Origin of the sequence: Peribacillus sp. S4 (assembly GCF_046715815.1) — a bacterium.
In the GTDB taxonomy this organism is placed as follows: Bacteria; Bacillota; Bacilli; order Bacillales; family DSM-1321; genus Peribacillus; species Peribacillus frigoritolerans.
Map to the genome: position 1 here is coordinate 300,001 of NZ_CP175708.1, position 115,343 is coordinate 415,343.

88 protein-coding genes, 1 tRNA gene, 2 rRNA genes and 4 pseudogenes (2 of these 95 only partly in view) are annotated in these 115,343 nt (G+C 38.7%); 71 read left to right on the forward strand and 24 right to left on the reverse strand.

The window, feature by feature from the left end; translation table 11 throughout:
- The 7 genes from ACJ9PY_RS01595 to tsaD all read left to right on the forward strand — a co-directional run.
- Window positions 1–1,480, forward strand: a 23S ribosomal RNA gene (locus tag ACJ9PY_RS01595); it begins 1,453 nt to the left of the window's first position.
- A 118-nt stretch (window positions 1,481–1,598) separates the two neighbouring features.
- Window positions 1,599–1,714, forward strand: a 5S ribosomal RNA gene (gene rrf, locus ACJ9PY_RS01600).
- Between the two features lie 66 nt (window positions 1,715–1,780).
- Window positions 1,781–1,854, forward strand: a tRNA-Met gene (locus ACJ9PY_RS01605).
- A 201-nt stretch (window positions 1,855–2,055) separates the two neighbouring features.
- Window positions 2,056–2,508, forward strand: coding sequence for a tRNA (adenosine(37)-N6)-threonylcarbamoyltransferase complex ATPase subunit type 1 TsaE (gene tsaE / locus ACJ9PY_RS01610; RefSeq protein WP_034306358.1), 453 nt, complete (start codon window positions 2,056–2,058; stop codon window positions 2,506–2,508).
- Complete coding sequence (tsaB, locus tag ACJ9PY_RS01615) at window positions 2,508–3,200, forward strand: tRNA (adenosine(37)-N6)-threonylcarbamoyltransferase complex dimerization subunit type 1 TsaB (RefSeq protein WP_053533462.1); 693 nt, start codon at window positions 2,508–2,510, stop codon at window positions 3,198–3,200. The genes tsaE and tsaB overlap by 1 nt, the downstream gene beginning before the upstream one ends.
- 22 nt (window positions 3,201–3,222) lie before the next feature.
- Window positions 3,223–3,675: a ribosomal protein S18-alanine N-acetyltransferase gene (gene rimI, locus ACJ9PY_RS01620; protein WP_053533463.1), complete on the forward strand. Its 453-nt coding sequence runs from the start codon at window positions 3,223–3,225 to the stop codon at window positions 3,673–3,675.
- Window positions 3,672–4,685 carry a tRNA (adenosine(37)-N6)-threonylcarbamoyltransferase complex transferase subunit TsaD gene (gene tsaD / locus ACJ9PY_RS01625; RefSeq protein WP_411739377.1) on the forward strand — a complete coding sequence of 338 codons (1,014 nt, stop codon included), beginning with the start codon at window positions 3,672–3,674 and terminating at the stop codon, window positions 4,683–4,685. The genes rimI and tsaD overlap by 4 nt, the downstream gene beginning before the upstream one ends.
- A 277-nt stretch (window positions 4,686–4,962) precedes the next feature.
- Here tsaD and ACJ9PY_RS01630 read toward each other — a convergent pair whose 3' ends face one another.
- The gene (locus ACJ9PY_RS01630; protein WP_411739378.1) at window positions 4,963–6,882 is read right to left on the reverse strand and encodes an ATP-binding cassette domain-containing protein; all 1,920 of its coding nucleotides are present in this window, start codon (window positions 6,880–6,882) and stop codon (window positions 4,963–4,965) included.
- 133 nt (window positions 6,883–7,015) lie between these two features.
- Between ACJ9PY_RS01630 and moaC the strand changes: the two genes are divergently transcribed.
- On the forward strand, window positions 7,016–7,522 hold the full coding sequence (gene moaC / locus ACJ9PY_RS01635) for a cyclic pyranopterin monophosphate synthase MoaC (RefSeq protein WP_034306347.1): 507 nt from the start codon (window positions 7,016–7,018) through the stop codon (window positions 7,520–7,522).
- A 33-nt stretch (window positions 7,523–7,555) separates the two neighbouring features.
- Complete coding sequence (locus ACJ9PY_RS01640; RefSeq protein ID WP_034306345.1) at window positions 7,556–8,215, forward strand: redox-sensing transcriptional repressor Rex; 660 nt, start codon at window positions 7,556–7,558, stop codon at window positions 8,213–8,215.
- Between the two features lie 28 nt (window positions 8,216–8,243).
- Here the strand turns inward: ACJ9PY_RS01640 and ACJ9PY_RS01645 are convergent, their stop codons facing one another.
- The gene (locus ACJ9PY_RS01645; RefSeq protein ID WP_034306342.1) at window positions 8,244–8,456 is read right to left on the reverse strand and encodes a YdiK family protein; all 213 of its coding nucleotides are present in this window, start codon (window positions 8,454–8,456) and stop codon (window positions 8,244–8,246) included.
- Window positions 8,453–9,178, reverse strand: a complete 726-nt coding sequence (locus tag ACJ9PY_RS01650; RefSeq protein WP_034306339.1) for a CPBP family intramembrane glutamic endopeptidase — start codon at window positions 9,176–9,178, stop codon at window positions 8,453–8,455. The genes ACJ9PY_RS01645 and ACJ9PY_RS01650 overlap by 4 nt, the downstream gene beginning before the upstream one ends.
- Window positions 9,179–9,511: 333 nt before the next feature.
- Between ACJ9PY_RS01650 and groES the strand changes: the two genes are divergently transcribed.
- Window positions 9,512–9,796, forward strand: coding sequence for a co-chaperone GroES (gene groES, locus ACJ9PY_RS01655; protein ID WP_034306337.1), 285 nt, complete (start codon window positions 9,512–9,514; stop codon window positions 9,794–9,796).
- A 58-nt stretch (window positions 9,797–9,854) separates the two neighbouring features.
- The gene (gene groL / locus ACJ9PY_RS01660) at window positions 9,855–11,492 is read left to right on the forward strand and encodes a chaperonin GroEL (protein WP_034306335.1); all 1,638 of its coding nucleotides are present in this window, start codon (window positions 9,855–9,857) and stop codon (window positions 11,490–11,492) included.
- A 489-nt stretch (window positions 11,493–11,981) separates the two neighbouring features.
- Here the strand turns inward: groL and ACJ9PY_RS01665 are convergent, their stop codons facing one another.
- Together ACJ9PY_RS01665 and ACJ9PY_RS01670 are read right to left on the reverse strand one after the other, a co-directional pair.
- On the reverse strand, window positions 11,982–12,128 hold the full coding sequence (locus ACJ9PY_RS01665) for a BH0509 family protein (RefSeq protein ID WP_127777491.1): 147 nt from the start codon (window positions 12,126–12,128) through the stop codon (window positions 11,982–11,984).
- 411 nt (window positions 12,129–12,539) lie between these two features.
- Entirely contained in the window at window positions 12,540–12,794 is a 255-nt protein-coding gene (locus tag ACJ9PY_RS01670; protein ID WP_411739379.1) for a hypothetical protein, read from the reverse strand.
- 560 nt (window positions 12,795–13,354) lie between these two features.
- Between ACJ9PY_RS01670 and ACJ9PY_RS01675 the strand changes: the two genes are divergently transcribed.
- From ACJ9PY_RS01675 to ACJ9PY_RS01705, 7 genes are all read left to right on the forward strand, one after another.
- Window positions 13,355–15,400 carry a CocE/NonD family hydrolase gene (locus ACJ9PY_RS01675; RefSeq protein WP_411739380.1) on the forward strand — a complete coding sequence of 682 codons (2,046 nt, stop codon included), beginning with the start codon at window positions 13,355–13,357 and terminating at the stop codon, window positions 15,398–15,400.
- Window positions 15,401–15,426: 26 nt separating this feature from the next.
- Window positions 15,427–16,719, forward strand: a complete 1,293-nt coding sequence (locus ACJ9PY_RS01680; RefSeq protein ID WP_095679975.1) for an MFS transporter — start codon at window positions 15,427–15,429, stop codon at window positions 16,717–16,719.
- 299 nt (window positions 16,720–17,018) lie between these two features.
- Entirely contained in the window at window positions 17,019–17,705 is a 687-nt protein-coding gene (locus ACJ9PY_RS01685; protein WP_057276534.1) for a TetR/AcrR family transcriptional regulator, read from the forward strand.
- A 489-nt stretch (window positions 17,706–18,194) separates the two neighbouring features.
- Window positions 18,195–19,541, forward strand: a complete 1,347-nt coding sequence (locus ACJ9PY_RS01690; RefSeq protein ID WP_411739381.1) for a sensor histidine kinase — start codon at window positions 18,195–18,197, stop codon at window positions 19,539–19,541.
- Window positions 19,538–20,173, forward strand: a complete 636-nt coding sequence (locus ACJ9PY_RS01695; protein ID WP_063574469.1) for a response regulator — start codon at window positions 19,538–19,540, stop codon at window positions 20,171–20,173. The genes ACJ9PY_RS01690 and ACJ9PY_RS01695 overlap by 4 nt, the downstream gene beginning before the upstream one ends.
- A gap of 673 nt (window positions 20,174–20,846) precedes the next feature.
- Complete coding sequence (locus tag ACJ9PY_RS01700; RefSeq protein ID WP_283929815.1) at window positions 20,847–22,178, forward strand: peptide MFS transporter; 1,332 nt, start codon at window positions 20,847–20,849, stop codon at window positions 22,176–22,178.
- A 739-nt stretch (window positions 22,179–22,917) separates the two neighbouring features.
- Entirely contained in the window at window positions 22,918–23,625 is a 708-nt protein-coding gene (locus ACJ9PY_RS01705; protein WP_063574467.1) for a hypothetical protein, read from the forward strand.
- A 3,077-nt stretch (window positions 23,626–26,702) separates the two neighbouring features.
- Here ACJ9PY_RS01705 and ACJ9PY_RS01710 read toward each other — a convergent pair.
- From ACJ9PY_RS01710 to ACJ9PY_RS01720, 3 genes are read right to left on the reverse strand one after another with little or no spacing between them, the layout of a single operon-like run.
- A complete protein-coding gene (locus ACJ9PY_RS01710) occupies window positions 26,703–27,761 on the reverse strand; it encodes a polysaccharide pyruvyl transferase family protein (RefSeq protein WP_411739382.1) in 1,059 nt (352 codons plus the stop codon).
- Between the two features lie 5 nt (window positions 27,762–27,766).
- On the reverse strand, window positions 27,767–28,897 hold the full coding sequence (locus tag ACJ9PY_RS01715; protein ID WP_411739383.1) for a glycosyltransferase: 1,131 nt from the start codon (window positions 28,895–28,897) through the stop codon (window positions 27,767–27,769).
- Window positions 28,894–29,595 (reverse strand): glycosyltransferase family 2 protein, encoded by a 702-nt coding sequence (locus ACJ9PY_RS01720; RefSeq protein WP_411739384.1) that lies wholly within the window; start codon window positions 29,593–29,595, stop codon window positions 28,894–28,896. The genes ACJ9PY_RS01715 and ACJ9PY_RS01720 overlap by 4 nt, the downstream gene beginning before the upstream one ends.
- 184 nt (window positions 29,596–29,779) lie before the next feature.
- Between ACJ9PY_RS01720 and ACJ9PY_RS01725 the strand changes: the two genes are divergently transcribed.
- From ACJ9PY_RS01725 to ACJ9PY_RS01765, 9 genes are all read left to right on the forward strand, one after another.
- Window positions 29,780–30,007 (forward strand): DUF2642 domain-containing protein, encoded by a 228-nt coding sequence (locus tag ACJ9PY_RS01725; RefSeq protein ID WP_162604539.1) that lies wholly within the window; start codon window positions 29,780–29,782, stop codon window positions 30,005–30,007.
- The gene (locus ACJ9PY_RS01730) at window positions 30,007–30,201 is read left to right on the forward strand and encodes a hypothetical protein (RefSeq protein ID WP_098865399.1); all 195 of its coding nucleotides are present in this window, start codon (window positions 30,007–30,009) and stop codon (window positions 30,199–30,201) included. The genes ACJ9PY_RS01725 and ACJ9PY_RS01730 overlap by 1 nt, the downstream gene beginning before the upstream one ends.
- Before the next feature lie 1,163 nt (window positions 30,202–31,364).
- Window positions 31,365–32,990 carry a nickel ABC transporter substrate-binding protein gene (gene nikA, locus ACJ9PY_RS01735; RefSeq protein ID WP_187050361.1) on the forward strand — a complete coding sequence of 542 codons (1,626 nt, stop codon included), beginning with the start codon at window positions 31,365–31,367 and terminating at the stop codon, window positions 32,988–32,990.
- A 17-nt stretch (window positions 32,991–33,007) separates the two neighbouring features.
- Window positions 33,008–33,952, forward strand: coding sequence for a nickel ABC transporter permease subunit NikB (gene nikB, locus ACJ9PY_RS01740; protein ID WP_057276529.1), 945 nt, complete (start codon window positions 33,008–33,010; stop codon window positions 33,950–33,952).
- Window positions 33,949–34,779, forward strand: coding sequence for a nickel ABC transporter permease subunit NikC (nikC, locus tag ACJ9PY_RS01745; RefSeq protein ID WP_063574463.1), 831 nt, complete (start codon window positions 33,949–33,951; stop codon window positions 34,777–34,779). Before nikB ends, nikC begins: the two co-directional genes overlap by 4 nt.
- Before the next feature lie 18 nt (window positions 34,780–34,797).
- Window positions 34,798–35,625 (forward strand): nickel import ATP-binding protein NikD, encoded by an 828-nt coding sequence (gene nikD, locus ACJ9PY_RS01750; protein ID WP_063574462.1) that lies wholly within the window; start codon window positions 34,798–34,800, stop codon window positions 35,623–35,625.
- 33 nt (window positions 35,626–35,658) lie between these two features.
- Window positions 35,659–36,480 carry a nickel import ATP-binding protein NikE gene (nikE, locus tag ACJ9PY_RS01755; protein WP_268563553.1) on the forward strand — a complete coding sequence of 274 codons (822 nt, stop codon included), beginning with the start codon at window positions 35,659–35,661 and terminating at the stop codon, window positions 36,478–36,480.
- 367 nt (window positions 36,481–36,847) lie between these two features.
- Window positions 36,848–37,339, forward strand: coding sequence for a DUF2975 domain-containing protein (locus tag ACJ9PY_RS01760; RefSeq protein ID WP_063595403.1), 492 nt, complete (start codon window positions 36,848–36,850; stop codon window positions 37,337–37,339).
- A gap of 10 nt (window positions 37,340–37,349) precedes the next feature.
- Complete coding sequence (locus tag ACJ9PY_RS01765) at window positions 37,350–37,574, forward strand: helix-turn-helix domain-containing protein (RefSeq protein WP_057276524.1); 225 nt, start codon at window positions 37,350–37,352, stop codon at window positions 37,572–37,574.
- Window positions 37,575–37,812: 238 nt separating this feature from the next.
- Here ACJ9PY_RS01765 and ACJ9PY_RS01770 read toward each other — a convergent pair whose 3' ends face one another.
- Window positions 37,813–38,352, reverse strand: a complete 540-nt coding sequence (locus tag ACJ9PY_RS01770; protein WP_063574459.1) for a VanZ family protein — start codon at window positions 38,350–38,352, stop codon at window positions 37,813–37,815.
- 1,263 nt (window positions 38,353–39,615) lie between these two features.
- On the opposite strand from ACJ9PY_RS01770, the gene ACJ9PY_RS01775 reads away from it, so the two are divergent.
- The 3 genes and pseudogenes from ACJ9PY_RS01775 (at window position 39,616) to ACJ9PY_RS01785 (ending at window position 43,000) form a co-directional block, all read left to right on the forward strand.
- On the forward strand, window positions 39,616–41,775 hold the full coding sequence (locus ACJ9PY_RS01775) for a S8 family serine peptidase (protein ID WP_411739385.1): 2,160 nt from the start codon (window positions 39,616–39,618) through the stop codon (window positions 41,773–41,775).
- Window positions 41,776–42,111: 336 nt separating this feature from the next.
- A pseudogene (locus ACJ9PY_RS01780) lies at window positions 42,112–42,395 on the forward strand (tyrosine-type recombinase/integrase); the annotation flags it as partial.
- A gap of 52 nt (window positions 42,396–42,447) precedes the next feature.
- Window positions 42,448–43,000, forward strand: a pseudogene (locus ACJ9PY_RS01785) (GNAT family N-acetyltransferase).
- Between the two features lie 352 nt (window positions 43,001–43,352).
- Here the strand turns inward: ACJ9PY_RS01785 and brnQ are convergent.
- The 4 genes from brnQ to ACJ9PY_RS01805 form a co-directional block, all read right to left on the reverse strand.
- Window positions 43,353–44,717, reverse strand: a complete 1,365-nt coding sequence (gene brnQ / locus ACJ9PY_RS01790; RefSeq protein ID WP_283929824.1) for a branched-chain amino acid transport system II carrier protein — start codon at window positions 44,715–44,717, stop codon at window positions 43,353–43,355.
- A 1,147-nt stretch (window positions 44,718–45,864) separates the two neighbouring features.
- Complete coding sequence (locus tag ACJ9PY_RS01795; protein WP_411739386.1) at window positions 45,865–47,655, reverse strand: response regulator; 1,791 nt, start codon at window positions 47,653–47,655, stop codon at window positions 45,865–45,867.
- 4 nt (window positions 47,656–47,659) lie between these two features.
- Window positions 47,660–48,250 (reverse strand): sensor domain-containing protein, encoded by a 591-nt coding sequence (locus tag ACJ9PY_RS01800; RefSeq protein ID WP_278090057.1) that lies wholly within the window; start codon window positions 48,248–48,250, stop codon window positions 47,660–47,662.
- Between the two features lie 394 nt (window positions 48,251–48,644).
- A complete protein-coding gene (locus ACJ9PY_RS01805; RefSeq protein WP_411739387.1) occupies window positions 48,645–50,075 on the reverse strand; it encodes an IS4 family transposase in 1,431 nt (476 codons plus the stop codon).
- 234 nt (window positions 50,076–50,309) lie between these two features.
- Between ACJ9PY_RS01805 and ACJ9PY_RS01810 the strand changes: the two genes are divergently transcribed.
- Window positions 50,310–51,329 carry a hypothetical protein gene (locus ACJ9PY_RS01810; RefSeq protein WP_411739388.1) on the forward strand — a complete coding sequence of 340 codons (1,020 nt, stop codon included), beginning with the start codon at window positions 50,310–50,312 and terminating at the stop codon, window positions 51,327–51,329.
- Window positions 51,330–51,770: 441 nt separating this feature from the next.
- On the opposite strand, the pseudogene ACJ9PY_RS01815 reads toward ACJ9PY_RS01810, so the two are convergent.
- Window positions 51,771–52,094, reverse strand: a pseudogene (locus ACJ9PY_RS01815) (sporulation protein); the annotation flags it as partial.
- 84 nt (window positions 52,095–52,178) lie between these two features.
- Complete coding sequence (locus ACJ9PY_RS01820) at window positions 52,179–52,388, reverse strand: hypothetical protein (protein WP_411739389.1); 210 nt, start codon at window positions 52,386–52,388, stop codon at window positions 52,179–52,181.
- A gap of 338 nt (window positions 52,389–52,726) precedes the next feature.
- On the opposite strand from ACJ9PY_RS01820, the gene ACJ9PY_RS01825 reads away from it, so the two are divergent.
- The 3 genes from ACJ9PY_RS01825 to ACJ9PY_RS01835 all read left to right on the forward strand — a co-directional run bounded on the left by ACJ9PY_RS01825 (window position 52,727) and on the right by ACJ9PY_RS01835 (window position 55,276).
- Entirely contained in the window at window positions 52,727–53,224 is a 498-nt protein-coding gene (locus ACJ9PY_RS01825) for an LURP-one-related/scramblase family protein (protein ID WP_369316819.1), read from the forward strand.
- A gap of 647 nt (window positions 53,225–53,871) precedes the next feature.
- The gene (locus ACJ9PY_RS01830; protein ID WP_034306261.1) at window positions 53,872–54,021 is read left to right on the forward strand and encodes a hypothetical protein; all 150 of its coding nucleotides are present in this window, start codon (window positions 53,872–53,874) and stop codon (window positions 54,019–54,021) included.
- Window positions 54,022–54,841: 820 nt separating this feature from the next.
- The gene (locus ACJ9PY_RS01835; RefSeq protein ID WP_225989259.1) at window positions 54,842–55,276 is read left to right on the forward strand and encodes a CoxG family protein; all 435 of its coding nucleotides are present in this window, start codon (window positions 54,842–54,844) and stop codon (window positions 55,274–55,276) included.
- Window positions 55,277–55,896: 620 nt separating this feature from the next.
- Here the strand turns inward: ACJ9PY_RS01835 and ACJ9PY_RS01840 are convergent.
- Window positions 55,897–57,282, reverse strand: coding sequence for a cytochrome P450 (locus ACJ9PY_RS01840; RefSeq protein WP_369316820.1), 1,386 nt, complete (start codon window positions 57,280–57,282; stop codon window positions 55,897–55,899).
- 509 nt (window positions 57,283–57,791) lie between these two features.
- Between ACJ9PY_RS01840 and ACJ9PY_RS01845 the strand changes: the two genes are divergently transcribed.
- From ACJ9PY_RS01845 to ACJ9PY_RS01870, 6 genes are all read left to right on the forward strand, one after another.
- Window positions 57,792–58,241 carry a CBO0543 family protein gene (locus tag ACJ9PY_RS01845; RefSeq protein ID WP_411739390.1) on the forward strand — a complete coding sequence of 150 codons (450 nt, stop codon included), beginning with the start codon at window positions 57,792–57,794 and terminating at the stop codon, window positions 58,239–58,241.
- Window positions 58,242–58,666: 425 nt separating this feature from the next.
- Complete coding sequence (locus ACJ9PY_RS01850) at window positions 58,667–59,041, forward strand: MerR family transcriptional regulator (RefSeq protein WP_411739391.1); 375 nt, start codon at window positions 58,667–58,669, stop codon at window positions 59,039–59,041.
- 236 nt (window positions 59,042–59,277) lie between these two features.
- Complete coding sequence (locus ACJ9PY_RS01855) at window positions 59,278–60,402, forward strand: NADH-dependent flavin oxidoreductase (RefSeq protein ID WP_411739392.1); 1,125 nt, start codon at window positions 59,278–59,280, stop codon at window positions 60,400–60,402.
- A 52-nt stretch (window positions 60,403–60,454) separates the two neighbouring features.
- Window positions 60,455–61,195: an SDR family oxidoreductase gene (locus tag ACJ9PY_RS01860; RefSeq protein ID WP_411739393.1), complete on the forward strand. Its 741-nt coding sequence runs from the start codon at window positions 60,455–60,457 to the stop codon at window positions 61,193–61,195.
- A 488-nt stretch (window positions 61,196–61,683) separates the two neighbouring features.
- Window positions 61,684–61,869 (forward strand): hypothetical protein, encoded by a 186-nt coding sequence (locus tag ACJ9PY_RS01865; protein ID WP_034306238.1) that lies wholly within the window; start codon window positions 61,684–61,686, stop codon window positions 61,867–61,869.
- A 48-nt stretch (window positions 61,870–61,917) separates the two neighbouring features.
- Window positions 61,918–62,109 carry a hypothetical protein gene (locus ACJ9PY_RS01870; RefSeq protein ID WP_106028052.1) on the forward strand — a complete coding sequence of 64 codons (192 nt, stop codon included), beginning with the start codon at window positions 61,918–61,920 and terminating at the stop codon, window positions 62,107–62,109.
- Between the two features lie 223 nt (window positions 62,110–62,332).
- On the opposite strand, the gene ACJ9PY_RS01875 is transcribed toward ACJ9PY_RS01870, so the two are convergent.
- Window positions 62,333–62,983, reverse strand: coding sequence for a TetR/AcrR family transcriptional regulator (locus ACJ9PY_RS01875; RefSeq protein WP_095394956.1), 651 nt, complete (start codon window positions 62,981–62,983; stop codon window positions 62,333–62,335).
- Between the two features lie 290 nt (window positions 62,984–63,273).
- On the opposite strand from ACJ9PY_RS01875, the gene ACJ9PY_RS01880 reads away from it, so the two are divergent.
- The 5 genes from ACJ9PY_RS01880 (at window position 63,274) to ACJ9PY_RS01900 (ending at window position 67,694) form a co-directional block, all read left to right on the forward strand.
- Complete coding sequence (locus ACJ9PY_RS01880; protein WP_268564974.1) at window positions 63,274–64,125, forward strand: SDR family NAD(P)-dependent oxidoreductase; 852 nt, start codon at window positions 63,274–63,276, stop codon at window positions 64,123–64,125.
- Entirely contained in the window at window positions 64,125–64,250 is a 126-nt protein-coding gene (locus tag ACJ9PY_RS01885) for a hypothetical protein (RefSeq protein ID WP_268564973.1), read from the forward strand. Before ACJ9PY_RS01880 ends, ACJ9PY_RS01885 begins: the two co-directional genes overlap by 1 nt.
- A 396-nt stretch (window positions 64,251–64,646) precedes the next feature.
- Window positions 64,647–65,561: a DoxX-like family protein gene (locus tag ACJ9PY_RS01890; protein ID WP_063574437.1), complete on the forward strand. Its 915-nt coding sequence runs from the start codon at window positions 64,647–64,649 to the stop codon at window positions 65,559–65,561.
- Window positions 65,561–66,172 carry a DUF4166 domain-containing protein gene (locus ACJ9PY_RS01895; protein WP_411739394.1) on the forward strand — a complete coding sequence of 204 codons (612 nt, stop codon included), beginning with the start codon at window positions 65,561–65,563 and terminating at the stop codon, window positions 66,170–66,172. The genes ACJ9PY_RS01890 and ACJ9PY_RS01895 overlap by 1 nt, the downstream gene beginning before the upstream one ends.
- A complete protein-coding gene (locus tag ACJ9PY_RS01900) occupies window positions 66,141–67,694 on the forward strand; it encodes a YndJ family protein (protein WP_411739395.1) in 1,554 nt (517 codons plus the stop codon). The genes ACJ9PY_RS01895 and ACJ9PY_RS01900 overlap by 32 nt, the downstream gene beginning before the upstream one ends.
- 337 nt (window positions 67,695–68,031) lie before the next feature.
- On the opposite strand, the gene ACJ9PY_RS01905 is transcribed toward ACJ9PY_RS01900, so the two are convergent.
- Window positions 68,032–69,006 carry a LacI family DNA-binding transcriptional regulator gene (locus ACJ9PY_RS01905; RefSeq protein ID WP_411739396.1) on the reverse strand — a complete coding sequence of 325 codons (975 nt, stop codon included), beginning with the start codon at window positions 69,004–69,006 and terminating at the stop codon, window positions 68,032–68,034.
- A 430-nt stretch (window positions 69,007–69,436) separates the two neighbouring features.
- On the opposite strand from ACJ9PY_RS01905, the gene ACJ9PY_RS01910 reads away from it, so the two are divergent.
- From ACJ9PY_RS01910 to ACJ9PY_RS01940, 7 genes are all read left to right on the forward strand, one after another.
- Complete coding sequence (locus ACJ9PY_RS01910; protein WP_411739397.1) at window positions 69,437–70,735, forward strand: ABC transporter substrate-binding protein; 1,299 nt, start codon at window positions 69,437–69,439, stop codon at window positions 70,733–70,735.
- A gap of 11 nt (window positions 70,736–70,746) precedes the next feature.
- Window positions 70,747–71,691, forward strand: coding sequence for a carbohydrate ABC transporter permease (locus tag ACJ9PY_RS01915; protein ID WP_034306219.1), 945 nt, complete (start codon window positions 70,747–70,749; stop codon window positions 71,689–71,691).
- Window positions 71,691–72,539 carry a carbohydrate ABC transporter permease gene (locus ACJ9PY_RS01920; protein ID WP_034306216.1) on the forward strand — a complete coding sequence of 283 codons (849 nt, stop codon included), beginning with the start codon at window positions 71,691–71,693 and terminating at the stop codon, window positions 72,537–72,539. The genes ACJ9PY_RS01915 and ACJ9PY_RS01920 overlap by 1 nt, the downstream gene beginning before the upstream one ends.
- Window positions 72,540–72,659: 120 nt before the next feature.
- The gene (locus ACJ9PY_RS01925) at window positions 72,660–73,901 is read left to right on the forward strand and encodes an MFS transporter (protein WP_034306214.1); all 1,242 of its coding nucleotides are present in this window, start codon (window positions 72,660–72,662) and stop codon (window positions 73,899–73,901) included.
- A 21-nt stretch (window positions 73,902–73,922) separates the two neighbouring features.
- A complete protein-coding gene (locus ACJ9PY_RS01930) occupies window positions 73,923–75,386 on the forward strand; it encodes a glycoside hydrolase family 32 protein (RefSeq protein WP_411740222.1) in 1,464 nt (487 codons plus the stop codon).
- A 53-nt stretch (window positions 75,387–75,439) separates the two neighbouring features.
- Window positions 75,440–76,435 carry a carbohydrate kinase family protein gene (locus tag ACJ9PY_RS01935; protein ID WP_411739398.1) on the forward strand — a complete coding sequence of 332 codons (996 nt, stop codon included), beginning with the start codon at window positions 75,440–75,442 and terminating at the stop codon, window positions 76,433–76,435.
- A 418-nt stretch (window positions 76,436–76,853) separates the two neighbouring features.
- Window positions 76,854–78,086, forward strand: coding sequence for an MFS transporter (locus ACJ9PY_RS01940; protein ID WP_411739399.1), 1,233 nt, complete (start codon window positions 76,854–76,856; stop codon window positions 78,084–78,086).
- A 612-nt stretch (window positions 78,087–78,698) separates the two neighbouring features.
- Here ACJ9PY_RS01940 and ACJ9PY_RS01945 read toward each other — a convergent pair.
- Window positions 78,699–79,625 carry a cation diffusion facilitator family transporter gene (locus ACJ9PY_RS01945; RefSeq protein ID WP_411739400.1) on the reverse strand — a complete coding sequence of 309 codons (927 nt, stop codon included), beginning with the start codon at window positions 79,623–79,625 and terminating at the stop codon, window positions 78,699–78,701.
- Between the two features lie 1,227 nt (window positions 79,626–80,852).
- Between ACJ9PY_RS01945 and ACJ9PY_RS01950 the strand changes: the two genes are divergently transcribed.
- The 5 genes from ACJ9PY_RS01950 to gnd all read left to right on the forward strand — a co-directional run bounded on the left by ACJ9PY_RS01950 (window position 80,853) and on the right by gnd (window position 86,137).
- A complete protein-coding gene (locus ACJ9PY_RS01950; protein ID WP_411739401.1) occupies window positions 80,853–81,056 on the forward strand; it encodes a hypothetical protein in 204 nt (67 codons plus the stop codon).
- Window positions 81,023–81,754 (forward strand): GntR family transcriptional regulator, encoded by a 732-nt coding sequence (locus tag ACJ9PY_RS01955; protein WP_095392585.1) that lies wholly within the window; start codon window positions 81,023–81,025, stop codon window positions 81,752–81,754. Before ACJ9PY_RS01950 ends, ACJ9PY_RS01955 begins: the two co-directional genes overlap by 34 nt.
- Window positions 81,747–83,291 (forward strand): gluconokinase, encoded by a 1,545-nt coding sequence (gene gntK, locus ACJ9PY_RS01960; RefSeq protein ID WP_411739402.1) that lies wholly within the window; start codon window positions 81,747–81,749, stop codon window positions 83,289–83,291. Before ACJ9PY_RS01955 ends, gntK begins: the two co-directional genes overlap by 8 nt.
- 18 nt (window positions 83,292–83,309) lie before the next feature.
- Window positions 83,310–84,656, forward strand: a complete 1,347-nt coding sequence (locus tag ACJ9PY_RS01965) for a GntP family permease (RefSeq protein WP_268564964.1) — start codon at window positions 83,310–83,312, stop codon at window positions 84,654–84,656.
- Between the two features lie 77 nt (window positions 84,657–84,733).
- Window positions 84,734–86,137 (forward strand): decarboxylating NADP(+)-dependent phosphogluconate dehydrogenase, encoded by a 1,404-nt coding sequence (gene gnd / locus ACJ9PY_RS01970; protein WP_411739403.1) that lies wholly within the window; start codon window positions 84,734–84,736, stop codon window positions 86,135–86,137.
- A 127-nt stretch (window positions 86,138–86,264) separates the two neighbouring features.
- On the opposite strand, the pseudogene ACJ9PY_RS01975 reads toward gnd, so the two are convergent.
- Window positions 86,265–87,423: pseudogene (locus ACJ9PY_RS01975) on the reverse strand (IS3 family transposase).
- 1,622 nt (window positions 87,424–89,045) lie between these two features.
- Here ACJ9PY_RS01975 and ACJ9PY_RS01980 point away from each other — a divergent pair.
- Both ACJ9PY_RS01980 and ACJ9PY_RS01985 read left to right on the forward strand, forming a co-directional pair.
- Window positions 89,046–89,738: a hypothetical protein gene (locus tag ACJ9PY_RS01980; RefSeq protein ID WP_411739404.1), complete on the forward strand. Its 693-nt coding sequence runs from the start codon at window positions 89,046–89,048 to the stop codon at window positions 89,736–89,738.
- Window positions 89,739–89,775: 37 nt separating this feature from the next.
- On the forward strand, window positions 89,776–92,961 hold the full coding sequence (locus tag ACJ9PY_RS01985) for a biotin/lipoyl-containing protein (RefSeq protein ID WP_411739405.1): 3,186 nt from the start codon (window positions 89,776–89,778) through the stop codon (window positions 92,959–92,961).
- Window positions 92,962–93,061: 100 nt separating this feature from the next.
- Here ACJ9PY_RS01985 and ACJ9PY_RS01990 read toward each other — a convergent pair whose 3' ends face one another.
- Genes ACJ9PY_RS01990 through ACJ9PY_RS02000 form a run of 3 tightly spaced genes read right to left on the reverse strand, consistent with a single transcriptional unit; the run spans window position 93,062 to window position 96,964 of the window.
- Window positions 93,062–94,276, reverse strand: a complete 1,215-nt coding sequence (locus ACJ9PY_RS01990; RefSeq protein WP_411739406.1) for a Ger(x)C family spore germination protein — start codon at window positions 94,274–94,276, stop codon at window positions 93,062–93,064.
- Window positions 94,260–95,363, reverse strand: a complete 1,104-nt coding sequence (locus ACJ9PY_RS01995; protein ID WP_145506936.1) for a spore germination protein — start codon at window positions 95,361–95,363, stop codon at window positions 94,260–94,262. Before ACJ9PY_RS01995 ends, ACJ9PY_RS01990 begins: the two co-directional genes overlap by 17 nt.
- Before the next feature lie 26 nt (window positions 95,364–95,389).
- Entirely contained in the window at window positions 95,390–96,964 is a 1,575-nt protein-coding gene (locus tag ACJ9PY_RS02000; RefSeq protein WP_411739407.1) for a spore germination protein, read from the reverse strand.
- A 281-nt stretch (window positions 96,965–97,245) separates the two neighbouring features.
- On the opposite strand from ACJ9PY_RS02000, the gene ACJ9PY_RS02005 reads away from it, so the two are divergent.
- The 7 genes from ACJ9PY_RS02005 to ACJ9PY_RS02035 all read left to right on the forward strand — a co-directional run bounded on the left by ACJ9PY_RS02005 (window position 97,246) and on the right by ACJ9PY_RS02035 (window position 107,217).
- On the forward strand, window positions 97,246–97,371 hold the full coding sequence (locus tag ACJ9PY_RS02005) for a hypothetical protein (RefSeq protein ID WP_411739408.1): 126 nt from the start codon (window positions 97,246–97,248) through the stop codon (window positions 97,369–97,371).
- A gap of 275 nt (window positions 97,372–97,646) precedes the next feature.
- A complete protein-coding gene (pbp4b, locus tag ACJ9PY_RS02010) occupies window positions 97,647–99,020 on the forward strand; it encodes a penicillin binding protein PBP4B (RefSeq protein ID WP_411740223.1) in 1,374 nt (457 codons plus the stop codon).
- A 462-nt stretch (window positions 99,021–99,482) separates the two neighbouring features.
- Window positions 99,483–99,932 carry a hut operon transcriptional regulator HutP gene (hutP, locus tag ACJ9PY_RS02015; RefSeq protein ID WP_054398152.1) on the forward strand — a complete coding sequence of 150 codons (450 nt, stop codon included), beginning with the start codon at window positions 99,483–99,485 and terminating at the stop codon, window positions 99,930–99,932.
- Window positions 99,933–100,046: 114 nt separating this feature from the next.
- Entirely contained in the window at window positions 100,047–101,564 is a 1,518-nt protein-coding gene (gene hutH, locus ACJ9PY_RS02020; RefSeq protein WP_268564957.1) for a histidine ammonia-lyase, read from the forward strand.
- A 325-nt stretch (window positions 101,565–101,889) separates the two neighbouring features.
- Window positions 101,890–103,287 (forward strand): amino acid permease, encoded by a 1,398-nt coding sequence (locus ACJ9PY_RS02025; protein ID WP_082196652.1) that lies wholly within the window; start codon window positions 101,890–101,892, stop codon window positions 103,285–103,287.
- Between the two features lie 992 nt (window positions 103,288–104,279).
- Window positions 104,280–105,485, forward strand: a complete 1,206-nt coding sequence (locus tag ACJ9PY_RS02030) for a glycine betaine/L-proline ABC transporter ATP-binding protein (RefSeq protein ID WP_318292626.1) — start codon at window positions 104,280–104,282, stop codon at window positions 105,483–105,485.
- Window positions 105,486–105,489: 4 nt separating this feature from the next.
- Window positions 105,490–107,217, forward strand: coding sequence for a glycine betaine ABC transporter substrate-binding protein (locus ACJ9PY_RS02035; protein ID WP_316851920.1), 1,728 nt, complete (start codon window positions 105,490–105,492; stop codon window positions 107,215–107,217).
- Window positions 107,218–107,273: 56 nt separating this feature from the next.
- Here the strand turns inward: ACJ9PY_RS02035 and ACJ9PY_RS02040 are convergent, their stop codons facing one another.
- Window positions 107,274–107,456, reverse strand: a complete 183-nt coding sequence (locus ACJ9PY_RS02040; protein ID WP_098373529.1) for a hypothetical protein — start codon at window positions 107,454–107,456, stop codon at window positions 107,274–107,276.
- Between the two features lie 311 nt (window positions 107,457–107,767).
- On the opposite strand from ACJ9PY_RS02040, the gene ACJ9PY_RS02045 reads away from it, so the two are divergent.
- From ACJ9PY_RS02045 to essC, 5 genes are all read left to right on the forward strand, one after another.
- Window positions 107,768–108,682, forward strand: a complete 915-nt coding sequence (locus ACJ9PY_RS02045) for a nucleoside hydrolase (RefSeq protein WP_411740224.1) — start codon at window positions 107,768–107,770, stop codon at window positions 108,680–108,682.
- Window positions 108,683–109,223: 541 nt separating this feature from the next.
- Window positions 109,224–109,514 (forward strand): WXG100 family type VII secretion target, encoded by a 291-nt coding sequence (locus ACJ9PY_RS02050; RefSeq protein ID WP_034306171.1) that lies wholly within the window; start codon window positions 109,224–109,226, stop codon window positions 109,512–109,514.
- 96 nt (window positions 109,515–109,610) lie between these two features.
- Window positions 109,611–109,850, forward strand: coding sequence for an EsaB/YukD family protein (locus ACJ9PY_RS02055; protein ID WP_053537134.1), 240 nt, complete (start codon window positions 109,611–109,613; stop codon window positions 109,848–109,850).
- A 70-nt stretch (window positions 109,851–109,920) separates the two neighbouring features.
- Window positions 109,921–111,264, forward strand: a complete 1,344-nt coding sequence (gene essB / locus ACJ9PY_RS02060; RefSeq protein WP_057276066.1) for a type VII secretion protein EssB — start codon at window positions 109,921–109,923, stop codon at window positions 111,262–111,264.
- Window positions 111,265–111,294: 30 nt separating this feature from the next.
- On the forward strand, window positions 111,295–115,343 hold the 5' portion of the coding sequence (gene essC / locus ACJ9PY_RS02065; protein ID WP_411739409.1) for a type VII secretion protein EssC. 433 nt of this gene lie beyond the right edge of the window; the window shows 4,049 of its 4,482 coding nt (coding positions 1–4,049); its start codon is at window positions 111,295–111,297; the stop codon falls past the right edge of the window.

Consider the following 115,343-nt stretch of genomic DNA (forward strand, 5'->3'; position numbering starts at 1 on the left):
TACATCGTTTGAACGATGGGGGGACGCAGAAGGATAGGGTAAGCGCGCTGTTGGATATGCGCGTCCAAGCAGTTAGGCCGGAAACGAGGCAAATCCCGTTTCCATTAAGGCGGAGCTGTGATGGCGAGGGAAATATAGTACCGAAGTTCCTGATTCCACGCTGCCAAGAAAAGCCTCTAGTGAGATGTAAGGTGCCCGTACCGCAAACCGACACAGGTAGGCGAGGAGAGAATCCTAAGGTGTGCGAGAGAACTCTCGTTAAGGAACTCGGCAAAATGACCCCGTAACTTCGGGAGAAGGGGTGCTTTTTAGGGTGAATAGCCCAGAAAAGCCGCAGTGAATAGGCCCAGGCGACTGTTTAGCAAAAACACAGGTCTCTGCGAAGCCGCAAGGCGAAGTATAGGGGCTGACACCTGCCCGGTGCTGGAAGGTTAAGGGGAGAGGTTAGCGCAAGCGAAGCTTTGAACCGAAGCCCCAGTAAACGGCGGCCGTAACTATAACGGTCCTAAGGTAGCGAAATTCCTTGTCGGGTAAGTTCCGACCCGCACGAAAGGTGTAACGATCTGGGCACTGTCTCAACGAGAGACTCGGTGAAATTATAGTACCTGTGAAGATGCAGGTTACCCGCGACAGGACGGAAAGACCCCGTGGAGCTTTACTGCAGCCTGATATTGAATTTTGGTACAGCTTGTACAGGATAGGTAGGAGCCTGAGAAGCCGGAGCGCCAGCTTCGGTGGAGGCGTTGGTGGGATACTACCCTGGCTGTATTGAAATTCTAACCCGCGCCCCTTATCGGGGTGGGAGACAGTGTCAGGTGGGCAGTTTGACTGGGGCGGTCGCCTCCTAAAGAGTAACGGAGGCGCCCAAAGGTTCCCTCAGAATGGTTGGAAATCATTCGTAGAGTGTAAAGGCACAAGGGAGCTTGACTGCGAGACCTACAAGTCGAGCAGGGACGAAAGTCGGGCTTAGTGATCCGGTGGTTCCGCATGGAAGGGCCATCGCTCAACGGATAAAAGCTACCCCGGGGATAACAGGCTTATCTCCCCCAAGAGTCCACATCGACGGGGAGGTTTGGCACCTCGATGTCGGCTCATCGCATCCTGGGGCTGTAGTCGGTCCCAAGGGTTGGGCTGTTCGCCCATTAAAGCGGTACGCGAGCTGGGTTCAGAACGTCGTGAGACAGTTCGGTCCCTATCCGTCGCGGGCGCAGGAAATTTGAGAGGAGCTGTCCTTAGTACGAGAGGACCGGGATGGACGCACCGCTGGTGTACCAGTTGTCTTGCCAAAGGCATAGCTGGGTAGCTACGTGCGGACGGGATAAGTGCTGAAAGCATCTAAGCATGAAGCCCCCCTCAAGATGAGATTTCCCATGGCGCAAGCTAGTAAGATCCCTGAAAGATGATCAGGTTGATAGGTCAGAGGTGGAAGCATGGTGACATGTGGAGCTGACTGATACTAATAGATCGAGGACTTAACCAACGCTTTTTAAAAAATGAAATACCTTCTTCTTATTATCTAGTTTTGAAGGAATGAAAATTTCTTCTTGCATTTTGACTTCATACATGTTATGATAATAAATGTGCTAAAAGATTAAATGTTTGGTGGCGATAGCGAAGAGGTCACACCCGTTCCCATTCCGAACACGGCAGTTAAGCTCTTCAGCGCCAATGGTAGTTGGGGGTTTCCCCCTGTGAGAGTAGGACGCCGCCAAGCTATAATCTTTGTATTCTTTTTGAATAAATGGGAATACTATTTTTATAAAAGAAACATTTATACCGTCGCGGGGTGGAGCAGTCCGGTAGCTCGTCGGGCTCATAACCCGAAGGTCGCAGGTTCAAATCCTGTCCCCGCAATCATGAAAAAAACGAAACTTAGGTTTCGTTTTTTTGTTTTATCTGATATTCGAATAATATGTCCCTAACTTATTTGTTTCTTCTTTTGAAACAAGGTAAACTACATATAGAATGGTTTTTGTTCCATAATATTGCGTTTATGGTTCTCGACATGAACTATAGGACGGATGTTTTCCTAATAATGATAAAGGTGATTGATATATGCAACATGTTGAATGGATTTCTCAGAATGAGGAAGAAACAGCGCAATTTGCGCACAAATTGGCGCAAAAGCTTTCCAGTGGAGATGTGCTGGCTCTAGAAGGTGACTTGGGTGCAGGGAAGACGGCATTCACAAAAGGGCTGGCTAAAGGATTGGGTGTTACCAGAATGGTGAATAGCCCTACCTTTACGATAATAAAGGAGTACATGGGTCGCTTACCTTTGTATCATATGGATGTCTATCGGGTAAGTGAATCGGAAGAAGATTTAGGCTTTGATGAATATTTTGATGGTGATGGTGTGACTGTCGTTGAATGGGCCCATTTAATAAAGGATCACCTCCCAGAGGAGATCTTGACCATTTATATCTATCGTTTGGGCGATACAAGCCGGCGTATTGTTTTGGAAGCCAAAGGCGAACGATATGTAAAGTTATGTAAGGAGATTATTTGATGAAGGTTTTAGCTATAGATACATCGAATTTCACATTAGGGATTGCGCTTGTAAACGGGAATCAAGTAATTGGTGAGTATACGACGAACCTAAAGAAAAATCATTCGGTGCGGGTAATGCCAGCAATTGAAACACTGTTAAGGGACTGCGATACTAAACCGAAGGAATTGACTAAGATAGTGGTCGCTCAAGGTCCAGGCTCCTATACAGGGGTCAGGATTGGAGTGACGATAGCGAAAAGCTTGGCATGGACGCTTCAGATTCCGTTATCAGGTGTTTCCAGCTTAGAGGTTTTAGCAGCTAATGGACGTTATTTTAACGGGTTGATATCTCCCTTGTTCGATGCAAGAAGAGGGCAGATTTATACTGGATTATATGAAATGGAAAAGGATTCTTTAAAGACAGTCATTGAAGATTGTAATATTCTATCCTCTGAGTGGGCGAATCAATTGAAGGAATTAAATCGTCCTGTTTTATTTGTTGGTCAAGATGTGGACATCCATCGGGTTGCAATTACCGATGCATTAGGTGAATTAGCGGTATTTGCTCCAGTACAGTCATATAATTCAAGGCCAAGCGAACTGGCCTTCATTGGTCTTGATAAGGCTGAAGTGGATGTTCACCAGTTTGTACCGAATTATATCCGCATGGCTGAAGCAGAAGCTAAGTGGCTTGAACAGCAGGGGAAATAAACAAGGAAAGCGACCGATTATTATGAGTAAAACATTGACGTTCCGAAAGATGAATACGGCAGATATCGACCAAGTGCTTAACGTGGAAAAGCAGTCCTTTACTTTGCCTTGGAGCCGGGAAGCTTTTTTTAATGAATTGAATCATAATCAATATGCTGTATACATGGTGATAGAGGATGAAGGGAAAATTGCCGGTTATTGCGGTGCCTGGATCGTCATTGATGAATCGCACATCACCAATATTGCGATATTACCAGAATACCGAGGGCAAAAGCTTGGAGAAGCATTGCTAAGGAAGATGATTGAAATCTCCATTTCAATGGGTGTGGTGAGGATGACACTTGAGGTCCGTGTCAGTAATGCCGTAGCCATTTCACTTTATGAAAAACTTGGTTTCCAAAAGGGCGGAATCCGAAAGAATTATTATACTGACAATCAAGAGGATGCTTATGTTATGTGGGTGAATTTTTCATGAAAAAAGATCAAATTATATTAGGAATTGAAACAAGCTGTGATGAAACTGCGGCAGCCGTCATAAAAAATGGAACGGAAATACTGAGTAATGTCGTGGCTTCACAAATAGAAAGTCATAAACGTTTTGGCGGTGTCGTCCCGGAAATAGCTTCCCGTCATCATGTAGAACAAATTACTATTGTTCTTGAAGAAGCACTGCTGCAAGCGGGTGTGACATATGAAGACTTGGATGCCATTGCCGTTACAGAAGGTCCCGGCCTTGTAGGGGCACTATTAATAGGTGTGAATGCGGCGAAGGCTGTAGCTTTCGCACATGGAATACCAATTGTCGGTACGCATCATATCGCTGGTCATATCTATGCAAATCGGCTAATTCAGGAGATTGAATATCCTGCGCTTTCTTTAGTCGTTTCGGGAGGTCATACGGAATTGGTGCTTTTAGAAGAACCGGGCTCTTTCAAGGTGATCGGGGAGACGCGGGATGATGCAGCAGGAGAGGCGTATGATAAAGTGGCTCGAACCTTGGGGCTCCCTTATCCTGGCGGGCCTCATATCGACAGGCTTGCGCAAGAAGGCTCACCATCTTTGAAACTGCCTAGGGCATGGTTGGATGGCAGCTATGACTTTTCTTTCAGCGGGTTGAAATCAGCGGTAATCAACACTTTGCATAATGCAGAACAGCGCGGGGAAAAAATTGAACCTAAAGATTTAGCGGCAAGTTTCCAAGAAAGCGTGATAGAAGTGCTTGTAATGAAAGCTGTGAAGGCTGCAAAGGAATATAATGTGAAACAGGTATTACTTGCTGGAGGAGTTGCGGCAAATAAAGGCCTTAGGGAAGCATTAACGGAAGCTTTTAAGGATTTACCTATGGATATATCCATTCCGCCCCTCTATCTTTGTACCGACAATGCTGCCATGATTGGTGCTGCTGGCAGTGTCATGTTTGAAAAGGGAAAGCGATCCGGTTTGGATTTGAACGGAAATCCTGGATTGGATATAGAAGCATTTTAATGGACGAGAAGACAGGATCCGTCACTTTGGCATCCTGTCTTTTTATCGTGTTAATAAAATAATAGAATATTCTGTGGATAAAGTTTTTTTGATAATCATCCTGCATGTGTATAAAGGGGTATTTTGTGGATAAGTGGATATGTTTCTGTGGATAATGTGTATAACTCAAATTAATGGCTAATGAGCGGTAAGTGGTTTGTTAACAAGTTTGTGGATAACTTTCAAGCGACACTTTGGTTGGAAAAGAAAAAGACCGAGTCAATTGACTCGGTCTTTTTCATTCTTCCAGTTCAGCCCATTCTTCGAGAAGCTGATCCAAACTTTCTTGTACATGATCAAGTTTTGTTTGGACTTCCATCACCTTTTCGTGGTCCTGAAAAACATTTGGATCACATAGGAGGTCATTATATTCGTTTATTTCGGTTTCAAGAAGCTCCATGGCTGCCTCGATTTCCTCAATGCGCCGTTTTCGCTGGCGTTCAGCTTTTTTTGCTTCTTTATCAATTTTGTAATTTGTTTTTTCTACAGCCGCATCTAAAGATTTAGCCTGATCCTGCTGTTCAAGTGCTTGGATTTCCGCTTGCTCCTGTTTCTTCTCTAGATAGTAATCATAATCACCGAGGAATTCTTCGTTGCCGTCTTTGGAGAGCTCTATCACTTTCGTTGCTATCCGATTTATGAAATAACGGTCATGTGAGACGAATAGAATAGTTCCCGGATAATCAATTAATGCATTTTCAAGCACCAATTTACTATCGAGGTCCAAATGGTTCGTTGGTTCATCAAGAATTAAAAAATTGCCTTTTTGCATCATCATTTTGGCTAGAGCAAGCCGGGCCTTTTCGCCCCCGCTTAGTGTGGAAACGGTTTTCAAAACATCATCCCCGCTAAATAGGAAATTACCGAGTACGGTGCGAATGTCCTTTTCCGGTTTAAGGGGATAGTCGTCCCATAATTCATTGAGTACGCGTTTATTGGAAACAAGGTTAGCCTGTTCTTGATCGTAGTAGCTGACTTCTACGTTCGTTCCAAAACGGAAATCCCCAGAAAGGGCAGGCAGCTTGGAAATGATCGTTTTCAATAAAGTTGATTTTCCAACTCCATTTGGGCCGACAAGAGCTATGCTCTCTCCTTTTGTCATCCGGGAATTAATATTCTTTGATACCGTTTCCCCTTCGTATCCGATAGCCAGGTCCTGGAGGTGGAGTACTTCATTTCCGCTTTGCCTTTCAATCTGGAAAGAAAAATTCGCGGATTTTTCATCACCTTGCGGCTTGTCCAGTACATCCATCTTTTCGAGCTGTTTACGTCTGCTTTGTGCTCTTTTCGTTGTGGAAGCCCTTGTGATATTACGTTGGACAAAATCGCGAAGCTTTTCGATTTCCCCTTGCTGTTTCTCGAACAGTTTCATGTCCCGCTCATAATCTTCCGCTTTTCCCTCTAGGTAAGAACTATAATTACCATGGTATTTTTTCATGTTATTCCGGGAAATCTCATATACCAGGTTTACTACTTTATCTAAAAAATAGCGGTCATGGGAAACAATGAGGACAGCTCCCTGGTAGCCTTGTAAATATTGTTCAAGCCAAGAGAGGGTTTCGATATCCAAATGGTTCGTCGGCTCATCCAGAATCAATATATCCGGTTTCCTTAAAAGCAGCTTACCTAAGGCAAGCCTTGTTTTTTGCCCGCCGCTTAAAGTGGAAATTGGGGTAGAATAGTCAAAGTCGGCAAACTGAAGACCATGCAATACGGAACGGATATCCGCTTCATATTGATAACCTCCCTTCTCTTTGAATGCCACCATCAAAGTGTCGTATTCATTCAGCACTTTTTGGTAAACCGTTTCGTTTTCAAAGATGTCAGGTCTGGCCATATCAGCCTCAAGGCGACGCAGTTCCTTTTCCTGCTCTATAAGGTCAGTGAATACAGTAAGCATTTCATCCCAAATGGTCAATGCGGATTCCAATCCAGTATCCTGGGCCATATAGCCGATGGTGACGCCTTTTGGTTTGATTATTTCACCGCCATCATGGGAAAGCTGCCCGGCAATGATTTTTAGGAGAGTGGATTTGCCGGCGCCATTTCGGCCGACAAGGGCAATTCGATCTTTATTTTGAACTTCGAGCTTCATATTTGATAAAATAAGTTCAGCTCCATAATATTTCGATAGTTGATTGATTTGTAATAAAATCATAGATTTCACCTCAATTGATTACTGTTAGTTTAACGTATTTTAGTTATTATCGGCAACAGCTTGGTTCCAAGCTGAAAGAAAAGCTATTACATAAAGTGGAATAATAGTGTATGATTTAGGAGGGGTTACTTAAATGGGAGACTTAACGCATTTTAATGAACAGGGCAGGGCCAAAATGGTCGATGTGAGTGCTAAGCCTGAAACAACCCGGACGGCAGTGGCTCAGTCGAGCATTTTATTGAATGATGAAATATATGAATTGGTCACGAACCATAAAATGAAAAAAGGTGATGTACTGGCTGTTGCACAAGTTGCAGGAATCATGGCCAGCAAAAATACATCCAATATAATTCCGATGTGCCATCCCATTGCTCTGCAAGGGGTCAATATAGCCTTTGATTGGGAAAAAGAAGAACAAGGATATAGGCTTAGGATTGAAACGGAAGCTAAGACAAAAGGGAGTACAGGTGTGGAAATGGAAGCGTTAACAGCTGCATCCGTGACTGCCTTGACTGTTTATGACATGTGTAAGGCCATTGATAAGGGAATGGTGATCGGGCCTACATTCTTAGTGGAGAAAACAGGCGGAGTGTCTAGTAGCGATTATAAAAGGCAAGTAAAACGAACAGATAGAGATTAAGTTGAAAAGCATGTGTGAAGGCGGGGAAGAACAATGAACCATGACCCAAAGATACCGCAGGCAACAGCCAAAAGGTTGCCATTGTATTATCGATTTTTAAAGAACTTACATTCCTCAGGCAAACAAAGAGTTTCCTCGGCTGAGCTAAGTGAAGCCGTAAAAGTGGATTCTGCTACCATTCGCCGTGATTTTTCCTACTTTGGCGCGCTTGGGAAAAAAGGCTACGGCTACAATGTCAATTATTTATTATCCTTCTTCAGAAAAACACTTGATCAAGATGAATTGACCAAAGTCGCTTTAATCGGAGTGGGAAATTTAGGAACCGCTTTTTTAAATTACAATTTCATGAAAAATAATAATACAAAAATTGAAATGGCTTTCGAAGTATCTGAAGAAAAGGTCGGCAAGCGAATAGCTGATGTGCCCATCTACCATATGGATCAAATCGATACACTATTGCAGGAAAATAATATTACTGCAGCGATATTGACAGTGCCTGCACAGGTAGCCCAGACGATAACCGATCGTCTAGTCAAAGCTGACATAAAAGGAATATTGAATTTCACACCTGCACGGCTGACCGTGCCGCCATCCATAAGGGTCCACCACATTGACCTGGCCGTGGAACTTCAGTCGCTCATCTACTTCCTGAAACATTATCCGGTAGTGGAAGAAGCGGCTTTGGAGGAATGAAAAAACGCTGCATTTATGCAGCGTTTTTTTATTTTTTCTTATTTTTTTGTGCGGCTTTAATTTTAAAGTGCAGCATGATCATGCGTAATCCCGATCCAAAATCAAGAGTCGCAATAAGGACAAGTATGTAGGCAAAGAGTCCCCATCCAGAAGAATTGACGGTTTGAATTGCGATAGCGGTAAAAAGAGCCCCTAAGCCTGCATAAATGATGCCCATGAATAATGGTGATTGACGTTTCATAATAAACCTCCGATGAAGGCCTGTGCAGTATCTAGCATCTTCTCAATATCCTCCCGATATACCACTTGAAGGATGATAACAAGCGTGTTCATCGCAATATGAGCGCTCATGGAAACGAGAATGCGGCCAGTTTTCGCATAAAGGAAAGCAAAAGTGAAGCCCATTGCCGTATATAAAAGAAGATGTTCAAATTCACCATGCGCCAAGCCGAAAATAACTGAGCTGATTAAAGCTGAAATAAAGAAGTTAAAGCGTTTATGAAGTGATCCGAAAATGATTTTACGGAAAATTAATTCTTCCAATATAGGTCCAATTACTGAAGTGACGAAAATGACCATGGGGACTTTGTAAATGAGTGAAATGAGTTGCTGCGTATTTTCAGATTCAGACTCCACCCCAAGCATTTGTTCAATGCTTCCGGCAATGCTTTGCGCAAAAAGAGCCATGAATACTCCTGCAATTGCCCATAATATGGACATGGATACGGAAGTTTGGTTTCTCGTGTCCAGCTTTTCCCTCATATCTTTTCTCATTAAAAAAAGAATCAAGAATAAAGCAGCGAGAAAACTGAAAACTATCCAGTATGCTGCAGATTTCACTTCGAGTTCATCAGCCGGCATTCCGGTATAAGACCCGATCAGCATGAAAATGGGTACCCCGACAATACTGGATAATTGCATGGCAATATAAGTGATGATGACGAACCAATATTCTTTTTTCAAAAATGAAAACTCCTTTTATAGTCACCCATCCGCTTGGAACGTTACTGACATGGGGACAATCTATAAACGCATACTACAAAATGGTATCAAAAATTGGGGCAGAACACCACTTAAAGGTACCCCTAACATGACATTTCAATGACTAAGTTTAGGAAATCATTATGCTAAAGTAGTTTACCCGTAATTTATCAGAAATTAATAAAAAATTTTCAATAAGATACTTGCAAAAAAGGCTCGGTTTATTTAATATTATAAATGTGTTAGCACTCGATGGTGATGAGTGCTAATAATCATGAAACAAATTATCAAGAGAATATGAGGAGGTTGTTTCACTTGTTAAAACCATTAGGTGATCGCGTTATTATTGAACTAGTTCAAACTGAAGAAAAAACTGCAAGCGGTATTGTTCTTCCTGATACTGCTAAAGAAAAGCCACAAGAAGGTAAGGTAGTAGCAGTTGGTACTGGCCGTGTCCTTGAAAATGGCGAACGTGTTGCTTTAGAGGTTGCCCAAGGCGATCTAATTATCTTCTCAAAATATGCAGGTACTGAAGTTAAATACGAAGACACTGAATACTTAATTTTACGTGAAAGCGACATTCTAGCTGTAATCGGCTAATTATACATCATACTTAACTGAACGAAAATTTTCTTAAATTTTAGGGAGGTACTTATAAATGGCTAAAGAAATTAAATTTAGTGAAGAAGCTCGCCGCTCCATGCTTCGCGGTGTGGACGCACTTGCAGATGCAGTTAAAGTAACGCTTGGACCAAAAGGTCGTAACGTGGTTCTTGAGAAAAAATTCGGTTCGCCGCTTATCACAAATGACGGTGTGACGATCGCTAAAGAAATCGAATTGGAAGATGCATTCGAAAACATGGGTGCGAAATTGGTTGCTGAAGTAGCAAGCAAAACAAACGACGTAGCTGGTGACGGTACAACTACTGCAACGGTTCTTGCGCAAGCGATGATCCGTGAAGGTCTTAAAAACGTAACAGCTGGTGCGAACCCAATGGGTATCCGTAAAGGAATCGAGAAAGCGGTCAATACTGCAATCGCAGAATTGAAAGCCATTTCCCAACCTGTTGAAAACAAAGAATCAATCGCACAAGTTGCTGCCATCTCTTCAGCTGATGAAGAAGTGGGCCAACTGATTGCGGAAGCAATGGAGCGCGTTGGTAACGACGGCGTCATCACAATCGAAGAGTCTAAAGGTTTCACAACTGAGTTGGACGTAGTAGAAGGTATGCAATTCGATCGCGGATATGCATCTCCATACATGGTTACTGATTCAGATAAAATGGAAGCTGTCCTTGAGAATCCATATATCTTGATCACTGATAAAAAAATCACGAATATCCAAGAAATCCTTCCTGTACTTGAGCAAGTTGTACAACAAGGAAAACCGCTATTATTGATTGCTGAAGATGTAGAAGGCGAAGCGCTTGCAACTCTTGTTGTGAACAAACTTCGTGGAACATTCAACGCTGTTGCGGTTAAAGCTCCTGGATTCGGTGACCGTCGTAAAGCAATGCTTGAAGACATCGCAGCTCTTACAGGCGGCGAAGTAATCACTGAAGAAATCGGACTTGATCTTAAATCTGCAACAATCGATTCATTAGGCCGTGCGTCTAAAGTGGTTGTTACGAAAGAAAATACAACGATCGTTGAAGGATCTGGGGATACAGCTCAAATCCAAGCTCGTGTAAACCAAATCCGTGTTCAATTAGAAGAAACAACTTCTGAATTCGACCGTGAAAAATTACAAGAACGCCTTGCTAAATTAGCTGGTGGTGTAGCGGTAATCAAAGTCGGTGCAGCTACTGAAACAGAATTGAAAGAACGTAAACTTCGTATTGAAGATGCATTGAACTCCACTCGTGCCGCTGTTGAAGAAGGTATCGTAGCAGGTGGTGGTACAGCACTTCTTAACGTATACAATAAAATCGCTGAAATCCAAGCGGAAGGCGACGTAGCAACAGGCGTGAAAATCGTTCTTCGTGCCATCGAAGAGCCTGTTCGTCAAATCGCTCACAATGCTGGACTTGAAGGCTCTGTAATCGTAGAGCGCCTTAAAGGCGAAGCAGTAGGCACTGGCTTCAACGCAGCTACTGGACAATGGGTGAACATGATCGAATCAGGTATCGTCGATCCTACTAAAGTAACTCGTTCAGCTCTACAAAACGCTGGTTCTGTAGCAGCAATGTTCTTAACTACAGAAGCTGTCGTTGCTGACAAACCAGAACCTGCAGGCGCTGGCGGCATGGGCATGCCTGACATGGGCGGCATGGGCGGAATGGGCGGCATGATGTAATCATTCGCTAAATCCCTTAATAGAGGGGTTTAACGAGGATATAGAATGAGCTCACCTAACATGTGAATATCAATTTTAATGAAAAAGGCCTCTCACAGTTTACTGTGGGAGGCCTTTTCTTCGATGTTGAAAGGGAAACTTCATACATCCAATTTAACGAAAGACATACATATAGTTCTTGGCGATGGGGGAACAACAAATACTAGAGTCCTTAAAAGGAACTGTTAAAAGTTGATTGAAAATGTTTTTACTTAGTGAAGGATCGCCCAAAGGCAGTTTTCCCTTTACAAGCATCTTTTGCTTCGGTTATTTTTGCATGAGTTTGTTATGAAGCCCATAGTTGTAGATATATCAGGAGAGTCCAGCAGTGGTAAAAGTGGTTTACTTCTACTCTGTCCATCGGTATGGGGGAGTCCTAAAGAATAAAAGTAAAAGCGGGAAACCTGAATTATCAATGTTTTTCCCGCTTTTTATCATTTTATATTTAAGTTACATATAATCATAAACAGAGTCATCAAAATAGAGCCAGTGATAATATTCAATCTGTGAATCTGTCATCTTGGAAATGTCTTTCTCATTGAATTTTTGTTGCTCAATTAATTTCTGCACTTTGGATTTTCTTTCTACTTGGCTCATCTTAAATCCTCCTTATAGTATGAGAAGTAACGAAGTATTTAAATATTGAAAACGCTTTCTTTTTTTCTTGTTTTTATTATATATCTCATTGTGAGATTAAACAAATATCAAATATAGATGATTTTTAAGGAAATAATATAGAAATGTTATTTATCTATTTTCTTTGAAGCAGTTAAAGAGGCAAGGTCGAATTCCCAAAGCCTGAGTTTTGTTAAAATAACAAGCCCAAGTTTCTAGAAAAGGGAGTTAATTCCTTTTAAAGGAAATAACTCCGTTGGCTTTTGGTTTTCACTTTTAATAAGGAAAAGCTAAATTTCACTTGTAGTTTACACATCAAAAAAACTATTTTTGTCTGTAAGTTATTGGTTCACTAGTGAACATGACCATTCTTCTTTAGGGTTAGCTGTCTTCTCATTTGCTATATAATCTCCCGCAGGACCTTATGTCAAAGAAACAAATCCAGGAAATGCAGCCAATACTGCCTGAAAACACACTCGGGCTTACTATCTGATTATCATCTTCTGAGAGATCGATAAAATCTAGTTTCTTTTTTATTTCACCATCTTGATAAAAAGCAAATGTTAACGAATTTTGTTTTAGGCCAAGGTTTGAAGTATCTTCTTTAGCATGATAAATATTTAAATCAATGTTTTTTACTTTAGCCACTCGTTTCAATTTCCTTATAATGCAGTTTGAATTCGATTTAAGGATTTTTTCATTTTCATGATAATCTTTTCTCCTTCCGATATAATATAGGATTATGTTTATGCCTCCTCTTGTAATAGGGGGGCTTTTTCAGGTTCTTCATACCAGTTATTTATAAGAATATAATTGAAAATGCTCACCTATTTGCTCACCTGACATTGAAATATGGCATGAAGTAATCAACGCTTAGATCCTTTAATATAGGGGGTTAACGACGATTCAGTAATGAGTGCTCACCTAACATGTAACTATTTTTAAAGTTGAAGGCCTCTCACAGTTTACTATGGGAGGCCTTTTTTTTATGTAAAGTAAAAATTCAATATAAAGATTCTGAAAATTTTAAGTTGTTTAACATATCTTCGGGTGATATACTAATTTCACAAATATAATCATGATTATAAAATCACTTTGATTGTTTTGTAATTACGATTAAAAATTTATAGAAAGCGCTAATAGTAAGTTAAAAATAATGATAATGACTACTTTACGGCGGATGAAAATGAGTAAGAGGAGGATGAAAAGTGTCAACAGAATATAAAGAAAAAGAAATTATCACTAATTTTCCTTATGCGTTTCAAACCATTGAAAACACTTGGATTGTTTTAAAAGATGGAACTAGACTTTCAAGTCGTATCTGGTTGCCTGAAGTTAGGGAAGGACAAAAAGTACCTGCCATTTTAGAGTACATTCCTTACAGAAAAACAGACGGTACAAGGGCAAGAGATGAACCGATGCATGGTTATTTTGCCGGGCATGGATATGCAGTTGTCAGAGTGGATATGAGGGGTTCGGGAGAATCAGATGGTCTGTTAAGGGATGAATACTTAAAGCAAGAACAAGATGATGCTCTGGAAGTTATTGATTGGATCTCAAAGCAAATTTGGTGTGATGGAAATATCGGTATGATGGGTAAATCATGGGGGGGCTTTAATTCGCTTCAAGTTGCAGCCAGAAGACCCAAAAATTTAAAAGCGATTATTACACTCGGGTTTACCGATGACCGGTATAACAATGATATCCACTATAAAGGCGGCTGCCTCTTAAATGATAATTTCTGGTGGGGGGCCATTATGCTGGCCTATCAGGTGCGTCCGCTTTACCCTCATATTGTTGGGGATAGCTGGCGTGAAAAATGGCTGGAAAGATTAGAGGAAATGCCTTTATGGATGGCGCAATGGATGGAGCACCAAACGAGAGATGCTTATTGGAAGCATGGTTCAGTTTGTGAAAATTACGATGACATTGAAGTGCCGGTTCTAGCCATCGATGGTTGGGAAGATTCTTATACGAATACCGTATTAAGTTTAATGAAAGGGCTTTCAGTTCCCAGGAAGGGGATTATTGGTCCTTGGGCACATGTATACCCTCATGATGGAGTTCCAGGACCAGCAATGGGCTTTTTGCAAGAAGCTGTTAAATGGTGGGACCATTGGCTAAAAGGAAAAGAGAACGATGTGATGGATGGACCAATGGTGAATGTATGGCTTGAGGAAAGTATGCCCCCTTCTTCCATTAAACCAGTAAGTAAAGGAGAGTGGGTTGGACTCGATTCCTGGCCATCAAATGAAGTTCTAACGCAAACTTATCAATTGACTCATGGTAAATTGCTAAAAGAAAGAGATGAAACAGAAGAGCGAGTGTTATTAAAAACACCTTTAAATCATGGCCTTTTATCAGGTGAATGGATGGGTGCCGGAGTACCGGGGGAAAGTCCGTCAGATCAACGATTGGATGATGGTATGGCGATGGTATTTGAAGGGGATGTCTTAGAAAGTCCGTTGGAAATAGTTGGTTATCCAAGATTTGAAGTACAAATGACAAGTGACAAACCAAAGGCAATGCTCTTCGCACAACTATCAGATGTGGCACCAGATGGAGCCGTTACCCGTGTTTCTTATGGAGTAATGAATTTAACCCATTTAAATGGACATGATCAAGTAGACTTGTTAACCCCTGGTGAAAAGGTAAATGCATTTGTTAATTTAGATTGTTGCGGGCATAAATTTAAAGCCGGACACCGGATACGTTTGTCTATTGCAACAACTTTTTGGCCAATGTTTTGGCCAATGCCTGAGGATGCAACACTTACTCTGAATCTTGAAACCGCAAAGTTTTCATTACCGATCTTTAAAGGAAGCCGGGTATCTGGACCGAATATGAGTCCTCAATGCGCGCCATTAACTCCGACAACTATACTTTCAGAGGGAAAAGTCGATCGTTCCATTTCATACGATATTTTAACGGATACATGGACTTGCATAACCGATGGTGTAGGAGGGGTATTTGGTGAAGGGGTATATCGCTTTGATGACATCGATGTTACGGTTGAACACAATTTGAGACGAGAGTTGACATTAAGTAATGCTAATCCTCTTTCGGCGAAATATACCATTTGTCAAAAAATGAGAATTGGGCGTGAGGGTTGGTGGATTGAAGCTGACATTACCGTTACGCAAACTTCTGATGAAGAAAGCTTTATGATTGTTGGGGAAATGGATGTTAAAGAAAACAGCCGACCGGCATTCCATAAGAATTGGGATCAAAAGATTGAGCGTTCAGGACTTTAAAAAGCCAGGGATTGGAGAGAAAAGTGATGAAAGGTAAACTAAGGAAAAATATACCTACTCTAGTCATATTAATCATTGCAGGTGAAATGATTTATACATTGCCTTATTTTCGAAACTATTATTATGATGTATTCTTAAATGCCTTTCACTTAACCAATACACAAATGGGTACGCTTGGCAGCGCTTATGGAGTTTGCTGTTTGATTTCCTATATCTTTGGAGGGTATGTGGCAGATCGATGGAGAACGAAGCACTTGTTGTCCATATCTTTATTTGCGACAGGGATTCTAGGCTTTGCTTTACTATTGTATCCCCCTTACCCTGTTTTGCTGCTAATCTATGCAGCTTGGGGAATAACATCCATCATGACCTTTTGGGTAGCATTAATAAAAGCCGTCCGTTCGTTAGCATCTGAAAATGAACAAGGAAAAGCATTCGGCTTTTTTGAAGGCGGACGCGGTGCTGCCAAAGTTATCGAATCTGCTTTGGTATTAGGACTCTTCGCCATTTTAGCAAAGCAACTGAGTGACAAGCTGGCATTGTCTTCTGTGATTATTTTCTATTCCGTGATGTGCATTCTTTTAGGGTTCATGATTATGTTACTTTATAAGGAACCAGATGGTAACAACAGTAGTGGTGAAATAAAAGAAAAGGAGGATAAAAAATTTGATTGGGCAATACTTTTGAGGATTCTCAAAATGCCAACAACCTGGTTGGCAGCCATTCTTATATTAACGTCTTATGCGATGATTAATAGTTTCTATTATATTACGCCTTATGCAACGGCCGCCTTTGGTGCTTCAACAATAATTGCCGCTGCATTGGGTTACTTTTCACAATATTGCCGCCCAATCGGAAGTTTCGGCTCTGGCATTATCGGGGATCGAATTGGTATTTCGAATATGGTCATAATTGGCTATTGTGTTCTGGCACTCGGTTTAGCTGCTCTCATCGTATTACCCGGAAAGCCTTCTTTCATCTTATTACTGTTAGTTTTTATAGCGATTATTTATATATCAATGTATGCATTACAGGCAACGCACTTCGCTATTTTGGTGGAAGGAGACTATCCTGTCGAAACAACAGGAACAGTTGCCATGCCCTTGATGATTATTGGGTATAGCGGAGAAATCTTTATGCCAATTGTTGCAGGTGCTTGTTTGGACCACTGGAGTGGTACAGACGGTTATAAGGTATTATTTACAATTTTATTAGGCTTGACGATTGTTGGGTTGATTACGGCTATAATTTGGCAAAGAGTAACGAAAGAAAAACGAAAAGAGATTTCGCTCCTGAAGAGAGAAATGAAAGCAAGTTAGCAAAGGCAAGAGGGTACCCAAGTGATAGAATTAATGAGGTTTTCTTAAAGATCCCCAAAAATGTAAAGAGGCTGGCGATAAACGTTTTGTTTTTTGCCAGCTTTTTATTTTTATACGTTTCTATTGTGGGCTAATGTTCTTTCGGCTTCCATGCCATAGTTTGGTATAATTTATCCATCAGCACTTTATTGATTAGCATGCCACTATAAAATATAGATAAGAATACAGAAAGCTTTGTTTTATAGGGTTCAGTGATTGAAATGGACCTATATCTTTTTAAAAATGTGAGGGGAATAGATATGAAAAAAAAAGAAATACAAATGGGCCGCATGTGGAAATACTTTGTGGACGCAACAGCTGAAATTATCGAAGAAGAAGGTTTAGAGAATGTAACAATAAGGAAAGTTGCGGATAAAGCGGGCTATAATAGCGCAACCATTTATAACTATTTTTCTGAGGTCTCCCATTTGATTTTTTTCGCTTCAATGAAATTCTTGAAATGCTACACAGATGAGGTGGCTGTTTATATTGAAAAAGGAAAAGATCCAATTGAAAAGTACTTATTAGCATGGGAATGTTTTTGTAATCACTCTTTTCAGCAACCACAAATCTTCCATGCGGTTTTTATTATGGACCTAGCTGATCAACCTGAAAAGTTGCTTGAAGATTATTACAAAATCTATCCATCTGATTTGATTAACATCCCCGAAGAATTAAAGACTATCCTTTTCGAACGTAATGTGTCAAAAAGAGGGCGATCCTTTTTAGAAATTGCACTAAGAGAGGGCTACATTAAAGAGGAAAACGTTGATGCGATTAATGAATTGACCATTTTAGTATGGCAGGGAATGTTTACGAATGTTTTAAATAATCGCAAAAGCTATGATTTTCAAACGGCTGCAAAAATCACCATGAACTATATAACAGAGATTGTACACAACGCAAATCTCTTTCATTTTAAAAAAGATCATGCCAATCGGCAGTAGCGTTTTCTACCATTTGACAAACAAAATTTACTATATATTTGTTTTCCTAGCGACATCGAAAAAGCCTTAATCTATTGATCGAGAAGGCTTGGGATAATATCTAATTATTTCTTGTTTACCTTCAATAATCTTCCTAATGCGAAGGCACCGGCTCTTAGAGCGCATTTCTTGCCCCAGAAGCGCACCCTTTCCTTGAAAAACTTAGGTCGTTGAAACGGGACATACCTATAGAATATTAGCCATCCGTGAATGATATAAAACCTCAGTTAAAAATGACGTTACAAAACAGTTCAAGTACATAATCTTTGTTCAAGATTTAGAGTTTATTTGCAAGACTTTCGAGCATTAGAATCCATTTTTTTATAATTTTCATAATAATGATGAATTGCGTATAATGAGAATGGAAGGGTATACATACATTTAAATCAATACGAAATGAAAGAATGGTCATCATTCTATTCTAGAAGCAAATAATCGATTAAAGGTGAAATGATTATGATAGCTAGTCTTATGAGGTCTTGGACAATATGGATAAAAATTGGAGTAATTTTATTCGGGGTATTCTTACTGTCGTGGTTGGGTCCTGACGAAATTGGCCTTACTGATTTGCTTATTTCTTTAAGAGAAGGTGAAGAAACGGGAAATAAGCTAATGCTTGCCGTTTTTTTGTTAATTTCTTTAAATACAGTTTTAGCTTTGTTTCATTATATTGGTGCACTGCTGTTGGGAGACGAAATCGGTGCTCGTTTAAATCGTCCATGGTTAAAAATCGTCATTCCTCTTATTGTTATTCCTCTCGATTATATCGTGATAAATGCTTATTATTCTTTAACATACTCATTTAGCGCATATGCGTTGTTATTGTTGTTAGCCATCTTATTATTGCAAGCCTTTGAAAAGGATAGACTAAAGCCCATTATTAAAACGATTATTTGTTCTCAATTAATCTTTGGGATTGAATGGCTGAATGAGATTCCTTCTTTATCCCAATATGGATTTGGCCAAGGATCGATTTCAAAGGAATTAAAAGATATAGCGGTTCAAATTGGATTTGAGCAATCTTTAACATTGTACAGTTTAACTTTGTGTTTGATTTTTGTTATTAATGCTGTTATTTTAGCTGTGTATTTTTCTTTATCCGAACAAAGATGGCGGATAAAGCAAGAGCTTCATTATGCGCAGTTAGAAGCAATGCAGTCAAGATCAGGACGAGAAGCACTATATCTGGTCCATGATTTAAAAACGCCTCTCACAGCAATTGAGGGGCTAAATTCTTTAATTAGTTTGAAAGTGGACGATTCTAAAATTAAGGAATATTGTCAAAGGATTTCAGCATCGATTCATTCTGTTAGCGACATGATTTCCGAGATTTTATATGATGATAAAAAACATTGGTGCCGTATAAAAGATTTAGTTGAATATGTCGAAGCAAGCAGACTGAGCGGGACAAATCTTAATCTGAAGGTAGACTTTCAAACAGATCCTGAAATTAAAATTTTAATTAATAAAATCCGAATGACAAGGGCATTGGTGAATTTAATTGACAATGCTCATGATGCAGTGAATGGAGTGGAAGATGGAAAGATTTTGCTTAAGGTGAAAACCTATGAAAATGAACTTTGGTTGGGCGTATCAGATAACGGGAAAGGGATTTCACCTAAAGAGCAGGTGGAAGTATGGAAAGCTGGGTTCAGTACGAAATCGCATCCAGGGATGGGATTAGCTTTCGTACGACAAGTTGCTGAAGGACATGGTGCATCGGTGGAAATTGACAGCAAGCTTGGGCACGGGACAATAATTTGGATTAAACTAGCTGAGGGGAGTGTGTCAAGATGAACATTTTAGTCATAGATGATGATGCATCAATTCAATACATGCTAAGTGAAATTTGTGAATTTGCCGGCTGGAATGCAGATACGGCGAACAATGGAAAAGAAGGGTTGAATGTGTTTGCAGAAAAAGGAGCGGATGTTGTTTTAGTGGATTATCATATGCCGGAAATGGACGGAATAAAAACAGTGGGTGAGCTTCGTAAACTTAATGCTGATGTTCCGATTCTTGTATTAACAGTCGATGAACGACAGGAAATTGCTGATCGCTTTCTTGAAGCAGGCGCAACGGATTTTGCGTTAAAGCCTGTAAAGGCGCCTGATTTGATTTCAAGAATTCAACTGCATGCCCGCCTAGCAAAATTAACCCAATCAGCTCCGCAGCAAAAATCCAGTGAAGAGAAGGATGTATTTGTAACAAAGGGAATTAGTAAGAGAACACTTCGTCACGTTAGTGATTTTCTACATTCTAATCGTGAGCCTTTTTCCGTTGATACAATTTCTAAAGAAGTTGGATTGGCTTATCCGACCGTCTATCGCTATATTATGCATTTACTTGATGAAGGAAAAGTGGAAACTATTGTGAGTTATCAAAAAATAGGAAGACCCAAAAATTTATATCAATGGATTGTTGACTAAGAAACTGCCTTAATACAAGGCTTTTTGAGTTTGTAAACAAAAGGGGTTCCAGTTGAAATTTTAACATAGTTGATTGGAACGGAAGGTAAGAGACTCCTGCGGGGAAAGCGCGTCCAAGGGAGACCCCACAGGCGCCAAGCGCCGAGGAGGCTCCTGGACCGCCCGCGGAAAGCGAGTGCCCTACGTTCCAATCAACGTTCATATTTTAAACTCCCTTTTTAAAAAATGTAGGAAATCTTAACTAAAATTGAGTTTGTCAACAGTCTGAAACTGCCTTAATACAAGGCAGTTTTTTATTATGATGGGGGGTCTCCGATGCTGCGCAGACCGTTAATGCAACAAGACTTTTTTTCTTTTTTTTCTGTATTTTTATATTTTCTGATAATATAAAATTATTTTACAACACTAAAGATTCTTTAAAATATAAATACCTTCATTGGTTGTCTTCAAGTTAAATGAATGAATTTATAAGTTAATGCTCATGTAGATTTTGCTATCAGATTCTTTTTGCACCAGAGCGAAGATTAAAAAAAATGAAAACGCTTACTGATGGTGAGTTGGATGGAATGAGTGGCCATCATCGTACCAATCAATTGTCTATTAAAATAAAGACCATGCAATTATTTTGTGAATGTAACGATTGGTGGTTAACCATATTGAGGAGGACTTTATTATGCAAGCACTATTAAAAGAAGAAGTTCAGCAGCCAAGCCAGTCCAGGAAAAAGCATCCTCCAGGACTGTATATGCTGTTCGCTACTGAGGCATGGGAGCGCTTCAGCTATTACGGAATGAGGGCAATCCTTGTTCTTTACTTAACGGCAACGGTTGTAAACGGCGGGCTTGGAGTCGACAAATCTGCGGCTATGGGCATATACGGATTCTTTACTGGTGCCGTTTATATTACGCCAATGATTGGCGGATACTTGACCGACCGTTTCATAGGCAGAAGATTGGCGATCACGATTGGCGGTATTTTAATGGCGCTGGGTAACTTTTCGCTATTCGCAAGTCAGAGTTTAACAGCGCTTTACATTGGTCTTGGTTTATTGATTATCGGTAATGGTTTCTTCAAGCCAAACATCTCGACAATTGTCGGTGATCTTTATGAAGACAATGATCCGCGTCGTGATGGGGCTTTCACCATCTTCTATATGGGTATTAACGTTGGGGCTTTCTTCGCACCTTTAGTGGTTGGGCTTATGAGCTATAAATATGGGTTCTTGACAGCAGCAATTGGCATGATTGTAGGACAGTTAGTTTTCAACTTATTAGGCAATCGCTATTTAGGTGATATAGGTAAAGAACCTACTGGCAAACCGGAAGTTACAGCTGGTAAAAAATCAGCTGCACAGTTAACGAAAAGAGAACAAAAACGTACAGCGGCTATCGTTATTTTGGCAGTCTTCGTCATTGCGTTCTGGGCCGCTTTCGAGCAGGCAGGAAGTTCTTTGACATTGTATGCCAATGACCAAATTGATCGGAATGTATTTGGCTTTGAGGTTCCGACTGCCTGGTTCCAATCATTGAACCCATTATTCATCGTGATTTTAGCGCCAATTATGTCTGCTTTATGGTACAAGCTTGGCAGCTCAAAACGCGGTGACTTAAAAACCCCAACGAAGATGGCTCTTGGTTTAGTCACTGTTGGTTTAGGTTTCTTAGTACTGCTTCCTGCCGTTATGTACACAGGAAACGATACAGCGCTGAAAGTGAACATCCTGTTCATGATTGTAACGTATTTCCTTCATACATTAGCCGAACTAATGATTTCACCAGTTGGTTTGTCAATGGTAAGCAAAATTGCTCCAATCAAGCTAGCATCTCTCCTAATGGGAGTATGGCTGGCAAGTTCCGCAGTGGCCAATATGGTAGCCGGACAATTAGCTGCATATACGCAGTCTTTAGGTTACCTGGAAATCTTTAGTGTGATTGGTTTTGTAACAATTGGTTTAGGTATTGTATTGTTGTTTCTTTCGAAGCCAGTCGCAAAGCTGATGAAATAATGAAAAAATGAGCTGACCCAAAAGGCATATAATGTGCCATTTGGGTCGAGCTTTTTTTAGTGGGAAAATAATAGAATCGGTCCAAACTGGTGTAGCGGGTCTTCACAACGACCCATACCAGAAAGGAACGATTCTCTGAAGTTTTATTTCTGTTTGCTTAATCTTATTGTGTTTCAGCATTTTCACGAGTCTTTCATCAATTTGAATGGTACGGAACATAAGTAAACAAAAGCAAATCAATGGGAAGTTCTTATAAAACAAGTCAAAGCTATATTAGATGAGAAACAATAATAAACACTTAGGTGGATTAATAAACTTGGTTTCAATAATCGACCAGCCACTTTTAGTAGAAAAGCACTTAGAGCTGGTTATGTAAAAGAGCCTATGAATTAGGATGTAATTCACTCCACTTAAGTGATTATATGAAATTTGTACGAGTGGTAACTTGCAACAAAAAAAGGGGAATCTTGAGGATAAGGCTGGCCAGTTTTCCAAAGGCACGGGACCAGGCGCCAGGCCCAACCAGATGTAACATCCGTAATTATAAGGGGAGATGGAGGCTATGCAAGAGAAGGAAGGTAAGTGAATAGGTGATCTAATCCTATATGGAAACAGAAGAAAGGAAAAGGGAATCTTATCGCTATCCCTAACGACTTCTGGATAGGCTATACTTATCTAGACAGAAAATTTAAGGTCGGGTAGACTACAGATACAACTAGTTATAGAAAAGAGGTCCGATATGCGACGCGATATACAAATGAATGAACGAGCTTTCTCTTCCAAGGAAGTGGCAGAAGAAGTGGGGATTGCAACTCCCACTGTTCGAAAGTATGGTCAAATCTTAGAGCGGAATGGATATGAGTTTTTGAAAGATGGAGATCGGCGTATCTTTGTTAAATCTGACATCGGAGCGCTTATAGCGCTACGCGATACGGACAAGCCCCTAGACGATACAGCTAAAGACCTTGTGTATCAACAAAAAGAAAGATTAGAAGGAGCCAATGAAACACACATAGCGATACCCGATACATATGAAAATTCACCCCACGACCCCAATCAATTAAACGAGGTCTTAATGTTTTTAGTCAATGAACTCGCAGCCACACGTGAAATGAATGCCCAACTGACAAACGATATGTCACAGCTTAAAACAAAGGTTTCCCGGCTCCAGCAAGATCATCATGTTATAAGTTCTAGTATTGGAAATTCAGCGCAAAGAACTAATACTAAAATTGAACAATTAACTGAACAACAAAATACCCATTACGAAACATTGCTGGAACAAGAAAAACAAAAAAGTGAACTCTTACAAAAAGAAATACAAAATATGCGGGACGAACAGAAAAAAGAATGGAGTTCACAAAATGAATTTAATAAACGTTTAGAAGAGACTATACAAAAACGTTCCGAAAAATGGCGGGGACTTTTCTCCATATTCAGAAAATAAGGGATGAATGTTAAGGTTTTTTGCCTATGCGAATCCAAAAAACCTTAAAAAAATTCATAGTGCCATATATGATTCGCTTAGCTGAAAACAGAATGAAGAAAGAATATTTCAACTTTACAGGTTTGGCACCTGTTTTGTAAAAGCTCGGCGATACCAATGTATCGGACGTTCTACCAAAGGCAAGCGAAGGCTCAATTGAAATTTCATTGGAGCTTTGTTTAAGCGATATGCATCCAAAACAAAATGCACAATTTGAAGCAAGCAAAAAAGGCAGTTTAATGAAATGAGAGTTGAGACAGTTGAGAACTTGCATTCAAAAACAAGAGTCATCCTTAATAGAGGTGCTCCAGACAGGGATTGATCGGCTCTTTTTTGTGTGTTGCGTATCGCTGGGCGATATAACTTGCAAATAAATTCGAATCTTTAGGTTTAATAGAAAAGTGACGTTTGATGCAAACATGATATACATCCGAATGAACGAGTATTCTTTGTATTCTTTTCTAAGGAAGTGGCAGAAAATGTGGGGATGCATACCCACTGTTCAGAAGTATGGTCAAAACTTAGAACGAAACGGATATGATTTTTTAAGATGGTGGTTACCTATCTTTATTCAATCTGACATCGAAGCGCACATAGCGTTATACGATACGTGATAAGGGCATGTCCCTGGAGCGTACAGCTAGAGATCTTATGTATCTATAAAAAGGTAGATTAGAAGTAACCGATGAAACAGAGATAGCGATACCCGGTATAAAGACAAATTACCCCATAATTCCAAACAAATAAATGAGATTTTAAATGTTTTAACCAATGAACAACTCGCAGCTACGCTTGAAATGAACAATCCACTGACAAGGATATGGCTCAGCTTAAAACAACAGTTTCCCAGCTCCAGCAAGATCCATGGCCTCGATAGTGTTCCTCAAGAAAGGGGCTTATCGGTTCTTTTTTATGTTTCGTATCGGTGTGCGATATAACATGAAAATAAGTCCACAGATTCTTCCTCTTTAAATAGAAAGGGAAGTTCGATATGAAACAGGATTTACTTCTGAATGAATGAGCATCCTCTTCAAAGGAAATGGAAATGCAATATCAATGCTCGAAAGTATGTCTAAAACTTATAGCGAAATGAATAACCATTATTAAAATGTGGGGATTTACACACTTTCTTTCAATCCGACATCGAAACGCTTAAAGCGATACGCTATTCGGGGAACCCCCTAAACGATAGAGCTAAAGGCCCTTGTATCAAGAAAAAGAAAGATTAGAAGGAGCCAATGAAACAGAGATAGCGATACCCGATACATATGACAATTTAACCCATGTTCTCATTCAATTAAAAGAGAGCTTAATTTCTAACCAATAAGCTCGCAGCTATGGGTGAAATGAACATTTAACTGACAAACGATATGTCATAGCTTAAAACTGAACAACAAAAAAACCATTAAGAAACATTACTTCAATAAGAAAAAGGTTTCATTACTTTTTTTAGTCTCTTTGACTATATTGAGATGTTAAATAACAGTTTAAACCGAGGCAATCAAATCAATAGTAGAAATTCCTTTGTCCCAACTATTCAGAATCACTATTTTTCAAATTTCAACAATTTCCCGAGAAATAACTACAAATTCTGAGTAGATATCGACAAAATTAGAAGGTTCTAAAAGATGTAGTAAAACATTGGTGAAAATTATGACCAATTGAGTTAAAAACTTGATTGAAAACGTTTATGGGTATTGAGTATGGAGAAGTGACGAATTATTTCTCTTTTGAATGAAATCGTATGTGTTTGGGAAGCACACACCTTTCAGGATTAAAGAAATTTTCAACCAATACACTCGCTGCTCTACGCGTGAGGTGAACATTTAACTGACAAACGATATGTCATAACTTAAAACTGAACAAAAAAAACCATTAAGAAACATTACTTTAAAATTAGAAAAAGGTTTCTTAATGGTTTTTTTAGAGTCTTTTACGATATTGAGGTGTTAATACCAATTTAAACCGAGGCACTCAAATTAATAGTAGAAATTCTTTTGTTCTAACTATTTAGAATCACTATTTTCAAATTTCAACAATTTCCCGAGAAATAACTACAAATTCTGAGTAGATATCGACAAAATTAGAAGTCTCTAAAGGTGTAGTGAAACATTGGTGAAAATTATGACTAATTGAGTTTTTTTAACAAGGAAATCAGATAGGAGGCTTGGTTGATTGAGTTAAAAACTGATTGAAAACGTTTATGTGGTATTGATTATGGAGAAGTAGACGAATTATTTCTTTTTTGAATGAAAGCGTATGTGCTTGGGAAGAACACACCTTTCAGGATTAAAGAAATATAAAGGGGTGAATGAGGGACAACCTACGGATAGTATCGAAGGCAGCTAAATTGCCGCGAGTAGCAACCTGTGCTAGCTCAAACACCACAAAAAGACATAAAAGCAAGTCAAAGAGAACAAGGCTAATGCCGAAGACAAAAGGAGGTCCCAAGGCAAGGGATACAAATGTCTCGTAGCGAAGCCAAGCCAAAGCAGGTAAACAATGATAGCGTTTTTTATAGGTAAATGGGAGCCATCAAACTAAAATAAGGAAGGCAGCTAGATCCCCGCGAGTAGCAACCTATGCTAGTTGACAAGTACTATGCAATCTCTAATTGGTTTAGAAAATCCACTATATAGAACGTTACAAGCTTAGCATTTCTTTAACAGGTGCTTTTTTATGTTCATACTTAATAAACACTTCTTTTAAAAGGAGTGCCATCTTGTTATACAATTTCAGAGTGATAACTATCTGGTAATTTACTAAAATCTACATACTAAAGCCATCTAAACCTTGTTGGGTCAAAGTAAAAGAAACAATTGCCCAATTTTGAAGCTTTTTCGAAGTGGACAGCAATAACTTAATTGTTTTCCTTGTCCTCGGGTTTGTCCTCTTATTTGTTATTTTCATTATTCCAAAACAGTTGGAGTTAACCGCAGAAAAAAACTCACCCCCGAAACTTGTGTCTGGAGGTGAATTTTAAGGATTTAGAAAATATATTTGAAACTATTTGGAATTTTGGTATTGAAATCTAAAACTTAGTCTACTGTGAAATTATTTTTTATAGGTTCAATTATTAAGGGACTGAATTGTTCCTTTCTATTTTTGTATTGTTCGATTATCTTTTCATTATTTAGTTCAATTTCCCGGATCCCTTCCATAATATCGAGAGCTAGTGTATCGGAATCGGTTGAAACGACTAAATTCTCCAGCCCAAGGGACTGAAACAAATCAAATACTTTAAATCTGTATCCGAGGGCGATACAGGGGACATTTCCTGCTAAGGAAAGGATATTAGCGTGAAGTTTAAAGTTAATGCTCAAACTGCAGACAGAGAGTTTTTCAATAAGCTCTTCCTCTGAGTATAGTGATGGATCATAAGTCACATTCAACGGGTCATTCAATTTATCGTAAAGTCGTTTGGAGGCCTCCCGGTCACTGCCCCAGACAACGTACAATAAAATTTTATAACCTGACTTTATTAATTTTTTGGATACTTGAAGAAGCGCATTTTCAATAGCAGCTTCATCCTGGCCGTACAATCGGTTGAATGTTGTACCCCAGTTTATTGCTGCTATTTTTTCCTTTTTCCTAATCACTGCGGGCGGGTTAAGCAAGATACCGGGATCTCCAATCAGTTTAATTTTGTCACTGTTGATTCCAAATGTCTCTAGAACCTTCTTGGTAATAGGTCCCCTTACACCAACAAATGCTGCTTTTTCAAGGGTCTCACGAAACAAGATTATATCTTTTTCTGTAAAAGTCTTTTCTAATGATAGTGATTGTCCTGAGTTTATAATGTCCAGCTGTTCTTTAGTTATCCAGTCAAGGCCGCTACCCCATATAAAAACGTCTTTTCCAAGGTCTATTGCCTGTTTTAGTGCTGCCATATAACCGGGGAGTAATAGGGAACCGCCACCTAAGATAACTGTGTCATATTCTTCCGTATGATTGATATCCACGCCAGGCAGGGAAGGAACAATCTCAATCTTGGTAGAGTAATTATAGTGCGTGTTTAACTCTTTAAACACGTTCCATAATAACTCGTCCCCCAAGTTGCCAAAACCAATCCAGCCAATATATAATACTTTCTTCAATACACTCATCCCTTAATTAGAGTTTTATAACACTCGAGCAGATTGGCTACACTGAATTTAATATTAAACTTTTTTAACATCCATTCACGCGAAGCCGACCCTGCCTTTAATAGACGGTCAGATGGAGATAGTGAAGACCGAATGTCATTTGCCATTGTAAAGCGGCTGCAGGGTTTAAGAGAGCCATGGTCCCCAAAATAACAATGCCAAGCATCTTCAAAATTATGTTCTTCCACTAGACCGAAATATCCATGGCTTCCAGCCGCGATAACAGGTTTGCCGCAGGCCATAGCCTCCAGGGCGACCCTGCCCGTTCCAACCACACAGTCAGCCAATGAGTAATAATGCTGTAAATCAAGTCTTTCACCCACTAAATTGATGAAGTTATCTGTTGATGAGCGATGTATTGTATCCGTTATGTCTTTGATTTCTTTAAATCGAGGGCCGTCACCAACAACTACAACATATAAATTGGGAATGTCCGAAAGCTTTAAGTCTTTACAGGCTCTCAAAAAAATCATGCAGATGTTTGCCTTTGTCCATGCTATTCGGCTGCTGTATAAAAGAACAAATGAATCCTTTGGGATCCCAAGCTGGACTTTTAGATCGGAGGAGTCTGATGGGGAATATCGAGTGGTATCTATTCCGTTAGGGATGACAATCGTCGGTTGATCTGTAAGCTGCTGTATGAATTGCTGGATTGGCGGGCTTACACAGATGATTTTATTTGCCAGGGGCAGTACCCGCAATAGTTCGGATTTTGGATAATAAGTTCCATGCACTGTAAATATTGAAGGAATACCAAGCTCTTTTGCTGCATGGAAGGCTAAGAAAGCTGAAGGAGTTTGATGGCTATGAATAAGTGTTATTTTTTCAGTCATGATAATTTGTTTGATTTCTTTACATAACTTCTCCTGTAAATCCGCTGGAATTGGAAGAGAGTAGGGGAATGGGACTTGGTAAATGGGACATTGTAATCGCCTGAAGGATTGTAATAATGAACCACCCCTGCTTATGATGACAATCCCTATGCCTTTATTTATCATTTCCTCAGCCAGACTTAAAACATGTGTCTCGGTACCGCCCACATCAATTCCATCAAGTGTCATAAGAACACGCATGGTAGATTCACTCATATCTCTTTACTGCCTTCCCCAAAAAATTCGCGGGAACGCTGCATAGGATGGAGACGATAATAATAGAGTGCTTCTTTTAAATTTTCGATCTGGTAATTGGAGTTCAGACATTTTGCAATAAATTCATAGTCTTCAGCACCCTTTATCCTTCTGGTCGGGCCACCTAACTCATCAAAAATCACACCGCGGAATAAAATCGTTCCATGACAAATACAATGCCCTCCATTCCAATACACTTCCTTTATATCCTGACCGTACTTAAGCCAGTGTACATTATTCTGCTTTTCAAATTCACCATCTGCAAAGACTTTATAGTTTGTCCCAATCAACACATGGTCTGGATTCATTTTTAAGAAGTTCACTTGTTGTTCAATCCGGTTTGGATGAGATAGGTCATCACCATCCTGTACAGCAATATACTCACCAGAAGATAAATAATAACCAGTATTCAATGCCCCTGAAAAACCAACATTCCTGGGCAGGTCCACCACTACAACTGGGAATGAAGGATTGGATTTTTTGATCCAGTTATCAATCATTTCAGCAGTGTGATCAGTAGAATAATCATTTACTATAATAAGTTCTATATTCTTATAAGTTTGGTTAAGTATACTATTTAAACAGTCATCAACATATGGGGCTACATTATGACAAGTCATGACCACACTTACTAACCCGGGAAATCTTTCGTATAACATTTTTCATCACCTCGGACATACTATATGTGAAATTGGTATCAAAGGTGAAACTTATCAAGCAAAATAATTAAATTGGTAGTTCTACCTTTCTTCAAAATATTCTATTTAGTTGTGTCAATAACTTGTCTACTGCATATCCTTTAGAGTGCAAGAAAAGTTTTAGAACATGGAAAGGATGAAAAGCGTGCTATATACAGATTTAATCTTAGGGCATTTTCGGTCATTAAAAGAGGCCCTTAAAGGTTTGGTCAATAGAAATATTATCATCACAACACATTTCTCGGGAGTAACAGGACAATTGATTAAAGTAAAGGATGACTATGCCGTATTGCGAGAAACGGGCAATAGCTTAGTATACATCCCGATTAGAAGTATAGAACTGGTAACACTCGTAGAGGAGGAAGAAATATAATGTATGAAGTGCTGAACAATCTAATCACTCACAATATACAAGTGGCGACAGACACTACTTTAGTGGAAGGTCTATTGGTGAAGAGCCAATCTGGTTTGATTGAAATCGTTGAATCGATAACAGGGTATGAAAATCAAACAAGGCTTGTCATTATACCGATAGTTTCCATTAATTTTGTGAGAGTTGAAGCTTAGAATAAAAGATATGCCTTCTATAAGCTTTCCTACTTTCCCACATAAACCTCAATGTGTATATAAGATAAAAACCTGGTCCTAACTTTACTAGTGGTGGGTTTCATATAAGATTCACCTTGCATTTTTCAGATGAAACCGAAGGGGAATTTGATTGTGAAAAGGAAGGTGATGAAGGACTGGGAATGTGTCACTGACATTTTCTCATTTTTTTGTATATCGCCATTGTTGATTTGGCGATCCAGACGAGGGGGAGTGTGGACTGTTTGCAGCTGCACTCCGTTTTCCATTACTTCCTTTTAAATTATCAATTGAATGTGCGGCATGAGGTAATCATCGATTGAACCCGTAATATAGGGGTCTGTAAGGTGGAGATTAGTGAAATGCTACCTTTCAGTTTTTGAATCAATCTTATTTCACCATGGAGGAGACCTTTCGTAAGTTCACTGAACTTTTGGGAGGTCTTTTCTTCGATATTTTTTGTTCAAACGTAATACTTTATGGACTTAATTTCTAATTTACATATCTAAAACAGCTGGAAAACAGGGAAAAGGAATATGGACGGTTCCCAGGAATTAATGATTTATTGATGAAGATAATCAGGGTCATAACTTTGTTTTTATTAAACCGCTGGCGAAGTCCAGGGACGCGATGGAGTATCGTAATAATCATTCAAGAATTTAAAGGAAAAAACCCATATAACACATATATATTTCGGCGTTCTCAGCAAGAGCGTTTGGGACATTCACAAATCTATACAACGATTAAATGTCCACCTTCCGATGTCTTCTACGTATAAATAATTATATCGGAATAATATTGTAGGTTTTATCCTCTTATAAGGGTAAGAGGATTGCAACTGATGATTGTGTTATCAAAAAACAGGTGAATGATAATTATTTCTTCACGACGGAATGTAATTCATTTTGTTCAAGTTCCTTACTTTCACGAACAATACCGGTTTTAAAAGGGGGCGAACGTGTAAATATTCGGAGTAGCATCATCATTCATGGCTGAAAAGGATATTGCGGGTCTACGTATCTACATATGATTTCTTATAAACATAATTATATTTTTTTAGAGTTTCGACATTATATTGACAATAATATAGTTACTCATTACAATTGAAAATAATTCTCAATATGGTACAGGGGGCACCAATGGTTATGTCAAAACGAAGAAACAGCAAAAAAGTGTTATTTATATCGGCAATCGTTTTAATTCTATCAACGCTTTTACTTGGATGTACAAATGAATCAAAAGAAAATTCAACTTCAAACAAAGACAGTAAAGACATGCTTACTTTGGCTTGGCCGAGGGATATAGGTGAAATGAATCCGCATGTCTATAATCCTTCTCAATTATTCGCTACATCAATGATATATGAACCTTTGGTCAGCTACCAAGATGGAGGTAAGCTGAAACCGCATTTAGCTGAATCTTGGGAAATTTCCAAGGATGGGAAGGAATATACGTTCCACCTCCGTCAAGATGTGAAATTTTCTGACGGTACAAGTTTTAATGCTGAAATTGTGAAAAAGAACTTTGATACTATATTGAAAAATGTTGATTTACATAGTTGGTTGGGCTTTATTACGAAAGTGGATCAAACGGAAGTAATTGACCAAAACACATTTAAACTAACATTAAAGGAGCCATATTATCCTACTATTCAAGAGTTAGCCGTTGTTCGTCCAGTCCGATTCTTAGGTGATGCTGGATTCCCTAAAGATGGTGACACTTCTAAAGGTGTTACAAAACCAGTCGGTACAGGCCCATGGGTTTTGGAAGAATATAAAGCAGATGAATATGCTATTTTCAAACGCAATGAAAATTATTGGGGTGAACTCCCTAAAGTTAAGAAAATCAAAGTCAAGGTCATTCCTGATGCGGAAACCCGTGTTCTTGCTTTTGAAAAAGGTGACCTGGACCTAATTTATGGTGAAGGTGCTATCAGTCTGGATGCTTTCAAACAATTAGAAACAACAGGTAACTATGAGACTAGTATTTCTGATCCGGTTGCGACAAGACAACTAGTTATGAATACGAAGAAAGAACAACTTTCAGATTTACGTGTTCGTCAAGCGTTACAATATGGATTTAATAAAAAAGCAATGGTTGACGGAGTTACTTCAGGTTTGGAAGAGAAGGCAGATTTCATTTTACCGACAAACTTCCCGTATACTTCAGACATTGATGTAACACCGATTGATTATAATGTCGAAAAAGCAAAAGCTTTATTAGATGAAGCGGGATGGAAGCTTCCAAAAGGAAAAAACGTTCGTGAGAAAGACGGAAAGCCGCTTGAAATCGAGTTAATGTACGACTCTGCAGAATCGATTCAAAAAGCAATGGCCGAAACATTACAATCTGAGTGGGCGGCACTGGGTGTTAAATTGAATATCGTTGGAGTTGAGCTTACGGTACAAATTGAAAGATTCAAAGCTAATGATTTTGAATTGAATTTCTTTAGTAACTATGGCGCTCCATATGATCCACATACTTTCGTAAATGTCGTTGGTTCAAAAGGATTTGGCTTTAACGAAGCCATTTCATCTTATCCGAACAGAGATGAGTTGTTAAAACAAATTGCAGATGTTCCTAGAACAACAGATGAAAAAGAACGTCAAGAACTTTACTCAACTATTTTGGGATCACTGCAAGACCAAGGAGCGATTGTGCCCATTTCATATATTAAGAAAATAGCTGTTTACCAAAAAGATGTATCTAATTTTACATTCCCTGCTAACAGGGATGAACATCCATTCACAGGAATTAGCATCGAGAAGTAAGTTACAGGAGGGTTTTCATGGGCACTTATATCTTGAAACGAATTATGGCCATTATTCCCATCTTTCTCTTGGCCACTCTTCTTACGTTTGGAATGATTCACCTTTCACCAGTGGACCCAGCTGAGGCATATTTATCTGCAGCACATATCCAATCTACAGATGAGATATTGGCTCAGAAAAGACATGAGTTTGGCTTAGATCAACCCCTCCATGTTCAATATGTAAATTCTATTATTAAGATATGCCAATTTGATTTTGGCATATCTTATCTTTCGAATAAACCTGTTTGGGAAGAGGTAACCTATCGAATGCCAGCGACCATTCAGTTAGCTTTAGGTAGCATCATATTAGCTATCCTGGTCAGTGTCCCTCTTGGATTTTTGGCAGGCATAAAGAAAAACAGTGGTATTGACCATTTTAGTCGCCTTCTCTCTTTTTTCGGGGCGTCCATCCCTTCTTTTTGGCTTGGTTATTTATTGATTTTTTTCTTTTCTGTTAAACTCGACCTATTTCCTGTCGAAGGAATCGGGACTTGGCAACATCTGGTTCTTCCTTCCGTTACTTTAGCTTTGCCATTAATAGCTTTGTATACTCGACTATTACGTGCTAGCGTTCTTGAAAATTTACAGGAACCTTATGTCCTTTTTGCTCGCACAAGAGGGATTCATGAAAAAGTCATTATGGGAAAACATGTATTGAGAATAGCCATATCCCCCATGATTACTGGACTGGGGATGAATTTAGGAAAGCTGCTGACCGGAACCATTATCGTCGAAGCGGTCTTTTCCTGGCCAGGATTCGGTCGTTATTTCATTGAAGCTATTTTTAATCGGGATGTTCCTGTCATTCAATGCTATGTGCTTTTAGCTGCGGGACTATTCATTTTTAGCAACTTGATTGTTGACCTAATCCAAATGTGTATCGACCCACGCATCTCCAGAAAAGGAGGGCAACGTCAATGATAACAAGTCTTCGTATTATGATGAGAAGTCAGAAAGTGATTGTCCTTTGTTCAATAATATTAAGCTTCCTATTTATCATCACCATCTTGGCTCCTTGGATTGCACCTAATGATCCTATTGCTGTCAATTTAGCTAATAAACTACAGCCATCTTCCTTTGAGTATCCATTGGGAACGGATCATTTAGGAAGATGTACGTTATCACGCATCTTATATGGAGCTCGCATTTCGTTAGGATTTGCTACATTAATCTTTATTTCATCTTTAGGCATCGGTTTGATTGTCGGAACCATTGCTGGTTATAAAGGCGGATGGGTGGACCAGATGCTAATGAGACTGTGTGATGGTGTTATGGCATTTCCGAACCTTTTGCTCATTCTTGGACTTGTTGGTATATTGGGACCTGGCCTTAAACAGGTCATCATAGCATTGATGCTTGTGCAATGGGTGTATTATGCGAGAATTTTCCGAGGAATGGTACTTAGTCTAAAAGAACAAAACTATATAGCGGCAGCTAAAATAAGCGGTTCTTCTCAATGGAAGATAATAAAGAAACATATTATTCCAAATGTTCTTCCACCGCTCGCTGTTATGGGTACATTAGAAATGGGTTGGGCCATCATGGATATATCGGCCATGTCGTTTCTAGGTTTGGGCGTGCAGCCTCCTACACCAGAATGGGGAGCAATGATTCATGAAGGGAAATCCTATATTCGGACGAATCCAGAATTAATGCTATATCCAGGTTTGATGATTATGCTTGTTGTCGTCACCTTCAATTTATTAGGCGAAGCGCTATCAGAACGTTTTGGAGTCAAACGTCGTTAATAAAAAGGAATGAGAAGATTGAGAACAGAACGGTCGAATGTATTAACAGTGAGCGATCTACATGTAAAAGTACAAACAAAGGAAGGTGCATCCACCCTCGTTCAAGACATTAATTTCGAACTGGAAAAAGGGAAGGTATTGGGCCTTGTTGGGGAAAGCGGAAGTGGCAAAACAGTTACGAGTATGTCCATTCTACAGCTTCTTGATCGGAAAACAACTACAATTGAAGGGAGCATTACCCTTCAAGGACGAGAATTAAATGGTTTGAACGATAAAGAAATTCGTGGAATTCGCGGCAAGGATATTGCCTTTATTATGCAAAATCCGATGAATTCATTTACGCCTGTTTTTACGATTGGCAATCAATTTGTCGAAACGATTAGGTCTCATACCGCATTGAATAAAAAACAAGCAAAAGAGCTTGCCATCGAAGCGATGCAAAATGTAAACCTGCCAAACCCCGCGAAACTATTAAAAAGCTATCCTTTTCAACTGAGTGGAGGTATGCTTCAACGCGTGATGATTGCGATGGCTGCATGTTTACAGCCTTCCGTTATTATTGCCGATGAGCCGACGACTGCACTCGACGTACATAACCAATTACAGGTACTTCGCCACTTGGATAAAATCCGTTCTGAATATGGAACATCCATTTTACTCATTTCTCATGATCTTGGCGTCATTTCTGAAATGGCAGATGATGTAGTCGTTATGCAACATGGCAGAATTGTAGAAACAGCAAATGTGTATGAACTATTTGATAATCCGCAGCATGAATACACAAAGAAACTGCTAAATGCCCGCCTTAGCATTAAACATGAAGAGCCTATCACCCATATGTTGTGATATATGGACTGCATTTTTTTGAGGGGTGAACAAATGAGTTTATTACAAGTAAAAGCAGTAACTCATAGCTATAATGCTCATACGTTTTTAAAATGGAAAGAGCCTTCTAAAAAAGTACTCACTGACATTTCCCTCTCCATTGACGAAGGAACATGTTTAGGGCTGCTTGGTACGAGTGGAGCTGGAAAAAGTACATTAGGAAAAGTGATCCTTGGCTTAGAACGTCCACAGCAAGGACAGGTTCTGTTTCAAGGGCATGATATCTATACTGCTGATAAGCTTACTCGACAAAAGATACGCCGAGATCTACAGGTCGTCTTTCAGGATTCATATTCAGCTGTCAATCCACGAATGACCGCCGAAAGTATTGTAGGCGAGCCATTGGAAAACTATGAAAAATTAACCGTAGCCGAACAAAAAAGAACGGTTATTGAGTTATTGGAAAGAGTGGGCCTAAGTGAAAAGGATTTAAAAAAATACCCACACCAATTTAGCGGTGGACAATTGCAAAGAATTAATATTGCTAGAGCAATTTCTCTTAAGCCACTGTTAATCGTCTTGGATGAATCCGTAAGCAGTCTGGATATGGTTAATCAAACACTGATTTTAGAATTATTAAGTGAGTTGAAAAAAGACTTCGGCTTATCTTATCTTTTTATTACACATGATATTAAAGCGGCTTATTCAATCTCTGATACTTTGGGTGTACTGGAAAAAGGGGAATTAATCGAGCATTACAATTCTAAAGATCAGTTTTTTTCGTCAGAACATCCTGTCGTTAAACAGATGAGAAGTTCTATACTCGCTGAGCATCCGCGTTTTCGTTCTCTGCCAATGAGGATTAACAAGTCCTAGTTTAGAATATATCTTTGCCGGTTTCCGTTTGGAAATCGAGGCCCTTGTTTATCTCATATTTGGGGAGTTGCAATAGCATACTTTATACTGGTTATTCGTTTTTTACGATTTAGCGATGTGGGCGTTTCGTTATTATGACTAACGTTGAATATCTTGCTGCCATCTGGCAGCTCTTTTTGTTTATGCAACTAAAGGAGAAGTGGTTGCACAAGCTATCGAGCGTTTCTCTGTAATGGGGAATGCCTTTTATTTTGTCTGAATAAATGTATAAACAATAATAATGTAATTAAATTCAATAATATTTTATTGTGAAACAATAAAAAACGTGTTAAATTCAAATTGACAATAATTAAATGAGGTGCTTTTCATGAAACGAAGTTCAACACTCTTCTTAAAGGTAGCTGTCATTTTTATCGGCATTCCGGTTCTTGCTTTGTGTCTATTTTTGTTGCCTCAGATAGCGAATGAAGCAAATGAAGCAGCAGAAAGAGGTTCAGATTTGGCTTATATGGTATATGGCCTATTAATGGTTATGTATGTGTCGGCAATCCCATTTTACTTCGCTTTGTATCAATCGTTTAACCTATTAAGCTATATTGACAAGAATCAAGCTTTCTCGGAATTATCTGTAAGAGCGCTAAAGAAAATCAAAAAATGTGCCATCATAATCAGTGGCTTGTATATGGTGGCCCTGCCATTCGTCTATATCATGGCGGAGGTAGATGACGCACCGGGTCTCGTACTAATCGGAATGGTCATGATTTTTGCCCCCATGGTGATTGCTGTCTTTGCGGCTGTCCTTCAAAGACTTTTACAAGAAGCCATCGATATAAAATCAGAGAATGACTTAATAGTCTGAGGTGAATAACATGGCAATAATAATCAATATTGATGTGATGCTGGCTAAAAGGAAAATGAGCGTAACGGAACTTTCGGAAAGGGTTGGAATAACGATGGCTAACCTTTCTATATTGAAAAATGGAAAAGCAAAAGCGATTCGACTATCCACGTTAGAAGCGATTTGTAAGGCTTTGGACTGTCAGCCGGGAGATCTTTTGGAATACAAAAGTGAAGAGGGAACTCAAGGAGAATAGATCATTTAGGTAGGCTGCTGCGGCAGCTTTTTCTTATGGAACTGACGGGGTGGAATAGTTGAATAGTGGTCTTTCTTCAACTATTGGGCCTGATTTTTTTTTCTGTTTTTAGAGAAATGGAATTTAAAAAAGCCATCCAAAATAGGTGGCTTGTGACATTTGTCATTCTTGTTTTATAAATAATGAATCTGCTGTAAACCCTATGTTAATTTTCATGAAACAGCAATTCTCTAATTACTTAGGAAACTTTATAAATAATAACACCACTAATCCTGAGATATATTAATAACAGCAATAATGCAACAATGCATATCGTTCCGATTGAAGCTAAAACATTAAGGATTTTAGTAGCTTTAGTACTGAACAGCTTACAAAATACAATATAAACTCCAACTCCAATAATTCCACCTAATGTATTTCCCATAAAGTCAGTTATATCGCTAGCTCCTATAGCAAAGATGAATTGCAATCCTTCAAATAGCAAACTAACTCCTGCTATTACTGTAATCCTTTTCAAGAAAGACCAATTTGATTTTAGCATACTGATATAAATTCCAAATGGGATAAATGCAAGTACATTATAGATTATTTCATTAAAATCTATTTGGTTATTAACATTAGCTGAACCAGCAAAAGGGATTAAGTTGATTTCCCTAAAATCCGGCAAGCCTTGGAATGAAAATTGCATTTTAAAGATTATAACCCATGTTAATGCAAATAAATATACGGCCAACAAGCCAGCAGTTATTTTTTTTGATTGTTTTTTTGATTTTTCCATATAAATCCTCAATTCCTAATTCATTTTCAAATTAATAACCTATGCTTTAACCTACTTTACACTATGCTGTCATCTCCGAAAATTTTCCAAATTTGATCTTCTACTTTATCTTGGGATACCGGTATATCTTAAGAATAAAAGCTAATGCAAAAACCAATAAAATCCCCACTTTTTCATTTTTATTCTCCTCCATAAAGTAACTTTTATATAGGATAGGAAAAACATCTAAAATAAAAAGTGGGGTAAATATTAAATTTTTCTTAAATTTTCACTTGGAATTTATTATTAATCTTCTTGGAAATCCGCCATTGGTAATTGTATCTTTAAAAATTAAATTGCGATGTTTGAAGATAGATGCGAGGTTTTGTATAAAGTTGTGATCCTTTATCTTTTTAATCAAAGATTTCTAAATGAGTTTTGATTAAACTTTTTTATACAATGGAGAGTCCATAAAAGGAAAGGAAACCATTTTGATTTCTTTTATTAGCCATAGCTTGGGGTTTACATAAAACTTTTAATCAAACTTTAATCAAAACCAACACCAATAATTAATGGATTTTGACATACCGTCCAGAGAAATTCACGTCGATAAAGTTGTTCCGATAAGAATCGCTTTTCTTAATGAACGAACAGGGGCGTTAGCTGAAGATCGGAGCTGTCTTAAGGCAGCTTTTTTTTATGGAACTACCATGAAAATAAGTTCCTTTAAAAATGAAAAATGGCAAAGACCCTCCTCAATCGTTAAAAAAAAGAGGAGAGCGTAAATAATTAGTCTATGGATTAGGGTTGACTGGATTAAGGTCAGTATCAGTATTGACACTACCTAACCATTTTCATTCTTTGTGGTGAATCGCCGATTTTTGCGCTTCATGGATGGCTAACAGGTGCGTTAATTGATGAAGGAACACAAAAATGACCAATCTTTTTTATAAAAGAATAATCCAATTAAATAGTATTAGGGCATGTTTTGATTAATCTTTTTTCAAAACATGCCCCTTCTATTTAGTCATTCACCTTATTAATATACATTTTTTTCTAAATGAATACTTGAATATTTAATTCACATCTATTAAACTTGTGGTTAGTTGTTATAAAATACCAAGTTAGGAAAAGTTTAGTTATTTTCTATTTTTTAAACTAAAAAAATACTGAATTTGATCCTTTTTTGGCAAAAGAATTACATATCTAATAAATGGATATTGGAGGTTTTTGTTCTTACCAAATTATTATCATGAAAACAAAAAAGCTGAGGGAGATTAGAGAATGAGAATATCAAAAAAGATAATAGGTATATGCGGGGCTGTAGGATTATTATTTGGGGGGACAACAACATTTGCTGCCACTTCTGCGAATACTCCTCAAGTTGTTAAACATGAGAAAAAGGTAGAAGGAAACATACAAGAGGAGATAATAAAAGTAGATAGTAGCGAAGTTAAAAAAAGGGAAATCCTTACTTATTTTAATAATAACAAACCAAAGAAGTATAAAGAAAATGAGGTTATCGTAAAATTTAAAAAGAATTACTCCATAAAAAGTCTAGGATCCCTGAGCACTACTTTAGGTTTAACAAATGCAAAAGAATTGAATAAAGAAGGAACACATGTAATGAAATTTTCCAAAAATAAAAAGATGGCAGAAGTGTTAAAAGAACTTAACGCTTCTTCTAATGTTGAGTATGTAGAGCCAAACTATGTATATCAACCGACAGCAGTTACAGATCCCCTATATAGCGAACTATGGGGACTTAAAAATACTGGACAGGAAATATTAGGACAAGTTAGTAAAAAAGGTATTGATATAAATGCGGAAGCAGCATGGGCTAATACAAAGGGCAGTTCCTCTCTTGTTATTGGAGTGATTGATACAGGAATCGAAATTAATCACCCAGAATTAAAAGATAGAATTTGGGTAAACACTGAAGAAATTCCTAACGATGGAATCGATAATGATAAAAATGGATATATAGACGATGTAAACGGCTGGAATTTTTATGATAAAAATAATAAATTGTTCATTCGAGGAGAGGAAGACTTCCACGGAACTCATGTTGCAGGAACAATAGCTGCAAAAGCAAATAAAATTGGAGTTACCGGTATTGCTCCAAATGTTAAAATTATGCCTCTCAAGTTTCTCGGACCATATGGAGGGTACGAATCTGATGCGATTGTTGCCATAGAATATGCTAAGGCAAAAGGTGTAAAGATTTTGAATAACTCATGGGGTGGAGGAGAAAATTCACAAGCATTAAAGGATGCTATTAAAAACTCAGGCACCTTATTTATAGCTGCGGCAGGTAACTTTGCAGAGAACTCGGATACAAGTCCAATGTATCCTGCTGCTTATGATTTGCCTAACATTCTTTCTGTAGCCTCTATTAACAATACAGGAAATCTTTCAGGTTTTTCTAACTACGGTGCAAAAAGCGTAGATGTCGCTGCTCCTGGTGAAAGTATTTTAAGTACAACCCCAAGTGTGGAAGGCGACTATTCTACGGCTTATGAATATCTTGATGGAACATCCATGGCTACCCCGCATGTTACAGGAGTAGCAGCGTTAGTAAAAAGCGCACGTTCATCGTATACTCCCATTCAAATCAAGGATGCCATCTTGAGAACCACTACAAAGCTGTCTTCATTAACAGGAAAAGTTGGTACGGGAGGACTTGTGAATGCAGGGAAAGCTGTTAATTTCGAGGTAGATTCTGATATCCCTGGTATTGCTTGGAAGGGAGGAAGTATCAGTACCTCACTTGATGCAAGTAAAGATAAAAATGATGTTTATTCTATTAAACTATTAAAAGGGGAAAAGGTGAAGGCTACACTAACTGGTGATTCCGGGACGGACTTTGATTTATATTTGTATAACGACACTACAAAGACTGTAAATTCGAGCAACGGCATTGTAGCACATTCAGAAATTACAAATTCATCCAAGGAGTCCTTTACTTTTACAGCTCCTAAAACAGGCACATATTATTTGAATGCCCACGCTTTTAGTGGAGCTGGAAAATACACTCTTTCTGTTACAGAAGGCATTGGAGCAGGAACATATGAAAATACAAGTAAATATTTTGGATATGAAGGAACATGGAATAAAATATCCGATGGAAGTGCGTCGGCAAGCTCATACACAAGTACAAACCAAACCGGTTCAACGGTGAAAATTGTGTTTAATGGTACAGGAATATCCTATAAAGCTATAAAAAATGACAAACAAGGAATTGTAAAAGTGACATTGGACGGAAAATCAGCAAACTATAGCTTGCATGCTGCTACTCCTAAGTATAAAGAAGAAATCTTCAGTAAAACAGGACTAACTGCAGGTAAGCACGTATTATCTATTGAATGGACTGGTCAGGCAGATCCTGTTGCCCGTAAAACTTCTACAGAGGTGAATGTTGATTCCATCTCAGTTTTAAAATAGTTGTTATATATATATATATATATATATATATATGTATACCTTTAGCTTCATCCATAAAGAGGATGAAGTTAAGGGTTTTTGTGTTCGGGAAAGTGGGGGAAAGGTTCCCATAATCCTATCTTTAATAGCTATGTATTTCTTAATTAATCATTAGCCCGGTTAAATCCTTCCATATATCTAGTAAAAATGAATGCCTAAAAGTTAGAAATGTATGATTTTGTGAAATTATCGTACATTCAAATCATTGGTACATAAGGGTTTGAAGAAGGGGAGGTCGATGATGATGACACAACAAAAAATGTGCAGCCGATCCGGGATCAGCAGCAGTTAGAAGATATGAAATGGGCGCTGAAGCGCCATTGTTCGGAGCGCGATTACATCCTGTTTGTTTTAGGCTGTGAGACCGGCTTACGTGTTGGGGACCTACTCAAACTCACCACGAAGCAGATCCTGACCTTAAAGGCAAACAAAACAAGATTCTTCGGGTCAAGGAAGGCAAAACGCAAAAAATCCGCGACATGTATATCGCGAATTGCTTTGAAGAGGTCTTTGAGTACGCCCAAAGCGTCCCGAGTCCCTATTTATTCCCGTCCAGGAAGGGAGAACGCCCCATTCGCCGCCATAGAAATTTCTTATGGAACTATTAGTATCCAAAATTAGGGGGGAATTCTAATGATATATGATAATTTAAATAAAACAATTACCACTAAAAGGCTAGTACTAAGAATTTTTCAAAAAATCTGATGCAGTAGCAGTTACTAAACTTTGTAATAATTATAATATTTATAAAAATACATTGTACCTACCTTATCCATACACTATAGATGATGCTTTATCATGGATTGAGCATCATCTTGATAATTTTAATGCTAATAAGTCATATGAATTTGCTATAACAGATAAGGAAAGTGGAAAATTATATGGAGCTATAGCGTTATCTAACAACCAAAAGTTTAATAATGGTGAAATAGCCTATTGGATTGGTAAAAAATTTTGGGGAAATGGATATGCTACAGAGGCAGCGCAAGCTATATTACATTTTGCATTTGAAGAAAAGCAATACCATAAAGTATTTGCTCGTTACTTTAATTCAAATCCAGCTTCAGGAAGAGTGATGCAAAAATTGGGCTTGAAAAAAGAAGGGATATTAATTGACCATGTGAGGAAAGAAAATCGATTTGAAGATCTAGTATATTGTGGAATTATTAACTTAGTAGGATTATAGATTATACTGCTTATTTGTAATCGGTTCCGTTTTTGGGTGGAGATATGCTGAATTATTCGCCAAATGGTGGACCGACGGTGAATTAATGGGTTCAACCAGAAACATCTGGCTGCACTTATTTTACTAAAGGAAGTTTGGGTGAGGCAGCCTTTTTCTTATGGCACTAACGGGGCAGGTTAGTTGAATAACGAAAAAAGCCCAATTTCTCAATTTTAATGCTGAGAAATTGGGCTTTTTAATATCGAAATTTCCTTAACGTTGTAAATCTGCATTTTCCTGACGTTACCCTTTATAGAACGAACAGGTGCCGTTCTATTAAAATGTCAACAAATAGAAAAAAGGGTTGACATTTTCAAGAAATTTTTTTTCTTTTAACTATTCTAGTTGGATGGTTAAGACCGAATTTCACTCGTATTATGCTACTGCTAAACCCTATAAATCCTCCAACAATTGCTGGGATAATCCACCCTAGTCCTACATCATACAGAGGAAGAATTTCATGAAAGAAATTATTAATGGATGAAAAGCGTATACCAGCTCGGTTTAATCCATCAAATAAACTAATGATAAATGTTAAAAGTAAGCTTCCTTGATACACTTCAGCTTTCCCTTTAAATAAAGAATGAAAAAACGTTAAGAAAATTAATACAATAGCTAATGGATAAATAGCTGTTAGGAGAGGAATTGAAACTGCAATCAACTGTGTTAGCCCAATATTGGCAACTATTGCACTAAAAATAGATAAACTAATAGCAATTGTTTTGTAAGATACCTTTGGAAATAGTTTATGGAAGAATGAAGAACAAGATGTAACAAGTCCTACGCTTGTTGTTAAACAAGCTACTGTAATCATTAACCCTAATAATATCCCGCCATAAGCTCCAAAATAATAATCCGAGACTTTTGCTAAGATGGTACCTCCATTTTCAAGGTGTCCAAGTTTTTCTACACTTGAAGCACCCATATAAGAAAGAGCTGAATACATGGTTGCTAGGAAAAAGGCAGCAATTCCAGTTGCTTTTGCACAAACAACCATAATTTGTTTTTTTGTTTTTGCACCTTTTTCTTTAATGGCATTAATGATGATGATGCCAAAAACAAAAGATGCAAGCGTATCCATTGTTAAATAACCTTCTCTAAACCCATTAAAAAATGGTTGAACTGAATAATTCCTAATAGGTGCTTGAAAATCTCCGATTGGATGTTTAAAAGCAACTACTACTAGGATTCCAATGAACGTTATCTTGATTGGTGTTAGTATTTTCCCGACAATTCCGACAACTCTCGCGGGATTGATTGAAAAAAGGCACGTAATGCTAAAAAAGATGAGTGTAAAAATAAGTAAAGGTGTAGAGCCTGAATTTTCGGATAAAAAAGGTTTTACACCGATTTCAAAAGAAACGTTTCCTGATCTAGGCAAAGCAAATAAAGGACCAATGGCTAAATAAAGAACGGTTGTGAATACAATACCAAATACAGGATGTACCCGACTTGCTAACGACTGTAAATCATCTTTCCCCGAAAAACCAAGTGCTAACACACCAAGTAACGGTAGGCCGACTCCTGTTATTAAAAACCCTGCATTTGCTGACCAGATATTCATTCCTGCTGATTGACCAAGCATTGGTGGAAAAATTAAATTTCCTGCCCCAAAAAATAGAGCAAATAACATTAAACCAATAACTACTATAAATGAAAATGGTACTTTAGTAGGCAAATTAAACCCTCCATAAAATAACTAAATTTCACTTTTTGAAAAAAAGTAATTTTCAAATAAATATTCACAAACTAAATACATAAGATTTTATCGTATCATGACTAGATAAAATTAATTTCAATATAAATTTTAAGTTTCTCCTTTTGGCTGGCCTTATTTAATATGCAATAGGTACTTTAAAATTTTAACGACAAGCAGAACTATTACTACCATGATAACGATTAAATGATAATCGGTGTGAATTACAGGGAATTCCCCTTAGCTCCCTATTAGTGATGTGTAATTATTAACTTAAATACCATTTTATTGATATTAATATATTGTAATATATACTGCTTACTCTTTAAAGGATAAAAAGGAGGAAAAAACAAGAAATAAAGTTGTCATTAGGAGGTATAAAGTGGATTATGGACTATGGCAGGTTAGTTGCAGAAGGCTATTCTATTCAAATAAGGGACATAAAATAAATAGAACCCGACACAATAAAAATGAACTATATAAGGGAAGGTTTTATATCGGTGTTGAAGGTAACCTTGAAAAGTACTTTTTTTAATTTTCAATGTATCTAACTTTATCACAAAGTGTTCAAACGGAAGAAAATAATAAAAAAGAAGGGAAAGCAGTTTATAAAAATCCACTATGATTATAAATCAATCAATCTACAATTAGCTAAAAGTTAATCAGAAGGAATATGACCAATACTGGAAAGAAGGTCTTTCTATTGCTGAAATGGCAAAGAAACAGGGTTTCCAATAAGGGATTTAGAAAACTATTTTGTAAGTTCACTATAAAGTAATACAAAAGTGGAGAACCAAAGGTTCCCTTTCAGAAGAGGATTATATCGACTTGGTCTATAGGTTAAAAGCAGATGAATCGAGGAGTTTATGACCGTAATCCAAATACTTAATTCAAATGTGTGCAATTCTTTATTAAGAAGGATGGCTTTTTCTTATGCTACATTATAAAACCCAAAATAAGATCGATTATGTTGGGTTTTATATGATTGTCTTTATATGATTCATTGAAAATTAAACAGAATTACTTAAATTATAGAAGCTATAAAATCACCTATAACACATATTTTTGACATGTGGTCCCCTGAAACCTTGAACGTTCACACACCCCTAGCAGATGAAAGTAATCCCTCTTATGAAAGTAATCCTGTATCTCTTGCCTTTTGCACGGCTTCTTCTCGATTTTTGACTCCCAATTTATCATAAAGAGTGGAAGCGTAATTTCTTACAGTGCCGTTTGATAAGTAAAGTTCCGAAGCGATTGTTTTATAACGAATTCCTTGAGACAAAAGATTCAAAACCTCTAGTTCGCGTTTCGTTAAGCCATACTCTTTTCCATCTAACTTCAATCCGGCTGGCTCTGCCTCATCATTTCCATCCCACATTCTATGGAACAAATCTTGGTCAATCATAGTGGCTCCCCGATAGACGAGGCGAATCGATTCAGCTAGTTCACGTGACTCTATGGATTTTAGCAGATAGCCGTCAGCGCCGCTTCGTATGATTTCCTTCGCCCTTTCTATATCCTGAAACGTTGACAGGATGAGGACACGAATGTCAGGCCATTTATCCTTGATTATTTTGGTGGCACGAATCCCATCCTGATTGGGCATCTCCAAATCCATTAATACCAAATCTGGATTCAGCCTTCCACACAATTCTACAGCTTGCTCTCCATCTTCAGCCATGCCCACTACCTGCAGGTCCTTCTGTTCATCCAAGATTGTATAGAGACTTTCTCGAATAAACGAATGATCATCGACGATACACAAGCGGATTCGTTCGTCGGATAATTGCTCCAGTTTAGGTAACACACATGAGATGAGCGTCCCCACGCCTTTTTCGGAGTATATAGTGACTCTACCTTGTAATTGTGCCGTACGTTCTTTCATCGCAGTTAACCCGAAGCCATCTTTCCATTCCTCCACTCCGCAGCCATTATCTTGCACATCCAATCTCGTCTGTTGCGGCTCAAAATGCAGTGACACAATGATTTCGGTGGATTGTCCGTGTCGCACAGCATTAGTCAGTGCTTCCTGCAAGCTCCGATACAATGTCATTTTCACTTGTTTGGGGACCGTGTACTCTTCCCCTATTATTCGAGTGCGTACATTTACTTTTGCATGTTTCTGGAACTCTTCCGCCAATTGTTTCAAGGTAACAATTAACGGAAGTGATTCTTGTTGTGAATCCATTTGATGTAAATACGTTCTCACTTCTGCCATACTGTTACGGGCCAATTTCAATAATGAGTCAAGTTTTTGTTCCCCATCTTTTGTCTTTAATTCCTTACGTAATGTTTCCATCCCCATAATGATTGAGGTATAGGAATGTCCCATCGTATCGTGCAAATCTTTTGAGAGTCTATCACGCTCCTCTAGCAAAGTAATTCGTTCAATCTGGGATAAATACTGTTCCAATACATGCTTCTGGTTACGAATAATTTCATTGTTACGGTAATTAACAACGAGTAAACGAAAGGAAAATCCCATTGCAAAGGCCAGACCCATTTGTAGGATAATCACCCATACATCTATTTCACGGGAAAATATTGCAATGAGAAACGGAAACAAAACAATTGTGATAGAACCCGACCAACGGTATGATTTATGGGCACTATTTGCCGCGATCATGAAAGTCGGCATTAAAAAAGCAAGATAAGCCGCTGGAAATAATAAGATTAAGTAGAAGCAAACTCCACCAAACAAAACTATCTCAGTAAACAGATAATAGCGATAACTGAACATTAAACAAATCCAAGGTACTGAAAATGAGGCCACTTCCCAAAGAATGATGATCCAAAGTGGCACAGTTAAATGGTCTTGGTGTTGGATAGTAGTTAACATCATTGATAGCCAGATGATAAAACGTATACAAAGTAATACCCAGTCAAACCAAAACCATTGTTTCAAAATCCCAAACAAATTATCACCCCTTAATAGCTTTGAACATGGAAATCGTGTACTTTCCAATCATTTGAACTAAACTGTTTCCAATACAAGTACGTATCCAGGAGAGAATACCCCCAAAGATCATGACACATATAGATTCCTTCCATGAATTCACGGTTATTCCTAATAAATATATATCAAGATATTGAAAAAGTAACGGTGTAACGATAAATACAAGCGGAGCTACGTACAATATAACGGCACATATGAGACTAATTACCCCAATAAGAAACTTCTGCATGAGCCAAAAAATAGCCCTCCAATGGTTATTATTAAGAATTGCTTCTTTCGCTTCAATCCATTTATCCCCTCCACTTTTTGTCCTTGGTAGGATTGGCTCTATCGATATATCCGTATAAACCTTCGTCTGAATACGTTCATACTGAACAAACGTGTGAGTAGTCCGCAACACACTTGCTAACAAGGGAATACCTACGAAGATAACTGTCATCACGAGTGCAAATGTAATGCTGGCCAAATAGAAGCAAAAGTAAAACAATCCGGATCCAAAGGTAAACAACAAAAAGTAGAAATCTTGCAAACTTTTTTGAGCTGCTTCTTTCGTCATTAGAATTTCTCCTCCTCTTTCTAATAAGTTATGAGCCGCTCTTCGATTCTAACTTTTCGCCTGTCACATACGGTAGTGTCAAAATGTCATGATTTATAGGTCATGACAATGAAACTAACCGTACTACGCTCTATTTTTTATGTCATGCATGAAGATGACGAAAGGTCACTAGCTACTATGACTTTCCGCTTGCTACACTCGGTTTATACAGCTGAAGAGCTGACTGCTCGTTGTGATGCTGAGATTTGCAGTCTCTTTTCATATAAGGGGTACTGCCACATGCCCATCAAGCTAACAACATAAATTAATAGAGCCAAATAATATTGATTCAAAACCACCCAGTACTGGGAAATTAGGCATGTCAAAGAAACCTTTAAAAAAGCGATATTTTTTGCTAGGCAGCTTGTCTATCCTTCACCGTCGTTTGATACACAACCCCTAGAATATCAAAGACAGTCATCTTCTTATACCTATGGCATTTTCGACCGTTCTTTTTGAGTAGCTGAAAAAGGCGATGAAGAATTTTCAAAAGCTGTTCTGAACCAATTGCTATTGCTTTAAACAATAACGGAAAGTAATCTTTAATCATATAAATCGCTTTGTATTCACTCAACTCCTGATTTTTCTTTTCAAGCAAAAGCTGTCGCATTTGAAACATGGTAGAAGAACAGAGGAGAATGCCAATAAGTTGGCCGTATAAATGGCACTCTAGGCGTTCTTTTTTGATTGTTTTGCATTCATCGATATCAAAGAATGACTTCCATGTTTTAAATAAAATCTCAATCTGCCAACGCAGGGAATAGAGGGAATGGACATAATCAGTGGGAACTTCTTCTGGCGATGAATTCGTGATATAGACATTCATCCCCATCAAATGCTTACTTTTCTCCTTCATGACAATTCCTTTCTTCTTTTCTCGTATTGCTTGGTTTATAAGGCGTGTTTGCGTTTGATCATCGGTTAAACGATGGATAATAACACGTGCTGGAAGCTTCTGATTTTGGCCAATGTATGCCTCGGGGATTTCCATCGTTTCACCAGGGGTTAGATCGGACATTATTTGTGTCATATCAAGCTTGATGTATTCTGTTTGCTTTTTTATCGTGCCATTGTTGAAGAATTCTGGCTCAGGGTTCTTGATATAAATACTTGTATTAAGCTTTAATCTCGAGATATAGTAAGCATCTTTATCATGAATGGCTTGTAAGTCTCCTAAATCAAAGTAACCAAGATCACGTAAGCATAAATCGCCTTTCTCAACAGTTTCAAGGCAAATTGTACCGTATGTTTTATCATTGTTCTTTCCTGGTCCTAGTTGTACGTTTAAAAATTGGCCACTTAATAAATCGTATTCCAATTGGATTTTCACCCCTGCAGTATTACTACTCCCTCCAGAGCCTTGATAATTTGTAGCAAAGGAATCAGATAGCTGAAATACAGTCGCATCTAAAATCCGAATACGTTTGAAAGTAGAAATCATGTCTGAAGAAAGTGATTGATTTAAACAGAGTTTTTGTGTTAACAGCGAAGTAAAGACTTCTCGGAGGAATGTGACAGTTGCTGGATTAAAGCGTTGATTCAACCCTTCTGGGCTCATTAGTACACCCGTCGAAGCCTCTAAACGACTACATAATTGTGTAAGTGATGTACTAGCGACTTCTTGGCTGAGCCAAACGCAAAGGGCGATGAGTTCAGCTGCTTGATACTTACTAGATCGCTGTACAAGGCCCATCTGTTTGGCCGTTTCTTGTAGGACTAATGGAGATAGAAAGCGTTGTAATTCTTTCGCAAAAAGTGTCAGTTCACTGGAGACGATAGGATTCATAAAAAAACACCATCCTTTCTCGTAAACTTCTTACGATAAGCATAGCGTTTTTTCATTTTTGAAGGTATTGTTTAAACTTAGCTTGATGGGCATGTGACGGTACCCCTATTAGGACGAAATAACTGAGAATAATCTAGGTAATTATACATATTTTTACATTATTTTATTATAGTGGTATTTTTTGTTAGTTAACAATGATACTCTTATATTGCTATAAGAAAAGGGGGAAAACAAGTGAAGAAAAAGAGAAAAATCTTTATACTAGCATTTTTATTTTTATTGACAACCGCTTTATTACCGAACGGTGCGTATGCTGACACGAATGTTATCAACTATGAGAAAGATGGTAGAGTTAAGCCTGTGGAAAATGCTGAGTTATTATCTGAAAATCAATTGGATAGTGTACTAGATGCCATTGGCTTGGAAGAAAAAAACTTGGATGATATGTCGAAGAAAGAAAAGGTCTATATGGCCAGCCAAGGCGGTAAGGTCGTTGATGAAGTAGAAGTGGAAGAGAAGTCTTATTATGTTTCACTCGATGGTACAAAAACGGAATACACTGAAGAGAATGAAGAACTCATAACGCAAAAAAAGATTGAAGATCTAAAAACCTACAATGAAGCAACAGGAGAGTCTTTAGAAATCGAGAATGTTTATCCGTCAAAAGTGAAACAAAATTCTGGAATCTCTTTAATGGCTGCTTTGCCGAAAGACGGAATTAAAACAAAAATTAAGGGCGATTTGGAGCTAACCCAACAAGTGATTTATCTTGGTTCCACTAGTACTCAGTATAAATACTCATTCGTTTCTAATGCTCATTGGAATGATACACCATTAAGCACTAAGACCGATATTTTAGGGTCCGCTTGGAGTGAGGAAGCTGTTGCTAAAGCTGACACATTTTCAGGTTTTTGGGATCAAGGAAAAGAGATTGCTGACGGCAAAGGCGGTACAACTTGGACTTTTGATGACAAAAAATTGAGTATGAAAAGCCCGAAAGCCTACGGTCAATATGTGACTGTATCATTAGGTGGCGGCGACTATCAAAATATTAATATGAGTAGAGAAGTGCGGGTGGGTAAATCCAAAAAAGGAGAACCTGCTTACGTACAAACAACTTATTTCCATACATATACCAATATTTCAGGTATAAGTGCGTCAATCGGGCCGGTTTCTGTGGATATTCCAAGCAAGTGGTTACAATCTGGAGATGAAATCTATGTTGAATATAGTTTCACCTTCGGTAACACCTAATTTTGCTTAGAAAGGAAAGTTTATGCTATCCTTTCTTTATCTTTGTTATATAAGGGGTTGCTTCTATGAACATATTCTTAGACTTTTTTGGATTTTTAACTACACCAGTATGGTGTATTATTTTATGTCTAAATTTCATTTCTATACTACAAAAAATTAAATTAAATAAGGAAGATTATACGAAGAACACTTTTTGGTTTACCTTATCTTTCACATTCCTTATCTCTATATTATTCTACTATGTAGCAGCTTATTAGTCTGAACGGTTAAAGGCCAGTTCCGACCACAAAATTGAAAAATGGCACTCAAGAGGAGTGCTTTTTTTGTGTGTTTGAACAAGTGGTAGCTTAGTAAAAAATAAAAGAGGAATACAGTCATCAGATTTTTTTAATAAAGGGCCTTAATCTAATGTAGCAAGACTCTATAACTTTTCTACTGAATTCACTCTACAACGAATAAAACCTTTGTACCATCGGGATAGTCACTTAATTGATGAGATACCCACGAGCCAGCACCACGATTGTCTGATGGGGTTATATACTCAATATCTGCTCCCGCTCCCCCTTCTTCACACATGGCCATTGGGTATTCATCATGATCATATCCCATTCTAGTTTGAATATTTTCCAAAGATTCATCACGGTTCTCGTCTGCTCCATTTCTATCAATGGTACAAATATTGGAACTTCCATCAGCAATGGCATCTTCTATATGCTCAGCTGTCTCCGGGTACTTTTCTGACGGAAAGTTAATTACAACATTATAACTTTCCTCAGATAAACACTCCTTTACTTTGATATTAAATTAAAACGATAGACGTAAAATACGGCTATCGTTTTTTGGAATCAATTATCTTGAAAGAGTTTGAGAGCGTTTCTTATCTTTGTCGTTATTCTGCTCTTGTTCTTTAATTTTTCTAGCTATTTCTTGAACACCCTTCACTGAAAAGACTTTAGGTGATTGTGCCTTATCGACTTGTTTATCTTTAGTTAAGTTATTTGCAACTGTTCTCACTTCATCCATATCAATTTTTACTTTTGGGGGTACCATGCCCATCAAGCTAAGAAAATAGGTCCCCCCAAAAAAACGATAAATTGAGCTTATAAGTTACAGAAAGTCCAAAATTTCATTCTGGGGGTACTACAAAACTTTAACTTGATGGCAATGGGGTACTGCCAACATCAAGAGTACGTAAGGAGTTGCTCAACAATTGGGTCAGATTGCGAAGGAAGGATTGCTGCCTTTCAAAAGGTAAATTAGTTAAGGATAAATAGTGGTGAACCGAAAAGAATGCGCTTTTGAGTGGAGTTATTATTTGGAATTTCATGCATAAGATTGGAACCAATGCCCATTTTAATCGTAAGTAATGTAAAGGCTTAAGGTTGGGAGGCATTAGTATGAGGCAGCTTTATATTAAACAGAAGGTATTCAGTCTTAGCGGGAAATTTACAGTAAAGGATCAGCAGGAGAAGGATATATATTACGTGGAAGGAAGTTTTATGCAAGTTCCAAAGACTTTCTCCATTATGAATATAGCAAGAGATGAAGTAGCACTCATTACGAAAAAGGTGTTCAGCTTTTTACCAAAGTTTTTGGTTGAGGTGAATGGCCGAGAGGTATTAACAATAAAGAAGGAATTTTCCTTCTTAAAAGCACGATATACAATTGATGCGGCAGGCATTGAAGTACATGGTAATTGGTGGGATATGGATTTTCAAGTTTTACAGCATGGTCAAATCGTAGGTAAAGTGTGCAAGGAGTGGTTCACTTGGGGCGATAGCTACAAGGTTCAAATAATAGATGAAGAGATGGAAACGATTATTACTGCACTTGTTGTTGCAATTGATTGTGTGAAGGCTGATCAAGCAGCTGCTTCCTCAGCAGCTTCGATTTAAAATAGAAGTGTAAAATTTCTACTTATATCCATCTTAATCCAAATATTACCTTGTTCAACTAACCTGCCCCTTTAGTTCCATAAAAAAAGAAAAGGATGGCAGCTTTTGTGAAATCAAGACTTGAACAGGTACGGTTTACTATCTTCAGCTAACACACCTGTTCGTTCAACAAGGTTTTACCTTTTTCCACCACATGGCCTTGTCATTTAATTAGGATAAAAGTTAATAAAGGGTGATTTTTTGGAGAAAAATATTGGGGATGTAGATTTTTTTAAAAACAAGTAGAAAAGGACTTTGCAAAAAACAATATTTCTCCTCAGAAACCTAAATTTGAAATCATCGAGAACGTAATGGTTTAATATTTTAAACCTTATTTACCGAACAATTGGATCTTTAGAAAAGAGCTGAACAAACAAGAAATAGAATTATTGAGGCTTATGCAGAATGTCAAAGCATTTTATGTTAATTATAACAATGAAATGAATACCATTTGACGATGAATTATTTTACTAAGTTTTAATGTTTTTACTGATATATGCAAAGTTAGCGGTACACTAAAAAAGTAATAAGGTTTACTTCAGTAAAATAAGGTATATTATATTGGTTGAATAGATTCTCTTTAAAGACAAGAAAAGTAGGTGAACAAAGTGGGAAAATATCAATTGGATACCAAAGGTAAGGTAGCTGTGACAAAGTTTCATGAAAAACATATGCCTGCCAAATTTGATAAAAAGCAGCAACTTGAAAAAATCCGTGCGGAGTATTTGAAAAAGAAGCAAAAACAAACAGATAAATAATATGATTTAAAACATAGGAAGACTAAAATCTCCCTATGTTTTTTTTATTCGAAGTTCTTTTTTCAATGGATGACACAGTTTATTATTATTCCATAAATTTCAGATTCGGTGACAAAAACTCGTCATCAGATATCCATTCTTCACTGAAAATTCAATAGAGAGCCGTTATTTTGGATAACCAGTAATCTCCAGCAGAAATTTTTAATCATTTGGATACTCACTAGGCTTAGGGTGCTTCTTAAATCTTTGTTTTCTTATGGAACTTAGAGGTAAACCCGTATAAAAGAAAGGAATTTTAAGTTAGGTGGGGTTAATAGAGTGGACAAAGACTTTTTTTTGGTCTATATTTACAACGATATTTGGCATTATCGCAACCTGGACTGGTTTGATTTATACGACTCGTTTTCGGTTTGATAATAACAAATTTTTTGAACACATCAAATATATAACGTCCTTACCATAAACAGTTAATTATTGCTTTCTTAAAGTTTTATTTATTTTCGGAGGATTAATGTGTGTTGTTTTGGGTCAATACGGAATTCTTTAAGGTATTCCTTATAGAACTTACGGGGCAGGATAGTTCAATGAGGAATACTGTTAAGTGACATTAAGGTCGGTTAAAAACGCTTGTCCTGTTATTGCATTAAAGGGCCGGATTTTGTAGGATTGGAAAATTTTGATTCTACAAATAATTGGAGGATTAGAAGAAGGAAAGCTATGATAATTAGAGATGTAAGTTTATGCTTTTTTATGTAATAATTATTTTGTAGAAATGAAAAGTTACAATTCATACATAGTGAAGGTGGGGATCATAGTGGCAATGGGAACGCATACTGTAGTAGTTCCAGTGGATGTACAAGCAGTTTGGGATTATGTCAGTGATCTCGAAAAATGGGCAACGACAGTACCAGCCTATAAAGAACATGAAATCATAAATGACAAGCAATCTATTTGGACATTTGAAGGTAGTGTGAAAGGTATTAAAAAAACAATACAAGCGCAGGTAGATATTACCGAATGGAATGAACCTTCAAACATTAAGTTTGAACTAAAAGGTTTATCAGATAATTTTACAGGAAGCGGCCACTTTACTGCAGAAGATGTTAATGGTAAAACAATAATGACTTGTACGGTGGAAATCCATGCAGGCGGATTATCTGGTGCGGTGTTAACACCAATTATTAAATGGGCTGTTCCAAAAGTAGCATCTCGTTTAACGGAATCTATCGCACGTAAAATTGCAGTATTCTCATAGTATTCAAAGATTGAAAGCCAATTTATTTTGGAGATACCTTCTCTGAAGTATAGATGGTAACATTCTGAAGTAACCAATATAATGATGCGCTCTACTAGAAATTTTATAATTAGCGGAAATGGGGCTGTCCAAAAGGATGGCCTCCTTTTTTCAATATTCCAGAATCACTTTTCTTAATGAACCAACAGGTGCGTTAGTTGAATTACAGGGCGAAAACCGGCTTCTTAAAACCCCGGAGGATATTGTGCATTTAAATACTATAAAAGGACAAAATCCTTATGGGATGCTAACTCTATTATTAGGTCTAGCATCCTTTATTTTTGGGCAACTGTATATAATTATTCCTATCGTATCTTTGTTATTGGGGTTTATTACTTACCGGACCTTTGATTCTGAAACAGAGAAAAATCCTTCCAAAGGGTTTTGGAGGGGTATTTGGCATGGCCAAAAATAGTATATCATAAGGGAAATGAAAATTTCAGAGAAAGATATTGACATCCTATTAGCTGGTTTACTTAAAAAAATAGGGTTGATGCTGCAGTCTTTTTTATGGAACTAAAGGGGGGATCTACCTTAGGTGTAGTGTGACAATTTTGTTCATTAATACAACTTATATTCATTTAAATTTCAGAAGCTTCTGGTTGGAAACCTCCTATATTTCTATCTTCGACTACCATGCGCAATCCACGCTTAGGTCTGAGTGTAATAGACGGAAGTGGCTTTACTTCATGATGGTCAGGCGCCAGCCTTATTCGATATCGTTGAGCAATGCATGCTAGGACAAGCACAGCTTCCATCACTGCAAAATGATTACCGATACAGACTCTCGGACCTCCGCCAAATGGAAAGTAAGCGAACGGAGGTAGGGTTTTCATAAAGTTGTTTTCAAATCGCTCAGGTTTAAAGGAATCTGGATTATCAAAATACTCAGGCTTGTGGTGCATCACATACTGACTCAACAGGATCATATCGCCTTTTTTAAAAAGATACCCTCCAATTACCACATCCTCCGCCACTTCCCGTTGTATGATATAGGCAGGCGGGTATATGCGCATTGATTCATAGATAACATTTTGTGTGAATGTTAATTTCATAAAATCGCCAGTTGTTAGATTACGGTTGCCGATTACGCTATCTATTTCATTGAAAAGTTTAGTTTCCACATCAGGGTGTTGGGAAAGCAAGTATAAGGTCCAGGAAAGCACATTTGCTGTTGTTTCGTGACCGGCAAGGAAAATGGTCATTAACTCATCACGTAACTGCTTGTCTGTCATAGCTAAGCCATCCTCATCATCTCGGGCATCCATTAGAATCCCAAGCATGTCCTCATGTCTCTCTGCCTCTGTTCTACGTTTTTCAATAAAGCTATAAATCACCTTATCAAGTCTCTGTTTCGCAATGTTATATTCACGGTTGTTTTTAGTTGGAACCCATAGTGGCATTTGAAGTGTTCGCATTCTTTTAACGGCAATTCTCATGAAGGCTTCTATAGGTTCCCCAAGCATGCCATATCCTTCTTTGAGGTTCATGCTGAACATGGTCTTGCTGATAATACCCAGTGCAAGGCTCATCATATCCTCCGTAATAATCCTTTCTTCTCTGTTTTTCCAAGTGGAAATATAGTCCATTGTAATATCAATCATATCCTGACCATAATTGCTAATATGAGACTTTTTGAAAGAGGGTTGAATAAGCCTTCTTTGGCGCATGTGAATTTCTTTTTCACTTGTAAGAAGGCCTTCTCCGAGTACTGGTTTTAAAGCAGAGAAGTCCTTTGATTTCAAGAAGGATTTTTGTTTTGTTACAAGTACCTGCTTAATTAAATCTGAATTTGAAATAAGGTAAACATTATGGAAAGGTCCAAAACGAATTTTAGCAACTTCTCCATATTCTTTTGCTAAACGGGTAAGAAAGCCAAGTGTATCTGAAATAAACTCCTTTGAATGGCCAGTAATTAATTTTCCTTTTGGGCCTGGAGAATCATTTGAAAAATTTGTGTCACTCATTGGTTTGTTTCCTCCATTTCGGTATAATTACTTGTATTCATTCTATGAGGAAAGTATTGATTGGTTTGGACAAGTTGTTAATAAGAAGGACTAACAAATACAATATTTTTTTAAAAAGATAGTTAATCAATTTGAATGAAATTATAAGTGTGTATAAAGGAATACTATTAATAAACGAAATCAAAGTGTTTATGAAATTGTAAAGGCACCCATCCCTGGTTGTCACTTTCATTTACTAATGAAAGCAGGTATGTATGGAACTACCTTACAAAAGTTATTATCTTGTTGAACTAACAAATATGGGGTTGGAAACAGCTCCAATTTTCTTATGCAACTATCGGGGCAGGTTAGTTGAAGAAGGATTTGAATCCGAAGTTAAAGAATTACTATTTGTTATGCGATCTTCATAAATTTCCACTAAATAAGCCCCTCTCTAATTAGTGATTGTGTTGTTTTCATCTACAACTAAATGGAAGGATAATTATATAAAGATTTAAAAGGGGTAAAATATGCTTTTTCATATTATTGTTGGTTTTATACTTCCTTGGGTCCTAGGGGTTTATTTGTTTAGAAATCAGACAAGGCTTCTTATTACTTTTTTTCCTATTGGTGTGGCTGTAGCCACTTTAATAAATGATATTGGATTTAACTATTTTTGGGAGATGGATAAAAATTTTAAAGATTTATCGTTACCCTCAATTCCCTATAATCTAGGTCTTTATCCTATACTGTGCTGTTTATTTATTTGTAGCATTCATTATAAAAAAATGTCTACTCTAATTACTTTTTTAGTCTTTACCTTAGGTACAAGCTTTTTGGAAAGTTTAATTGTATTATTAGGTAAATTAGAATACCGGAATGAATGGAATATATATTGGTCTTCGGTCAGTTATCTGATGGCATATTTAATACTTTATGGTTATTACAAATTAGTCCGAAAATTGATTTTATTTAAATAAAAGGTCCTTTAATTCTACATAAAAGCATTATCCTACTTTAGAAAAAAATGCCCTTGTTGAACACTAACGGGTGCTTCACTTCATTAAGGAAGGTTGCTGAGGCAGCCTTTTTCTTATGGCACTAACGGGGCAGTCTAGTTGCATAAGGAACGTGATAGCTATAAAAAAGCAAACTCGCCAAAACTGCGGCGAGTTTGCTTTTTTATTTGAAAATAACGAAGTCAAATAAGTGACTTTTTTTATTCTACTTTTTATGTCTCCTTTTTAAAATTTTTCTAACGAAATAAATCTAAAAGATCGTTAATCATCATATGCAGAAGAATTAAAACTTCTTGACTTAGAGCATACTCTAAGTATTAAACTTTCCTTGTGTTTCAAACTAAATTAGAAGAAACGGTAATCAGTAATTAATGGAGGCAAATAAAATGACATATTCTGTTAGTGAATTTTCTGAAATCATTGGAGTAAGTGCACATACATTGAGGTTTTATGAAAGAGAAGGGCTAATTAAGGTTAATAGAGACGTTAACAACGTAAGAATATACTCTGATGAAAATAAAGCATGGATGGAATCTTTGCTCCACTTAAAAAACACGGGAATGTCTCTGAAAGATATGAAAAAATTTGCCATGTGGGGCCACCTTGGGGAAGAAACAATGGGAGATAGGTTAGACCTACTTAAAAATCATCGTAAAAAAGTAATGGAAGAATTGGAGAAACTTCATCATAGTTTAGAACATTTGGATAATAAAATACAGTTTTATGAAAATGAATTAGGTGACTGTTTCGAGCAAAAATAACTAGCCAGTTGTTCTTTGTTTTGCATATCTTTAATCTGCTTTAGAATACTACTTCTATTATCGTTTTATATTACTGGGAAAAATTAAAATAAAAAATGCTTGCCTTTGAGTGTACTCAAAGGAGTAAACTATTTTTTACAACATTAAGTATAAAAAGGATGTAATTATCCTTTTATAGATTGGTGCAAGAAATAACTAGAAAAATATTTCTAAATATGTATAAAGAGGTGATAAAAATGAACCCTAAATACACCAACTTATTGGCGTCTTTCACTTTTAAAAATGGCATTACCCTTAATAATAGAGTAGTTATGGCACCAATGACAACTTGGTCCAGTAATGATGATTACACCATTTCAGATGAAGAAGTAGAATATTATAAAAGAAGAGTTAATGGAGTAGGACTTGTTATATCCGGATGTACTCATGTGCAACCAAACGGTATTGGTTTCACTCATGAATTCGCAGCTTATGACGATAAATTCATTCCAAGTCTTCGGAAATTGGCTGATGCCGCCAAAAGCGGGGGAGCTCCTGCAATACTCCAAATTTTCCATGCAGGAAACAAAGCACTTCCTACTCTATCTCCAGATGGTGAAGTAGTAAGTTCCAGTGCTGTAGAGACTGAAGCAACTGCATTTGCTCCTTCCGTATTACCTAGAGAACTTTCACATGAAGAAATAATGGAAGTGATTTATGCATTTGGAGAAACAACAAGGCGAGCCATTGAAGCTGGATTTGATGGTGTTGAAATTCATGGCGCACACGGATTTTTACTTCAAAACTTCTTCTCTCCTTTCTTCAATAGACGTGAGGATGAATGGGGTGGAACTTTAGAAAATCGTTTACGTTTCCCATTGGCAGTCATTCAGGAAATGAAAAATGTGATTAAGAATCATGCGAAAAGCCCGTTTATTTTTGGTTACAGAATATCACCTGAAGAACAAGGTGGTTATGGAATGGAAGATACGTATGAATTAATTGACCGTCTGGTTGAACAGGATTTGGATTATATTCATGCTTCGCTTGATGATGTATCTTCAAAACCACGAGGTATTGAAGATGGAAAAACACAACTTGAATTAATTGTTGAACATGTAAACGGCAGAGTTCCTGTAATGGCCGCAGGCTCGATGGTAACTGCTGATGAAGTTGCATCTGCATTAGATAAGGGTCTATCTCTAGCAGCAGTTGGTCATACGTTAATCATGAATCCAGACTGGGTAGAAAAGGTTCAGAATGGAAAAGAAACTGAAATTAAGACAACCATTAAGACTTCACAAGTGGACGATCTTATGCTTCCAGAAAAACTTTGGGGCATAATTCAAGCTTCAGGTCCATGGTTTAATATCGAAGATTAAAATCGAAAAGAAAAGTTACTGTCTTTATTACGTATAGAAAGGAATTAATTATATGTCAAATATCCAAGATAAGGTTGTCATTATAACGGGTGCCTCTAGTGGGATTGGAGAAGCTACTGCTAGAGAACTTGCATCTAAAGGAGCGAAGCTGGTTCTGGCAGCTCGTCGACAAGAACGTTTAAAGAAATTACAAGAAGAAATTCATCAGAATGGCGGTCAAGTTATTTTTAAGGTGACTGACGTTGCTTCACATGAACAAATGGAAGAGTTAGCTGAATTTGCTCTTAAAGAGTTTGGGAAAATTGATGTAATAGTCAATAATGCTGGTGTAATGCCTCTATCACCTGTTCATCAGAAAAAAATCAATGAATGGAATACGATGATTGATGTGAACATAAAGGGTGTACTTTATGGTATTGCTGCTGTGCTTCCGTCAATGAGAGAAAGAAAAGAAGGGCATATTATTAACGTTTCCTCTATCGCTGGTCATTTAGTCTTCCCTGCGAGCTCAGTTTATAGCGGTACAAAGTTTGCTGTACGTGCTATCACTGAAGGTCTCCGTATAGAAGAGGCTAGCAACAATATTCGTACAACGATTATTTCGCCTGGAACTATTACTACTGAATTGCTTGAAACTATTTCAGATCCAGAATTGAAATCTGCCATTGTGGAAGATACTAAAATTGGAATCGAACCTGCAAGCATTGCTCGTGCCATTGGATTTGCAATCGAACAACCATCAGATGTAGCGATTAATGAGATGATTGTTCGTCCAACCATTCAAGAACTCTAAAAGAAACTTTTGTAATGAGGCAGCCCCACTTTTTTGGGGCTGCTTGTTTATTACCTTATACTTTGCAAATAATGAAAGGTTGAGAAAATGCTATATTCAGATACATTTGCAATAGGACTTATTCCCATTGTACGTGATTAGATAACATGCTTCCTCTGAACAATATACTTTTATTTGAACGTTTAATGTTTAAATGGAAATTAATTCATTAATAAAATTAAAAAATAGATTAAATTTTAAGTTTGTGAAGCATTGTACTTAAACTAACGGTTGCGTTAGTTCACTAAAAGAAAAAAGGAGAGTACATATTAGACATGGCTAATATGTACTCTCCTTTTATTTATTAAGGTTTTTTATAATTAGGTCTAGATAATTTTGAAAAACTAACAAACATTAAAGGACCGTCAATAGACCTGTTTTTTGTACGAAAGAAGGATGGCCACCAAGTTTCGACGAATATATTAATATACTTTTTGGAGGTGTTGGATATGGGGATTTGTTGTGGAGAGTGTCACGTTGAATTAAAGAGTGATGATTATGTCACATTGGACGAATTTAGCACGCTGAGGCACACATATTGCGGTTATGATCTTATTGCCGAGCTGATCAAAGACATCGGGACTTATCGAAATATCAAAACAAAGTATTGGTTTTCCCGTGAGCGTACTAAATGAAAATCGGTAAAATCTTGGAGTTAATTATAACTGATATACCAGCGAATATTGGCCAAAAGGGCTGATGTTCATCTTTCAGAAAAATCACTAAGCAAAGCTTTGAATAAAGCTGGTTATGAGTATAGAAATTCAGGCGAAAAAGGCTGGTATTTTGTTGGTGATGGTGACGAGGAAACGGTACAAGAGCAGCTTATTTATGACTTTGCAATAGCAGGAAAAACGGGTGCGTTAGTTGATTAAGGAACATAAAAATGTTCAATCTTTATTATAAAAGAAGAATCCAATTAAATAGTATAAGGGCATGTTTTGATTAATCTTTTTCAAAACATGCCCTTTCTATTTATTCATTTATCAAGGTTGCTTGTATTAAAAAAATACCCTCGTGTCGTTTTGAAATAAAGTTGCGACGTGTTAAAAAATAAAGAAAAGACACCCTAAGGTGCTTTTTCCCTCTCTAGAAGCCTCAACTCGAAAATAACGAACCGACAACCAAAGACAACGTTTGCTCGTAAACGGCATGTGCGGACTGCACATCACCAAAATGTCCGCACATGTAAAGATGGATAACACCGTGGAGCGACGCCCAGAAGATACGGACGACGGTTTCCGTGTCATACGGACCGGTAATCAGTCCCTGCTCTTGCGCATTACCAATTACCGTCAACAATTGCCGCATGGCTGTTACGGTGCCGTGTATGCTCTCCTCGTCTGGTTTGAAATCCGCGAAGGCTCCTCCGAACATCAGCTTGTAATAACCGGAGTATCGCTGTCCGAATTGCCAGAAGGTTTCACCTAAATTAAACAGCTGCTGCATCGGATCGTCAGCGCGCGGCGTTCTCTCGAATTCGTTGGCGAGAAGCTTGCAGCCGTCGAGATAAAGCTGCTGAGCCAGTCCATCTTTATTGACAAACAGGTTGTATATGATTTTGGTTGAGCAATTCATCTTCTGCGCAACTTTACGCACCGTCACAGCTTCAGGACCCTCATCGTACAAAATCGTTGCCGCAGCATCGACGACGAGCTTTCGAAGATTTTCAATATTTTTCAAGCGAGCCTCCTGATACGTTTCCAACTTTTTCGTATTTGCATCGAAGGAATTATTTTGGTCTGTCATCGCTATCACCCTCAATTAATACATTTTTAATAAGAAACAATGTTTCCAGCTCTTAACAGGAATTTTAATATAATTGTCGGAGCGTTGTCAATGTTGCAAGGATGCCAAAAACCAACGATTCAAAAAACGATGTTGACTTTCTTAAAAAGCTTAGTTACAATGATTTCAATTAGAAACAGTGTTACCGGAAGGTATCATAATTCTTGACTCTTAAGAGAGTCAGGAATTATTTTTAAGGGAAAAGTAACACTGTTTCCTAATTGTAAAAAAGTGGATAGGAGAGTTGCACAATGAACATAAAAGGAAATTGGGCGCTTGTCACGGGAGCTTCATCCGGCATCGGAGAGCAATTCGCCCGACAATTGGCCAAAGAGGGTGGCGACCTTGTACTCGTAGCCCGATCGAAAAACAAGCTGGAGAACCTGGCATCGGAGCTTAGAAAGAAATACGGCGTCAAGGTCGAGGTGATTCCTACCGATCTTGGCAAAGAGGGCGCGCCAGGCGAGTTATATCGGCAATGTCAACTTCTGAATTTAGAGATCGAATTGCTAGTCAACAACGCCGGCTTTGCCACGCACGGTTTGTTTGAACAAGTGTCAGGCGTGCGCCAGCATGAGGAAGTCATGCTCAATGTTGCCGCTGTTGTAGATATGACGCACTTGTTCTTGCCGGATATGTTGTGTAGAAACTCCGGGGCCGTTATCAATGTCGCATCGACCGCCGGATTTCAGCCCCTTCCCTATATGGCCGTATACGGAGCAACGAAAGCCTTCGTCTTGTCGTTTACCCAAGCCTTGTGGTGGGAAAACCGCAACAGTGGCGTCCAATTTTTCACGCTTTGTCCCGGAGCGACGGACACCGGCTTCTTCAACGTCGTAGGCGCGGAAGAAGCCGCCGTCGGTAAGAAAGACACACCGGAGCGGGTAGTGGAAGTTGCGCTTCGGGCATTGAAGGACGGGAAACTGTATGTCGTTCCGGGTACACAGAATTATATAGGTACGCAGATCGGACGATTCATGACGAGGAAACAGGGACTTCGTCTCGTTGGCGGCATGCTTCGTCCACGCGACGGCTCCGCCAGCAATAAGAAGTCGGCCGGTCCGTCCGATCTTGCAGGATGGATGATCGAGGAGGTGCACTGATGGCTAAATCGGCAAATATTTCCGCTAATGCTTCTGTCCATCAACCCATCCGGGAAAGTCATGGAAAGCTGGCACATTCAATTCGAGAAGGCAGAACAAACTTTAGATACACTGAAATTGATTAAAATATTTTATAAAAATTGAACTGGAATATTCTGAATAGTAATCTATTTTGATCAATCTTTTTTCAAAATAGATTCTTTTTATTTATCGTAAAATGTGGGTTTGCGAGATATCTTTGATTAAACTTTATTTAAAAGCTACACCTCGAAAGAGGGTGGAGTTTGATTGAATTACTAGTAGGATAAAGAGGTGGAAGTACATCGAGTAACCAATTGTACGAACGGGGCAGGATAGTTAGAGAGTGCTGTTTAACCTCTGTTCAACAATTGGGTCAGAAAATTGAGCAATAAAATAAGTTATTAGATTGTCTTTCAAACTCTATCACTCTTACAGCGATTTCATAAATTCTAACATTGTGTAATGAAACTTATGTTACTTTATTAATAGAGGTGACATTTATGAAAAACAAACCGATCTATGTGGAAATTCCAATTCAGGCAACTATAGACGAAGTATGGCGTATGACTCAAAAGCCTGAACTACATGAACAATGGGATTTGCGTTTTTCTTCTATTACCTATTTACCGAAAAAATCAGAAGATGATCCGCAATCCTTTTTATATGAAACGAAATTGGGATGTTGGGTAAAAGTCGCTGGCTGGGGTAAAAGTATCGGTACACATAATAAGAAGGATGGTTCAAAGACATCTTCTCTTCACTTTGGTACCGATCAAAAAATTTCGCCAATTTGTGAAGGTAAAGGATATTGGCAGTATATTCCGACAGATAACGGAACCACATTTCTCACCCAATATGACTATAATGTACGTTATGGTTTATTTGGACGGCTTTTAGACATCTTTTTTCGGCCAATCATGGGGTGGGCAACAGCTCTAAGCTTTGATGTGCTAAAACGCTGGATCGAAAAGGGGGAATCGCCACGATCACAGTATGTACGTTTCATTATTAACACTATAGTAACAATGCTCTTTTTCTTTGTTTGGCTTTATCATGGGCTAATACCAAAGATGATTGCCAAACATCCTGAGGAAGTATCGATGCTATCTAGTTTAACTTCCTTGGAGGGGACTGCTGCTGTAAAGGGTGTAGGGATAATAGGCGTTCTCGAGATTTTATTTGCAGTGGTATGGCTTCTTTATCGTAAGAAAAGACATTTACTTGTTCTGCAGATGATTGCTTTTCCAGTATTGACCATTAGTGCCTTGATCGCTAGTCCTTCATTCTCATTACACCCGTTTAACCCTATTACATTTAATGCTAGTCTGTGGGTTCTTTCCATTATTAGCTTCTTACTCGCAACTGATTTGCCATCGGCAACAAGTTGCAAGCGGACGAGAAAGGGTGAATCATAATGACAATCTACCAAGACCTCTTAGGTGAGGATTTTCAAAGACTTCATCCTAAGCTGCAAGAGCGTTATGCCCTACCAATTGATAAACCGTTTAATGGGGTCGGAATGATGTCAAAAATTGAAACGGGGGCTTTCTGGCTAAAACCCTTTTTTAAATTAGCAACACGCTGGAAATTTCTTTTTCCCGAAAACGGGAAGGATGTACCGTTTTCAATCAAAAATACCTGTAGACCATTGCCGACTGGTGAGGTAGAAATATATTGGGAGCGCACTTTTTATTTTGAAGAGATTACTCGGCATTTTAATGCGTTTATGACGGTTGATACAAAGCGTGGTGTTGTGAAGGATTATTTAGGGGAGCCGAGCTTATTTTATTCGGATTTGAAGTTTACGGTGACACCTGAAGGGCGCATAAACATTCGCTCTGGGCCTCAACGTATCGTTATAGGTAACCTAGAGTTTCCAATTCTTCGGTTATTAGAAGGAGTTGTGAACGTTGAGGAAGGGTACGATGATGCCCGAGAAGTATTTACGATTCAAGTCGATATACGAAACCGAATCGTAGGAAGGTTGATGGCTTATGAAGGCGAATTTAAGGAGCAGACTGTTTAGTTCAATCACCATTGCAGGTGTGTTCTTTTTCATAGCAAGCAGCATTTTGACATCTGAACCCTATTTGTTAATGCTGACAGCTGCACAGTTGATTTTCGTGCCACTTATGCTCCAGCTACTATTAGAAACAAAGAGGAAACATATTATTTTCAATTGGATTGCTATGCTCTCCATTTTTTTATTGCAAGTTATCCCATCAAGTACAGGACAGATGGTACTCGCTTTCATTTATATGATTTTAACCTTTTTTGTGGCATGTCATGGGCTAAAACGGTTTTTTCAGCGTGGTTTTACAAACTGGGCAGAAATATCGATTGATATCGGGATGATGTATTTATTTGTAGGCGGACTATGGTTCTTTGCTTATATTGCGGGAATTGATACAGGTTTTAGTCCACTAATCACTTGGTTAACAGCTATTCATTTTCATTACTCTGCCTTCTTATTGCCCATATCTCTTGGTTTTTTTGGACGCTTACACGATTCAACATGGTATCGATTAATTGTGCCAATTATTTTATCGGGTCCCATACTCGTCGCCATAGGCATTTCATTTTCGCCGTTACTGGAATTCATCTCTGTGTTGCTTTACATATTTGCCATTTACACCTTAATCGTACTTGCATACCGAACACGCTTCCTTTCACACTTGCAGACGATATTAATACGGCTATCATTCAGTGCACTAGGCATCACAATCTTATTTTCATTGCTTTATGCGACAAATAATTCGTTTGGACTTTGGTTTGTTAGTATTGATTTTATGCTGAAATTTCATGGCTTATTTAACTGTTTAATTTTTGGCATGTTAGGCGTACTCGGTTGGGTGCTTGTCCCTCCTAAAACGAAGCAGGATGTGTGGAATTTCCCAGTGAGCCGAATTCGAGGTGCGTTAAAAGGAGCAGGCAAGCAACACCCAGGACTAGTGGATGAACTAAGTGATTTTGTTGATATCAAAACTTTACCAAAAACAATCGTCCATTTTTATGAGAACACAGATCAGTATCGGTTATTTGCTTCTGTAAAATGGGCAACTTGGTTTATACCGTTTGCGGTGTGCTATAAATTGATAAGTAAAAAACTACAGCAGTTGAACCTGCCCATCTCAAGTAAACGTACTGAAATGACATATAAAATACGTGCTGTTGATCAAACGCTAGATGGGAGGGAAAATCCACGCGCATGGATTCGCCAGGTGAAGGAGAATACCGTATTTGTGGCCATTTATTCTCAGCATAAAACGGAAGGCAGGACGTATATGAATATAGCACTTCCTCTTCCTTATTCGTCAATGATTGGTATTTTACAGCTTGACGCTATCGATGGCTCTCTTATTCTTTCGAGCGAGGGAGAAAGTGACTCTGGTATTTATTTAGCAGCTGGCAAAGCGCTTTTCAAGCTTCCATTATCCGAGCACTTTTTAATTAATGAAACAATTGCGGGAATACTCACAGCCCATCACAAAATGCGAATCTTTGGCATGCCTTTCTTACATATTGATTACACCATAAATCAAAAATGATGGTGTTTAATGCTTATTTGGGGGATTTAAAGACCTGAGATTCAATAATTGGAGGATAATGGTTTTTCTAATTATTTATACAATCATTGATACGACTTATTCCATTATAGGGAGCGATTCTTTAATAGGGATCGCCCCTTGAGACCTAAGGGGTTTTACATATATTTTTTAAAAGTACACATTTTCAGACAAAGTACGTGAACTGACTCCCCAATTAAAACAGTTTATTTTATATACCCATCTATTTAGAGCGAATCTACAATAATTTTCTATTCGTCTTTGCATTTGCACAAAATCGGTTTTGACACCTCAAAACCTATCATATAAATACAATAAATTAAGTCGTTCCACCTTCTAAAAGTTTAACAGGCAGATATGTCTCTAACGGAAAATTGTTAAATTCACCTTCAATTTGTTTTAATAAAATATCAATTGCTGACTTGGCAATTAAATCAATTGGTTGTTGTATGGTTGTCAATTCTGGCAGTAAAACTTGAACTGCTTCTGTTCCATCATAACCGACAACTTTTAATTGCGATGGTATCTCTTTTCCGCGTTTTTTAGATTCAGCTATAACAGATGCCGCGATTAAATCATCACTTGCAAAGATCCCATCTACTTCTGGATGTTCATCAAAAAGCTTAGAGATTACTTCTTTATGACTTTGAAGAGGTGAAACTTCATATGTAATTGGAAGTCTACCCTGTTCCTTCATAACATCCTCATACGCTTTTCTTCTTAAGTTTGCTGGTGTTTGCAGCTCAATTGGTCCATTTATATGAACGATATACTGACAGCCTTTCAATATTAATAATTCTGTAGCTTCTTTCCCTCCGCTATAATTGTCAGAGCCAACAACAGGGATGTTTTTCGATAAGTAGTGGTCAATTGCCACGACAGAAAGATTCTGCTTCTCATAATTTAGTATACCTCGGTTATATGTCACAACGACTACTCCATCTACTTGATTACGTATGAGCATCTCTAAATATTTTTCTTCTTTATCTATGCGGTTTAAGCTGTTACAAAGTAACAATTTATAGCCTAATGAAGCACAGATACTTTCAATATGAAAGGTAAGTTCACCGTAAAATGGGTTACTTGAGTTTGGGATAATTAGTCCTATTAAATTAGTTCGTTTATTAAATAAAGAACGGGCTAAATCGTTTGGAAAATAATTAATCTCTTCCATCGCTTTATAAACTTTTTCTTTTGTTTTTTCACTTATGTAACCGCGGTTATTTAATACACGGGAAACTGTTGTTGATGAAACACCTGCTATTTTTGCCACATCGTGAATGCTAGGCTTCATTTCATGTCCTCCTACCTCATTAAGAAACATCCATTATTATTTAAAATGAAGTTTTCATGTTTTTGTCCATTGACTGGAAACTGAGACTTTTTGAGTTGGTTCACAGAGTTATTAAACATTGGCATCAATATTTTATAAAGAGCGAAGGTTATAAAAATGAAAATCCATAATTAACTGTTTAATAGCATATCATAAACTGTCACCTACTAGGAAAACCCTATAATAAAATAATTTCAGATTAGTCTGATCACGCACCTATTTTAGGGAAAAGCACTACTAGGTGCAAGAGTTAGAGACTTACATGAATTTAATGTCTGACTTTTCAAAAAAATGACTGTCAACCGGTTGACATATGTAACCGGTTGACATAAACTACTGTTGAAAGCGCTTTTATAAGTTTTTTAAAAGATATGAGGAGGGAGTGAAAGGTATGAAGAAATGGCTACTTGTAAGTATATCTTTATTACTGATGTTTGCTGCGGTGGGCTGCAGCAAAAGCGAAAGCGTAAATAGTGATGGTAAAAAGACGATTACGATGTGGGTGCACATATCTGATGAAAATGAAGAAGGAAAAGTGTATAAAAAACGGGTAGAAGCCTTCAATAAGAATTATGCTCCTGACAATATCAAAGCTAAAATTGAATTTATTCCACGTAGCGGAAATGGCGGTGGTTATGAAGACAAAGTAAACGCGGCCCTTACAACCAGCACGTTGCCGGATGTTATTACTTTGGATGGTCCCAATACAGCTGCTTACGCGAAATCTGGTGTCATTGCACCATTGGATGAGTATGTAAAAGATCAAGAGGATTTGCTGCCAAGTATTAAGCAACAAGGAACTTATAAAGACAAGCTGTATGCAATTGGTGTTAGTGAATCATCTGTTGGGATTTACTACAATAAAAGGATGTTACAAGAAGCGGGCGTCGATTTGAATACGCTGCCAACAGTTGATAATCCATGGACATGGGACCAATTCCTTGCTCTTTGTAAAACGTTGAAAGATAAATACGACAAACCAGCTATTGATATGCAATTACAGTCTAAAGACGAAATGTTGACGTATGCGCTAACTCCGTTTGTCTGGTCAGCTGATGGGGATATCATCTCGAAAGATGGAAAGAAGGCAGAAGGTGTCTTCAATAATAAACCTACTGTTGAAGCGTTGACATTTATTCAAACTATGTTGAAAGAAGGTTATACGACACGAACACCAGTCAAACAAGCGTTTGAAACGGAAAAATATCCAATGAAGTTTAGTGGAGTATGGACTGTAACTGATATGAAAACAAACTACCAAAAGGTAGATTATGGCGTTATCCCATATCCTGTATCACCAAAAACAAAGAAACTAGTTTCTCCTTCAGGTAGTTGGCAATTTGCGATGACACAAACGTCCGAAAATAAAGAATGGGCTGCAAAATTAGTCGATTGGATGACAAACAAAGATTCGAATGTGGAACTGAGCCGTACGATTGCAGCACTGCCAGTCCGATACTCTTCTGAAAAAGTGATGGCAAAAGAGTTCTCAGATCAAATGAATGTCTTCTTGAAACAATTGAAAGAAACAGGACACGCACGACCCGTTACACCGGCTTATCCGCAAGTAACGCGTGCTTTCCAACAAACAATCGATGACATCAGCTTCTATGATCAAAATAAAGATATCCAAAAAGTATTGGATACACATGCGAAAGAAATGCAATCAGCTATCGATAAGGCCAATTAGAAGGAGGAGCCATGAGTAAAATTGGATGGAAAGAAAATAGGAGTGTCTATACATTTCTGAGACCAGAGGAAAGAACCAAGAATAAAACTCGGTGGAAAGAAAATGTAGTAGCATATACGTTTTTGGGACCGGCGTTGTTACTTTTATCGATGTTCCTTGTTATTCCGTCTATTATGTCAGTCTATTATTCGTTTACGGATTACTATTTATTGACACCAGATATGCGTAAATTTGTCGGATTGGACAATTTCATCAATCTATTCCAAGACCCAATTTTTCTGAAAAGCTTGGTGAACACACTGGAATTTGTCGTTTGGGTGATTCCGTTACAGATAGGGGCAGCTCTTGGGCTTGCCCTCCTGTTAAATAAACAACGTAAAGCAAACACGTTTTTTAAAGTAGCTTACTTTAGTCCAGTTGTCATGTCACTTGTCGTTATCTCTGTTCTATGGTTGTATTTGTTGAATCCAAATGAAGGGATTATTAATAACGTACTCACATACTTCGGCATTTCAGCGCAACCGTTTTTGACAAGTCCCAAGCAGGCCATATTTACAATTGTTGTGGTTTCAGCTTGGCAAGGAGCTGGCTTTCAGATGCTGATTTTTCTAGCAGGACTGCAGAATATCCCCGGTGATGTTTATGAGGCGGCACAGTTAGACGGAATAAATAAATGGCAACGTTTCATGTACATTACGTTACCTTTGTTGAAACCAACTTCAATTTTTATATTTATTACCACATTAATTGGCGCATTCAAGCTGTTGGTTCAACCAATGGTTATGACGCAAGGCGGACCAGTGAATTCCACCATGACGGTTGTCTATTATATTTATCAAACTGGTTTTACGGACCGTATGGTTGGTTATGCCAGTTCAATTGCTCTCTTGTTTGGGACGATTATCGGATTGGTTACGATTACGCAGCGTAAACTGGTGAAGGAGGATGAAGATTGATGAGACGGAAATTCGGGCCTCTAACAATTTTAGAATACATATGCCTGGTTTTGCTCGCGGTGCTATTTATTTTTCCGCTGTTTTGGATGGTCGCATCCTCGATGAAACCAGAAGCGGAAATTTATAACGATATGAGTAACATTAAGGCTTTTCTGCCATCATTTCATCCATCAGACTGGTTTGTATCCTATAAGCAAGTTCTGTTACGGTTCCATTTACTAGGTTATATAGGCAACAGTTTGTTTTATGGTTTGTGTGTAGCAGTTGGTTCCATAATTATCAATGGGATGGCGGGCTATGCATTTGCTAAACTTAATTTTAGTGGAAAAAAAGTGCTGTTTGGACTTTTATTGGCTATTTTGATCGTGCCATTTGAAACCATCTTAATCTCTCAATTTACCATTATTCATAGCATTGGATTAGTGGATACACGTCTTGCGGTTATTTTGCCAGCGTTGGCAGGGGCATTCAATATCTATTTGTTCCGGAACTTTTTTATGGCTATTCCAAAGGAGATTATTGAATCGGCTAAATTGGATGGGGCAAATACATGGCAAGTGTTCTGGCGGATCATGCTGCCGATGTCCAAACCGGCCGTTGCCACTGTTGGGACATTGGCTTTTATCGGAAGTTGGAATGACTACATCTGGCCTCTGATGGTCTTGACAGACAAGTCGAAATTTCCAATCCAAGTAGCGATTACAGCAATTAATAGTACAGATCCGGTTTATACTAACCAAGTCATGGCTGTTCTGACGATATCCACCGTTCCATTGATTATTATCTATATTGTGGCTCAACGTTATATTTTAGAGGGGATTGGTGGTTCAGGTACAGGCATTAAATAGAGAGTGGATCATCATTAACAACCATGTATGGACTTAAATTCACATTTCTGATTCTTCTTTTTCATATCGTTAACTAGTGATTCATTTCTTTTCACATGTCTAGTAAAAGGAGCAATTAAATTGGAAGTTTCAAAAATTCTGTATTGGAAGTTAAGTGCGTATTTTTTCTTTTTCTTTTTTACTTGGTCTTCAAGTTACTCTTTATTTTCCATTTGGTTAGGACAAGAAATAAATTTAAGTGGGGCAGCTACAGGTATTATCTTTTCTGTAAACGCTATCTTCGCCTTATGTATGCAGCCACTATATGGTTATATATCTGACAAAATAGGTTTAAAGAAAAAAATATTATCTTTCATTAGTTTGCTACTCGTATTTGTAGGACCATTTTATATTTTCATCTATGGACCATTATTAAAACACAATGTCTTTTGGGGCGCGATTGTTGGAGGAATCTATTTAGCCGTAGCTTTTCTAGCTGGTATTGGAGCGATTGAATCATATATTGAGAAGATTAGCCGTAAATATGATTTCGAATATGGAAAATCGAGAATGTGGGGATCTCTAGGGTGGGCGGCAGCTACATTTTTTGCAGGACAGCTGTTTAATATCAATCCAAATATCAATTTCTGGGTTGCATCTGTTTCAGCGATCATATTAGTGGCCATTATTATGTCTGTGAAAATAGAAATGACGGATCAAGAGATGAATAGAGCCGATTCTATTAAATTAAGAGACGTTGGACAACTTTTTTTATTAAAAGATTTCTGGTTTTTCATGATGTACATTATTGGGGTGACATGCGTCTACAGTGTTTATGATCAGCAATTCCCTCTTTATTACGCCTCATTATTTCCGACTGAATCGTTAGGCAATCAAGTATTCGGATATCTAAACTCGTTCCAAGTATTTTTAGAGGCCGGAATGATGTTTCTTGCTCCGTTTATCGTAAATAAGTTTGGTGTAAAGAATAGTTTAATTCTAGCAGGATTTTTAATGGCCTTCCGAATCATCGGTTCTGGAATTGTTGTTGGACCAATCGGAATTTCTTCGATGAAATTAATTCATGCCCTTGAATTGCCTATTATGCTAATTGCTATTTTTAAATATTTAGCAGCGAATTTCGATACCCGTCTATCTTCTGTGCTTTATCTAGTTGGTTTCCAATTTGCATCTCAGGTTGGTGCATCCATTCTTTCACCACTTGCAGGTGGATTATATGACAGTGTAGGATTTCGTAATACCTATCTCATCATGGGAATCATGGTGTTTTGTTTTACCATTATTTCAATCTTTACATTAAAAGGTTCTAAAAAAAGAAAAGGCTTAAATGGCAATCTGGAAAGGTTACGAAAGATAATATAGGAGGATGTTACGATGTTAACAATTAATAGAATTAAACAGGCTGAAGAGGCACTGAAGAATGCCAAGAAAAAAATAAATGATCGTTATCGATTAGGTTACCATATCATGGCTCCAGCTAACTGGATGAATGACCCGAACGGTTTCGTGCAGTATAAAGGGGAATATCATGCATTTTATCAATGCCATCCATATGATGCAAATTGGGGACCTATGCATTGGGGCCATGTAAAAAGTAAAGATCTCGTTCATTGGGAGCATTTTCCTGTTGCTTTAGCTCCCGGGGATGCTTGTGATACAGATGGATGTTTCTCAGGAAGTGCCGTTGATAATGATGGTGAACTAACCCTGATCTATACAGGACATCACTATACAGACAAGGAAAAAGACCATTTCTATCAAAATCAAAATATTGCGGTCAGTACGGATGGAATATCATTTGAGAAGGTTGGGGAAAATCCGGTTATTGCTAAACCACCAGTAGATAGTGCACATCACTTCCGTGATCCAAAGGTGTGGAGGCACAATGATACCTGGTACATGGTTTTAGGAAATTCGACGAAGGATAATGTCGGAAGAGTTATTTTATACCGTTCTTCAGATCTACTGAATTGGGAATACATTGGCGTTCTTGCACAAAGTGATGGATCCCTTGGATATATGTGGGAATGCCCGGACTTCTTTGAATTAGATGGAAAATATATTTTAATGATCTCTCCTCAAGGTATTAAATCAAATGGAGATTTATATAATAATCTATTCCAAACAGGTTATTTGGTTGGAGATTATAATTACGAAACAAACGAGTTTGTTCATGGATCATTTACTGAACTGGATAATGGACATGATTTTTATGCAGTTCAAACACTGTTAGATGATAAGGGGCGTCGAATTGCGATTGGTTGGATGGATATGTGGGAGTCAAACATGCCAACTAAAGCAGATGGATGGTGTGGAGCCTTAACATTACCACGCGAAATAACGTTAGGGGATCATAACAAGATTTTAATGAATCCTGTTGAGGAATTAATCTTATTACGGGATTCTGAACACATTGAGTGTACAAATCAATCCATTTCTGAAAGCTATTTGATAGAAACGAAAGAGGATTTACTTGAAGTGAAGGCAATGTTTGATTTAATTAATTGTAGCGCTCAATCTGTAGGTCTAAAGATTCGTGGAGTTAACCAAGAAGAAACAGTATTAACGTATCACTTAGATAAACAACAACTAACACTTGATTGCTCCAAGTCAGGAAAAGTGGAAGATGGTGTTAGAAGCACAATGCTTGAGACAAATAAAGAGCTTTCCCTGCGTGTATTTATTGATCGATCTTCCATTGAAATCTTTGCGAACGATGGACAAACGACCATGACAAGTCGAATCTATCCGAATGAAGATAGACTAGGAATTGAGTTATTTGCTGAGAAGGGTGATGTACAAGTCAAGGAATTAACCTATTGGAACCTGCAAGATATCTGGAAATAAAATAACAAGGAACAAGTGTCTACACACTTGTTCCTTGTTTAGGGGTGAAAACATTGAAAAAGGTTTTTTGTATTGGTGAGACATTAATCGATTTTATTCCGATTCAAAAAGAAAAATCTTTAAAAGAGGTTACTGGTTTTGAACGTGTTGCCGGTGGAGCTCCTATGAACGTTGCGATTGCAATTGCAAAATACGGTGGGGATTCCGTCATGCTGACCAAGATAGCTAATGATAATTTTGGTGATTATTTAGAGGGCGTGCTTCGAGGAAATGATGTAGACACTTCCTATATTATTCGAAGTGATGAAGGTGAAACTGGATTAGCATTTGTATCTGTAGATAATTTCGGAGAAAGAAGTTTTAATTTTTACCGAAAGAATGCAGCTGATTTATTACTTTCACCAGATGAGGTGAAGTCAGAGTGGTTTAATCAAGGAGATCTTCTTCACTTTTGCTCAGTGGATTTAGTTGAAAGTCCAATGAAACAAACCCATATAAAAGTGATAGACAGATTTAATAAAATAGGTGGAATTGTAAGTTTTGACCCTAATGTCCGGCTTCCTTTATGGCCAGATGAAGAAAGCTGTCGGAGTACCATACTAAATTTCTTGCCTCTAGCGGATATTGTAAAAGTATCTGATGAAGAATTATATTTTATAACAAATATTCATACGGAAAAAGAAGCGATTGAATCCCTTTTTGTCGGTAACGTGAAAGTAGTCGTATATACAAAAGGAAGCGATGGCGCAAATATTTATTTGAAAAATGGAGAGGTATATGAAGACAAAGGATTTAAAGTAATTGTTTCGGATACAACAGGGGCAGGTGATGCATTTATCGGAGGTTTCTTATCCGAACTAGTGTCACTTGAAGTAACTAATGAAAATCTATGTGAAAGAGTGAGTGAAAATCATCAACGATTACTTACTTTTGCAAATGCAAGTGGAGCACTGACTGCTTCCGTAAAAGGGGCTATTCAGGAAGCACCCGGAAAACGCCATGTATTAAATTTTATTTCCACTCAACGGGAAACAACAAAGAGGGGGTAGAAAGAAATTTTGTAAAAAGTTTTAAAATCCCTTACTGTGTTCATTATTTATAAGGACAAGGTTTGGTTCGTCCCAGTGTGATTATTGGAACTTTATGGAAGTTTCGGGAAATCGAGTGGACCTAAAAAAGTAACTATCTGTGAGCATTATGAGATTGATGCATTAGCAGGTGTGGCCTCGTTTGTAGCGATCATTAACCCGCATTCCATCATTTTTTGTAACGATGAAGTTGATAAAGGAATATTAGACAAAATTGCTATAGGTAGCTCAAAATATCTTCCGTCAGAACATCTTCAATGTGTGGATTGTTTATATGGATTACAAAGTCTTGGAACTGATCTATGATGAATGGAACAAGCAAGTAAAATAAATTGGAAAGTGCAATTTAGTACCAAATAATTAAAGGCGAGGTTTGAATATGACAACATTCCTTTTAGTCATCATTTATTTGGCTTTTATTAGCTTAGGCTTACCTGATTCATTGTTGGGGGTAGCGTGGCCTGTGATGCAATTGGACTATGGAGCCCCGCTTGAGACTGCTGGATTACTTTTTATGACGATAGCTGGTGGTACAATTATTTCCAGTTTAGCTAGCGGAATGGTACTTAAACGGTTTGGAACTGGCAATGTCACATTTGTCAGTTGCTTACTGACTGCTGGTGCTTTGTTGGGATTTCATTTTGCTCCATCGCTTGTTTGGTTAATTGTATGTGCCATACCACTTGGATTAGGTGCAGGATCTGTTGATGCAGGATTAAACGATTATGTTGCTACACAGTATAAGGCACACCATATGAGTTGGTTACATTGTTTTTGGGGAGTCGGAGCTACTTTTGGTCCTATCATTATGGCTCAGTTTATCTCAGAACAAAATTCTTGGAGAAATGGATATCTTGTAATCTCTGGAATTCAGTTCACGTTAACTGTAATCCTTCTCTTCACTTTGCCCTTATGGAATAGAGTGAAAAAGAAAAGCAATATATCAATAAATGAAGAGCAGGAAGATTCAAAAGGTGTATTTTATAATGAAGATGCTAAACATGTAAAACCTTTACAAATTAAAGGAGTTAAACTGTCTCTGATCTCCTTCTTGTTTTATTGTGGGGTTGAATCAACAGTGGGTCTTTGGGGAAGTAGCTTTCTGGTAAATGTCAAGGAGTTACCCGTATCGGTTGCTGCACAATGGGTTTCCTTATATTACGCAGGGATAACAATGGGTAGATTTATTACAGGCTTCATTACCTTTAAAATGAGTAACCGTACTCTCATTCGGATGGGGCAAATAATAGCATTAGCTGGTGCCACGCTTCTATTCCTACCATTGCCTTCCACTTTTTCGCTTGTAGGTTTTATTATGGTTGGACTAGGATTAGCACCGATATTTCCGTGTATGTTGCATGAAACTCCAACACGTTTTGGGAAGAAGCATTCCCAGACAATTATGGGTTATCAAATGGCTGTTGCTTATACAGGTAGTACTTTCATACCACCTCTTCTTGGCTTCATTGCATCTCATTCAACAATAGGAATCTTTCCATTTTGTATTGCTGTTTTTGTTGCAGCAATGCTCCTAAGTTCAGAAAAATTAAATACCTTACTGACAAAGAATGATTTATTAACGAGGAAAGATAAAAGTTCAAAAGCATTTTAAGCATCCTCGAAATCAATCACCTTACATCGATTACCACCGAAGTAGTAGAAGCTGCACGAAATAGCTTAGTGCTTGGAAGTATATAATAAAGAAACCCAGCTATTCTACTCATGTGAAGATAGCTAGGTTTTTAAAGAGGATAATGGACTTGATTTAGGTTTATTAATGGAATTATTATTCACTAACACGATATCGGCCTTTTTGCAGTTGATTTTTAATCTCATGTGCTGTTTTCTTGGTATTTATAAATATGGATTTGTCTTTTATCTCATATTACCGTTGGATTATCTTTGGCTCTACCTTTATTTTTGTTTTTTTGACATTCCTATATTAATAGAAAGATGGAGTATGAATTAGAAACTAAACATGTTACATCTAAGATAAGTAAAAAGTTTATTCAAGTATTTAGTGCGATTCTGTATTGCGTTAGCTGATGATTGAAGCAGTCTTTAATGCTGCATTTTTTATGCAACTATCGGGGCAGTAAGTTGAAAAAAAGACGCGATTTTGCTGGTGGTTACCCCTAATCCACATGAGGTCCGTGGCTCTTTAAACAAACATTCTGCCGCCGTACGAGCATATCGCCAGGCTCGCCTGCTCACTACCCTATTTTTAGTCCGCCCATTCAACATCGGTCGTGAACACAATTGTTAACCATCGATCAGTACTTTCCTCGCCGATGGCATTACCGATTTCATCACGGATTGCGTCCCACTCTTCAAGGCATTTAGCCGGCCACCCGCCAGGCACAATAAAGTATAGTTCAATTTGTTTTCCCCGGCCAACCTTTGCGACGTAAGCTCGGTAAGAAACGAAGCCGTAGCGCTTCACAAAGTCCTGTGCGACCTCGTCCACATGATGCTTGAGTGATTGAGGGGTGATCAGCAGGACATCCGCCAAGGCCCGCTTTACCGTTGAAATCGGCAGCGGAATAATTACCAAACAGATCAGTACAAGTACTGCAGGATCAATATAGGGTGTAAGCCATTCCAAATTCGTTCCTTCAAAAGCGTATCCGATGCAAAATGCGATCAAGAGCGCAGCGGTTATGCCACCGGTCATCATCCAGGCCTTAGCGTCAAGGGCAACAAAATCCGAGCTAAGTGTCTTGTTTAAGCGTGTTTCGAAAATCGCCATGGAACAGCATGCGATCATCGTCACAACGGCATAGACGATGGCGAACCCGAACTCGAGATTGCGGCCGCCCGTCATAAGACTACCAATTGCATTAATCAACGCGTAAACGGCCGCCCCCATGAGCATGACACCGTTGAGACCAAGGACAATTGGCTCCAAGTGCCAAAATCCCATTGTGAAGCGTTCACTCAATTTACCATTCTGCCTATTTGGTGCAGTGGACGAGGTAATCAACTTTGAGACAATGAGCGCCAAGACGCTCATGATTGCATCGGTCAGAGAATAGAACCCATCAAAGGTGATAGAGAACGAACCTGATAGCAGGCCGAAAATGATCCCAAAGCAAGCAACGAAGATGGTAACGCCAATGGAGACTCGAAGTATTCTTTGTTCGGTATTCAATTTTTTTCCCCCTAGGATTGCAGCCAGAATAGCCGTAGTAGCGTTTCCTCTACTGGACGCCTACTTAAAGTGAAAACATCACCATTATCTGCTCTTTAATATAATCTCCCAACCTTTCAAGTATCATTTTTGTCTTAAGGTTCAGAGTTTATACACCCTAAAACTTTCGTGTTCTTGACTGGTTTTTGGTTTATAAAAATCGATTAGTCTAATTTCCCTCGAACAGAGATAACTTAAAACTACTTTAAATATGATAAACGATGTGCAACCATTGATTTAACAGTGATTGCCAATTTGTCATACACAAATTATTACATAAGTGGACATAGAGTGGAAGAGTTGGTTGACTAAAAGGTACATGGTATGCAAAAAGTTCCTTGGAGCATTGAATTAGCTGAGCCTATGAAACTAAAAGACGAATTAATAAAAGGAGTTAAGGTATCATGAATGGAGTTTGATTTAACTCAAACTCCAGTTAAGGATCGTCAAGATTGCAATCTTGAAGTTGGCAATGAAATTAAAATACATTTAACTAAAACTAAGTAGTCGCGTGTGTCCTTAATTCTTTAGTAAAAAGCTTCATATTACTAACTGTTCAAATTAGCGGTGCTCTACATTAATAACAGAGGTTGCATATGCAGCCTTTTTCTTTTCATATGGCAATAACGGGGCAGGTTAGAACAAGAGATTGAATCATTGTGAATAACTATGTGGGAGTGGATGCAAAGAGTATATTCTGAGTATCAGGTTACATTTACCTGGGCAATTTTGACGATAATGCTGAAGCGATCGGTGTATTCTGCATTGTTATGAATGCTAAATTGGATTAATGCTGTGGTACAAGAGAGATTTTTCTTTTTATTTGCTATCGTTATCGGTTGGAAGGCTATGTTAATTTTTCTATTCTCCTATGTACAACGTACCTTTTAATCGGAATAAGAGGTGACAGGCATGGGGCCATCAGAAAGTAGAATGACCATATAGATAATTAATGGCGTTGTTCTGTATACTGCTGGCGGTACATCATGTAGGATATTTACCTGACGTCACCCTTAAATAAAAATAGAAATACTTTGTGTAAGTTTTTGAGAGGATAAAATAGAATGTACACCACCTTGTTAAGGAAAAGTGGTGTTTTTTTTTTGTAATAGGGGGTTAATCTCTGTCTTGTTTAGTTCAGTTCAATAGTGGATTAAAAGTACACGTTTATGAACGGGGATTTTTATAATGAAAAAGGTTTTATTTCAACGTTCGCTAAAGTCAAATACTTCTAAAACGTTCGACTTTGATTATATTGGCGAAAATCCGGTTGAATTCAAAAAGCTTGCATTATTTATTATTATTATTATAAAATACTTGTATACAAGTGTACTTGAACTCTATAAGAAGGTGAATTTATGGCTGAATCAAAGGGATTTCTTTATCCTGTAAAATGGCTTTCAAAAGCTTCAGCTGGCGATCGCGTTACATCCGAGCTTAGAATGCGTATTATTTCGGGGATGATTGAAAGCGGTGCCATCCTTTCTGAAAATAAATTAGCTGCTGATTTCGGTGTAAGCCGCTCACCCGTTCGTGAAGCGTTAAAAATACTGGCCTCTGAAAATATCATCCGATTAGAAAGAATGGGTGCGGTTGTCATTGGTTTAACAGAAAAAAAGTATGCAGAAATTTATGATGTACGTATTCTCATCGAAACGTTTGTATTTGAACGTCTAGTGAGGATGAACACGAATGAATTAGTAATGGAACTTAGTAAAATATTGGAAATGATGAAAGTGTCCATAAAATACCTGGATGCGGATGAGTTTTCCTATCAGGATGTTCTATTCCACGAAACGATCATTCGCTCCATCGATCATTCCTACATCCTGATGATCTGGGATAATTTAAAACCTGTAATGGAAAGTTTGATTCTTCTATCCATGCGTAGCCGTTTTAAAGAAAAGTATGAAGACTTTACACGGATCATAAATAATCATCAGCTTTATATTGATGCGATCAAAACAAAAGATCGAGACATCATGATTAAGTCGTTACATGAAAACTTTGATGATGTTCAAGGAAAAGTTGAAGACTTATGGATGGCTCAACAGATGCTTTCAAAAGGAGTCGAACAAGAAAATGACTAGCTATATGTTAGGAGTAGACATCGGTACAACAAGTACAAAAGCTGTATTATTCACGAAAAAAGGCGATGTCATCCAGCAAGAGAATATTGGCTATCCTCTTTACACACCGGATATGACAACGGCGGAACAAGACCCTGAGGAGATTTTCCAGGCTGTTCTGAAAGCCTTTTCAAATATAACGAAGCAGCATCCAGATAAAAAACCATCATTTATTTCATTTAGCAGTGCGATGCATAGTGTTATAGCTATGGATGAAAACGACCAGCCGCTAACCGCTTGCATCACTTGGGCAGATAATCGCAGTGAAGCTTGGGCCCATAAAATAAAGGATGAATTAGATGGGCATGAAGTTTACAAGCGAACCGGAACACCGATTCACCCGATGTCACCATTATCCAAGATTACCTGGATCGAGAATGATCACCCGGAGATCGCAACCAATGTTAAAAAGTATATCGGGATTAAAGAATATATCTTTAAAAAGTTGTTTGATCAATACGTTGTCGATTATTCCCTTGCTTCATCCATGGGCATGTTGAATCTCAAAAACTTGGATTGGGATGAGGAAGCCCTAAGAATTGCTGGAGTAACGCGTGATCAATTATCTGAACTCGTACCAACAACAAAGACCTTTAACAACTGTGACGCGGATTTAGCCAAACAGATCGGGATTGACCCAAAAACGCCATTTGTCATTGGGGCAAGTGATGGTGTCCTTTCAAATCTAGGTGTAAACGCTATCCGGAAAGGTGAAATCGCTGTCACGATCGGGACAAGCGGTGCGATTCGGACAATTATTGACGAACCGAAAACAGACGAAAAAGGAAGAATCTTTTGCTATGCCTTAACGGAAAAGCATTGGGTGATTGGCGGGCCGGTAAACAATGGGGGGATGGTCCTTCGCTGGATTCGCGATGAATTTGCTTCTTCCGAGGTGGAAACAGCTAAAAGACTCGGAATCGATGCTTATGAAGTATTGACCAAGATTGCCGAACGGGTAAGACCGGGCGCTGATGGATTGTTATTCCATCCATATCTTGCAGGTGAACGTGCACCATTATGGAATCCGGACGTAAGGGGATCATTTTTCGGATTAACGCTGTCGCATAAGAAAGAACATATGATTCGAGCGGCTCTAGAGGGAGTCATTTACAATTTATACACCGTATTTTTGGCCTTAACCGAATGCATGGACGGTCCCGTGACCCGAATTCAAGCTACGGGAGGATTCGCAAGGTCGGCTGTTTGGCGGCAAATGATGTCCGATATCTTCGAATCGGAAGTCGTGGTTCCAGAAAGCTACGAAAGTTCGTGCCTGGGTGCTTGTATATTAGGGTTATATGCAACTGGGGAAATTGATTCCTTCGAAGTGGTTTCTGAAATGATAGGCAATACCCACAAGCACACACCGAAAGCTGATTCTGTAAATGAATACAGGCAGCTGCTGCCGATTTTCATTAACCTATCAAGGGTATTGGAAAACGAATATACACAGATTGCAAATTATCAAAGAAACTTAATAAATGCTGCAAAGTAAAGACATGGGGGGATTACAATGCCATTAGTCATTGTCGCTTTAGGAATTGTCGCTTTATTAATTTTAATAATGGGCTTAAAATTAAACACCTTTATTTCCTTGATCATTGTATCGTTTGGAGTGGCTTTAGCACTTGGGATGCCGCTTGACGGAATTGTCAAAACCATTGAAGCTGGATTAGGCGGAACACTCGGCCACTTAGCGTTAATCTTTGGACTTGGGGCGATGTTAGGTAAGTTGATCGCAGATTCGGGCGGAGCGCAACGCATTGCCATGACCCTTGTTAAGAAATTCGGTGAAAAGAATATTCAATGGGCAGTCGTGGCAGCATCATTCATTATCGGTATCGCATTATTTTTTGAAGTGGGATTAGTATTATTGATTCCAATCGTATTTGCGATTTCAAGAGAATTAAAAGTTTCGATATTGTATCTTGGCATTCCAATGGTGGCGGCATTATCCGTAACACACGGTTTCTTACCGCCGCACCCAGGACCAACCGTCATCGCTGGTGAATATGGCGCAGACATTGGTCAGGTTTTACTTTACGGCTTCTTCATTGCGGTTCCAACCGTTATTTTAGCTGGACCGATATTTACGAAGATAGCGAAAAGATTAGTACCTGAATCGTTTACGAAAACAGGCAGCATTGCCTCATTAGGGGAACAAAAATCTTTTAAACTTGAAGAAACACCTGGATTTGGAATCAGTGTATTTACTGCATTACTTCCGGTTATATTAATGTCAATTGCTACAATCATCACTTTGATGCAAAAAACGATGGGATTTGAAGATAATGGTTTACTGGCCGCTATCCGTTTTATTGGTGAAGCCGGTACTTCCATGTTGCTTTCCTTATTATTTGCGGTCTATTCAATGGGAGTGGCAAGAAAGATTCCAATGAAGGATATTATGGAATCTTGTACATCAGCGATCCTGAATATCGGAATGATGCTCTTGATCATTGGGGGCGGCGGAGCCTTCAAACAAGTATTGATCGATGGCGGTGTAGGTGACTATGTAGCTGAATTATTCAAAGGAACATCATTATCACCAATCCTGCTTGCCTGGATCATCGCTGCAATCCTGCGTATTTCATTGGGGTCTGCTACAGTTGCTGCCTTGACGACAGCTGGTTTGGTTATTCCGATGTTAGGTCAGACGGACGTTAACCTTGCTCTGGTCGTACTTGCTACAGGAGCGGGAAGTTTAATCGCTTCACACGTTAATGATGCTGGTTTCTGGATGTTTAAAGAGTATTTTGGCTTAAGCATGAAAGAAACATTCGCAACATGGACTTTGCTTGAGACGATCATATCAGTGGCTGGATTAGGATTCATTCTATTACTAAGCTTATTTGTATAGGCTTTCCCGGCAGTAAATCCCCGACTTATGGCAGGGATTTACTGCCTATTATTCTTACATAAGAAGGAGCAGAAATAATGTTCAATACAATTGGTGTCATTGGTTTAGGGGTAATGGGCAGTAATATCGCGTTAAATATGGCTAATAAAGGGGAAAAAGTAGCTGTCTATAATTACACAAGAGATTTAACGGATCAGCTTGTTGCTGAATTGGACGGTCAGTCAATCCATCCGTATTACGAAATCCAAGATTTCGTTCAGTCACTGGAAACGCCAAGAAAGATTTTTCTGATGGTGACTGCGGGTAAAGCGATCGACTCGGTGATCACTTCATTACTGCCTCATCTTGAATCGGGCGATATTATCATGGACGGCGGTAACTCCCATTACGAAGATACTGAACGCAGATATGCTGAATTGAAATCTAAAGGATTCAGTTATGTAGGAATTGGTATTTCCGGTGGGGAAGTCGGTGCGTTAAAAGGACCTTCAATCATGCCAGGAGGAGATAAGGACGCCTATGAAAAAGTAGCTCCAATCCTGACAAAAATCGCAGCTAAAGTAAATGATGCTCCTTGCTGTACCTATATCGGTCCAAAAGGGGCAGGTCATTTTGTGAAAATGGTACATAACGGGATTGAGTATGCAGATATGCAATTAATCGCCGAAGCATATACATTTTTAAGAGAAAAATTGCATTTAGAGGTTAATGAAATTGCTGACATCTTTGAAACATGGAATCAAGGCGAACTGAAAAGTTATTTAATCGAAATCACGGCCGAAATCTTAAGGAAAAAAGATGAAGTAACGGGCTTACCATTGATCGATGTGATTCTCGATAAAGCAGGACAAAAAGGCACAGGAAAATGGACCAGCATGCAAGCGATTGATAACGGAATACCAGCATCAATCATTACAGAGTCTTTGTTTGCGCGCTACATTTCCGCTCTAAAAGAAGAACGGGTTCATGCGGAAAACATTCTAACAGGGCCTGAGAACGTTCAGCAAAAATTAGATAAAAATGAGTGGATTGACTATATTAGGCAAGCATTATATATGGGAAAGGTTTGTGCATACGCGCAAGGTTTCACTCAATATAAAATGAGTTCTGAACTTAACGGCTGGGATTTGCCTTTGAAGGATATTGCGCTTATTTTCCGCGGCGGCTGCATCATTCGGGCAGAATTTTTAAACGTCATTAGCGAAGCCTATCAAGAGCAGCCAAATCTGGCCAATTTATTGATTTCACCATATTTCGCTGAAAAGGTTGCAAAGTACCAGGTGGGATTGCGAAAGGTAGTCTGTGAGGGAATAAATTCCGGCATCTCGTTTCCATGTTTAGGCTCTTCACTTACTTATTACGATAGTTATCGAACAGGCATCTCAAATGCTAACCTTTTGCAAGCACAACGTGATTATTTTGGTGCGCATACTTATGAACGACGTGATTTAGCAGGGGTTTTCCACACGAACTGGCAGTGATGGAAAGTGACAAAAGAAATAGTCATTTGTAATACCGTTCATGAAGTTGAAACAGGTATTTTACTTCAAAAAAGAGTTGCTTTGTGCACATAACCCTGTCAAGAAGACAATAAAAAAAGAGTATTTTTTAAGCTGCGGCCTTTTCTCGATATTCAATTGGGGAAAGGCCGTTGAATTTCTCTTGAAAGCGAGCCGTATTGTAAAACTCTATATACTTTTGAATAGCTAGATAAGCTTGCTCTGCTGTTTTTGGACATTTTAAATATAACTTTTCTGTTTTTAAATGTGAGAAGAAGCTTTCTATACACGCGTTGTCGTGATAATTGCCACGACGAGAGTGGCTTCCTCGAATGCCGAGTTCCTTCACCTGATTTTCATATGATTTCGTCGTATATTGGAATCCTTGATCTGAGTGCAGGAGAGCCCCCTTGCTAAACGGCTTGTCCCTTAGCTGGTTTAGCGTATTATGAACCAATTCAAGATCATTTCGTGTAGAAACTTCCCATGCAACAATTTCATTATTATACAAATCTAAAACGGCGGAAAGGTAGGCAAACGTGTCTCCAATCCGTACATAGGTTATATCTGTTACTAACTTATGAAACCTCATCTCTGCGTAGAATTCACGATTTAAGACATTATGAAATACAACTGACCCTCTTCGACCGTAGAAAGGGCGTTTCTTCCGAATGACTGATTGACCCCCAACTCTCTCATTAATCGACGAACACGCTTGTGGTTTACAACGATTCCTTCTCTGGACAAAGCTCCAGTCATCCGTTTATATCCGTAGTAGGGGTGTAGCTTATGGATGGCTAAAATATGTTCCTTTATCCATAAATTTTTCTCAAGTCGCAAAGAACGAGCAGAATGTGTCTTCCGCCATTTGTAGTATCCAGCCTTTGAAACTTCAGCGATTTTTAATAGCCACGAAAGTGGGTACGTTTTCCTCAAACCATCGATTATTTGAAACCTTTCGGCTTTCAGGACCATTCCTTCCCATGTAGATTTGGATTGCGCTTTTTTAAATAATCCACCTGCGCTTTTAGATAGGTATTTTCCTCTTCGACACTAGAAAAATTCTTACGGTTCCATACACCACGTTGATCTTCAAAAGACTCGTTATTCTGCACTTTCTTCACCCAACTGGCTATCTGTGCATCACTTTTAATACCAAAACGCTCACGAATCTGGCGATATGACCAACCTTCCTCCAATTTCAGACGAACCACTTCTCTCTTTAATTCTTCTGTATACGCTTGAAACGTTTGCCCCTTCTTTGCCATACAAAAAATCCCCTCCAGATTGACAGTTAAGAACATTTTACCATGTTCTCTTTTTTCTCTGTCTACCTGAAGGGGATAATACCATTGGCAGCTCTTTTTTTGTATGTAACAAAAGGTGCAGCTAGTGGATAAAGGAATTTTAGTGAGGGAAAAAAGATTGATTCCGTTATTTCGAACCAGGGGTGAACTTCAAAAATAGGAAAAGGTTGATGGGCAACAAATAATATTTTTGGGGGAGGTTTAATACTCAGGTTAAGTGGTATATAAATGATATCGGTTTATAGCATTTAATTCTCTCTATACCTTAATTTTACAGTCGGGGTTCGCAAACGTTTCTTGAATAATGTCGGCAAGTGGCACATATTCTTCTTTTGGATATTACCAAATTATTGAAAAGGAGTGATATATCATGAGGCAAATGTGTATTTACTGTTTTAAATGGGCTGACATAGATACGATGACACCAATTTTTGAACAAGGTAGAGAGTTCGTCAATTATTATTGTGAAGATTGTGTTAATGCTGTTATGGATAATTTGTTTAAGCTCCCATACAAACATGCATGCGAACCATCAAGAATCCACTAGCATCAAGATGTGCGATTTAATAGTTAAGCGAGTGTGCTGGAACAGCATAACTAAAGGCCATCTCAAACGAGAAGGGCTTTTTTTGTTTGGATTTGTATTTAAAGTTGAATGGGGAGAAATATGTAATCATTTCAAGTTGATCTCGTTGAATAGAATGATGTTTCGAAAGCATCCTCATCACCTCAAGTTTTAATAGATCTATTTTAAAACAAAAAAGACTGTATGCAAAAGGAGTTCTATCCAAATTTTTAAACATAGTTGATTGGAGCGGGTGTGCGAGACTCCTGCGGGAATAGCGAGTCCATGGGAGACCCCACAGGCGCAAGTGGGCCGAAGAGGCTCCCGGACCGCACGCGGAAAGCGAGTGCCTACGTTCCAATCAACGTCTAAATTTGTACAAGCAAAAAAACTGTAGACAAACTCGATTTTCATCGAGTTTGTCTACAGTCTGAGGCCTCCCACAGTTTACTGAGGGGAGGCCTTTTCTTATCAAGTAATCCGGAGGTTTACCCTAGTCATTTCAACCCACTTAAACAACATGATCATACCGAATATTATTAAGTGGTACTCATAAGGTAGTATATCGGATTGAGGAAAAATATGAATTCGGATTAGATATAAATAATAAAACAGTTAAAGAAACTAAGCATTTAAGGGGAAGATTAACCTGTTAAAGGAATTCTATGTTTGTTATACTCTTGACGCTGATGTTAAGTGGGAGAAAATAAAAAAAGGATTGAGTAGTAAAAAAGAGGATGTTTTACAAGAAGTCTTAAAAAGGATGGAACACTGTGAGTATTTAATAGTGAAAAGTGAAAGTAAGCATCATATTATTCATACATCTTTAATACGTTATATACGTATTTTTGATAAGAAATAAGTAATCTCACTACTGATATCTTGGAATATAAGTTATGGTTGTATTCTCCTAACAGTCTATCTGGGAGGGGATTTTTCTATGGCGAAAAAAGGAAAACATTTTCATACATATACAGAGCGAGTATGGTTGGTTAACACTTTTGAAAGGAGTGTAAAGATGAATAAGGAATGGGATGATGGTTTTATTGAGGCATTAATGGTTTCCCTACAAGACGAAAGAGTCATTGAAAAGATACAAGCAATAGCAGAAGCGGGCTCGTATAGTCAATTGGGGGAGCATAAGGAGCTGCTGAAAGAAAAAGAAAATGAAATAGCAAAACTTCAACAAGAGCTTGCCTCGAAAAAAGCAGAAATTAGTGAGTACCAAATAATGATCCACCATCTGAATGAGAAAATGGAATCCTATTATAATGAATTGCAAAAGAGAAGAGCGGACTATCGGGAAGCAGAAGAACTTTACGAAGCTGTTCAACAATTATCCGAAACCACTAAAAGTTCCTTGAAAGGAATCTTCAAGGGCGGTTCCGTGCAGGGATTTATAGTCTGTGGCGTGCAATATGAAAACATTTCATCTTTGTGGGATTTTATCAAAAACGAGATTATGGAAGGACGGGAGCAGGAAAGAGAGACTTTGCTCGCCCTTTTTCTGTATTTCTTTCAAGAGTACAGTAAAACATACGATACCCCTTTATATAAAATACAGGAAGTGAAAATGAATGAGGTCTTCAGGGAGGACTTGTACATAAGGGCCCTCAATAGCAAAATATCCGGGAACATCATGGAAGTCCTGCTGCCAGGATATATAAGCATTAATGGTAAAACCATTAAAAAATCCGTTGTGAGAATCTAGCAGGCGAAAAAGTGAATGATAGTAAAGGAGAAATACAATGACATCGATTATTATCCCAGAGATTGAAGAAGGCATTGAAAAGATCCTTCTTGTGCAATGGTATAAACAGCCAGGCGATTATATTACGGTGGGCGAAAGCTTAGCCAAATTCAGCTGTGAGGGCATCGAATTTGACCTCTTTTCAGAAAAAGAAGGTACCCTTAAAGAATTGAACGTAGCGGAGGATACTATAGTCAAGATTGGTGACCTGATATGTTATTTGGATTCTGGTGATGCAATTTCTGAAGAATTATTAAAAGAAGTTGAAAAACAAGAAACGATGGAAGATAAAGAGCCGATTGAGAACGTAACAAGCTTAGCCGAAAAAAATAACATAGACAGTTCCATATACTTAATGAATAAGAACGAAGAGCAGGTTCTATTCTCAACGGATTCCCAAACCGTTCCGGTCTCTGCCATTTCAATGACTTATAAAGAAGTGAGATCGTTAATCAGCCATTTATATCAGAGTGCAGAAGAAACCTTCTTCAAGGATGAGGCGAGCTTCTTTCAAGACATTAAAAAAATGCTCCGTTCCAGATGGGTTTACATGAATAATGGGAATATTATATATGATCACAACATTGCAGCGGTATTTCCTTATAGAAAATACTATGAATTAATGGACGAGGATTTTGACTACAAAAAGCATCTGGACGTTTCCGGTTTTAAAGGTGATGTCATGACACGGGAAGAGGCTGCGAAAAGTTTCAATACAACCGATCACCCTGTATATAAGAGAATACTAACTTTAGACGATTATTCCGCGAGTAAAAATCCTTCCATTTCAAGGATATTTGCCAATCAAACGGCTAACTCTTCTAAATCGATAGCGTTTAAATCCAACGGGTACGATATTCAAAGCTACGATGTAGTAAATCAAAAAAACAATTTGCTGGGAAAAGGATTTTTCGTTCCCGTCTTCCGTTTAAATGGGGAAAATGCTTTTGAAATCAATGACCGAAAGGCTCTCCATCTTTGGCTGGAAAACCGGTTAGTTCCAAGCGGATTAAGCGCAGAACGCCAGAAGGAGTATGATTATTTGCTGGAATTGTATCAATTAAAGGAATTAGATCATGAAAGTTTTCTTAAAGAATTGCCATCGATCGCTATCGATTCCAACAATTTTTATGAGAAGCTTTTAAACTCTGAAAAAGTAAGGGCTGATATTGATACATATGATGAAAAGATGTTAACAGATCCAAACCGGGGACATTGGGATTTATGGCCTGTCACCTCTGATGAAAAACCTTTAACGATAAAACTGAACGAAGAAATAATGGCCAGAAACCCTAAAATGGATATTAGGGAGGACGGCATAGTCGGCATTGATTTTGGAACGAAAAGTACAGTTGTCGTTCATCAAGAAGAAAGTGATGTTACTCTTCCCATGCGTATTGGGGTTGGCTACCTAAACACGGAAGTACAAGACTGGCATTATGAAAATCCAACCGTGATTGAATTTATTGATTTAGAACATTTCCTGGAGCTATATCAAGAAAAAGAAGGAAGACCAGATACAAGGTGGCAAGATGTGACGGTTTCCCACAATGCACTTAACAACTTGATGAATGGAAAGAGTGACCATTATTATTCCATATTGAATAATCTAAAGCAGTGGGCTGGAGAAAAGAATAACGAACTCCGATTAAAAGACAAGAGAGGATATGCCGTTGTACTGCGTTCCTTTTTGGACTTAACCGATCAGGAAATCAACCCAATCGAGTTGTACGCCTATTACCTCGGGTTGTATATCAATAACCAGAACAATGGAATTTATCTCGATTACACCCTTTCTTTCCCGGTGACGTATGAAAAAGAGGTAAGGGAAAAAATTCTAACGTGTTTTGAACGCGGGTTAAAAAAGACGCTTCCTATGCCGATTCAGCAGGATGAAGAATTAATGAAAAAGTTTCGTGTCACCGCTGGGGCGAGTGAACCTGCTGCCTATGCCGTTTGTGCGTTACAGGAATACGGATTTGAACCGGAAGAGGATGAAAAAACGTACTACGGTGTATTTGATTTTGGTGGAGGAACGACAGATTTTGATTTTGGGATTTGGCGTGAAGCGGGCTTGAAAGAAAGCAGATATGATTATGTCATTGAACATTTTGCAGCGGGCGGGGACCGGTATTTAGGCGGTGAGAACATGCTGGAGCTTTTGGCGTTCCAAGTGTTTAAAAACAACCAAAGAACAATGCGTGAGTTAAACATTCCTTTTACCCTCCCAGCGGAATGTGTGAAATTTCCCGGAAGTGAAACATTGATTAATGAGTCACAAGAATCCTATTTAAATACGAAACAATTGGTGGAAAAATTAAGGCCGCTTTGGGAAAGACATGAACGGTATGAAGAACAGTTTGGAAAAGGCATGATCCGGGCAGATTTATTTGACAAAGCCGGCCGCGCAAAACTCAATGTGGAACTATTGATCGATCAAGATGAAATGGAACAGTTGATTGAGGAAAGAATCGACAAAGGCATTAAAAATTTCTTTGAGTCTCTACGGCGCGCTTTTGCCCGGTCAGAACACAGAAAAATTAATAAAGTGAATATACTGCTTGCGGGTAATTCAAGTAAATCCCCGGTCGTTATGAATCTATTTAATAAATGGATTGAAAGGGAAATGGAGAACACTCAAAACTGGGAAGAAGTGTCTGGTGCCCTTTTTGAGATTCTACCGCCACTGGGGACAGAAGACGCTTATTTAAAGCAAGAAGAGAGAAACAGAGTGGTTAACCGGGATATAATAACAGCTCCTACAGGAAAAACAGGCGTTGCCTTTGGGCTTGTACAAAGCAGAAAAGGCGGAAGTATAAAAGTTATTGACCGCGATATGGTGAATGGGGAATCAAAGTTCAAGTATTTTCTTGGCATCGGGAGAAAAGGGAAATTAAAAACAATGATTGATCAAGAAGAAGAGTATAACAAATGGCATCTTTTCATTGATGCATCAGAAGAAGATTTTGAGATTTATTACACAAGCCTGCCGGAAGCTAGTACCAACCAGCTTGATATTAAGCAGGCACAGAGGAAAAAGCTTCGAATTGAGCATGTAGATGATTCAGCATTTGTTTATATTCGGACCATAAGCCCGACTGTCATTGAATATGTTGTTGCAGATGAAGGCTCGATTATAAGTGGGAATTATTTAAGTGAAATTACTAAAGTGGATTTAAGTTAATCTTTCGATGAAAAAATTTTTGAAAAGGACTCTCACAGTATACTGTGGGAGTCCTTTTCATGCTCATCGTTATTCACAGCTAGGTGTTCAACCTGTGGATTCACTTCTTTGATCCATCTGATGCTCCATAATCATTAATAGTTAGTTTTACATCGTAGTTGATCGGAGTTTCACTAAATGTTTGGTCCCAATCCTTTTTGACCTTCTTCCATACTTTTGGATGCTCAATTCTCAATCGATTTCCGAAGCCAGCAACGTCCACTTGGTATTCTTTTTGCATTTTTTCTAGTACATTTCTCACCAAGCGTTTCACTTCTTTTTCAGATGATTTTTCTGCTTTTTTTAAAAATTCATTTTTAAAAGTATCTCCTGAAACTACCCAGTTTTCAGACAGTCTCCCCACTGATTCAATGTTTACATCAAAAGAGATGTTGTCTCCTTTAACTCGAGGTACGATACTGCTTTTCATGGATTCTATCTCATACACAATCAGCTGACCGGTTTCTTTATCAAAGCTTTTCACTACACCGCCTTTCCCCTTACCTGTTATCCATGTTACGCCCTCCAGTTCTTCCTCATTCAAAAAACCAGTCATTTTGTGTGTCTTTCCATCGATCACGGCAGCACCCGCAAATTTGACTTGCCCATCTGCTGATAGAACTTTTTGGATTAGAAAACTAGATCCTGATTTGATCTTGCTTTCTACTTTAATATGCGACATGGGAGGTAAAATCCTCGTTGTTCGATAGGCATTTTCTACAATGCCAGCTAGACGAAACGCTGGAATTTCTCCATCTTTCTTTGTTTCCAGTGTGTTGCTCGCTCTTCCTGTACTGATGAGCACAAGACAGCTTGGTCTAACCTCACTTTCTCGAAAATTTTGATTAAGTAATTGTTCCAACTTATACGATTTTGCAAGATCTTCACCTATAACAACCACTTTCAGATGGTGAGCGGTTACGGGTTGTTCACTTCTCAATGATAATTCACGAACCATTTGATGGAAGGAATCACCAGTTTCGGAAACGTTAAGATAAGATTTTTGTTCTGGTCCTGATTGTTTCGTTGTTGAACTTGCTACTTGTGGAGTGATAAATTGATAGGTTGCAGTAATCCGGTCCTTTTTTGAATAACCACCCCCTTGTTCGTTTAATTTTTTCTCGATGGAGGACGGCTTGGCTTTATCGAATGCCAAACCTATACCTAGACTTTGCTCTTCGATTTCATGACTGCTCCAGCATCCTGTAAGGGATAAGAACAAAAGAACGGAGAGGGAAAAGAAGAGGGGGCGTATATTGTTATCTGATTGTTTCATATTTTCCTCCCTTTATTCTTGAGATAATAAGCAGAAGAAGCGGAAGTAAACCAAATAAAAACAGTGCGATATTGCCGACGAAATCTCCTTGTTTAAATAGGTCATTCATATTTTTCGGAATCATGGCAATGATGTATAGAATCGGAAGCAAGCCAAACATAAATGGGTGAATGCTCTTTTTCGTAAGTTGAGCCAGCCCTAAAGCAGCTGCAAAGTAGGTGATGGTAAATGTAGCAAATATTTGCATGATCCAAACCACGAGCAATAAAGATTCAAACCGTTCAAAGATCAAACCGGAGATTTCAAAACTGCGTATAAGATCCAGAGTCGGCCATGTTCTCGTGACCACTCCATCAACAGATAATGCCCCGATAACCATTACGACCGTTATTACATAAAAAATCAATGGAATGGAAACTCCAACAAGCAGGGCTTTTACTGCTTTTTTTGGCTGATTCATAAACGGAAGAAGCAGTAATATGATTTCAGGACCTGAAAAAGCGAGAGCCGTTGTTTTTACTCCTTTTAGTACAGGAGTGATTCCTTCTCCTAATACCGGACGCAGATTATCAATCTCAAATATTTTGATGCTCATAAAGGTAACCACCAAAAAAAGGATAACCGTCAAAGGTAATATAATTTCAAATAGACGGGCTATCGGGTTAATGCCACCGATGATGAGATAAAGACCTACCCACATGAAAATCATAATAATTGCCCATGTAGGGGTACCCTCCAGAAGTAAATACCTTACAACTTCAGCCATTGAACGGAGCTGAAATCCGGAAGTCATAAGAAAATAACATATAATAACTAAACTAAGAAAACTCCCCACCCATTTTCCTGCAATTTCATTGATGTATTGATAAACGGTCTTATCGGGAAACTGTTGGCTTAATTTGACCATGATCACCCCCGCGATAATGGCAATAACCCCGCCTAAAATAACGCTTATCCATACATCTGGTGTATGTACCTTCTCCGTCGATGATCTGGGTAGGGTGAGTAATCCTGTACCGAGTATAAAGTTGATGATAATGACAGCTGTTTGAGGAGTCGTGATTTGGTCTTTCGGATTGAGAATCATTCTTTAACCACCTTTTCACCGATAGGTTATCCTTTACGTATGGGATTTTTTGTATGCATCATCTTTGGACGGCGCTTCATCATCATAAGCGGCATGCGAACCATCAGGTCTTTCCATTCACTTAAGCGATAAGGAACGGCTGGACTCATATAAGGTACACCAAAGCTTTTTAATTTCACTAAATGGCTGGTCATTAAAAGAAAAAAGAGAATGACCCCGTATAATCCAAATGTGGCAGCACAAATCATAGCTGGAAAACGCAGAATCCGTAATGTAATCCCAATACTATAGTGCGGAATGGAGAATGATGATATAGCAGTTAACGCTACTACAATCACCAAAACAGGGCTAACGATCCCTGCCTGTACAGCAGCTTCCCCAATGATTAAACCGCCGACGATACCCATTGCCGGACCAATTGGCTTAGGTAAGCGCAGTCCTGCTTCCCTCAGAATTTCGATGGATATTTCCATGAATAATGCTTCGATAAGTGCCGGAAACGGAACCCCGGACCTGGTTCCTATAATGGAGATGGCCAGTTTGGTCGGAATCAACCCTGAATGAAATGAGATGAAAGCTATATATAAAGACGGTGTAAAAAGAGCCAAAACAACTGTGAGATAACGGAGTAAACGTATGAATGTGCCAGGAATCCATCTTTCATAATAATCTTCTGGTGATTGTAACATCATGCTTAATGTAACTGGAACGATCAAAGCGAATGGCGTCCCATCCAATAAGATGGCCACCCGGCCTTCCATCAAAGCAGCAATCACGCGATCAGGACGCTCTGTATTCTGTACCTGAGGAAAAGGACTAAGGTAATTATCCTCGATGAGTTGCTCTACATAACCTGATTCCGGCACATTATCAATATCAATTTTCTTAATTCGATTTTCTACCTCTTGAACTAATTCGGGATCAACAATATCTTTAATGTAAGCGACAACTAAGTCTTTTCTTGACTGCTTACCTACTTGGAATTGTACTAACGATAAATTTTCAATTTCACCACTACTTCTTAAAAAAGACGTATTATCAACTAAAGATTCAGTGAAACCAATCCGTGGACCTCTGACTAATGCCTCTGACACCGGCTCTTCAACAGTCCTTGTTTTTATTTTTGTTGTACCAAGGATTAGGGCATCCACTAATCCATCAATTAAAAGCGCGGTAGAACCTGTTAATACTTTTGATGCTAACTCTTTAATGGAACCAACTTCTTCTACCTCACTGATAGATAACACTTCATTTTTTATGAATTCTTTTGAAATGCTTCCTTTGATGTAAGGAAGGTCTTGTTTATATTCTGCTGAAAAGTCAACCATCAATGATGTCATGATATGTTTATCAATGATTTCTTTATCTGATAATCCATCCGCATAAATGATAATTGACCGAATACCGGTACGGCCGATATTAAATTCTCGAAAATGAACATCCCAATTATGTCCAATTTCTTGCTTAACCATTTCTAGATTTAAATTAAAATTATCTGTAAACTGATCAGTTGAATCTTGGGAAGTATTTGCTTCTTGTTTGTCTTTATCGATACCTTTTCCTTTTTTACCGATCTTTGATATCCACTCTTTCATTTTCATCACTCATCCTTTGAGTTGCGAAGCCGATTAAACAATTTGGAGATTAAATACGGAATAACAAACACAATAAAAGCTTGTATAAAAACCTGCCATTCTGGAAGGTAGGAAACAATATTTTTCCACATTTTCATCACCCTATACTTGTTTCAAGTAGCCGCTAAAATTCCTTTAATTCTCAAATAGTATTAATATCTTCCACGTTTCTTATGCAATGAAGTTAAAAGCAATTAGCCGTATTTACATACTTTATACTTCGTATGTATTATGTGGGAAAATTGATTTTGAATATAATTGAGGAGAAGGAAGAGGCGAAATCGATGTCTGGGACTTATCCGAATGACACATTGATTATAGTAGTGAGCTTTAATGAACATAGGCTTTACTTCTTAGAACGGGGGATGACGTAAGCTCAAGACTTGAAATATAATTTTAAAAATATCAAGATCAAATTGAAATGATGTTCGAAATAACATATACTGAAAATTGAGAATTATTTGTAAATATCACCCGATTTTGGGAAATTTCTGCATTAACCAACTCGAAATAAGAGATCCACATCACAACCCGGAACATATTATCGAATTGTAAAGCCTGGTGTAAAAAGGACGGAATGAATGAGAATATTAGCTTTCGGTTAAGTTGTTCTTTATTTTCAAAAGTGATTTCAAAGGAGTGGAAAATGATGAATATATGGACAAGCTGCACACTGAGTTCAATTCTGGCACTTTCCTTATTAGCACCTTCCGTGTCTTTTGCTAATGAAAACTCAAATCATGGAGCCGCTGTGAGTAAGGAGACTGCCAGTCAGTATCCAATATTAAAGAAAGTAAATAAACCGGAAGAAGCGGGATTTTCGTCTGAAAGGCTGGAAAAAGTGGATCAGCTCATTGAAATGGAAGTGACAGCCGGTTTCCCAGGTGCTGCCTTGATTGTCATAAAGGACGGAAAGATCGTTAAAAATGAAAGCTACGGGTACAAACAGAAGTTTAATGAACATACACCTCTTAAGAAGTTTCAAAAAATGGGAAATGACACGTTATTTGACCTTGCTTCAAACACGAAGATGTATGCAACCAATTTTGCCATTCAGAAATTAGTCAGCGAAGGCAAGCTGAATATCCAGGCAAGAGTGCAGCAATACATTCCTGAATTCAAAGACACGGAGGAGGATGTGATCAAAGGGAAGGACAATCTGAGAGTTATTGATGTTCTACATCATACTGCAGGGTTTAGACCCGATCCGCAATACCATAATCCAAAGGTTTCGAAAGAACTTTATTCCCAGGAGCGGGATAAAACCATCGAGTTCATTTCCAAGACACCGCTCACATATGTACCTGGAACACAGAATGTCTACAGTGATGTGGATTATATGCTGCTTGGTGCCATTGTTGAAGAAATAACGGGTCAGCAGCTTGATGTCTATGTTGAAAATGAATTGTACAAGCCGCTTGGGTTGAAAAATACTAAGTTCAATCCTCTGCGAAAGGGCTTCAGGCCAAGGGATTTTGCCGCAACCGAATTGCTTGGCAACACCCGGGATGGCGTGATAGATTTCCCTAACATTCGTACATACACACTTCAAGGGGAAGTGCATGATGAAAAAGCCTTTTATTCGATGGGGGGCGTTTCAGGGCATGCCGGCCTTTTCTCCAATACGAAAGATATGGCCGTCCTTCTGCAGGTGATGCTGAATGGCGGGGGATACGGTAAACATACGTTGTTTGATCAAAGAACAATCGATGAATTCGTCGCACCTTCCGAGATGAATCCTACATATGGTCTTGGTTGGAGACGAAATGGCGATGCTAGCATGGAGTGGATGTTCAGTCCTCTTGCAAGCGACAGTGCCTATGGTCATACTGGATGGACCGGGACGGTCACGATCATTGATCCGGAAATAGATTTAGGGATCGTTTTACTAACTAATAAAAAGCACTCTCCGCTCGTCAATCCTGTAGCCAATTCCAATCAGTTTTTTGGCGACCTCTTCAAAACAGGAAGCTATGGAAGTGTTGTAACTGCGATTTATGAAGCATTGGAAACGAATGAATAAACGGATATACGGATATCTCCATAAAGTTTAAGACCTCCCATTAATGTCGGGAGGCCTTTTTTCTTGTTCTATCAGAATGTCTGGAAGCTTTATTCCATACAGTTTGGGCAAGGATCAGGTTTTTATATGCTCCGTCTTGATGGAGCAAATTATCATGGGCACCTTGTTCGATGAATTCCCCATTTTATACAACGATGATGCGATCGGCATGTTTAATTGTCACTAATTCTTGGAACCGAACAATTTCATGAAGGCATTAATCTGGTTATCCGGGACGATCTGGGGGACGAATTGTACCTTTGTATGGGCGTTATTGCCATGGTTGTTCGACTGCTTTCGGGAGTGATGAATTATCCCCCTAAAAGAACTATTTTAAAAAATATATTGACCGAACAGCCTGTATCCGCTTACAATAATATTTAGTTATTAGTGTATTTAGAAAATTGTAAAAGAGGTACCTGCATGACAAAGGAATTCGACAGAAGAATTGGGCGCCATGCAATCATGTACGCATTTGCGGACGAAGAGGAAGAAGTCATATTGACGAATGAACTTAAGCGGATGGATTGGCTTTATGGAAAAGGTAAAGTCGGTTCAATGGAGCTGCAGAAAATAGTTGCGGCCATTGAGACATCTGCGAAAAGACTTGGATTGGTCAATCCCGATATGTATCGTGAAATGCATGCGCTGTATCATGCGATCATCGAAGCACTCCAAGGAGTGACACGCGGCCAAGTCGAGCTTGGCGGTCTTTTGAGGACTGCGGGCCTTCGGTTTGCAATCGTTCGGGGCAGGCCGTTTAAAAACGGGGCCGAAGGTGAATGGATTGCTGTCGCCGTGTATGGAACGATTGGAGCACCGGTTCGGGGATTTGAACATGAAGCCGTCGGTTTGGGAATTAACCACATTTAAATAATTAAAAGCCTATAGTTATTTAGTGAAATAGGGGGCTGTATTGATAGACTGGATAAGTCTGTCAATATGGCCTCCTTTTGTTTGTTTAAAAAAAGAATAGGGGTGCAGGAAATGATTATGTTAACGGGCCAAACTTTAACGATTGAAGAAGCGAAAAAAGTATTGTATGGAGAAGCATTTGTCTCTGCTTCAGCCGAGAGTGTAAAGAAAGTGGAAAAAAGCCGAGAAGCGGTTGAAAATATCGTGAAACAAAAGAAAGTCGTCTATGGCATCACAACAGGTTTTGGAAAGTTCAGCGATGTTTTGATTGATGCAGAGGACGCTGAGCAGCTACAGTGGAATTTGATTCATTCCCATGCGTGCGGAGTCGGGGAACCATTTCCAGAGGTGGTTTCGAGAGCTATGGTCCTTCTCCGTGCCAACGCGCTATTAAAAGGGTTCTCCGGCGTCCGTCCTATCGTCATTGAACGTTTGATCGATCTTTTGAATGCTCATATCCATCCGGTCATCCCTCAGCAAGGTTCTCTTGGGGCAAGCGGGGACTTGGCGCCGCTTTCGCATTTGGCGCTAGTATTGATGGGAGAAGGGGAAGTGTTTTATAAAGGAGAGCGAATGGAGGCCATCGCAGCTTTATCGAAAGAAGGCATTCTTCCAGTGACACTTAAAGCAAAAGAAGGTCTTGCATTAATTAACGGAACACAGGCCATGACGGGGATGGGCCTCGTAAATTACATTGAAGCCGAACAGCTGGCCCATCAAACTGAAGCGATTGCTTCACTGACTTTAGAGGGATTACGCGGCATTGAAGATGCCTTTGATCCGGATGTTCATCTAGCACGGGGTTACCGCCAGCAAACAGAGGTCGCTGAACGGATTAGCCGCATGATCAGCGGCAGCCAGCTCATCACCAAGCAAGGAGAACTGCGGGTTCAGGATGCTTATTCCCTTCGCTGCATCCCGCAAGTGCATGGGGCATCATGGCAAACTCTTGATTATGTAAAAGAAAAATTGGAAATTGAAATGAATGCAGCGACGGATAATCCGCTTATTTTTGACGATGGGGAAAAGGTTATTTCAGGAGGGAACTTCCATGGACAGCCGATTGCATTTGCGATGGACTTCATGAAAATCGCTGTTGCCGAGCTTGCAAATATTTCAGAGCGCCGGATTGAGCGACTCGTCAATCCTCAGCTCAATGATTTACCGCCATTCTTGAGCCCTTCACCTGGCTTGCAGTCTGGAGCGATGATCATGCAATATTGTGCGGCTTCCCTAGTCTCTGAGAATAAAACACTGGCACATCCTGCAAGTGTTGATTCCATTCCATCTTCAGCGAACCAGGAAGACCATGTAAGTATGGGAACGATTGGCTCACGGCACGCACATCAAATCATCCAAAACGTTCGCCGCGTATTGGCGATTGAGCTCATTTGTGCCTTACAAGCGGTTGAATACCGTGGAATAGAGAAGATGGCTCCGTTTACAAAAGAGTTTTATTCGGAAGCAAGAAAGCTCATTCCAAGCATTACACAAGATCGTATCTTTTCAAAGGATATTGAAGCAACGGCAAGCTGGTTACTGCAAATTGACTGGAATTCATTTATTCATAGGAGTTTACCTACAACATAATATGAAGCTCGGAATATCCGAATGAACGTTAGGCTTATAGCCCTTTGACTTGGGCTTTAAGCCTAACACCCTTATGTAAATGCTACAAAGATCCCAGAAATCCAAAAAAGGTCTAAGCATTAGAGAAAATGACCTTGAAATAGTAATAAATGCAGGAAATGACTATTGATGGAATGATCGACTTTACCTATTCGTGCTAGATTAAACATGCATTTTTGGAGGGGAATCTAATTTGGAAAATCGGCAATTGCAACCACCTGTCATAAATGAAAAAAACCAGCCGTCAAATACTTTACAAAGGAAGCTAAAAGCACGCCACCTTACGATGATTTCGCTGGGCGGTGCAATTGGAACAGGGCTGTTTCTCGGAAGCGGGCCAGCCATTCACTCTGCGGGGCCTGGCGGTGCTTTGGTCGCTTACACCGTAATTGGCATAATGGTTTATTTTATTATGACAAGCCTTGGAGAACTGGCATCATTTATGCCGGTCAGCGGAGCCTTCAGTACCTATGCTTCGCGTTTCATCGACCCGGCATTAGGGTTTGCGCTTGGTTGGAACTATTGGTTCACTTGGGCAATGACTCTTGCTGCGGAACTATCTGCCGCAACGATGGTTATGAAGTTTTGGTTTCCTGACAGCTCGTCTTTTTTATGGAGTTCATTGTTTTTAGTTTTGATATTCTTATTGAATTACGTATCCGTTAAAGGGTATGGCGAAGGGGAGTATTGGTTCTCCCTCATCAAAGTGGCGACCATCATCATTTTCATAGTTGTCGGAATATTGATGATATTCGGGATCATGAACGGAGAGGCGATTGGTTTTAAAAACTTCACAGTTGGTGACGCTCCGTTTGCCGGTGGTTTTTTGGCAACATTGGGCATTTTCATTGCTGCTGGATTTTCTTTTCAAGGAACAGAAATAGTCGGCGTTGCAGCCGGTGAAAGTGAAGACCCGGCAAAAAATGTACCACGTGCAGTTCGCAGCATTTTTTGGAGAATCTTCCTCTTTTATATCCTGGCCATATTGGTTATCGGATTGATCGTTCCTTATACGAATGGCAGTCTGCAGGGACACACGATCATGGTTAGCCCATTTACGATGGTGTTTGAAAAAGTGGGACTGGCATTCGCTGCTTCCGTGATGAATGCCATCATTTTGACAGCCGTATTATCCGCAGGTAATTCGAGTCTTTACGTGACAAGCCGAATGTTATACTCCATGGCAAAAGAAGGGCTGGCACCGCGTATTTTTGGCAAACTTAACAAACGCGGCGTTCCCATTTGGGGATTGGTTGTCACTTCACTTGTAGGGATGTTGGCCTTTTTTGCTTCCATTTTCGGTGATGGAGTCATTTATATTTGGCTTATGAATGCGGTTGGAGTCACTGGATTTATATTTTGGCTCGGTATAGCGGCAAGCCATTACCGCTTTAGAAAAGCTTATATCGCTCAAGGGTATTCACTGGATGATCTTCCTTATAAATCCAAATGGTTTCCTTTCGGCCCGATATTTTCCTTTGCTCTTTGTTTCTTCGTATTATTGGCGCAAAACTATCAAGCCTTTATTGGCGATGACATTAACTGGGCCAGTGTGTTCGCTGCCTATCTTGGCATCCCATTCTTCCTGGTGATGTGGCTTGGTTATAAGTTCATAAAGAAAACGAAAGTAACTCCGCTAGAGGAATGCCAAATTGATTTTGATGAACATAGGAATGCTAAATAGTTTGTATCGATAATATGCATGAACCTTGAAATGAAATGGTTGTTTCAAGGTTTTTCTCTGTATATATGACACATTTCCTTATATGGCTGCATAAAACATAACCATTAAAAAAATGTGTGAAATCCCAATCTTGCCATGTGATTTTTAAGCGGAAAATCACCTTTCCCACTTTTTGGATGACTTTTGGAATTAAAAAAACTGAAAAAAAATTGTGGCCGATGTTGGGAGTTTATGTTTATAGGAAGCCGAAGTGTTGGTATATCAAGGTTTTTGGTGTCCTCCGTAACCTTTAGAATCGATGTCGTAAATGGGCTTTTTAGGCAAGAATTCCGTCCCGCATCATTTGAACTTATATTCATTCTTTGTTAAGGTAATGAGGTACTTTAGGGATACAGGTTCATTCCAAGTGTTGGGACTGAACAAAACCCTAAAATAAAAAACCATAATATTTCAGTTGGTATATGCTGTGTGCCTGTTAGTTTCCTCAGTTGTATTGCACCTCTTTTCCCTGCAAAGCTTTAAAATAGACTATTGGGAATCCCATAATCATATTTCTATGCGTTTTGGTGTTATACTGCACTGCAAGTATCATTCCACCTGGTAAAGGAAATGAAGTACTTTAGAGGGTAGTCGTAAGTCCATCATCAGGACAAAACTCTAAGTGGAAATCGTTTATATTACAGTTGGTATATGTTGTGCCTGCTAGTTTCCTCAGTTGTGATTGCACCTCTTTTTTTCTACTTGAAATGCTCAATTTATCACACAAAATATAATCCAAGTAAAGAATTGCTTCTTGGAAATAATAAATATAGATTATTTTTCTATACACGTACACCCTGTGCCACTAAATAAGTGTCACTTCCGCTTTTTTGAAGGGGTAGAATTTCGGTTATTTCAAGATACTTGTGCATTAATAATCATCACTCGCATAAAACGGGGGAATTCAGCAAAACTGAATATCATATGGGCAACTATTAGAATGAGGTGACTTGATGAAGCCGTATGTAGAAGTCAGAAATGTCTCGAAAATTTTTGGCAAATCTCCAAAAGCAGCAACAGACTTATTGAAGCAAGGCAAATCGAAAAAGGAAATCTTAAAAGAAACGGGACAAACGGTCGGAGTGAATAATGTTAATTTCGAGATTTATCCTGGCGAGATTTTTGTCATCATGGGCCTATCCGGAAGCGGGAAATCAACTTTGATCCGCATGTTCAATCGTTTGATCGATCCCACTTTGGGTGAAATCTTAATTGATGACGAAGATATCGTGAAGATGAACGCTGCCCGGTTAAGGGAAGTCAGACAAAAGAAAATAAGCATGGTATTTCAGAACTTTGCTTTATTCCCGCATAAAACGATATTGGAAAACGCTGAATTTGGGCTCGAAATTCAAAAAGTAGATCCGGCAAAACGTCATGAAAATGCGATGAAGGCTCTTGAGGCCGTTGGATTGAAGGGCTACGAAAATCAGCTGCCATCACAGCTTAGCGGCGGTATGCAGCAAAGGGTTGGGTTAGCCCGGGCACTCGCCAGTGATACGGATATCCTACTGATGGATGAAGCCTTCAGTGCCCTTGATCCATTGATTCGTAAGGATATGCAGGATGAACTGATTCAAATACAAGATCAGTACAAAAAAACGATCATTTTCATTACCCATGATCTTGATGAAGCATTGAGGATCGGGGATAGAATTGCCCTTATGAAAGATGGAAGTGTCATTCAATTGGGTACCCCTGAACAAATCATGATGAATCCAGCCAATGAATTCGTCGAGAAGTTTGTGGAAGATGTTGATCTATCAAAAGTATTGACAGCGTCTCATGTGATGATACGCCCAGAGAAGATTGCGGTGGACAGAGGCCCGAGGGTTGCCTTGGAAATCATGCGCAAACAAGGGTATTCCAGCATTTTCGTTGTGGATAGGAAGCAGAAGTTATTGGGGGCCGTGACTGCTGAACAGGCACGTCAGGCAATGAGTAATAACCAATCGATCTCTGAAGTGATGACAACCGATATCCCAACTGTAAAAGAGGATGAATTACTTGGAAACCTCATGGATGTGATGGCGACTTCAAGCTTGCCAATCTCAGTCATCGATGATCAGAACAGAATTAAAGGAATTCTTCTTCGTGGTGCCGTTATCGGTGCTTTGGCCGGAAATAAAGATTCCTTGAATGAAATGGAGAGTGAATAATTCAATGAATATGCCGAAAATCCCACTAGGAGCATGGGTCGATTCTTTAGTGGATTGGATAACTATTGTATTTGCTGGATTATTTACACTTATTACGAATGTGATTGAGGGACTACTGGATATCCTGGTCGATGTAATGAGTGCTGGACCTTCCATCGTGTTAATCATAGTCCTGACCCTTCTGGTTACCTATACAAGCAGATGGCCATTGGGATTATTTACATTAATCAGCTTACTATTGATTGATAATCTTGGTTATTGGGAATCAAGCATCCAAACACTGGCAATCGTTATATTGTCAGGAGTCTTGACGATAGTGATCGGGATACCGATCGGAATATGGTGTGCCCAAAATAACACGGTACGTAAGATCGTTACCCCAATCTTGGATTTCATGCAAACGATGCCTGCCTTCGTTTATTTGATTCCTTCGATTTTATTCTTTGGAATAGGGGTGGTGCCTGGAATCATCGCGTCATTCATTTTCGCGATTGCACCGACAATCCGAATGACAAATCTTGGGATTCAGGAAGTGCCTAATGATTTGATAGAAGCATCTGATGCTTTTGGTTCAACCAGCAGCCAAAAGTTATTCAAAGTACAAATTCCATTGGCTACTCCTACGATTATGGCAGGAGTTAACCAAAGCATCATGCTGGCACTATCCATGGTAGTTACAGCTTCATTGGTTGGAGCACCCGGACTTGGGGCGGATGTCTACCGGGCTGTCAGCCAAATAAATGTTGGTCAAGGATTTGAAGCAGGTTTATCCATCGTAATCATTGCAATCATACTTGATCGTATCACGCAAAACCTTCGTAAACCAGCTTATGAGCATATCGTAAGCAGGAAAATCATTTTTACGATTTTGGCTTTACTTGTTGTGGGTACTGCACTATTCAGTGCTTTTACAAAGGATACGGCTGTGAACGGGGATAAAAATAGTTTTGCTGCCAAAGCCGATTATGAAATCATCGGAATTGAACCTGGAGCAGGATTGATGAAGTTGACTAAAACGGCTATAGATGATTATAAGCTGGATGATTGGAAGTTGGTTGAAGGGTCATCGGCGGCAATGGTTGCTGAATTGAAAAAAGCGATTGATAAAGAAGAACCAATCGTCGTTACAGGATGGTCACCGCATTGGATGTTCTCGAAATATGATTTAAAATATCTCAAAGATCCGAATGAATCCTTTGGCGGGGCTGAAAACATCAATTCCATTGCCAGAAAAGGACTTGAACAGGATGCGCCAGGTGCCTATAAAATCCTTGATCAATTTTTCTGGGATACTAAAGATATGGAAAATGTAATGGTCCAAGTTTCTGAAGGGATGTCTCCTTCAGAAGCAGCAGAAAAATGGATAAAGGAAAATCAGGACAAAGTATCCAAATGGACCCAAGGTGCACAATCAGGAAATGGTGAAAAAATCAAACTGGTTTATGTTGCCTGGGATACTGAAATTGCCAGCACAAATGTGATTGGCAAGGTTCTGGAGCAGAATGGCTATGATGTAACATTAAGTCAAGTTGAAGTGGGACCAATGTTTGCCGGCGTTGCAAACGGAAGTGCGGACGCCATGGTGGCCGCATGGCTCCCGGGAACACATCTTGAATACTATAATAAGTACAAAGCTGAAATGGTTGATCTTGGACCAAACTTAAAAGGAACAAAGAATGGTCTGGTCGTTCCTGATTACGTCGATATTGATTCGATTGAAGACTTAAAATAAGAAAGAAGAGGGAATTCCAGTAATGGAATTCCCTCTTTTTTTAGTTTATATGGGAATCAATGGATGGAAACGAATTTACTCCTCAATTCCTCTTCCGTTACTTCGATCTTTCCTTTTAAATCTTCTGCCAGTAATACATAACTTTTCACGCCAATGAATTCAGAATGCGATATTAAAAAGAATTTTGTCCCTTTTTTATACGCAGATGGAACATCTTCAATCAACTTAAACATTTTCATCCTTTTTCCACCTTGGATATCATAAATTCGTAACGCATGTATTCATAACTAGTTCGTGGCACAACTTCTTCTTTTCACTTTTTATATCATTGATATTTATGGGCGGTCAACTTTTTTTATTGGTAGATACAAGTACCGACTGTACTTGTCATTTGTTTGTGAATTATGAGTATTCCTAAATTTCTGTGGAACTGGGCTATCGTTGAATGTTAAAATTCAGTTGGATAACAGTGTTTCTTTATACATAAGGAAGAGATAAGAGAAGCAATGAGTTGATAAAGCAAAAAGTGATTTTGGAAGGTGTGGAAATATTGAAACCAATCATATTTGATGTAGATACGGGGATAGATGATGCCATGGCGATGGCATATGCTTTAAATTCCCCTGAATTGGAAGTGCTCGGATTCACCACTTGCTTTGGTAACGTGCCCGTTGTTAATTCGACCCGTAATACACTTGCCGTCTTGGAGAAATTAAATAGGCGCATACCGGTATATGAAGGTGCTGACCAAACTTTGGTACGCGGAAGGAAGAAGCGGTATCCCAAGCATGTTCATGGGGAAGACGGGTTAGGAAATACCCTTCGGTTTAAACCAACCATCAAAGTATCACAAGGAAATGCAGCAGATTTCATTATCGATCAAGTGCAAAGCCGACCGCATGAAATTACGATCATTGCAGTTGGACCACTGACTAACATCGCATTGGCGATCAATAAAGCGCCGATGATCATGTCGCTTGTAAAAGAGGTCGTAATTATGGGCGGTGCCGTAAATGTACCAGGAAATGTAACCCCTTATGCTGAAGCGAACATAATATCAGATCCTGAAGCGGCACATCAGGTATTGACTTCAGGATTGCCGATCACCCTAGTGGGGCTTGATGTGACGCTGCAAACATACCTACTGAAATCGAAGCTTGATGATTGGCGTGCCACTGGTGAGGAAAGCGCCGAATTTTTAGCGGAAATGACCGATTATTATATGAAAGCATATGAAAACTCCCATCCAGGTTTGGGTGGTTGCGCCCTTCATGATCCACTTGCAGTCGGGGTTGCGATTGATTCAAGTTTTGTCAGGACAGAATGGATGAACGTCAAGGTGGTGACCAAGGGTGAAGAAGCAGGCAGGACAATCGGTCAAAAGGATGGCGGACCTAGAATCCGTCTCTGTACGAATGTAGAAAGTGAGCGGTTTTTGAAACACTTTTTGGAACGGGTTATATGATTAAGCAACGTAATTGAATCATGAATGTAGCATGAAGGATATTCCAAAAAAATCATTGGCAAGAGCTGGCCTGTTTCTGTTGGATATATCGATTCTCGCTATATGACAAGGATACCTGTCAAAATAAAGTTGAAAGTAGCATGGTAAAAAAGGTCCTCCATTCATTATGTTTTGTAAATGGTTTATATTCAATCAATCATAAAAATTGCTTTTCAGACTTTAATCAAACGTTTGATTAATTTCGTAGAAAAGAAAGTCGAAAGTCACTAATATCATGGTGAAAACCATATTAATGGATAATGGTTCAGAAATATTGGGTATAAGGTACTTTTTTTACCACAAAAAAGTAAAATATTAAAAAATAATTAAAAAATGGGTTTAAAGGTTTGGGAAAACAGGTACATAGACTTTCGTAATGCCATATTTAGGTTTTTTTACATAATTATAATTTACCATTTTTCGACTTTGCGCTTATTTATATGGCAGAAAATGTATGGTTCTATTAAAATGTACTATATAAGATAAAAGGAGGATTTTTTCTATGTCACAAATTCGCGTAACACCTTCGGAACTGAAAGATGTAGCTAGACAATATGATAATGAGAGCCAACAAGTAACTGATATGATTGGTCGTTTAGATAGAATGAGAGATCATTTAACTGGTATTTGGGAAGGTTCTTCCAGTGAGGCTTTCGTAGGTCAGTACGAAGAATTAAAGCCTTCATTCATGGATATGGCTCGCTTGTTGAATGAAGTTTCTCAACAATTGAATAAATCAGCTCAAATCCTTGAAGACACAGATAATCAGATTGCTAGTCAAATTCGCGGATAATCATTAGGTAAATGAGAAAAAGAATTTCTAGGAAAAAGCGCCGCGACTCTTTTTGAAGAATCGTGGTGCTTTTTTGCTTTAAAAGAGGTGGATTCCATATATATTCAACTAACGATCGATTTAAACAGGTATACAGGGGAAGTATTTGATTTGCAAGTGTCAAATTACCGCTCCATCAAGAAGGTTGTGGAGATAATATGGCAGGTAAAAGATATTGCCAGTGCGCCTAAAGAAGGCTATTGGGTGCGGGTCCAGAATAAAGAGTTCGTATGTTCAGGTTATGAAACCCTGCTTGATAGCGGAATTACGACGGGGGACCGCCTTGAGATCCTCTAATGGATAGGTGTGGACTCTTTATAGGAAAAAAGTCTAAAGCCCTATAGCAGGGGTAAAGGAGTTACATAAAATGGATGAGAAACCATATCTGGAGAAAAAAACAGAAGCTGCAATGATGAAGGATGATAAGGGGCATTCGTTCGTTTTCCAACGGGCAAAACTACCGATGCAGGACCCACTGGAATTACAGCTTATTCATGAAGCGGATGATGCTCTCCAGAAACATATAGAAGTGACAGAGGACGAGGTGAAGATCAGAGTAAATCCACCAGCCTCTTTTTTTGTTTTTTCCAAAGCTAAAGATAAAAATCCATTGAGTAAATGGTTATCGTCTTATCAAATCCAAAAGAAAATAAGGAATCATGAATTGAATCGCCTGCAACTAGTCGTTTGTCCGGAAAATATCGTTTTCGATTCAAGCTTGACCCCATATTTCCTGCATTATGGGGTAAAAGACAGTTTGCCTCCTTATGAGCATAATCAAGATGAGTTATTTAAAGAAACGAAGGCAACGATTTCGGCGCTTGTGGATGGGCAGCATACATTCGAAGAGTATCTGCTTTACCATAAAACACTGAAACTATCGAACGAATCACAAAGTATATTGTCATCAGGGACTTGGGATGAACTTTCCACGGTCATTCAAAACCGGATAGAAGCTTTAGAGAAGGAAGAAAAAGCATTTGTACATATTCCTGAAAAGAAATGGAAAACGGGCCGTTATACACTTTGGGGTACGGTGATCGTTCTAGTGCCACTGCTATTGTTTGCGATTTACACACTATTCTTCTCCCAACCTAAGCAGGATGCATATGTAGAAAGCGGTGAAAGCTTCTTAAAACAAAAATACAGTGAAGTCATTGATCGTTTGGAAAACTACGATCCGAAAAAGATGCCATATGTCGTTCAATATGAACTGGCGAAGTCCTACGTCACTTATGAACCGTTGGAGGGGGTAGCTAGGAAAAATGTGGAAAATGCAATCTCGTTGCAAACGGATAGTCAGTATCTCCTATATTGGATTTATATAGGCAGGGGCATGAGCGAGGAAGCGATCGATTTGGCGAGAATCATGGAGGATCGCGAATTGATTATGTACGGGCTGGTAAACCAGAAAGAACAGATTAAGTTGGACGATAGCCTATCTGGGGAAGAAAAGGAAACGCAAATTAAAGAAGTCGATACCGAGCTATCCCAATATGAAAAGGAAAAAAAGGAATTGGATAAGCAAATGGAGGAACAGCAAGATCAGAACCCTGCTGCAACAGACTCGAATATAGAGGATAAAGGCGCAGAGGAAGCAAAACCTGCTGTAAAAGAAGAAGCGGAAAATGAACCTGCTTCTGGGGGAAAAGAAGAAAGTAAGGATTCCTCCAAAAAATCAACTGAAGAAAAAGAGAAAAGCAAAGAGTGAGCAATGGGCCTTTTGCGGAGGTGAGATTTAATGAGTTTATTATGGATTTATTCTAGTGGTACCTACCAATCCTTTACGATCAAGGATAATCATAACGGTCCAATTTCGATTGGGCCATCAAAACAGGATACGATCACCGTTTATTCCATTCCTTTTGAACAAGTTCCTATCAAGCTGAAAAAAAATGAGGGACTTGATGAATATGAGGTGTTTAGAGAGGACAAGAAGCTTGGCGATGTAAAGCCATTCCATAGCTTCACCTTTCAAGAAGGAGAAGAAACGGTCGAGATTTTTTATACGTCAGGGGAATTGGAAGAAAGCCTCTATTATATAGGCAACTTGAAAGAAATCACTTTATCGGCCAAGGCGGGAGCGACCATCCGTAAAGAAGGACCCGTTTCCGACAATGACTTTTCCCTTGTGCTGCATAAAGGGCAGTGGCACCTCATGCCAGTGGGAAATAGCAGGATATTCCTGAACGGTGAAAGGGTAACGAAGCCTGTTCCCATTCAAAATGGTGATCTGGTTTGCTGGCCGCATATGGTGCTGAGGTTGATTGAAGGCGACTTATTGATGATTCATAGCGCCGAAAGTCATGAAACATCATTAGCTAAAATGAAGAAGCCAATCTCTGAAATGAAAAAAAATTATCCACAGTATCGCCGGACACCAAGGATGATCTACGAATTGCCGGATGAGAAAGTGACGATTTCTTTTCCGAGCCAAGAAGCGGAAGATAATAATAGAGGGTTATGGTTAATCCTTATGCCGCCTTTAATGATGCTGATCGTCATGGGGGTCATCACGGTCATTCAGCCGCGGGGCATTTTCATCATCATATCGATTGTGATGTTCACGACGACTTTAGTTACCTCGACGGTACAATACTTTAAAGACAAAAAGAAGCAAAAATTCAGAGAAGAAAAACGCCAACGTGTATATACCAGGTATCTAGAGCAGAAGAGGGAAGAACTGCAAGAGCTGTCTGAAAAACAAAAGAATGTGCTGTTCTATCATTACCCCTCCTTTGAAAGGATGAAGCTTCTAACTGATAGTATTAGCGATCGTATATGGGAACGAACTCTGGAAAGTGAAGATGCCCTGCACTTTAAAATCGGAACGGCAACCATACCCTCAAGTTATCAAGTGTCGGTAAATAGCAGCGATATGTCCAATCGGGATATAGATGATTTACTTGAGCAGTCGCAGGAACTTGTGGATGTATACAAAAATCTGGAAGATCTTCCGTTATCGATCGATTTATCAAGCGGATCGATGGGCCTGGTCGGAAAGGAATCGATTGTTAAACGAGAGCTGCAGCAATTGATTGGGCAACTGGCCTTTTTTCATAGTTATCATGATGTTCGATTTGTCGCCATCTTTCCGGAAAAGGATTATCAGGAATGGGAATGGATGAAATGGCTCCCTCATTTTCAATTGCCGCATGCCTATGCAAAAGGATTTATATATAATGAGCAATCACGTGACCAGCTCCTGACCTCGATTTATCAGCTATTGAGGGAAAGAGATTTGGATGAGAACAAAGGGAAAGTGCGATTCACTCCCCACTTTGTCTTTATTGTCACGGATCGTAATTTAATAGCTGAACATGTCATATTGGAATATTTAGAAGGTAAAACGGACGATTTAGGTATCTCGACGATTTTTGCAGCGGATGCAAAAGAAAGTTTGACGGAAAATGTCCATACGCTTGTGAAGTACATCAATGATTTTGAGGGTGAGATTCTCATCCAGCAAACGAAGGCCGTTCATACTCCATTTAAACTTGATGCACATTCAAAAGAAGGAAATGAGCGTTATGCACGTACGCTCCGTTCATTAGACCATCAAAAAGGCATGAACAACTCCATACCAGAAACGGTTTCATTCCTTGAATTATTGCAAGCTCGTGAAGTGGAAGAGCTGCCTATCAGCCAAAACTGGCGGACCAATCAGTCTTCCAAATCCTTGGCAGTTCCGATTGGATTGAAAGGGAAAACGGATAGGGTTGAATTGAACTTGCATGAAAAGGCGCATGGCCCCCATGGATTGGTTGCCGGAACGACAGGATCGGGGAAAAGTGAATTACTGCAAACCTACATCCTATCATTAGCCGTTCATTATCATCCGCATGAAGTTGCCTTTTTGCTTATAGATTATAAAGGCGGGGGAATGGCACAGCCATTCAGGCAGATTCCGCATCTGCTGGGAGTCATTACGAATATTGAGGGAAGCAAGAACTTCAGTGCCAGGGCACTAGCATCCATCAATAGTGAATTGAAGAAGCGCCAGCGCATGTTTGATCGATACGAAGTCAATCATATCAACGATTACACGGACCTATACAAAGAAGGCAAAGCGGATGAACCGTTACCGCACCTATTTTTGATATCAGATGAGTTTGCGGAACTTAAAAATGAAGAACCCGATTTCATCCGCGAATTAGTGAGTACGGCGCGAATTGGACGGAGCTTGGGAGTTCATTTAATTCTTGCTACACAAAAGCCGGGCGGTGTAATTGATAACCAGATTTGGAGCAATGCCCGTTTTAAAATTTCCTTGAAAGTGCAGGATGCCAGTGATAGTAAGGAAATTCTTAAAAATAGCGATGCAGCAAATATTACTGTCACTGGACGGGGATATTTGCAGGTTGGAAATAACGAGGTTTATGAATTGTTCCAGTCTGCATGGAGCGGTGCCCCATATTTAGAGGATACGGTTGGATCTGAGGATGAAGTGGCACTTGTCACAGACCTCGGTCTTGTTCAAATCTCAAATGTATCGGAACAGGTCACTAATATGAGGAAAGAAAAGATTAGTGAAATTGAAGCCGTGGCGGATCGAATTGTGGCGATACAGGAAGAAATGGAGATTAAGAAGTTGGCAAGCCCATGGCTGCCGCCTCTTTCAGATCGTTTATCAAGAAACCCTGAAAGAAGCCTGACGATGAATCAATTCCACCTGGGAATGAAGGATGAGCCCGAATTGCAAAGCCAGACCAATTATGTCTATAACTGGATTGATGATGGGAATATAGGGGTTTTTGGTTCTTCCGGGTACGGCAAGTCAACCACCGTTTTGACACTTCTCTTTAGTTTTGCAGATCAATTCAGTCCTGAAGAACTGCATTATTATATTTTCGACTTCGGGAATAGCGCTTTACTCCCAATGCGCCAGCTGCCTCATACTGGGGAATACTTTAGGTTTGATGAGTTAAGGAAAATCGAAAAATTCATGTTATTCATGAAGGCGGAAATGGAAAGGCGTAAGCAGCTTTTTTCAGAAAAGGAGCTTAGTAACATAAAGCTTTATAATGCATTGGTGGAAGATAAATTGCCGATTATTTATATCGTGGTCGACAATTTTGACATAGTGAAGGATGAGATGCAGGATCAGGAAGCCCAATTCGTTCAGTTTGCACGTGATGGACAATCACTTGGAATCTTCATGATTTTAACGGCAACGAGAATCAATGCGATTCGCCAGCCGTTAATGAATAGCCTTAAGACGAAGGTCGTCCATTACTTAATGGACAGTTCGGAAAAATATTCAGTTTTGGGGAGAACCCCTTATGAAAATGAACCTGTTCCTGGCAGGGCGTTGGTGAAAAAGGACCAAACCTACCTCACCCAGATTTACTTACCAGCCGATGGAGCGGATGATATAGCCGTTTTGGAAGAAATGAAACAAGCTGTGGCAGAACATAAGGTTAAATATAAGGAAATGGACAAACCGCCGGCGATTCGGATGCTACCGGCACGTCTTGATTCCAGCAGCTTCAAGAGTTACTGCTCACAAACCATTAAGAAGGATTCCATTCCAATCGGGCTTTCAGAGGAAAGCGTTACACCTGTATTCGTGGAGTTGAATGCCAATCCATTCCTGCTTGTCGTAGGACAGTCACGTAAAGGGAAAACGAATGTCCTTAAAGTGCTGCTGGAATCGTTGCTTACACAGGCGGTCGGCGAAATTGGATTATTTGACGGAGTGGATCGCGGCCTATCTTCTTATGCTTTTGAGGAGAAGGTGAGCTATGTGGAAACAAAAGAGCGGATAACCGAATGGCTCGATCATATCAC

Coding starts and splice junctions, on each gene's coding strand:
- ACJ9PY_RS01885 (WP_268564973.1), top strand. CDS start 64,125: ATGGCTAAATCGGCAAATATTTCCGCTAATGCTTCTGTCCATCAACCC.
- ACJ9PY_RS01915 (WP_034306219.1), top strand. CDS start 70,747: ATGAGTAAAATTGGATGGAAAGAAAATAGGAGTGTCTATACATTTCTG.
- ACJ9PY_RS01940 (WP_411739399.1), top strand. CDS start 76,854: ATGACAACATTCCTTTTAGTCATCATTTATTTGGCTTTTATTAGCTTA.
- rimI (WP_053533463.1), top strand. CDS start 3,223: ATGAGTAAAACATTGACGTTCCGAAAGATGAATACGGCAGATATCGAC.
- ACJ9PY_RS01705 (WP_063574467.1), top strand. CDS start 22,918: ATGCGACGCGATATACAAATGAATGAACGAGCTTTCTCTTCCAAGGAA.
- ACJ9PY_RS01840 (WP_369316820.1), bottom strand. CDS start 57,282: ATGAGTGACACAAATTTTTCAAATGATTCTCCAGGCCCAAAAGGAAAA.
- moaC (WP_034306347.1), top strand. CDS start 7,016: ATGGGAGACTTAACGCATTTTAATGAACAGGGCAGGGCCAAAATGGTC.
- hutP (WP_054398152.1), top strand. CDS start 99,483: ATGACAAAGGAATTCGACAGAAGAATTGGGCGCCATGCAATCATGTAC.
- ACJ9PY_RS01905 (WP_411739396.1), bottom strand. CDS start 69,006: ATGAAGCCTAGCATTCACGATGTGGCAAAAATAGCAGGTGTTTCATCA.
- ACJ9PY_RS01855 (WP_411739392.1), top strand. CDS start 59,278: ATGAACCCTAAATACACCAACTTATTGGCGTCTTTCACTTTTAAAAAT.
- tsaD (WP_411739377.1), top strand. CDS start 3,672: ATGAAAAAAGATCAAATTATATTAGGAATTGAAACAAGCTGTGATGAA.
- tsaE (WP_034306358.1), top strand. CDS start 2,056: ATGCAACATGTTGAATGGATTTCTCAGAATGAGGAAGAAACAGCGCAA.
- nikE (WP_268563553.1), top strand. CDS start 35,659: ATGAGTTTATTACAAGTAAAAGCAGTAACTCATAGCTATAATGCTCAT.
- ACJ9PY_RS01630 (WP_411739378.1), bottom strand. CDS start 6,882: ATGATTTTATTACAAATCAATCAACTATCGAAATATTATGGAGCTGAA.
- ACJ9PY_RS01950 (WP_411739401.1), top strand. CDS start 80,853: ATGAAAAAGGTTTTATTTCAACGTTCGCTAAAGTCAAATACTTCTAAA.
- ACJ9PY_RS01920 (WP_034306216.1), top strand. CDS start 71,691: ATGAGACGGAAATTCGGGCCTCTAACAATTTTAGAATACATATGCCTG.
- ACJ9PY_RS01700 (WP_283929815.1), top strand. CDS start 20,847: ATGCAAGCACTATTAAAAGAAGAAGTTCAGCAGCCAAGCCAGTCCAGG.
- nikC (WP_063574463.1), top strand. CDS start 33,949: ATGATAACAAGTCTTCGTATTATGATGAGAAGTCAGAAAGTGATTGTC.
- ACJ9PY_RS01835 (WP_225989259.1), top strand. CDS start 54,842: ATGGGAACGCATACTGTAGTAGTTCCAGTGGATGTACAAGCAGTTTGG.
- nikA (WP_187050361.1), top strand. CDS start 31,365: ATGTCAAAACGAAGAAACAGCAAAAAAGTGTTATTTATATCGGCAATC.
- ACJ9PY_RS01990 (WP_411739406.1), bottom strand. CDS start 94,276: ATGAAACAATCAGATAACAATATACGCCCCCTCTTCTTTTCCCTCTCC.
- ACJ9PY_RS01665 (WP_127777491.1), bottom strand. CDS start 12,128: ATGAGCCAAGTAGAAAGAAAATCCAAAGTGCAGAAATTAATTGAGCAA.
- pbp4b (WP_411740223.1), top strand. CDS start 97,647: ATGAATATATGGACAAGCTGCACACTGAGTTCAATTCTGGCACTTTCC.
- ACJ9PY_RS01890 (WP_063574437.1), top strand. CDS start 64,647: ATGAAAAACAAACCGATCTATGTGGAAATTCCAATTCAGGCAACTATA.
- ACJ9PY_RS01720 (WP_411739384.1), bottom strand. CDS start 29,595: ATGTTATACGAAAGATTTCCCGGGTTAGTAAGTGTGGTCATGACTTGT.
- ACJ9PY_RS01805 (WP_411739387.1), bottom strand. CDS start 50,075: ATGAATCCTATCGTCTCCAGTGAACTGACACTTTTTGCGAAAGAATTA.
- nikB (WP_057276529.1), top strand. CDS start 33,008: ATGGGCACTTATATCTTGAAACGAATTATGGCCATTATTCCCATCTTT.
- ACJ9PY_RS01865 (WP_034306238.1), top strand. CDS start 61,684: ATGGGGATTTGTTGTGGAGAGTGTCACGTTGAATTAAAGAGTGATGAT.
- ACJ9PY_RS01900 (WP_411739395.1), top strand. CDS start 66,141: ATGAAGGCGAATTTAAGGAGCAGACTGTTTAGTTCAATCACCATTGCA.
- ACJ9PY_RS01850 (WP_411739391.1), top strand. CDS start 58,667: ATGACATATTCTGTTAGTGAATTTTCTGAAATCATTGGAGTAAGTGCA.
- ACJ9PY_RS01765 (WP_057276524.1), top strand. CDS start 37,350: ATGGCAATAATAATCAATATTGATGTGATGCTGGCTAAAAGGAAAATG.
- ACJ9PY_RS01685 (WP_057276534.1), top strand. CDS start 17,019: ATGAAAAAAAAAGAAATACAAATGGGCCGCATGTGGAAATACTTTGTG.
- ACJ9PY_RS01715 (WP_411739383.1), bottom strand. CDS start 28,897: ATGAGTGAATCTACCATGCGTGTTCTTATGACACTTGATGGAATTGAT.
- ACJ9PY_RS01760 (WP_063595403.1), top strand. CDS start 36,848: ATGAAACGAAGTTCAACACTCTTCTTAAAGGTAGCTGTCATTTTTATC.
- ACJ9PY_RS01690 (WP_411739381.1), top strand. CDS start 18,195: ATGATTATGATAGCTAGTCTTATGAGGTCTTGGACAATATGGATAAAA.
- ACJ9PY_RS02050 (WP_034306171.1), top strand. CDS start 109,224: ATGTCACAAATTCGCGTAACACCTTCGGAACTGAAAGATGTAGCTAGA.
- ACJ9PY_RS01645 (WP_034306342.1), bottom strand. CDS start 8,456: ATGAAACGTCAATCACCATTATTCATGGGCATCATTTATGCAGGCTTA.
- ACJ9PY_RS01770 (WP_063574459.1), bottom strand. CDS start 38,352: ATGGAAAAATCAAAAAAACAATCAAAAAAAATAACTGCTGGCTTGTTG.
- ACJ9PY_RS01910 (WP_411739397.1), top strand. CDS start 69,437: ATGAAGAAATGGCTACTTGTAAGTATATCTTTATTACTGATGTTTGCT.
- ACJ9PY_RS01985 (WP_411739405.1), top strand. CDS start 89,776: ATGACATCGATTATTATCCCAGAGATTGAAGAAGGCATTGAAAAGATC.
- ACJ9PY_RS02035 (WP_316851920.1), top strand. CDS start 105,490: ATGAATATGCCGAAAATCCCACTAGGAGCATGGGTCGATTCTTTAGTG.
- ACJ9PY_RS01875 (WP_095394956.1), bottom strand. CDS start 62,983: ATGACAGACCAAAATAATTCCTTCGATGCAAATACGAAAAAGTTGGAA.
- ACJ9PY_RS01995 (WP_145506936.1), bottom strand. CDS start 95,363: ATGATTCTCAATCCGAAAGACCAAATCACGACTCCTCAAACAGCTGTC.
- ACJ9PY_RS01695 (WP_063574469.1), top strand. CDS start 19,538: ATGAACATTTTAGTCATAGATGATGATGCATCAATTCAATACATGCTA.
- ACJ9PY_RS01955 (WP_095392585.1), top strand. CDS start 81,023: ATGGCTGAATCAAAGGGATTTCTTTATCCTGTAAAATGGCTTTCAAAA.
- ACJ9PY_RS02025 (WP_082196652.1), top strand. CDS start 101,890: ATGATTTCGCTGGGCGGTGCAATTGGAACAGGGCTGTTTCTCGGAAGC.
- ACJ9PY_RS01825 (WP_369316819.1), top strand. CDS start 52,727: ATGAGGCAGCTTTATATTAAACAGAAGGTATTCAGTCTTAGCGGGAAA.
- gnd (WP_411739403.1), top strand. CDS start 84,734: ATGTTCAATACAATTGGTGTCATTGGTTTAGGGGTAATGGGCAGTAAT.
- ACJ9PY_RS02040 (WP_098373529.1), bottom strand. CDS start 107,456: ATGAAAATGTTTAAGTTGATTGAAGATGTTCCATCTGCGTATAAAAAA.
- ACJ9PY_RS01680 (WP_095679975.1), top strand. CDS start 15,427: ATGAAAGGTAAACTAAGGAAAAATATACCTACTCTAGTCATATTAATC.
- ACJ9PY_RS01640 (WP_034306345.1), top strand. CDS start 7,556: ATGAACCATGACCCAAAGATACCGCAGGCAACAGCCAAAAGGTTGCCA.
- ACJ9PY_RS01980 (WP_411739404.1), top strand. CDS start 89,046: ATGAATAAGGAATGGGATGATGGTTTTATTGAGGCATTAATGGTTTCC.
- ACJ9PY_RS02030 (WP_318292626.1), top strand. CDS start 104,280: ATGAAGCCGTATGTAGAAGTCAGAAATGTCTCGAAAATTTTTGGCAAA.
- ACJ9PY_RS01860 (WP_411739393.1), top strand. CDS start 60,455: ATGTCAAATATCCAAGATAAGGTTGTCATTATAACGGGTGCCTCTAGT.
- groL (WP_034306335.1), top strand. CDS start 9,855: ATGGCTAAAGAAATTAAATTTAGTGAAGAAGCTCGCCGCTCCATGCTT.
- ACJ9PY_RS01730 (WP_098865399.1), top strand. CDS start 30,007: ATGTATGAAGTGCTGAACAATCTAATCACTCACAATATACAAGTGGCG.
- ACJ9PY_RS01880 (WP_268564974.1), top strand. CDS start 63,274: ATGAACATAAAAGGAAATTGGGCGCTTGTCACGGGAGCTTCATCCGGC.
- ACJ9PY_RS01845 (WP_411739390.1), top strand. CDS start 57,792: ATGCTTTTTCATATTATTGTTGGTTTTATACTTCCTTGGGTCCTAGGG.
- gntK (WP_411739402.1), top strand. CDS start 81,747: ATGACTAGCTATATGTTAGGAGTAGACATCGGTACAACAAGTACAAAA.
- ACJ9PY_RS01895 (WP_411739394.1), top strand. CDS start 65,561: ATGACAATCTACCAAGACCTCTTAGGTGAGGATTTTCAAAGACTTCAT.
- ACJ9PY_RS02000 (WP_411739407.1), bottom strand. CDS start 96,964: ATGAAAATGAAAGAGTGGATATCAAAGATCGGTAAAAAAGGAAAAGGT.
- ACJ9PY_RS01965 (WP_268564964.1), top strand. CDS start 83,310: ATGCCATTAGTCATTGTCGCTTTAGGAATTGTCGCTTTATTAATTTTA.
- tsaB (WP_053533462.1), top strand. CDS start 2,508: ATGAAGGTTTTAGCTATAGATACATCGAATTTCACATTAGGGATTGCG.
- ACJ9PY_RS01800 (WP_278090057.1), bottom strand. CDS start 48,250: ATGACGAAAGAAGCAGCTCAAAAAAGTTTGCAAGATTTCTACTTTTTG.
- essB (WP_057276066.1), top strand. CDS start 109,921: ATGGATGAGAAACCATATCTGGAGAAAAAAACAGAAGCTGCAATGATG.
- ACJ9PY_RS01775 (WP_411739385.1), top strand. CDS start 39,616: ATGAGAATATCAAAAAAGATAATAGGTATATGCGGGGCTGTAGGATTA.
- hutH (WP_268564957.1), top strand. CDS start 100,047: ATGATTATGTTAACGGGCCAAACTTTAACGATTGAAGAAGCGAAAAAA.